The organism is Xanthomonas massiliensis (assembly GCF_900018785.1).
Taxonomy (GTDB): domain Bacteria; phylum Pseudomonadota; class Gammaproteobacteria; order Xanthomonadales; family Xanthomonadaceae; genus Xanthomonas_B; species Xanthomonas_B massiliensis.
In genome coordinates this window covers 57,407-171,897 of record NZ_FCOY01000002.1, presented here as the reverse complement: position 1 = coordinate 171,897, position 114,491 = coordinate 57,407, and the positions used below count along the sequence as shown (strand labels likewise).

Here is a 114,491-nt window from a genome sequence, read left to right as displayed (position 1 = left end):
CGGGCGCGCGCGAGGGCGCCCTGTTCGACGACGGCCACCGGCTGTCCGCGCTGATCGGCCGGCCGACCACGCCGCTGGCCGCCAGCGTGGCGCAGGCGCTGGCCGGTTGACGCCGGTGCGGGCTCAGGGCGCTGGCGCGGCGCCCTCGGGCACGTAGACCATGCGCCCGTCCGGCAGGCGGTAGGTGACCCCGGCCTTGACCCCGCCGCCCTCGCCGATCTGCCCGGTGGACTCGTAGCGGGTCAGTTCCTCGCCATGCTTGACGGTGATGCGCATGCCGGCCTCGCCCGGGTTCCCGATCACGGGGATGTTCCGTCGGCGAGAGGTCGAGCAGGCGCGACAGAATCCCGATCGGCGATGCCGGGTGCCGGTGGCGGTTCGCCTGCCCGCCACTTTGACAGAGGGAGCGGCAACGACGCTCATTTCGGCTGCCCACGTCCCGCGGGGAAAGGCATGAGGGGGATCGTCGGTCTAGGGAGCGGCCGGCCCGGGTGCCGCGATCGCGTCCGCGGTCGGGCATCGGGATCCGTGTGCGCAGACGTTGTCCAGCCATTGCCGCATGACCGGCTGCAGGCCGACGTGGCGGCGCCCCTGCCAGCCGTTGCCCAGTATCCGTCCCTGGCGGTCGAGCAGCACCAGGTTGGGCGGCCCCAGGCCGGAGAGGCCACGCAAGCCGGGGATGCGGTCGATGCGACGGTAGTCCACCGCCGGCCAGGGCATGGCCTGGGCCTGCATGTAGCGCCGCATCTGGGCCTCGGTGCCGTCCAGGCTGACGTAGACCACCTCGGTGTCCGCGCCGGCCGCGCGCAATGCGTCGCGCACCTGCACCAGGGTCGGTACGAAGGCATGGCATGGGCCACACCAGTCGGCACCGAAGTACAGTGCGATCACCTCCGGCTCGTGGTTCCAGCGGTAATGGCGCATGCGCCCGCCGTCGGGGACCACCAACGCGGCGGCGATGTTGCCACGCAAGCGCTGCGGTACCTGCGCCTGCGCGTTCGCCTGTGCAGGCAGGCCGCCCAGCAGCAGTGCCGTGGCCAGTACCAGCAGCGCGGGGAGTAGAGAACGTCGGTACCGCAACGCCGGCCGGTATGGCCCGGGCTCTTGCCGCGTCTTGGTCCGCCGTGTCGCTGCAGGCCGGCGGGCCGGCGCGGCATCGGTCCGGCGCAGCAGGCCCCGACTTGCCTCGCCGGGGTGAAATGTTTCGCCTTGGGCGTGCCCGCGGCCCATGTTCCCCGGATGCGGCGGCGTTTCAGAAGGCATGGCGCAGGTTGAGGTACCACGAGCGCGCGAAGCGCGGCCCGTAGACGTAGTCGCTGTCGCGGTCGGGGCCCGTTTCCAGGTCCTTCTGGCGGCGGTCGGCCAGGTTCTTCACGCCGAAGGATACGGCGGTCTCGCGAGTGCCTTCCGCGCCCCAGTGCAGGTGCCACATCGCGCCCAGGTCGGTGACCCAGAAGTCGGGGGTGTGGTGCAGTTCGCCCTCGCGATTGTTGAGTGCGTACATGCGCCCGGTGTAGCGGGTGGCGAGGTAGGCCTGGAATTCCTCCCGCGGCTGCCAGGTGAGCTGCGCCAGTCCGCTCCACTGCGGCGTCTTCAGGTAGCGGCGGCTGGCGATCACGGTGTCGCCGCCGTCGGGGGTGTCATCGTAGAGGGTCTGCGCCTGGTCGTAGCGCGAGCGGTACCACGACACCCCGGCGCTCAGCCGCCACTGCGCGGCCGGCTGCCAGGCCAGGTTGCTCTCGAAGCCGGCGACCTTGGAGCCGGAGGCGTTGTAGCGCAGCTGGTACAGGCTGCCGTCGGCGTCGCTGCGGATCTCGCCCAGGGCGAAGGTATCGCGCAGGCGGGCGTAGGAGGCGGTGGCATCCCAGCTCCAGCGCGGATCGGCCGGGTTTGAGCGCCAGTCGAAGCCGAGCATGGCGGTGGCGGCCTTCTCCTCCTTCAGCCCGGCGGTGTTGCGCACCCGTACCTGGTCGGCGCCCAGCGTGTCCACGTGCACGTCCTCGACGAAGATCTCCGGGGCGCGGAAGCCGGTGGAGATGCCGGCGCGCCACTTCAGCCGCGGGCTGGCCTGCCAGGCCAGCGCGATGCGCGGGGAGAACACCGGATTGTCCAGTTCCGAGCTCTTGTCCACGCGCGCGCCGAGCACCAGGTCCACGTCCTCGTTCAACGCCCACTCGTCCTGGACGAAGGCGCCCAGGTTGCGGAAGGTGGCATCGGTGAGCGTGCGCAGGCGGCTGCCGGTGGCGTCGAGGTTGTAGTCGCGCAGTTGCTCGTACTTGTATTGCAGGCCGAAGGCCAGTGCGTGCGCGCCGAGCCGCCAGTTGAACTGGCTGTCCAGGTATTGCAGCGGGTTCTCGGTGTAGCCGTACTGGCGATAGGATGCCGCGGCCGCACTGCCGGGGATGAAGGGGTCCAGTTGCGCGGCGTCGTAGCCCGGCGCGGATGGATCGGTCACTACGTTGCCCAGGCCGCCGTAGAAGCTGTCGCGGTCGATGTCGGCGAAGGCGTAGGCGATGCGGAAGTCGGCGTCGTCGCTGACGATCTGCTCCCAGCTCAGGCTGCCGCGCTGGTAATGGGTGTGCAGCGATTCGGCGATGTTGGCCAGGTATTCGGGCTGACCCAGGCGATTGCCGCCGCGGCGGTCCTCGTGGGTGTACTGGTAGTCGGCGCGGACCGTGGCGTTGTCGGTAGGCGAGAACCATGCCTGCAAGCCACCCACGCGCAAGTCCTTGCGGGTCACTTCGGTATAGCCGTCATGGTTGTAGTCGACGCCGTCGTCCCACGCGCGCTGCGCCGAGACCGACAGGCCGATGCGGTCATCGCTGCCGACCAGGTCGAGTCGACCGTCGAGCAGGCGTTGTGGCTTGCCCTTGAGCACATCGACGCCGGCCTGCACGTAGCCGCCGTTGCGGGTCGGCCTCTCGGGCACCAGGTTGATCACCCCGGCCACCGCGCCGGGCCCGTACAGCGACGAGCCGCCGCCCTTGACCACCTCGATGCGGTCCACGAACGCGGAGGGAATCTGTTCCAGGCCGTACACGCTGCCCAGGGTAGACAGCAGCGGGATGCCGTCGAACAGGATCTGGTTGTAGGCGCCGGGCAGGCCCAGCAGCTGCACCTCGGAGGTGTTGCAGTTCTGGCAGTTGCTCTCCACCCGCAGGCCATTGATCAGTTCGGCCGCGCGCGAGAAGTCGGTGGCCGCGCGCAGCGCCATGTCCTGCTGGCGCAGCACCTCGGTGCGCACCGGCACGTCGGCGAGCAGGCGCTCGGTGCGGGTGGCGGTGCTGACCGTCACCTGCACCTTGTCCAGGTCCTTGGTGCGGCGGTTGTCGGCATCGTCGGCGTAGGCGGCAGCACTGGCGGCCAACAACGAGGCAAGCGCGGCCGCCAGCGGCAGGCGGCGCAGCAACGTGGAAGTTTCGAGGTGTAGGGAGGAGAGGCACATCGGCGGTCATCCGTGGAGCGGCCGGTGTGGGCCGGGAACTAAATAGCAATTGCTATAATGATAAGCAAAGTAAAAACCATGGCGCAATTGCTTTGATTGAAGTGAAAAGTTGCGTTGCGTGACCAAGCGTGCATCGCTAGGTCTGTCCCTGAACGCGCCGTACTCATTCCGGCACGTAGACCATGCGCCCGTCCGGCAGGCGGTAGGTGACCCCGGCCTTGACCCCGCCGCCCTCGCCGATCTGCCCGGTGGACTCGTAGCGGGTCAGTTCCTCACCATGCTTGACGGTGATGCGCATGCCGGCCTTGCCCGGGTTCTCAATCACGGTGACGTCCTGGGCGGCGAACGGATTGAGCGGGTTGCGCACGATCACGATCATCAGGATGCCGATCACCACCAGGAACAGGTCGATCAGGTTCACCACCGACAGGATCGGGTCGTCGGCCTCGTCGTGGTCGAGGAAGCGCATCAGCCGGCCTCCTGCGCGCGTTCGATGTCGCGCAGCTCCACCAGCAGCCAGCGCCGGCACACGGTCAGCATCAGGAAGGCGAGGCTGGCCGCCACCAGCGCCAGGATCACCGCCGAGAACGCCACCACCATGTTCTCGCCCACGCCCTGGGCATCGCTGCGGGTCAGCGCCAGCAGCGCCGGGCCCATCGGGATCATGGTCGCCACCAGGCCCAGCATCGGCGCGGTGCGCGCGACGATGCGCAGCCATTCCAGCCGCCGCATGATCCACAGCTCCATGTCCTCGCCGTTGCCGCCGTGGGCGGCGTGCCAGGCCGCCAGCGCCGAGCGGTAGCGGCCGCGGCGGCGCTGCAGCGCCTCCAGCAGGAAGCCGCCGAGCGCGACGAAGGCGTACAGCAGGGCGAGCAGGATCAGCGCCATCACCGGCACCAGGAACAGGTGGGACAGGCCGTAAAGCCAGGTTTCCAGGGACTTCATCGTCGATTCTTCAGCGAACGGGAGGGGGAGAGGGGAGGCGCGCGCGGCGCTGGCGCCAGGCGCCGAAGGCCAGGCAGGCCAGCAGTACCGACAGGCCCAGCCAAGCCGGCCGCGACGACGGCGGCGGGGCCGGTTCGCGCCGGCGCATGACCTGGCCGCGCACCGGGACCGTGGCCGGCGCCGCCGGCACGGCGGATGACGGGGCGGGCGGTGCCGGTGCGGCCGAGCGGCCAAAGCCGGATACGCGCGTGCCGGGCGCGACGCTGGACGCCGCCGCCGCCGCCGCTGCCTGGGCCTGCAGCTGGCGCAGGCGTGCGTCCAGCTCCTGCCGGGTGCGTGCATCCGGCTGCCAGTAGCCGCGGGCGATGGCCTCGCGCATGCGCTCGATCAGCTGTGCCTGCGCGGCCGGGTTGCCCTGCCCGAACCACTGCGCCATGCCCAGGTGGCGGGCATCGCGCACGTAGGTGTCGTGCAGCGCCTGCCACTGGTCGGCGCGCACGCTGGCCGGGTCGGCGACCTGCCAGCCGAACAGGTTGTCCACGGTGCGCAGTACCTCCAGCGTGCCGGCGTAGCCCTCGCCCTGCATCGCCGAGATCCATTGCGGGTTGAGCGCGCGGGTGCGCAGCTCGTCGGCCAGGAAGCGGGCCGCGGTGGTGGTCTTCGGCGTGGCCTGGCGCAGGTCGGCCACGTACAGCGGCGGGCTGGCGCCGTCGAGGTGGCGCACCGCCAGTCCGAGGCCGCCGAGGTACTCGAACGGGTGGTCGGTGGACAGCAGGCCGTGCACGTTGGACGAACGCGCCAGCACCGCGGCCTGCACCCCGTGCAGCTGCTCGGCCAGCAGGTTGACGCCGTTGCCGCCCTGGATGCCGCCCTCGCGCGCGCCGTAGGCGTACTGCATGCGCGCCAGGAAGCCTGCGGCGAGGCTGGCATCGTCCTTGGCCGCGCCGTCGCGGCGCTCGAGGACGGCGTGGTTGAAGCCGCTGCCGTACTCGCCCGGCGCGTTGCCGAAGATGCGCAGCGCGGCGAGCGTGCGGGCGCGTTCGGGCGCGATGCCGCGCGCGATGAGGGCCTGCTCGGTCTGGCGGGCGTGGCCGGCGACGGGGTTGGCCGGGCCGGGCGGCAGCGCCGCGAGCCGGTCGATCGCCCCGGCCAGCAGGCGCATGAACGGCTCGAACTGGTCGCGGTAGACGCTGGTGACCTGCACCACCGCGTCGATGCGCGGATGCGCCAGCTCGGCGTCCGGCACGATCTCCAGGGCGGTGACCCGGCCGCCGGCATCCCACACCGGGCGCAGGCCGAGCGCGTGCAGCACCTCGCTCTCGAGCACGCCGAGGTGGCGGATCGCCTCGCTCGACCACAGGCTGAAGGCGAGCTTGTCCGGCAGCGCGCCGCCGTGGTCGGCGCGGTAGGCGTCCAGCAGCTGGTCCAGCGCCACCCGGCCGGTGGCGAAGGCGGCGCGGGTGGGCAGCTTGTCCGGCTCGAACAGGTACAGGTTGCGGCCGGAGCGTACGTCCGGGTTGCGGATCGGGTCGCCGCCGGCGCCGGGCAGGGTGAAGCCGCCGGCCAGGCCGTGCAGCAGCGCCTCGATCTCCTGGGTGTCCGACAGCGCCGCGTCCTGGGCTCTGGCGTGCTCGATCATCGCCCGCAGCGCCGGGTCGGCCACCTCGTCCAGCGGCGCGCCGTCGCGCAGGTAGCGCGCCAGGGTGCGGTAGGCCACGCCGGCCTGCAGCTGCCGGTAGTCGCCGGCGAACACCTCCTGCGGATCCTGGCCGAGCGCGCGGTAGTACGGTTCGCCGAGCTGCTGCATCACCGTGGACAGCTGGTGCTCGGGCGCGGCCGGCTCGCCGAAGGTGTGCAGGCCCAGCGGCGTGGCGGTGCGCGCCAGTTCGTGCAGGTGGTCGTGCAGCACCGCCATGAAGCCGTCGAAGTCGGCATCGATGCGTGCCCGGGTCCAGCCCAGGTCGGCGGCCATGCCGCTGGCCACCGCCATCGTCGCGATGCGCGCGACGGTGGCCTGGCGCACCTGGCCGGCATCGAGCTGCAGGTATTCGTGGATGGCCGCGTGCAGGTCGCGCAGTTCGTCGTACAGGCCGGACGGGGCCAGCGCCGGGGTCTGGTGGCTGATGGTCACCGCGCGGCCGCGGCGCCGGGCCTGCACCGCCTCGCCGACGTTGTCCTGGATGTAGGGATAGAACACCGGCAGGTCGCCGACGGCCAGGTACGGGTAGTCGTTGACCCACAGCCCGCGGTCCTTGCCCGGCGTCCACTCCTGGGTGCCATGGGTGCCGAAGTGGACCAGGGCGTCGGCGTGCCAGCCCTCGCGCAGGTAGAGGTAGGCGGCGAGGTAGCCGTGGGAGGGCAGCGACGCCATGTCGTGGGTGGCCTCGCCCAGGCGGGCGGCGCGCGGCGGCTGCGGCATCACCAGCAGCTTGCCCAGGCGCAGGGCCGGCAGCACGAAGGCGGGCACGCCATCGACGCTGCGCACGCCGGGCGCCTGCGCGGGATCGCCCCAGCGCGCGAGCAGCGCCTGGCGCTGCGCCGGTGGCAGGGTGTCCAGCCATTGCCGGTAGCGCGCCAGCGGCAGGGTCACCGCCAGTCCGCGCGCGAGCAGGGCATCCAGGGTCTGCGGACGGTAGTAGCCGCCGAGCATGGCCTGGGCATCGGCGGTGAAGGCCTTGGCCTGGACGGGGGTGGCGTCGTAGCCGGCCGCGGCCAGGCGCCGGGTCAGGGTCTCCAGGCTGGCCGGCACGTTCAGGCCGGAGGCGGACAGGTTCTTCTCCCCGTCCGGCGCGTTCCAGAACAGCAATGCCAGGCGCTTGTCGGCCGCCGGCGTGTGGCGCAGCGCGGCCAGGCGCGCGAGCTTGGCCGCCAGCGCGTCGATCTGCTCGGGAATCGGCTGCTCGGCATCGGCGGCGGTGGCCGAGACCACCATCGGGTCGATCAGGCCCCAGCCTTCGGGCACGGCCACGAAGGTGGCCAGCAGCGGCGCTGGCACGCCGCTGGATGCGGCACGCCAGGCGTCGGCATCGCCCTGGCGCCAGCCAAGCGTCTGCAGCGCCGGCACGTCCAGCGTCGGCAGCTCGGCGCTGCGCGCGCGGCCGTTCTGCAGGTGGGTCAGGTTCACCACCGCGTCCACCTCCAGCCCCTGCAGCGCGTGTAGCAGGCCGGTGTCCTCGCCCTGGTCGAACCACACGCCGAAGGCGGCGACATGGCGGCGCCGGGCGGCGGCGATCACGGCATCGAGCACCTCGGTCTGCAGCGCGCCGACACTGCCGGCGGCGACGATCACCGCGGCCCGCGGCCAGCCGTCCTCGCCGGCGCCGTGCCACGCCGCGCGCAGGGCGTCGGCGTCGCCGAGCCAGCCGGCGTGGCCGGGCAGGTAGTAGCCGGTGGCCGGCTGCGGTTGCGGCGGCGCCAGCGCGGCGGTGTCGCCGCCGTGCGCGCGCAGCGCCAGCCAGCGCGCCAGCTGGCGGTAGTTGGCCACGCCGCCGTTGCCGTAGTAGCCGACCAGCCGGCGCGCATCGGCCTCGGCCAGCCGACCCCACGCCGGCGCGCCGCCGCCGACGCGGATCCACGGCGTGCGTGCGGCGGCCAGGCGCTCGCCGACGCTCTTCTCCACCGCCTCGCGGTCGGCCGGGCGTGGCGTGTCGAGCACGACCAGCGCGGCATCGCCGGGCCAGCCCTCGGGCAAGGCGTGGCCGGGCCCGACCGCGACATGGCGGAACCGCACCTGCTCGGGCCGGGCGATGGCGTCCAGGCGCGCGGTGCGCGAGGGCAGCACGAAATCGTCGGCGACCACGTCCACCACGACCTCGGCCTGCGCCCAGGGCGCGGCGGTTGCCAGCACGGCCAGCAGCCACGCCGCCACGCCCCGCCGGCGGCGGCGGTATCCACCCGCCAGGTACGGCGCCTCCATCAGAAGCCCAGCTCGATGCCGGCGTGCACGTAGCGCCCGGTTTCCCCATAGGGGTACAGGGCCGAGGTCTCGTCCAGGCGCTTGTCGGCCAGGTTGTCGATGCCGCCCACCAGGCTCACCCGCGCGGTGACCGCATAGCGCGCGTCCAGGGCCCACAGCCAGTAGCCGGGCAGCGGCACCAGGGTGCTGCTGTACTGCGGGCCGACGTACTCGCTGCGCAGCGAGGCCTGCAGCCGCTGGCCGTGCCAGTGCAGCTGCGCGGCGCCGTTGCGGCGCGGGCGTTCGGTCAGCGGCGCGTCGGCGCTGAGGTCGCGGGCGCGGGTCCAGCTGAAATTGGCGTCCAGCGAGAAATCGGCGGGCAACTGCCAGCGGCCGACCAGCTCGGCACCCTGCACGCGGGCCCTGGCCACGTTGGTGTAGTTGCGCACCTCGCGGCCGCGGATGCCGCAGCTGGCCACGCACACGGTCTGGATCAGGTCCTCCAGGTCGTTGCGGAACAGCGTGCCCTGCAGGCTCCAGCGGTCGGCGTCCCAGCTGGCGGCCAGCTCGTAGCTGGTGTCGCGCTCGGGCTTGAGGTCCGGGTTGCCGTAGATGGTGAAGCGCCCGCCGCCGCCGACCGCCGAGTATTCCGGCGAGAGCTGCTTCAGGCTGGGCGCCTTGAAGCCGCTGCCGACGCCGCCCTTGAGCGTGAACATGTCGGTGGCGTGCCACACGGCGTAGGCGCGCGGGCTGTCGTGCCAGCCGAAGCGCGGGTGGTGGTCGGCGCGGTCGCCCAGCACCAGCGACAGGGCGTCGTCGAAGCGGATCTCGTCCTGCACGAACACGCCGGTCTGGATCGCCTGCACGTGGCCGGAGAGCGCCGCGGCGGTGTCGTCCAGGTGCTCGCGGTGCCACTCGCCACCGGCGGTCAGGCGATGGTGCGTGCCCAGGTCGACGGTGGCGCGCGCATCGCCGATGTCGTCGGTCAGCGACTGCGGCCGCGTCGGCTCGCCCTGCGAGCGCTGGTTGTCGCGGTCAAGGGTCGAGCGGTACAGGTTCACCTGGGTCTGGCCCCAGCGCCACTCGCCGCGATGGCTCAGCGTGGTCTGGGTGCGGTCGATCCGGTCGACGTTGGCGTAGACGTAGGCCGGCGAGCCGGATTCGAGCGAATTTCGCCAGCGCTTCTCGCGGCCCTGCAGCCGCGACAGGTCGATGCGCTGGGCCTCGTCGGGGGTCCAGGTCAGGGTGACGTTGCCGGTATCGGCGTCGCGCCCTTCCTGGTCGGACAGGCGCGCGTCGGTGGGATCGACCGTGGCCTCCTTGCGCCGGTGCTCGGCGAACACGCTCAGCCCGAGCGTGCCCGGCACCAGCGCACCGCCGGCATAGACGCCGGCCTGGGTGACGCCGCCGCCGCGCCCGCCGGCGACGGTGCCGCCGTTGTAGGACAGCGCGCCGTGCCAGTCGTCGGTGGCCTTGCGGGTGATCACGTTGACCACCCCGCCCAGCGCCTCGGAGCCGTACAGCGAGGACATCGGCCCGCGCACCACCTCGATGCGCTCGATCGCCGCGGCCGGCAGCCAGTCCAGGTCGAAGTCGGCATGCGCGATCGCGTCGCTGGCGGCGTTGACGCGGCGCCCGTCCAGCAGCACCAGGGTGTATTCGGCGTCCATGCCGCGGATGCGGATGCCGCGCCGGGTCAGGCCGACGCCGCTGACGGTGACGCCGGGGCTGCCGCGCAGGGCATCGGTCAGGTCCAGCACCGGGCGCAGGTCCAGCTGTTCGCGGGTGATGACGCTGACCGAGGCGGGCGCATCGCTGGCCAGGCGCGCGGTGGTCGTCGCGGTGACCACCACCGGATCCAGGTCGTGGGCATCCGGGGTGGAGTCGGCCAGCGCGGCGGACGGGAACAGGGCAACGGCCAAGGCCGCCGCCAGGGGCAGCGAAGTCGGGTGGGAGCGAGGCATGGGGGGAGGTGGAATAGGAAATGTTATAACATTCTTGTCATCGCGCTCCCGGTTTTGCAACAGGGACTTCCGGGGCATGCACCCGGTGCGGTGCGGGTGGGATGATCGCGGGCACCGCCCTGCCGCCAGGTTTGCCTTCGTGAGATCGTCCCTTGCCGTTGCCCTCTCGCTCGTCCTGCTGCCCGTGTCGATGACCGCCGTTCCCGCCGCCGATGCCCGGCCGCAAGCCCCGGCGCCCGCCGCCGCGGACCGGGAGCGCCCGGCCGATGCCGATTTCCGCGCGATCTACGAGAAGGAATGGGCCTGGCGCCAGGCCACCACCGGCGAGGCCGACGAGGACAGCGACAGCACCGGCGACAACCCGCAGCTGCCCGACGTGTCCCCGGCAGCGCAGCAGGCACGGCTGAAGGTCTGGCAGGACGTGCTGGCGCGGCTGGACGCGATCGACCCGGCGCGGCTCTCGCCGGCCAACCGCGTCAACTACGCGGTCTACCGCGACCAGGTGCAGAACCTGGCCGACGAGGTGCGCTTCGGCCTGTACGAGATGCCGTTCAACTCGGACACCTCGTTCTGGTCGAACCTGGGCTTCATGGCGCAGCGGCAGATGCGCACGCCGCAGGAGTTGCGCGCCTACATCGCCCGCCTGGACGACGTGCCGCGCTACTTCGACCAGCACATCGCCAACATGCGCGCCGGGCTGAAGCGCGGCTTCACCGTGCCGCGCGCGGTGCTCGACGGGCGCGACGTATCCATCGCGATGGTCGCCGAGGTGAAGGACCCGACCGCCAGCATCTTCTACGCACCGTTCAGGCAACTGCCGGCGACCATTCCCGCCGCCGAGCAGGACGCGCTGCGCGAGCAGGCCCGGGCCGCCATCGCCGGCGCCGTCGTGCCCGCCTTCGGCAAGCTGCTGGCCTTCTTCCGCGACGAATACGTGCCGGGCGCACGCACCACCCTGGCCGCCGAGGCGTTGCCGGACGGCAAGGCGTTCTATCGCCAGCAGATCCGCGAATACACCACGCTGGCGCTGAGCCCGGAGCAGATCCACCGCATCGGCCTGGAGCAGGTGGCGCAGATCCAGAAGCAGATGGACGCGGTGATCGACCGCACCGGATTCGCCGGGCGCTCGCCACGGACGCGCTTCGCCGACTTCCTGCAGTTCCTGCGCACCGACCCGCAGTTCTACGCCAAGACCCCGCAGGAGTTGCTCGACCGCGCCGCGTGGATCGCCAAGCGCGTGGACGGGGAGGTCGGCAAGTTCATCGGCACGCTGCCGCGCGGGCGCTTCACCATCAAGCCGGTGCCGGCCGACATCGCCCCGTTCTGGACCGCCGGCCGCGGCGGTGCCGACGTGTACTGGGTCAACACCTACGACCTGCCCTCGCGCCCGCTGTACAACCTGCCGGCGCTGACCCTGCACGAGTCCTCGCCCGGCCATTCGCTGCAGCTGAACCTGGCTGCCGAGCAGGGCGAGCAGCCGGCGTTCCGCCGCGACGGCTACATCTCCGCCTACGGCGAGGGCTGGGCGCTGTACACCGAGAAGCTGGGCGAGGAGATGGGCCTGTACGAGACGCCCTACGAGCGCTTCGGCTATCTGACCTACCAGATGTGGCGCGCCTGCCGGCTGGTGATCGACACCGGCATCCACCACGACGGCTGGACGCGGCAGCAGGCCATCGACTATCTGGCCGAACACACCGCGCTGAGCCGGCACGAAGTGGAAACCGAGGTGGACCGCTACATCTCCTGGCCCGGCCAGGCGCTGAGCTACATGCTCGGCCAGCTGACCATCCAGCGCCTGCGCGCCGAGGCCGAGCAGGCGCTCGGGCCGACATTCGACATCCGCGCCTTCCACGATGTCATCCTCGGCACCGGCTCGGTGCCGATGCCGGTGCTGGAGCAGCAGGTGCGCGCCTGGATCGCCGCCGAGCGCGCCGGCTGAGATTGTGTAACCGCGCCGGAGCCGGCTAGCCTGCCGGCATGTTGTCGTGCCTGCGCCAGCGCTCTGCCCGCCTGCCGCGCCTGTTGGCGTGGGCCTTGCTGCTGCTGTGCGTGCTGGCCGCGCCGATGGCTTCGGCACTGGGCGACGTGCATGCGCTGGCGCATGCCGGCACCGAGACCGGCGCGGATGCACACGCGACGGCGGCCGACGACCAGGCTGGCGATGCCGGCAGCCTGATGCATGCGCTGATGCACGGCAGCCATTGCCACGGCCATGCCGTGCTGCTGCTGCCGGCGCTGCCGGCATGGTCGACCGCCGTGCCGGCCGCCGAACCGCCGTGCCCGTTCCAGGCGCGCCCGGCGTGCAGCCGCGTCGCGTCCCTGCTGCGCCCCCCGATCGCCGCGTGAAAGCCTGCCGGACCGGTTGACGGCCCGGCCTGTCCCCTTTCCGCGGAGAATTTCCCATGTGGTTGCGATTGGCGGCAGTGGCCGCCCTCGCGGTCGTGCCTGCGCTGCATGCGCAGGAACGGCCGTCCTTGCCCGTCCTTACCCTCGATCAGGCGATCGCGCGCGTCGCCGCCGTCCATCCCGATCTGCGCCTGGTCGAAGGCCGCCGCGACGTGCTGCAAGCCAATCTGGATGCCGCCGGCCTGCGCCCACCGCTGACCCTGGGCGCGACGCTGGAAAACGCGGCCGGCAGCGGCGCCTACCGCGGCTTCGACCAGGCCGAACTGACCGTCAGCCTGGCCGGCGTGCTCGAGCGTGGCGGCAAGCTCGATGCGCGCCGCACCTTCGCCCAGGCCAACATCGACAACCTCGCGCCGCAGCGCGAGATCGCACGCCTGGACCTGCTGGCCGAAACTGCCCGGCGCTACCTGGCGGTCACCGCTGCGATCCGGCAACGCGAGATTGCCGAGACCGACATTGAGCAGCGCAAGCGAAGCGTCGAGGCGGCACAGCGGCGGCACGCCGCTGGTGCCTCGCCCGAATCGGTCGTGCTCACTGCGCAGGCGGCACTGGCGGAGGCCGAGCTGGACCGCGCCCGCACCCTGCAAAGCGAGCGGGCGGCACGGCAGACTCTGGCAGCGCTGTGGAACCAGCGCGATCCGGATTTCGGCACGGTCGCCGGCGATCCGCTGGCCCTGCCGGCGCTGGAGGACTTCGCGCAGCTGAGCGCTTGGCTGGAGAAGACCCCCGAACTGGCGCAGTTGGCGGGCGAGGCCCGCATCCGTGAGGCGCAAGTGCGCCTGGCCCGCAGCGAGGCCAAGGCCGACCTGCAATGGCAGGTCGGTGCACGCACGCTGCGAGGCGACGACAACGACGTGGCGCTGGTGGCCGGCCTGAGCATGCCGCTGGGCATGTCGCGTCGCGCCCAGCCGGGTATCCACGCCGCCGAGGCCGAACTGGCCCTGAGTGCGGTCGAACGCGAAGCGCTGTCGATCCGGCTGTATTCCACCCTGTCCGGTGCCTACGGCGACTACGTCACCGCGCGACTGGAAAGCGAAACGCTGGCCGGCGACGTGCTGCCACGGCTGGCGAAGGCCGAGCAGGCCGCCGACCTTGCCTGGCGTGCAGGCGCGATCAGCTACATGGAGTGGGCGATGCTGCAGGACCAGCGAGTGCAGGCGCGCAGACGCCAGTTGCAGGCCGCCCTGAACGCACAAACCGCCCTCATCGAAATCCAGCGCCTGACCGGCCAGCCCATCGTCGCGGCCGCCGGCAACGCCCCCCGTTCGGAAAGCACCCCATGAAGATTCTTGCGAAAAGCCTCTCGGCCACCACCCTGGTCTTGACGATCTCCCTGTTGCTGGCCGGTTGCGGCAAACAGGAAACCGCACCCGCTGCGGAAGAAAAAGCCGCCAGCGCAGAAGACGGTGGGCACGAAGAAGCCACCGAATCCACCGTAATCGACAAGGCCGAAGCCGACGCGAACGGCATCAAGACGGCCACGGCCGCGGCGGGCACCATTGCGCAGGAACTTGAAGTCCAAGGACTGCTGAGTGCGATCGACGGCAGCGTCGCCCAGGTCACCGCGCGCTACCCGGGCCGCATCCAGTCGCTGCGTGCCAACGTCGGCGACCAGGTCAGGGCAGGACAGCCGTTGGCCGCCATCGACAGCAACCTGAGCCTGAGCACGTATGCGGTGTCCGCGCCGATTTCCGGCGTGGTGCTGAGCCGCCAGGCCCAGCTGGGCGGCGGCGCGGCCGAGGGCCAGTCGCTGTTCGAGATCGCCAATCTTTCCAAGGTCTGGGCCGACCTGAGCCTGTTCGGCGAGCAGATCCGCCAGGTGCCGGCCGGCGCTCCTCTCACCCTTACCCGCCTGTACGACGGCAGCGCCATTGAGACCACCATCGAGCGTGTGCTGCCCGGCACGTTTGCCGCAAGCCAGAGCGCGATCGCCCGCGCCACGCTGGACAACGCCGACGGCCAGTGGCGTCCCGGTATGGCCGTCACCGCCCGCATCACCACCGATCGCCGCGACGCGGCGCTGGTGCTGCCGCTGGCGGCGTTGCAGACCATGGACGGCCACGAGGCTGTGTTCGTGCGCACGGGCGATACCTACACCGCCCGCGCGGTGAAGACCGGCGCACGCGATGCCACCCATGTGGAAATCCTCGAAGGCGTGAAGGCAGGCGAGGACGTGGTGGTGGCGCAGAGCTACCTGGTCAAGGCGGACATCGAGAAGTCCGGCGCATCCCACGAGCACTGACGGAGATATCCACATGCTCGACAAAATCATCCGCGCCTCGATCAACCATCGCTGGCTGGTCATGGCCCTGACCCTGGCGCTGGTCGCCCTCGGCATCTGGAGCTTCCGCCAGTTGCCGATCGACGTCACCCCGGACATCACCAACGTCCAGGTCCAGATCAACACCGCCGCGCCCGGCTATTCGCCGCTGGAAGTGGAGCAGCGCATCACCTATCCGGTGGAGACGGCGATGGCCGGCCTGCCGAAGATGGATTACTTCCGTTCGCTCTCGCGCTACGGCCTGTCGCAGATCACCGTGGTGTTCAAGGACGGTACCGACCTCTACTTCGCCCGCCAGCAGGTGGCCGAACGCCTGTCGCAGGTGAAATCGCAGATTCCCGGTGGCATCGAACCCACGCTGGGGCCGATCGCCACCGGCATGGGCGAGATCTTCAGCTACACCGTCGATGCCGACCCCGAGGCGCGCAAGCCCGACGGCACGCCGTATACCGCCACCGACCTGCGCACGCTGCAGGACTGGGTGATCCGCCCGCAGCTGCGCAACGTGCCCGGCGTCACCGAGGTCAACACCCTGGGCGGCTACAAGCGCGAGATCCATGTCACCCCCGATCCGGCGCGACTGCGCGCACTCGGCTTCACCTTCGATGACGTGGTGCAGGCATTGCAGGCCAACAACCGGAATGCCGGTGCCGGCTACATCGAGCGCAACGGCCAGCAGTTCCTGGTACGCGTGCCCGGCCAAGTGGGGGACATTCCACAGATCCAGTCCATCGTGCTGGGCACGCGCGGCCCCACCGTCATCCGCATCCGCGATGTGGCCCGGGTGATCGAAGGCAAGGAGCTGCGCAACGGCGCGGCCACCCAGAACGGCCATGAGGTGGTGCTGGGCACCGCGATCATGCTGGTCGGTGCCAACAGCCGTGATGTCGCCCGGGCCGTGGCCGCGCGCCTGAAGGAGGCCAGCAAGAGCCTGCCGGCGGGCGTCACCGTCACACCGGTCTACGATCGCACCGTGCTGGTGGACCGCACCATCGCCACGGTCGAGAAAAACCTGGTGGAAGGGGCGTTGCTGGTCATCGTCATCCTGTTCGCACTGCTGGGCAATTTCCGTGCGGCATTGATCACCGCGGCGGTGATCCCGCTGGCGATGCTGTTCACCCTGACCGGCATGGCCCGCACCGGGGTGTCGGCCAACCTGATGAGCCTGGGCGCGCTGGACTTCGGCCTGATCGTCGATGGCGCGGTGATCATCATCGAGAACTGCCTGCGCCGCTTCGGCGAGCGCCAGCACGAACTCGGCCGGACGCTGGCCCTGGACGAACGTTTCGACCTGACCGCCAGCGCCACCGCGGAGGTGATCCGGCCCAGCCTGTTCGGCCTGGGCATCATCACCACCGTGTACCTGCCGATCTTCGCCCTGACCGGCGTGGAGGGGAAAATGTTCCACCCGATGGCGATCACCGTGGTGATGGCGCTGGCAGGTGCGATGCTACTGGCGCTGACCTTCGTGCCGGCGGCGATCGCCTTGATGCTGGGTGGCAAGGTCGAGGAAAAGGAGAACCGGGTGATGGCCTGGCTGCGACGGCGTTACCAGCCGTTGCTGGACTTCGCCCTGCACCGCGGCGCCCTGGTCGCCATCGGTGCGGTGCTGTTGCTGGCCGGCAGCGCGGTGCTGGCCACGCGGCTGGGCAGCGAGTTCGTGCCCAACCTGGACGAAGGCGACATCGCCCTGCAGGCCATGCGCATCCCCGGCACCAGCCTGAGCCAGTCGGTGGCGATGCAGCGCCGGCTGGAAACGCGCCTGCTGGAAGTGCCCGAGGTCGAACGCGTGTTCACCCGGCTGGGCACGGCCGAAGTCGCCTCCGACCCGATGCCGCCGTCGGTCGGCGATGCCTACGTGATGCTCAAGCCGCGCGCGCAATGGCCGGATCCGCGCAAGCGCAAGGACGTCTTGGTCGAGGAAATCCAGGCCGTGGTCGCCACGGTGCCGGGCAACAACTACGAGTTCAGCCAGCCAATCCAGATGCGCACCAACGAGCTGATCTCCGGTGTGCGTTCGGACGTGGCGGTCAACCTGTACGGCGATGACCTGGACACGCTGCTGCGCGTGGGCCAGCGCATCGCCGCCGTGGCCGGCACCGTGGACGGGGCCGCCGACGTGCGGGTGGAGCAGGCCGGCGGCCTGCCGTTGCTGTCGATCGTGCCCGACCGGCTTGCGCTGTCGGCCTACGGTTTGAGCCTGCAAGACGTGCAGACGACGGTGGCCACCGCCATCGGCGGCGAGGTCGCCGGCCAGCTGTTCGAAGGCGACCGCCGCTTCGACATCGTGGTGCGCTTGCCCGAGCATCTGCGCCAGGACCCGGCGGCGATCGCTGCGCTGCCGATTCCGTTGCCTGCGACGGATGAATCGGCCAATGGTCAGGCTCCACGCACTGTGCCGCTGGGCAGCGTGGCCAAGGTCGAAATGATCGAAGGCGCCAACCAGATCAACCGCTACGACGGCAAGCGCAGGATTGCGGTCACCGCCAACGTGCGCGAGCGCGATCTGGGCGGCTTCGTCGCCGAGCTGCGGCGCACGGTCGATGCGCAGGTGAAACTGCCGACCGGCTACTGGATCGAATACGGCGGCAGCTTCGAGCAGCTGATCTCGGCCAGCCAGCGCCTGGCGATCGTGGTGCCGGTGACGCTGGTGCTGATCTTCGCACTGCTTTTCTGGGCGTTCGGTTCGGCCAAGGATGCCGCGATCGTGTTTTCCGGCGTGCCGCTGGCGCTGACCGGCGGGGTGATGGCCCTGATCCTGCGCGGGATTCCGTTCTCGATCTCGGCCGGCATCGGTTTCATCGCCCTGTCCGGGGTCGCGGTGCTCAACGGCCTGGTGATGATCAGCTTCGTCCGGCATATGCGCGAACAGGGCGAGTCGTTGGAACAGGCGGTGCGCCACGGCGCGCTGACCCGTCTGCGGCCGGTGCTGATGACCGCGCTGGTGGCCTCGCTGGGCTTCGTGCCGATGGCGCTCAACACCGGCGCCGGCTCGGAGGTGCAGCGCCCTCTGGCCACGGTGGTGATCGGCGGCATCGTGTCCTCGACCCTGCTGACCCTGCTGGTGTTGCCGGTGCTGTACCGCTGGGTGCACCGGCACGAGCGCCGGTGACAGGGCTAAGTGCTTGCATGCAAAGGAATCATGCAGGACAATGCACGGCTCGCTCGTCCCGGTTGCGGCCGGGATGGCGCCGGCAAGCGCGTTGCCGGCGCCGGCAAGGGGCGGATTTCCCTCCCGATCGCGCGCGGCCGCCGGCCGCCGGGGCCGCCGTCTTCCTGGCCAAGGAAGGCAACCGTTCACTATCGAGGTGCGCAATGTCCCGCGTATGCCAAGTAACCGGCAAGCGTGTGCAGACGGGCAACAACGTCTCCCACGCCAACAACAAGACCCGCCGCCGCTTCCTGCCCAACCTGCACGAGCGTCGTTTCTGGGTGGCCAGCGAGAACCGCTGGATCAAGCTCCGTGTTTCCAACCACGCCCTGCGCACCATCGACAAGAACGGCATCGACGCCGTCCTGGCCGAGCTGCGTGCCCGCGGCGAGAAGGTCTGAGGAGGTAAGCGAACATGGCTTCCAAGCGCGACAAGATCCGTCTGATTTCGTCGGCCAACACCGGCCACTTCTACACGACGGACAAGAACAAGAAGAACACCCCCGGGAAGATGGAGATCAAGAAGTACGATCCCGTCGTCCGCAAGCACGTGATCTACAAGGAAGGCAAGATCAAGTGACGCAATGGCGCGGGCACGAGCGCCCGCCTTTGCCATTGCGTCATTCCCGCGCAGGCGGGAAGTGCTGTTCAACAGCCGAATGGCTGGTCGTCCAGCGCCTTCGAGCAAAGCCCGCCGCAAGGCGGGCTTTGTGCGTTTTGTGTGTGCAATTTCCAGGCGGGGCGTTGGAAGAAAATGGCCGGAGTGGCGGCTCATGCGGACGAGAGCGGCTGAGCGGGTTCGGCCTGCCGCCATGTGATCGGTCCCGGTGCGCCTGGCGATGCGTCGTCGCAGGCATCCCGGCGGGAGACCGATTGATCGCGACACCTGGCGGGGCACCTTGAGCCCGCAGAACGTTAACCCGCCGGCCAGTACAGCCGCATCGGGTTGTCGACCAGCAGCTTGTGCTGGAGCTCGGCGGTGGGGGCGATGCGCGGGATGAAATCGACCAGCGCGCCGTCGTCGGGCATGTGGCTCTTCATGTTCGGATGGGGCCAGTCGGTGCCCCACAGCACGCGGTCGGGGAAACGCTCGACCAGGTATCGCGCGAACGGCACCACGTCGTCGTAGCCGGGCGGGCCCAGCCGCGACAGCCGTTCCGGGCAGCTGACCTTGCTCCAGACGTTGCCGCATTCGGCCATCAGCCGCACGAAGCGCTGGAATTCCGGCCCGTCCACCGGCTGGGATACGTCCGGCCGGCCCATGTGGTCCACCACCACCGTGGTCGGCAGCGAGGTGAAGAAATCCCAGCGCTCGGCCAGGTCGGCGGCCTCGAAATACACCACCACCTGCCAGCCGAGCGCGGCGATGCGCTCGATGATGCGGTGGTAGTAGGCATCCGGCTTGGGGTCCACCAGCCGCCGCACGAAGTTGAAGCGCACCCCGCGTACGCCGGCCGCATGCAGGTCCTGCAGCTCGGCGTCGCCGACGCTGTCGCGCACGGTGGCGATGCCGCGTGCGCGCCCGCCGGCACTGCGCAGCGCATCGACCAGGGCGCGGTTGTCGGCGCCGTGGCAGGTGGCCTGCACGATCACGTTGCGTTCGAAGCCGAGGAAGTCGCGCAGCGCGAACAGTTGTTCCTTGCCGGCGTCGCAGGGCGTGTACTTGCGCTCGGGCGCGTAGGGAAACACCGCGCCCGGGCCGAACACGTGGCAGTGCGCGTCCACCGCGCCCCGTGGCAGCACGAAGCGCGGCTTGCTCGGCGCCGGATCGAAGTCCAGCCAGTCGGCATCCTTCTGGAACGGTCCCGTCGTGGGTTGGCTCATCACAGTCCCCTCGCTTTCAGTTGCGCATCCAGGCGCGGGTACACGCGGCGTGCATTGCCCTCGAACACCTTGCGCTTGTCGGCCTCTGGGATCGCCAGCGCGTCGATGTAGCGCTTGGTGTCGTCGAAGTAATGTCCGGTCTGCGGGTCGATGCCGCGCACCGCGCCGACCATCTCCGAGCCGAACAGGATGTTGTCGATGTCGATCACCTCGAACAGCAGGTCGATGCCGGGCTGATGGTAGACGCAGGTATCGAAGAACACGTTCTTCATCACGTGCTCGGACAGCGGCGGCTTGCCGAGCATGTCGGCCAGGCCACGGAAGCGGCCCCAGTGGTAGGGCACCGCGCCGCCGCCGTGCGGGATGACGAAGCGCAGCTCGGGGAAGTCGCGGAACAGCTCGCCCTGCAGGAACTGCATGAAGGCGGTGGTGTCGGCATTGAGGTAGTGCGCGCCGGTGGCGTGGAAGTTGGCGTTGCAGCTGCCGGACACGTGCACCATCGCCGGCACGTCCAGCTCGACCATCTTCTCGAAGAACGGATACCAGGCGCGGTCGGTGAGCGGCAGGCCGGTCCAGTGGCCGCCGGACGGATCGGGGTTGAGGTTGCAGCCGACGAAGCCGAGCTGGTTGACGCAGCGTTCCAGCTCGGCGATGGAATGGGCGATCGGCACCCCCGGCGACTGCGGCAGCTGGCACACGCCGATGAAGGTCTCGGGGTAGAGCTGCACCACGCGCGCGATCAGATCGTTGCAGCGCCGGGTCCAGGCCTGGCTGACGGCCTCGTCGCCGACGTGGTGGGCCATGGTGCTGGCGCGCGGCGAGAAGATGGTCATGTCGGCGCCGCGCTCGCGCAGCAGGCGCAGCTGGTTGGCCTCGATGCTCTCGCGGATCTGGTCGTCGGAGATGTGCGGGTAGTCCGGCGCCGGCAGCGCCGGGTCGTTGAAGTGCGCCACCTGCGCCTTGCGGAAGGCGTCGTGGGCGGCCGGTGCGGTGGTGTAGTGGCCGTGGCAGTCGATGATCATGGGGGGCCTCGGTGGGGGAGGGAGGGTCACCAACCCAGCAGGTCGGCGAAGTGCACGTCCACGCGCAGCCCGACGATCAGCACGTCGGGGATGTCGTGGCGCCGGGTCGGGGCGTTGATGGGATCGGGATTGACGACGTACTGCAGGTTGGGCATCACGCGCAGGCCGCGGTACGCCGCCCAGCCGTAGCTGAGCTCGGCGATGATCTCGTCGTTGTGCGGGGTGCCGGTCCCGCCGGCGCGGGCGCGGCGGTCGCGCAGGTAGGCCATCTCCAGCGGATCGAAATGGGTGTCGGAGACGAACAGCGCCAGGGTGTCCTGGTCGCGCCCGGCGAAGGTGCCGGTCTTGACCGCGCCGAGCGCGGCGAAGTACTTCACCGCCGCCGGGTTGCCGGTGTTGATGAAGTAGCGGCCGAACAGCGCCAGGTTGCGCTTGCCGTCGCCGCGCCAGACGGTCTGGTCGCCCATCGCGTACCAGCCGACGCGGCTGCCGTCCTGGGCGGCGAAGCCCTTGCCGGTGAGCGCGGCGGAGTTGCCGTTCGCGTCGTAGAACGGGCTCTTGCCGCCGTCGCTGTTGCGGTACACGCCGAGCCGGTAGGCGCGCGGCAGGCGATCGTCGGCGAAGCTGGTCTGGTAGCCCAGCTCGCCGGCGCTGAGCGTGCCGGTACCGTCGCGCCAGGAGAAGTCCAGGCCGTTCTTGCCGGCCTTGTTGAGGTCGTTGTTGTAGTCGAACACGCCGGCCTGCACGTACCAGTGCGACTTCGCGTCGAAGCGCACCAGGCCGGCCCACGACGAATTCGGATAGGCGGTGATGCCCAGGTCGGTGATCGGCCCGTACGGGGTCAGGCACATCGCGTTGCTCATGAACACGCAGTCGAGCGGGGAGTTGTTGAAGTAGCTGTTCAGTGCCGTGCGCCCGGCGATGATGCTCAGGCCGTTGTCGAAGCGGTGCTTGACGGTGAACCGGGTCAGGCGGCCGCCGGCCACCGGGCGCCAGGTCTGCTGGGCGCTGATCGAGTTGCCGATCTTCTCGCGCGCCAGGTTGCGCCCGGCGAACCAGGCGCCCTGCACGTCCACTTCGGTGCCGTGCAGCCCGAACAGCTTGTCCAGGTCGAACCTGGATTCGGCCATGAACCAGTACGAGCCCTCGGTGCCCTGCTCGATGCCGCCGACCGGATTGGAGGCGGCATTGCCGACGAAGTCGAAGGTGAGATCGATGCCGTCCGGCGCCTTGGCGGCGGGCGCGGCGGCCTGCTGCTGCGCCACCGCCGGCGCGATCGTGCCGGCGGCGAGCCCTCCCAGCAGCAGGCCCAGGGTGGTGGAACGGGTGATACGCGACATGACGCCTCCTGCCCGGCCCCCTCCGGCCGGCACGATGGTGGATGGATGGCGCGGCGGCCGCGATGCCGCCGCGCGCGAGCGCTCAGGCCTGCTGCACGCGCAGGCGGCGGCGCAGGCCGCGGCGGCCGATGGTCTGGGCCAGTGCGGTCTCGTCGAGCTTGCCTTCCCACTTGGCGATGACGATCGTGGCGATCGCGTTGCCCAGCAGGTTCACGAAGGTCAGGCCCTCGGCCAGGATGCGGTGGATGCCGAGGATCAGCGCGATGCTGGCCACCGGGATGGCGCCGGTGGTGCCGAGCGTGGCCGCCAGCACCACGAACGCCGCGCCGGCCACGCCGGCCGCGCCCTTGGAGGTGAGCAGCAGCACCGTGATCAGCCCGATCTCGTGCCACAACGTCAGGTGGGTGTTGGTGGCCTGGGCCAGGAACACCGCCACCGTGGTCAGGTACAGGCAGGTGCCGTCGAGGTTGAACGAGTAGCCGGCGGGGATCACGAAACCGACCACGCTCTCCTCGCAGCCGGCCTTGCGCATCTTCAGGATCAGCCGCGGCAGCACCGTCTCGGTGGAAGTGGTGGCGGCGACGATCACGATCTCCTCGCGCAGGTAGCCCAGCAGCCTCACCAGGCTGACCCCGCACCACCAGCACACCGTGCCGAGCACCACCGTGGTGAACAGGGCGCAGACCACGAAGAACTCCAGGATCAGCTCGCCGAGCGAGAGCAGCGAGCCGGCGCCGAACTGGCCGATGGTGAAGGCGATCGCGCCGAACGCGCCGACCGGGGCGAACCACATGATGAAGCCGATCATCTTGAACAGCGCCTGCGAGGCGCTCTCGATCACCCGCATCACCGGGGTCGCGCGCTCGCCGATCGAGGCCAGCGCGATGCCGAACAGGACCGAGACGAACAGCACCTGCAGCACGTGCGGCTCGACTAGCGCGCTGAGCAGGGTGGTCGGGATGATGTTCATCAGGTAGGCGACCATGCCCTGGTCGTGGGCGGCGTGCACGTAGCCCTGGATGGCGCTGGCGTCGATCCGGCTGGCGTCCACGTTCATGCCGGTGCCGGGCTGCCACAGGTTCACCGTCACCAGGCCGAATACCAGCGCGATGGTGGTGATGACCTCGAAGTACAGCAGCGCCTTGAACGCGACCCGGCCGACGCTGCGCATGTCGTTCATGCCGGCGATGCCGTGCACCACGGTGACGAAGATGATCGGGCCGATCATCATCCGGATGAGGTTGATGAAGGCATCGCCGAACGGCTTCATCGCCGTGCCGATGTCCGGCGCCAGCCAGCCCAGCAGCACGCCGAGCAGCGTGCCCAGCAGCACCTGGAACCACAGTTGCTTGATGAAGCCGAAGCGGCCGGACCGCTTCTCCACGCTTGCCATGCTCTACCCTCCCAGGAAGAAAAAAACGGAAACGGGGGCGCCGGACTCAGCCGAACAGCACGCCGTCGAAGAGTTTCCGGGCGGTGCGCAGCACCGCGGCGCGGACCACCGCTCCGTGTTCGTCGAGCTCGATGACGCAGCCGGTCGCCCCGCTGGGGTGCTCGACGTCGATCTGTTGCCTGCGGCCTCCCGGCAGCCGCGCCAGCGCCTGCGCCGGCGAGCCCGGCAGCAGGCAGGCGGTGGCGACGCTGACCGCGCCGAGCACGCCGATCGAGGCGTGGCAGCGGTGCGGGATGAACGAGCGCACGCAGATCGAGCCGCCGGCGCGCGGCGCGGCCACCAGCATCATCTTCGGCACGGTCTTGTCGGCGACGTCGCCCAGGTGCATCGGCGGGCCGGCCTGCAGCCGGATCGACTCCAGCCGTGCCTTCAGCGCCGTGTCGGCATCGAGCGTGGCACGGTCCTCGTAGCCGTCGATGCCCAGATCCTGCGCGCGCATCACCACGCACGGCATGCCGTTGTCGATCAGGGTGGCCTGCACGCCGTCGATCGTGTCCACGACGTTGCCGGTCGGCAGCAGCGCGCCGCAGGAGGAGCCGGCGATGTCGGCGAAGGCGAGCGGGATCGGCGCGGCCGTGCCGGGCACGCCATCGATGTGCGCGGTACCGGCGTAGTCGACCCGGCCGCCCGGGGTACGCACCGTGGCGACGGCGAGCTTGCCGGTGTTGACCATGAAGATCCGCACCTCGGTCTCGCCGTCGCCGGCGGCCACCAGGCCGCGCTCGATCGCGAACGGGCCGACCCCGGCCAGCATGTTGCCGCAGTTCTGCGCATCGCTGACCAGCGCCTGGTCGACGTAGACCTGCAGGAACAGGTAGTCCACGTCGGCATCCTCGCGCGTCGAGGCCGAGACCACCGCGACCTTGGAGGCCAGCGGGTCGGCGCCGCCCATGCCGTCGATCTGGCGCGGGTCCGGCGAACCGTAGGCGCGCAGCAGGAAGGCATCGCGCGCGGCGATGTCGGCCGGCAGCTCGTCGGCCAGGAAGAACCCGCCCTTGGAGGTGCCGCCGCGCATCCACATCGCGCGCACGCCGCCGGCCGGCACCGTCTCAGACATACTTCAGGCCCTTCTCGGCCAGGCGCTCGCGCATCCTGTAGATGTCCAGGCCGAGTTCGCCGCGCGCCAGGCGCTCGCGCTTGTCGGTCTCGCGCGCCTCGCGCGCCTGTGCCTCGGCCAGCACGCGCTCGGCCTCGGCGCGCGCCACCACGCACACGCCGTCGTCGTCGGCGACCACCACGTCGCCGGGGTTCACCCATGCGCCGGCGCAAACCAGCGGCACGTTGACCGAGCCCAGGGTCTCCTTGACCGTGCCCTGGGCATGTATGGCGCGGCTCCACACCGGGAAGCCCATCGCGGTGAGCTCGCGCACGTCGCGCACGCCGGCATCGATGACCAGCCCGACGCAGCCGCGCGCCTGCGCCGAGGTCGCCAGCAGGTCGCCGAAGTAGCCGTCGGTGCACTCGCTGGTAGGGGCGACGACCAGCAGGTCGCCCGGGCGCAGCTGCTCGATCGCCACGTGCATCATCCAGTTGTCGCCGGGCGGTACCGAGACCGTCACCGCGCTGCCGGCGATGCGCGCGCCGGCGTAGACCGGGCGCAGCCGGTGATGCAGCAGGCCGATGCGGCCCTGAGCCTCGTGCACGGTGGCCACGCCGGCGTGGGCGAGGCCGTCGATGACCGCCGCGGGGGCGCGCTCGATCCGGGTGACGACGCTGGGCATCGGTCCATCCTCTCCTTCGGGGAGGGCGAGTCTGTGCAGCGGGGCGCGTCCAGCTCAAGATCGTTTTCCGACAGGGGTATAGGATCTGGTTATAGTTGTGGCAATGGACCGGCTGCCCGAACTGAACCTCAGACACCTGCACGCCCTGGCGGTGGTGTGCCGCAGCGGCAGCATCAGCGCGGCGGCCGCGCAGGTGAACCTTTCACAACCGGCGCTGACCCAGGCGGTGGCACGGGTGGAGAAGCAGCTGGATGCCGCCCTGTTCGAGCGCCAGCCCGGCGGCATGGTGGCGAGCGAGGCCATGCAGCTGTTGCTGCCGCGGATCGAGCGCGCGCTGGGCTACGTCGGCCGCGGCGTGCGCCTGGCCCGGCGCTCGCAGCGCCTGGCGGCGGTGGCCGGCATCGAGCGGCGGGTCACGCTGGGCCAGCTGCGGGCCCTGGCAGCGGTGGACCAGGCCGGCAGCTTCACCCTGGCCGCGGCCAGGGTCGGGATCTCCCAGCCCGCCATCTACCGGGCCGTGCGCGAGCTGGCCGAGCTGGTCGAGGTGCCGCTGACCCTGCGCCGCGGCAAGACGGTGCAGCCGACCTCGGCGGCGATCCGCATGCTGCGGCCGGTGCGCCTGGCGCTGGCCGAGCTCGCCGCCGGCCTGGACGAACTGGCCGCGCTGCGCTCGCACGACGCCGGCCGCATCGTCCTGGGAGCGATGCCGCTGGCCCGCGCGATCCTGCTGCCGCAGGTGCTGGCGCGCTTCGCCCGCGCCCATCCCGGGGCCAGCGTGAGCGTGGTCGAGGGCCCCTACAGCGAGCTGCTCGGCGAACTGCGCCAGGGCAGCCTGGACCTGCTGATCGGCGCCATGCGCGACCGCCTGCCGGTGCGCGACGTGGTGCAGGAGGGCCTGTTCGAGGACGACCCGGTGATCGTGGCCCGCAGCGGCCATCCGCTGGCGGGCGCCGCGTTCGCGTTCGAGCGCCTGCTCGACTATCCGTGGGTGATCGCCGCGACCGGCGCCCCGGTGCGCGCGCGCTGGGAGCGCATGTTCCGGGAACGCGGGCTGGAGCCGCCGATGCTGCGCATCGAGTGCGGGTCGGTGCTGATCATCCGCGGCCTGATGCTGGAGGACGACTGGCTGACGCTGATGTCGCGCGACCAGTTCCTGATCGAGCAGCGCGCCGGGCTGCTGGCCGAGATCGGCCTGGCCGGCCCGGCGGTACGCCGCAGCATCGGCATGACCACCCGCTCGGACTGGCACCCGACGCGGGTCCAGGCCGCCTTCGTCCGGGTGTTCCGCGAGGTGTGCGCCGCGCGCCGCGGCGACGAGGTGCCGGACCGCTGGCCGTTCCGCCACGGGCGCCGCAGCCGCGCCGCTTTGCCTGCGCGGGCCGGCCGACGGCAGAATCGGCCGTCATGAATCCCGCTCCCCTCCTTGCCGTGGCCGCCTCGCCGGAGATCTCCAGCGGGCTGCTGCTGCTGGCGCTGGATTGGCTGATCCGGGTGGCCGCGCTGTGCTGGATCCCCTCGCGCACCACCCCCGGCGCGGCGCGCAGCTGGCTGCTGCTGATCGGCTTCGTGCCGCTGCTGGGGCTGCCGCTGTACCTGCTGTTCGGCCATCCCTGGCTCTCGCGCGAGCGCGTGGAGCGCCAGCAGCAGGCCTCCCAGGTCATCCGCGAGCAGCAGGCGCCGCTGGACCAGCTGCGCTGGTCGCCCCCGCCCGGCAGCGCCGCCGCGGAGATGGTGCCGCTGGTGGAGAACCAGGGCGACTTCATGGCCACGCGCGGCAACGCGGTCGAGCTGATGGACAACTACATCAGCTCGCTGCGCGCGCTGATCGACGACATCGACGGCGCCACCAAGCGCGTGCACCTGCTCTATTACCTGATGTACGACGACCGCGTCGGCGACCGCGTGGTCGCGGCGCTGGAACGCGCCGCCGCGCGCGGGGTGCGCTGCCGCCTGCTGCTCGACGCGGTCGGGGCCAAGCGCGGCCTGCGACGCTACCGCAAGCGCCTGCAGGCGGCGGGGGTGGACGTGCAGGCGCTGCTGCCCGGCGGCCTGCGCTGGCGCCGCAGCGGGCGCATGGACCTGCGCAACCACCGCAAGGTCGCGGTGATCGACAACCGCGTGGCCTACGTCGGCTCGCAGAACCTGGCGCTGCCGGACTTCGTCGACCATTGCCCCAACCGCGAGCTGGTCGCGCGGGTGCGTGGCCCGGCGGTCAACCACCTGGAGGCGGTGTTCGCCAGCGACTGGTTCATCGAGACCGGGCAGCGCCTGGTGGTGCTGCCCGACGCCCACCGCTACCCGCAGGACGTGGCCGCGCAGCTGCTGCCGAGCGGGCCGGCCTATCCGTTCGAGAACGCGCGCGACGCGGTCAACGCGCTGATCCACCTGGCGCGGCGCAAGCTGGTGCTGGTGACGCCCTATTTCGTGCCCGACGAGGCCACCCTGAGCGCGCTGCGCATCGCCGCGATGTCGGGCGTGGACGTGCAGCTGATCCTGTCGGCGACCAACAACAAGGCGATCACCGCCTGGGCGCAGGAGGCGTACTACGAGGACCTGCTGCGCTGCGGGGTGAAGATCGCCCTGTACCGGCCGCACTTCCTGCACGCCAAGCACCTGAGCGTGGACGAGGACATCGCCCTGGTCGGCTCGATCAACCTGGACATCCGGTCCTTCGCCCTCAACGAGGAGATCGGCATGCTCTGCTACGACAAGGGCGTGGTGGAGCGCATGCGCCAGATCGAGGCCGACTACCTGGCCCATTCCGACCACGTGGACCTTGCCGCCTGGCGCCTGCGCCCGGCCTGGCGGCGCAGCCGCGAGGGCATCGCGCGCCTGGCCGACGCGCTGATGTAGCCCTTCATGCCTCGGCGCGGAAACTGCGCGCGACCGGGTCCCCGCCGCCCATGTAGTGGCGGAACACGTAGATCAGCGGCCGCCAGCTGCGCACGTCGATGTGATCGGTATGCTCGATCGTGATCGACGCGTGGGCATGCACGCAGCGTATCTCGCACTCGGCGATGACGAAGCTCTGGGCGGTCCCGCCATGGGGCACGTGCATGGCCAGCAGGCCGGCCTCGACCTGGAGCGGGCATTCGGCGATGGCCGGCGCGGCGACCTCGGCCGATGCCTCCGGCGTGAACCCCGCCATCGCAAACTTGTCGCGCACGTGCAGGTAGCCCAGGTCGCGCTTGGCCGCCGGCACCGGCGAACGCCCGGTGGCGCGCGCGATCGCCTCCACCGCGCCGGCCTGCCCGGCCGAGGGGAAGTTCAGCACGCACTCGCCCCGCGCGGCCAGGTTCGTCGTGCCCTGGCCGTCCTTGCCCAGGCCGAGCACGATGCGCTGTCCCAGCGACCAGAACGAGGACAGCGGGCTGATGTTGGCGCTGCCGTCCGGATTCACCGTGGTCATCAGTACCACCGGGGTGCCCGGATACAGCACCGAGGGCCTGATCCTGCGACGCGGGGGAAGGGGAAGCTGCATGGGGATCGGGTATCCGGCCGGGAAGGAAGGGGGAAGTCTGCGTGGCCGCGACCGGTCGTTGCTTCGGCCCGGATCGAAGCTTGCCGCCGTGGCGCCATGCCACAATCGCCGCATGAACCTTGTCCTGGCCTCGATCACCGACATCGGCGCGGTCGTCGGCGACCATGCCCGTGCGGCGATGCTGCTGGCGCTGATGGACGGGCGTGCGTACACCGCCTCCGAACTGGCCCGGGTCGCCGCGATCACGCCGCAGACGGCCAGCGCGCACTTGCGCAGGCTGTGCGATGCCGGCCTGGTCGCAGTCCAGGCGCAGGGGCGCCACCGCTACCATCGCCTGGCTTCGGGGCAGGTGGCCGACATGCTGGAAGGCATCATGCGCGTGGCCGGCCAGGGGCGGCCGCGACCCCGCCCCGTCCGCCGCGGTCCCCGCGACGCCGCGATGCGCAGGGCGCGGACGTGCTACCGGCACCTGGCCGGCGAACTCGCGGTGGCGATCACCGCGCACCTGCTTGCTGCCGGGTACCTCGATGCCAGGCCCGACGGCTGGCACCTCGCGCCGGCCGGCGCAGCATTCCTGGGGAGTCTCAGCCGGCCGCTGGCGGGGGCGCTGGAACGCCATGGCGAGGTTCCCGCCGCACGCTTCTGCCGCGGCTGCCTGGACTGGAGCGAACGTCGGCCGCACGTGGCCGGGGTGCTCGGCGAGGCGATGCTGCAGGGATTCCTGGAGGATCGCTGGCTGCGGCGGACGGACGGCAGCCGTGCGCTGGCGATCACCACCGAGGGGCGCCTGCGCCTGCGCGAGCACTTTTCCATCGATGCCTAGCGGCGCGTCCACTTGCGGTAGCGCAGGTGGCCTGCCGGACCGGCCTCGTCGGGCCGCGGCGTGGCCGGGGCTTGGCGCGCACCGAGAACCCGGCCGGTCGGACGGCGGCGCCTGTGGCGGCGTAGCCACAAGGGCACCGCGCGACCGGCCGACGCGCCGATGCAGCCCGCCGATGGGGCCATAATCGCGGCCATGGAACCGATCCACGCTGCCGGCCCGTTCGCGCTGGCCATCCTCGGCGGAGGTGCCGCCGGCACCCTGGCCGCGATCCAGGCCCTGCGCGCGGCCGCCGCGGGCGACACCATCGCCCTGGTCGAGCCGGACGAGCCGGGCGCCGGCATCGCCTACGCCACCCGCCGGCCGGAGCACCTGCTCAATGTCCCGGCGGCGAAGATGAGCGGCCTGCCCGATGCTCCGGAGGATTTCCTCGACTTCCTGGTCGAGGCCGGCAGCGTCCCCGGCCTGTCGCGCCAGGCGCTCGGCCGTGCCTACGTGCCGCGCCTGCACTATGCCGCCTACCTGCGCCGGCGCCTGGCGCAGGCGCAGGCGGCCTCGCCCGCCCGGTTGCTGCACCTGCGCGCGCGGGCGGTGGGCCTGCAGGTGATCGACGATCAGGTGCAGGTGCGGCTGGACGACGGGCGCACCGTGCAGGCGCCGCGCGCGGTGCTGGCGCTGGGCAACACGCCGCGGCCGCTGCCGGCGGCGATCGCCGGGGACGTGGCGGCCGCCGCCCTCGTCGCTGCCTGCCAGGACGGATGGCCGCCGCCGCCGGCCGGGGACGAGGTCGCCATCGTCGGCTCCGGCCTGAGCATGGTCGATGCCGTGCTCGCGCTGCTGGCGCAGGGCCACGCCGGCACGATCCACGTCGTCTCGCGCCACGGCCTGATGCCGCTGGCGCATGCCGACACCGCGCCGGCACCGTTCGACCCGTCCCCCTGGCCCGAGCTGCCGCTGCGGGCGCGCATGCGCGCGCTGCGCACCCAGGTGCGGCGCGCCCGCGCCGACGGCCTGCCATGGCAGGCGGTGATGGAACGCATCCGCCCGCTCGGCCAGGCGCTGTGGCAGTCGCTGAGCGAGGCCGACCAGCGCCGCTTCCTGCGCCACGTGGTGCGCTACTGGGACATCCACCGCCATCGCATCGACGCCGGCGTGCATGCCCGGCTGCAGGCCTTGTGCGACCAGGGCTTGCTGGTGCTGCATCGCGCGCGCGTGACCGGGCTGGAGGATGCGCACGGGCGCGTGCGGTTGCACGCGCGGCGCCGCGACGGCCGCACGTTGGCGCTGGAGGTGGCCTGCGTGGTCAACGCCACCGGCCTGGAGACGCGCGCGACAGCGCTGGCCGATCCGTTGCTGCGGCAGCTGCTCGACGACGGCCTGGCCGTGCCCGGCCCGCACGGCCTGGGCCTGCTCAGCGACGCCGGCGGCGCGCTGGTGGATGCCGGCGGCCATCCGCAGCCACGCCTGCGCGTGATCGGCAGCCTGCGCATCGGCACGCTGTGGGAAACCATCGCCATCCCCGAACTGCGGGTGCAGGCGCAGCAGGCCGTCGCGACGGGGTGACGCCGCCGGGCCGGTGCTGGCCGCTGCCGTAAAATGGCGCGATGGATGTCTCCCACCTGCTCGACCACCTCAACCCCGCCCAGCGCGAGGCCGTTTCCGCCCCCCCCGGGCATTACCTGGTGCTGGCCGGCGCCGGTTCCGGCAAGACCCGCGTCCTGACCCACCGCATCGCCTGGCTCAACGAGGTCCACGGCGTGCCCGCGCACGGCATCTTCGCGGTGACCTTCACCAACAAGGCCGCCGGCGAGATGCGCCACCGCGCCGACCTGCAGCTGCGCAACGGCAGCCGCGGCATGTGGATCGGCACCTTCCACGGCCTGGCGCACCGCCTGCTGCGCCTGCACTGGCACGACGCCAAGCTGCCGGAGAGCTTCCAGGTCATGGACAGCGACGACCAGCTGCGCCTGGTCAAGCGCGTGGCCCAGGCGCTGGAGCTGGACGAGGGCAAGTACCCGCCCAAGCAGATCGCCTGGTGGATCAACCAGCAGAAGGACGAGGGCAAGCGCCCGCAGCACATCCAGCCCGAGCCGCACGACCATTGGGAAGAGGCCATGCGCCAGGCCTATGCGGCCTACCAGGAGCGCTGCGACCGCGCCGGGCTGGTGGACTTCGCCGAGCTGCTGCTGCGCGCGCACGAGCTGCTGCGCGACAACCCGGCGCTGCTGGCGCACTACCGTGCCCGCTTCACCGAGATCCTGGTGGACGAGTTCCAGGACACCAACGCCATCCAGTACGCGTTCGTGCGCGTGCTCGCCGGCGACGGTACCGATGGAGGCGGCGGCCACGTGTTCGTGGTCGGCGACGACGACCAGGCGATCTACGGCTGGCGCGGCGCCAGGGTCGAGAACGTGCAGCGCTTCCTCAAGGATTTCCCCGGCGCGCAGGTGATCCGGCTGGAGCAGAACTACCGCTCCAGCGCGAATATCCTCGGCGCGGCCAACGCGGTGATCGCGCACAACCCCGACCGCATCGGCAAGCAGCTGTGGACCGACTCGGGCGACGGCGAGCCGATCGACCTGTACGCCGCCTACAACGAGGTCGACGAGGCGCGCTACGTGGTCGAGCGCGCGCGCCAGTGGGTGCGCGACGGCGGCAGCTACGGCGAGGTCGCCGTGCTGTACCGCTCCAACGCGCAGTCGCGCGCCTTCGAGGAGGCGCTGCTGGCCGAGAACGTGCCCTACCGCGTCTACGGCGGCATGCGCTTCTTCGAGCGCGCCGAGATCAAGGACGCGCTGGCCTACCTGCGGCTGCTGGCCAACCGCAGCGACGATGCCGCGTTCGAGCGCGCGGTCAACACCCCGGCGCGCGGCATCGGCGAGCGCACCCTGGACGAGGTGCGGCGGCTGGCGCGCGGCGCGGCGGTGTCGCTGTGGGAGGCGGCCATGCTCGCCACCGCCGACACCGCGCTGGCCGCGCGCGCGCGCAACGCGCTGGCCGGCTTCCTCAACCTGCTCAACCAGCTTTCCGGCGAGACCGCGCAGATGACCCTGGCCGAGCGCGTGGAGCACGTGCTGCAGCGCTCGGGCCTGCGCGACCACTGGCTCAAGGAAGGCCGCGGCGGGCTGGACTCGGAATCGCGCATCGAGAACCTGGACGAGCTGGTATCGGTGGCCTCGCGCTTCGCCCGCCCCGACGACGAGGAGGCGGCCGGCATGAGCGAGCTGGTCGCGTTCCTGTCCTACGCCTCGCTCGAGGCCGGCGAGGGCCAGGCCCAGGCCGGGCAGGACGGGGTGCAGCTGATGACCCTGCACGCGGCCAAGGGCCTGGAGTTCCCGCTGGTGTTCCTGGCCGGGCTCGAGGAAGGGCTGTTCCCGAGCATGCGTTCCATCGAGGAGAGCGGCAAGCTGGAGGAGGAGCGGCGCCTGGCCTACGTCGGCATCACCCGGGCGCGCCAGAAGCTGGTGCTCAGCTACGCCGAGTCGCGCCGCATCCACGGCAGCGACAGCTACAACATGCCTTCGCGCTTCCTGCGCGAGATCCCCGCCGGGCTGCTCAACGAGGTGCGCCCGCGGGTGCAGGTCTCGCGCCAGGCCTCGCTGGGCGCCGCGCGCGCGGCCGGCGGCCATGCCGTCGTGGAGGCGCCGCCGCTCAAGCTCGGCACCGCCGTGGTCCACCCCAAGTTCGGCAGCGGCATCGTCACCGACTACGAGGGCAGCGGCGCGCACGCGCGGGTGCAGGTCAATTTCGAGGACGCCGGCAGCAAGTGGCTGGTGCTGGCCTATGCGCACCTGGCCGTGCAGTGAGCCGGGAGACTAACGCCCGTTCAGCCGGCTGCGGCACAATCGGCTCCTGTCGTCCTGCCGGAATCCCCCCGATGCGCCTGCGCCTGCCGCTTCTCGCCGTACTCCTCGCCGCGACCGCCAGCGCCTGCACCTGGGTGCCGATCGAGCCGGCGGGCAAGTCGGTGCGCGTGCTGCCGCCCGGCGCGGCGCCCTCCGGCTGCGTGGCGCGCGGCGAGGTGGTGGTCTCGGTCAAGAGCAAGGTCGGCTTCTACAACCGCAACGCCCTGCGCGTGCAGGACGAGCTGGAGACCCTGGCGCGCAACGAGGCCCCCAGCGCCGGGGCCAACGCGGTGCAGGCGCTGGCGCCGCCGGACGACGGCGAGCAGCGCTACTCGGCCTGGCAGTGCCCGCCGCGCTGATAGTGCGGCGCAAGGTCGTTAAAGATGCGCTAAAAGCCGCCAACCACTAGAATGCGGGATTCTTTCCGGCCTTCCGCGGCACAGCGATGCTCTTCGAGAATGTCTCCATTGCGGGACTGGCGCATGTCGATGCGCCCCATGTACTGACGACCCAGGAGATCAACGAGCGTCTGCGGCCCACCCTGCAGCGGCTGCGCATCCGCAAGGACATCGTCGGCGACATCGCCGGAGTGCACGCACGGCGCCTGTGGGGCGAGGGCGTGCAGGCCTCCGACGCGGCCACCCTGGCCGGGCGCAAGGCGCTGGCGGCTGCCGGCATCGATGCCGACCGGCTCGGCCTGCTGGTCAACACCTCGGTCAGCCGCGACTACCTGGAGCCGTCCACCGCCTCCATCGTCTCGGGCAACCTCAAGGTCGCCGAGCAGTGCATGACCTTCGACCTGGCCAATGCCTGCCTGGCCTTCATCAACGGCATGGACGTGGCCGCGCGGATGATCGAGCGCGGCGACATCGACTACGCGCTGGTGGTGGACGGGGAGACCGCCGACGAGGTCTACCGGCGCACCATCGAGCGCATGCTCGACCCGGACATCACCGCCTCGGAGATGCGCGCGGAGGTGGCCTCGCTGACGCTCGGCTGCGGCGCGGTGGCGATGGTGCTGGCGCAGCGCGAGCTGGTGCCGGACGCGCCGCGCTACAAGGGCGGCGTGACCCGGTCGGCCACCCAGTGGAACCACCTGTGCCGCGGCAACATCGACCGCATGGTCACCGACACCAAGAACCTGCTGCGCGAGGGCATCAAGCTCGCCCAGCACACCTTCGTGGCCGCGCGCTCGGCGATGGGCTGGGTAGTGGACGAACTGGACCATTTCGTCATCCACCAGGTCAGCCGCGCGCATACCGAGGCCTTCGTCGAGACCTTCCGCATCGACCCGGCCCGGGTGCCGACCATCTTCGGCGAATACGGCAACATCGGCCCGGCATCGGTACCGATCGTGCTCAGCAAGCTCAGCGATGCCGGTAAGCTGAAGAAGGGCGAGCGCATCGCCCTGATGGGGATCGGCTCGGGCCTGAACTGCTCGATGGCCGAGGTGGTGTGGTGACGTGTCGGCCCGGGCAAAGCCTGCCGGGCAAACGTGTTAAATAAATTGCATTTTTAGTACACGTTTTGGCGTCATGTTCGCTCTTGGAACATGAGACAGCACGATCATGGATGACGCCTCCAGGTTCATCCCGCAACAGCCCTATAACGACCTCCCGTCGCTTCCGCCCGCGGCGGATATCGAAACCAGGGACCTGTTGAAGGCCTGCATCACGGCCCGGACGGCCCTGGCGGAGCTGAAGCAGGCGACGGCGCTGCTGCCCAATCCAACGGTGCTGATCAACACCATTCCGATCCTGGAAGCGCAGGCCAGCTCGGAGATCGAGAACATCGTCACCACCACCGACGATCTGTTCCGTTACGCCGATGATCAGGACAAGGCCCGGCACCCGGCGACCAAAGAGGCGCTGCGTTACCGCAGCGCACTTTACGAAGGCTACCAATCGCTCAGGCAACGCCCCCTGTGCACGGAGACGGCGGTTGTCGTGTGCAGTCGCATCAAGGCGGTGCAGATGCAGATCCGGCGTGTGCCCGGCACGACATTGGCGAACGACCAGACACAGCAGATCATCCATACCCCGCCGGTCGGCGAGTCATTGCTGCGCGACAAGCTCGCCAACTGGGAACGCTTCATCCATGACCACACCGAGATCGATCCGCTGATCCGCATGGCGGTGGCGCATTACCAGTTCGAGGCGATCCACCCGTTCACCGATGGCAATGGCCGCACGGGGCGCGTGCTGAACCTGTTGCTGCTGATCGAGCAAGGGCTGCTGGATCTGCCGGTGCTGTATCTGTCGCGCTACATCATCCGGCACCGCGCCGACTACTACCGCCTGTTGCTTGAGGTCACGCGCCAGGGCAATTGGTCGGACTGGATTCATTACATGCTGGCGGCCATTGCCGAAACTGCAGCCTGGACCACCGCCAAGATCCAGGCGATCCGCGGACTGGAGGTCCAGGCGCGCGATTACATTCGCGAGCAGGCGCCCAAGACCTACAGCCGGGAACTGGTGGAGGTGATCTTCAATCAGCCGTATTGCCGCATCCAGAACGTGGTGGATGGCGTCGGCGTGACCCGGCAGACCGCCGCGCGTCACCTGAAAGAGCTGATGGAGATCGGGGTGCTGGCCGAACAGCGCCTGGGCAAGGAAAAATTGTTCCTGCACCCGGCATTCCTCCGCCTGCTGTCCAGTGACGATCACGGCCTGCCCGCCTATCGGCGACAGACCTGAGCAACGGATCCCAATCATGAGCACCAAGTACGACCATCGGGAGCGCGATGCACTGATCCGCCTGCTGCAGCGGCGCGACGCCGAGCGCCAGCTCGGGCTGGTGTGGGAGCGCGACGAGATCGAGGCAGATGCCGCCGGCGCTCCAGGGGGCGCTGGATATGCAGGGTGGCTCCGCGGTGCGTCCGATTTCATCGTTGCGGCAACGGGCCACGCCCGGGGGCATTGCGCTGCTGGAGATCAAGGGCGACCAGCTCTGGGGCAAGCCCAGCGAAGTCGACAAGGCCACTGCGGTGCATTGCGATTACGGTGCCGTGTTCATGGTCGGACGCCGTCGCGGCGAACGGGATTTCCAGCACCTGCGACCATTGCAGGGACGGCTGGAGACCGATGGCGGCTTCAGTGTGGACCGGTTGCGGCACGCCTGAGACGGTATCGCGCGATGGGATCGGGCGCGTAACTTTACAAACCAGGACGGTAAGCTTCTAATCCGCCGTCGAAATTCCACAGTCTCCAATGGCCCGTCCCCTGCCTGCTGCTCTTGAAGTCGCTTTCCCGGTGTGGCCGCCAGCCGTCGGGGGACATGCCAGATGACCCGCTTTCCCGGCTATCCCTCCGCCCCACGGCGCTTCGACGTGCGCCCGGGCATCGCCATGAGCTACCTGGACGAAGGCCCGCGCGGGGGCGAGGTCGTCGTCATGGTCCACGGCAATCCGTCGTGGAGCTACTACTGGCGCACGCTGGTCGCCGGCTTGAGCGACCGGTACCGCTGCATCGTGCCCGACCACGTCGGCATGGGCCTGTCGGACAAGCCCGACGATCGGCCCACGGCCAGGCCGCGCTACGACTACACCCTGCAATCGCGGGTCGACGACCTGGAGGCGCTGCTGCACCATGCCGGCGTCGACGACGCCACGCCGGTGACGCTGGCGGTGCACGACTGGGGCGGGATGATCGGTTTCGGCTGGGCGCTGAAGCACGCTGCCCAGGTCAAGCGGCTGGTGATCCTCAACACCGCTGCGTCCCCGATGCCGGCGGCCAAGGCGATGCCGTGGCAGATCGCGCTGGGGCGCGACTACTTCGTCGGCGAGCTGGTGATCCGCGGCTTCAACGCGTTCTCCGCCGGCGCCTCGTGGCTGGGCGTGCGCCGGCGCATGCCGGCCGGGGTGCGCCGCGCCTACGTGGCGCCGTACGACTCCTGGCGCAATCGCATCTCAACGGTGCGCTTCATGCAGGACATCCCGCTGGCGCCCGGCGATGCGGCCTGGCCGCTGCTGGAGGCGGCGGGCAAGGCGCTGCCGTCGTTCGCCGACCGCCCGGCCTTCATCGGCTGGGGGCTGAAGGACTTCGTGTTCGACCACCATTTCCTCGAACGCTTCCGCACCGACCTGCCGCAGGCCGAAGTGCACGCCTTCGACGATGCCGGCCACTACGTGCTGGAGGACAAGCACGAGGTGCTGGTACCAGCGATCCGCGCATTCCTGGACGCCCACCCGCTGCCGGGAGCAGGCTGAGCGCCGCACGTCACCTGCGCGGACCGAACTATCGTGACGGTGCCACCAGGGCCGGGACAGATTGGCTACAACAAGTCCAGCAACAGCACGATCAGGGCGCAGGCGATGATCCTCGTCAAGGCAACGGTGCCAGCCCCAGCTCCACCAGAAAAGCGTTGTGCTTCGCCTTGGCTGCCGCAAGCTCGCGCTCGATCTGCACCAGATCGCCGTGCACGGCGACCAGGTCGATCTCCGGCTCGGCCTCGGCGGTACTCACGTAGCGCGAGATGTTGAGGTTGTAGTCGTTGTCGATGATTTCCCGCATCGCTACCCGGCGGGAATAGCGCTCCTGCTCCGTGCGGTTCCGGTACGTCGACACGATCCGCTCGATGTCCGCCTCGCCCAGCTGGTTCTGCCGCTTGCCCTTGGTGAAGTGCTCGGCCGCGTTGATGAACAGCACATCGTCCGGCTTCTTGCACTTCTTCAGCACCAGGATGCACACCGGGATGCCAGTGGAATAGAACAGGTTGGCCGGCAGGCCGATCACCGTGTCGATGTTGCCGTCATCCAGCAGCTTGCGGCGGATGTCGGCCTCCTTGCCGCCACGGAACAGCACGCCGTGCGGCAGGATGATGGCCATCGTGCCGTCGTCCTTCAGGTAATGCAGGCCGTGCAGCAGAAAGGCGAAATCGGCCGCGCTCTTCGGTGCCACTCCATGGTTCCTGAAGCGCGGATCCTGGCTGGTCTCGTCCTTCGGCTCCCAGCGGTAACTGAAGGGCGGGTTGGCGACCACGGCGTCGAACCTGGGCTGTTTTGCCGGATTGGTCTCGCGCAGCCAGTCCCAGTCGTTCCTCAGCGTATCGCCGTGATGGATCTCGAACTCGGTGTCCTTCACCCCGTGCAGCAGCATGTTCATGCGCGCCAGGTTGTAGGTAGTGACGTTGTATTCCTGCCCGTAGATCTTGCCGATGCTGCCGCCGGCGGCCTTCATCCGCTGGCGGATGTTGAGCAGCAGCGAGCCGGAGCCGCAGGCGAAATCGAACACGCTGTCGAGTTTGGCGCGCGGCCCGGTGGCCGGCTCCTGGCTGTCCAGGGTGACGATGGCCGAAAGGATGTTGGAAATGGGCTGCGGCGTGTAGAACTCACCGGCCTTCTTGCCGCTGCCGGCGGCGAACTGGCCGATCAGGTACTCGTAGGCATCGCCCAGCGTGTCGGTGTCGGTGGAAAACAGCGCCATGCCGCGCGCGATCTCGCTGATCACCGCGCACAGCTTGGCGTTGCGGTCTGCGTACTTGCGGCCCAGCTTGTCCGAGGTGAGGTTGATCTCCGAGAACAGGCCCTGGAACTTGCTCTCGAAAGACTCCTCCTCGATGTACCTGAAGCCTTCCTGCAAGGTGTTCAACAGGTCATCGTTCTGCGTTTTCGCCAGATGGACGATGTGGCTCCACAGGAACTGCGGCCGGATGACGTAATGCGCCTTGCGCCGCATCTGCTGCTCGAACTGGGCGATGTCGTCGATGTTGTGCTCGTACCACACCGACAGCGGCGTCCTCCCGCCGTTGCCGATGGCGGCCGGGTCGGGATAATCCGGACCCAGCTCCTTCTTCGCCGCGGCCTCGTAGTTGTCCGACAGGTAGCGCAGGAACAGGAACGACAGCATGTAGTCGCGGAAGTCGTCCGCATTCATGCTGCCGCGCAGCTGATCGGCGATGGCCCACAGGGTTTTGCCGAGTTGCTTCTGGTCGTTTTCGGTCATGGTTTCAAACGTCGTTTGATCTTGTTTTCAATGGCAGCCAGTTCGGCCGCGTCGGCAGCATCGGCGGCGCGCGCCTCCTGCTGCTTGCGTTGTTCGTCGAAGGCGAGGTACCGCTCGCTGGCCGCGGCTTCCATCTGCTCGTGACTGATGGAGCCGGCGCTCTTCAGCAGCGGGAAGCCGTTGGACGCGATGATCTGGCCCACGTTCTCCATCCAGAAGCGCATGGGAATGGCCTGCCGGTTCTTGGCCCGCAGTTCCGCGGTTTCCAGGAAGATCACCACCAGCCGGTTGAGGGTGTCGATCTCATCGATGGTGAGGTAGTTCCTGGCGATCAGGATGTCCTGCTTGCGCACCCGCCCCCCGCTCCAGGCGCGCAGGCCGAAATGCGGATCATCGGGATTGGCGCGGGCCAGGATCAGCTCCGCTGCTGTCTGCCCGGTCACCGCGTACAGCAGCAGGTTCTGCACGGTGGCGAAGAAGGTCTGGGTGGCGCGGTCGGTCTTGTCGTAGTCCACGCTCAGCGCGAACAGGTCGCGCACCTTCTGGTAGAAGCGCTTCTCCGAGGCACGGATATCGCGGATGCGCGCCAGCATCTCGTCGAAGTAATCCGGCCGTCCATCCGGGTTCTTCAGGCGCTCGTCGTCCATGACGAAGCCCTTGAGCAGGTATTCCTTCAGCGCCGTACTGGCCCAGCGGCGGAACTGCACGCCGCGCGGGGAGCGCACCCGGTAGCCCACGGCCAGGGTGGCGTCGAGGTTGTACAGCGTGACCGGCCGGCGCACGGCGCGACCGCCCTCCTGCTGAACTACCGAGGATTCCTCGGTAGTTCGTTCAGGTTCCAACTCCTTGTCTGAAAAGATGTTTTTCAGATGCAGGCTGATGTTGTCGGCGGTGACGTCGAACAGTTCCGCCATCTCCGCCTGGGTCAGCCAGACGGTCTGGCCGTCGGCGCGCAGTTGGATGCGGCTCTTGCCGTCCTCGCTGGTGTAGAGGATCAGGCCGCTCATCCGGTGGCCGCCTCCGGCGCCGGGAACAGCTGCTGCATCAGGCCCTGCTTGTGGGTCTTGAGAGCGGCGAGCTGGTTGGTTTCGGCGGTGATTTGGGTATCGAGAGAGGCGAGGCAGTCGGCGATGCGTTGTTGCTCGCGTTTGTCGGTAGGAAAGACCACAATCGTTCGCCTTGCATTATCGATGGTGTAGGTGCCGACTGTCCCGATACCTGCCATCGTTGCGATCTGGCCCTGAACATACTCCGACTCAAATAAGCGCAATAGGAAATTACCCGTGAGCTCGGCTTGATCATTCTTCAGCCAGATAATGTTTCCGTCTTTGAAGTAGAACCGGTCGCCGGACTTGACCAGATACGGAATACCGATCGATCCAACCCCGGTAACTAGCAGCTGTCCACCTTCGATTTCACCCGTGTACCCTGAAAACTCTCTGTAAAGAGTCTCGCTGATAAAAAGCGGCGTGATGGGCTCGCCTTTTGCCAGCGCAACTATCTCTCGGGCGCGATAGAAGGGAACTCCCGTCGTCGTCCAGTCTGATTCGTGCACGCGCCTCGACGAACCAATTACCATTAACTCGCCGAGCGGTCGAGCAATCCACTCCGGCGCATCCCTGAACTCGGGAAAGCGGAGGCGGGGGCGGGTTTCGCCTTCGCGGGGGAACAGCTGCTGCATCAGGCCGCGCTTGTGCGCCTTCAACGCCTCCACCTTGCGCCCCTGCGCGGCAATCACCTCGTCCAGCGAGGTCAGGCAGTCGGAAATTTTTTGTTGTTCGTCTTTATCAAGTGGATACGCGATCTCGATGTGCTGAAAGCTCTCGTACTTAAGATTCAGCGTGTCTTTGACGAGACCTTGAGAATATTTCCGGAACTGGCCGACCAGCAATCCCGTTTTGAAGTAGTAAGAGAAGAATCGACCATTGGCTTTGCCGGTTGGCGCGCAAACGGTATATGCGGGGCTGATTAGACCTTCGATCCCCACGTACGCACTTCGGCCTTCCCACATTCGCATAGTGTTGTACGCGATATCGCCAGGAACAACTCGGAGATATTTAGACTTATCTGCGTTGGAGTTGTCCTTCCGGTTTGATTCTTCCTGCGGGATGATCCCCTCTTTATCCATCAGTGAAAGAAGCGGTAGATCAATAAAGCCAGACTCCGTTCGCTCTGAAAACAATTTCCCTAGAGGCGCGCGATTCCAGTCGCCTGCCTCCCGGAACTCCGGAAACCGCAACCTAGGCACCACCACCTTCGCATCCTGCTTGCCCATCGTCATTCCTCGTACGCCTTGAGCCCGGCGATCTCGCGCCCGCCGGCGCGCCTGTGCAGCAGCGGCAGCAGGTCGCGCATCAGCGCCAGTTCCTTCTGCGCGCGGGCCTTCCAGCCCAGTTCCAGCGGGGCCGGCAATACCCGGGACGACAGAGCATCACGCATCGTCGTCCTCCCCCAACCGGGAGGGCTTGCGCAGGCTTTTCCTTTCCTCTGCCGCCAATCGACGCTCGACCTTCTTCACGTCCTCTTCCGGCAGCAGGCTTTCGGGGCGGATTCCGCGATCCAGCAAGGTCTGGCGCACGGCCTGGTTATTGCTGACGTGCTCGCGGGAAATCTGGGGCTCGGTCTGCATGCCGTGGGTACGGGCGTTGTGGATGGTGATCTCGGTGGCGAAGTCTTTGGCCTTGAGGATGATGGTCGGCGCAAAGTCCGCCAGCGGGCGGCTGTCCGGCACCCTCCATTGGGCCTTCATGGCCTGTGTGCTTTTGCCGAACAGGGCGTTGTCGCCCTTGCTGCGGATCAGGGCAAAATCCCGGTTGCCACCAGTCTGCTCGTAGATGACGGAAGACAGCTCCTTCTCCGTATCGGTGAGCTTGCGCCGGGCCTGTACCCGCTCAGTTTCCAGCAGGCGCTGCTCGATCAGTTCGGCCCGCCGCGTCTGCATGGCGAAGTAGGTCTGGGCAAAGGCGATTTCCGGCTTGCGCGGATCGCCGTTCTGGGCAACGAGGTAGCAGGCGAAGCGGGTGAGCATCAGGTCGTCGATCTCGCGCGGGGCACCGGAGCCGATCTCGACCATTTTGTTGACGTCAACAAAATGGTCGGCGATGGAATGGCCGGACACCTCGCAGGCGGTCTTGGCCTTACCCACGATCTTCAGAAAATTGCGCCACTCCGTGTAGCCCAGCAAGTGTTGCAGGTCGCGGGCCAGCCAGTACTCCACGCCGTTTTCGGTACGCTGGGCGTGACCCTCGAAGGTGGTGGTCAGGGTCTGGATCTGTTGTGGTTCCATCGTCTTTCTCCCTTTACGGCTGATCCCACGCGGACAATCCCGAAATCTCGCGCCCGCCGGCGCGCCGGTCCAGCAGCGGCAGCAGGTCGCGCATCAGCGCCAGCTCCTTCTGCGCGCGGGCCTTCCAGCCCAGTTCCAGCGGGGCAAGCAGTTCGGTCAGTGCTTCGCCGTCGAAGATGCGGCGGGCGAGGATGGCCTCGACGAAGCCCTGCAGCGTGGCCACAGGCAGACCGTGTTTTTCCGACAGGGCGGCCATTTCCTTCGCGGCCTTGTCGGCCTTGAACTTTTCGTAGCCGGTGCGGATGGCGGCCTCGTCCAGGCCTTCGCCGGCCTTCAGCCCGCGCACGTAGTCGCTGATGTCCTCGCGCTCGTCCATGAACTTGGCATCGCTGGCGATCAGGCCGATCAGCTGCTCGCGGCTCATGCTGGCCTTGCTGCCGGGTGCCTTGGCCGAGTAGTCGGCGATCAGCTTCATGATGTAGTCGTAGTCGATGGTGCTGGAGGCGAACAGCACGAACTCGAAATCGAGCTGCTCCATTTCGTTCTTGGTCGCGGCATCCAGGTCGCCCGACTGCTTGCGGTCGGCACGCAGTTCCTCGGCCTTGCGCAGGTACTGCCCGCGGAAGCTGCGCAGTTCGTCCCCGGGCAGGATGGTCTCGATCTGCGCCTGTTGCTCGGCGGTGAGGTCGGTGTACTGGTCCAGCTGGGTCTGCAGTTTCTGCACGTCCTTGAAGTGCTTGACGAAGGCGACCTTCGCGGCGGTGCCCTTGAGATTGGCGATGTCGTCCGGCTTGCCGGTGAGCCCCTGCGAGGCCATGAAGGCATCCAGGCTGGCGCGCGCATCCTTCAGCTTGTCGATGACCACCGGTGCGGTATCCACCAGCCAGATCTCGCGTGCCTGGTCGGCCCTGGCGCCGGAGAACAGCGCGATGGCGGCATCCACTTCCTTCTGCTGGCCACGGAAGTCGAGGATGTTGCCGTAGGGCTTGGTGTCGTTGAGCACGCGGTTGGTGCGGGAGAACGCCTGGATCAGCCCGTGGTGGCGCAGGTTCTTGTCCACGTACAGGGTGTTGAGGTACTTGCTGTCGAAGCCGGTGAGCAGCATGTCCACCACGATCACGATATCCAGCTTCTCGCGGCCCTTGTGCGGCAGGTCGGCATTGGGGAACTGCTGGTTCTTGATGCGCTGCTGCACGTCCTGGTAATACGCATCGAACTCCTCGATGCGGTGATTGGTGCCGAAGCGCGCGTTGTAGTCAGTAATGATGTCCTTGAGCGCGGCCTTCTTGCCTTCCGGGTCGTGCCTGTTGTCTTCCTGCTCCTGCGGCAGGTCTTCCTGCAGCTGCCTGACGTCCGCACTGACGTCGGCCGGCGGCGAGAACACGGCGGCGATGTTCAGCGGTTGCCAGCCGGGATCGGCCTGTTGCTTCTCGGCCTGCGCCTGGGCGAACAGCCGCCAGTACTCGATGGCGTCGTTGATGGAGGCGGTGGCCAGCAGCGCATTGAAGCGGCGCCCGCCGGTGGCCGCATCGTGCTTGGCTAGGATGGCATCGACCACGGCGCGCTTGGCCAGCGTCTCGCCGGGCCTGGGCACCTGCTTGCCGTCGGGCCCGCCTTTTTCAGGTTTGTAGTACTCGACATGGAAGCGCAGGACGTTGCGGTCCTCGATGGCGTGGGTGATGGTGTATTCGTGCAGGGACTGCTGGAACAGGTCCTCGGTGGTCTTGAGGGTCTGCTCGTCGCCCTCGATGCGCTTGTAGCTGGCGTTGGCCTCGAAGATTGGCGTGCCGGTGAAACCGAACAGCTGTGCCCTGGGGAAAAAGGCCTTGATGGCCTGGTGGTTTTCGCCGAACTGGCTGCGGTGGCATTCGTCGAAGATGAAGGCGATGCGCGCCTCGCGCAGCGGTTCCAGCCGCTGGCGGTAGTCGGCACGGGCCGGATCCAGCGCGCGCCCGAGCTTCTGGATGGTGGTGACGATCACCTTGTCGGCGGCATCGTCGGAGACCAGCCGGCGCACCAGCGATTCGGTGTTGGTGTTCTCCTCGACGCAGCCCTGCTGGAAGCGGTTGAACTCCTCGCGCGTCTGGCGATCCAGATCCTTGCGATCCACCACGAACAGGCATTTGCTGATGGCCGGATTGGCCTTGAGCAGGGTGGAGGCCTTGAAGCTGGTCAGCGTCTTGCCGCTGCCGGTGGTGTGCCAGACGTAGCCGTTGCCGAGGTTCCTGTCGATGCACTCGACGATGTTCCTGACCGCGTAGATCTGGTACGGCCGCATCATCAGCAGCTTCTGCTCGCTGGCCACCAGCACCATGTAGCGGCTGATCATCTCGCCCAGCGTGCACTTGGCCAGGAAAGCATCGGCAAAGGCGTCGATGCCGCCGATCTTGGTGTTATCCGGCGCGGCGTACTGGTAGATGGGCAGGAAGCGCTCGTCGGCGTTGAAGGCGAAATGGCGCGCGTTGTTGTTGGCGAAGTAGTAGGTGGAATCGCGATTGCTGACGATGAACAGCTGGATGAAGCACAGCAGCGTCCGGGCATAGCCGTTGCCCGGGTCGTTCTTGTACTCGACGATCTGCTCGATGGCGCGACGCGGGTTGATGCCCAGCGTCTTCAGCTCGATCTGCACGGCGGGCACGCCGTTGATGAGCAGCAGCACGTCGTAGCGGTGATAGCTGTAGTCCGTGTTGATGCGGAACTGGCTGGCGACCTCGAAGTCGTTCTTGCACCAGTCGTTGATATTGACCAGCGTGTAGTTGAGCGGCGTGCCGTCGTCGCGGGTGAACGCGTTGCGGTGGCGCAGCGTGTGCGCGGCGGTGAATACGTCCGGCGTGACGATGTCGTCCAGCAGGCGCTTGAACTCGGCATCGGTCAGCTTGACGCGATTGAGCGCCTCGAATTTTTCGCGGAAGTTGCGTTCCAGCGCGGCGCGGTCGCGGATGTCCGGCCGCAGCGTGTACTTGAGCTGGCCGAGCTTCTCGATCAGCTCCTGCTCGATGGTGCTTTCCCTGACGCGCATGGATCTCGTTCCGAACAATGGCCGCCCTCTCCGGAAGGGCGAATATGGCGGAGAAGTCTACCTGTCGTTCATGTGGATCGGATCCTCTTTCGACTTCCGTAGGTCATGGCGCGGTTGTTTTTCGGCCACGTCCGTTTCCCATTCGTGCCGATTAGTGCAATACCTTGGTGCTGACGCCCTCACCCCATTTGGGGCGGCATTGACAAGGGTGGAGCTGTTGTGCCGTCGCCGTCGGGATGATGGGCATTGTCGGCGTTGTGGCCGCGCCAGCCCCAGTCGGCGGCGGTGAGCACGGGCAGGCCGTGGGCGAGGCGGGCCTTGTCGCATTGCGGGCTGGGCCGGCCGGATTCCCACGCCGCCTCCACCTCGCGGCACACCGAGGGGCGGTGCGGATGGATGGTGCAGCGGCTGTGGTGGCCGATGTCGGCCTCCAGCGCCACGCAGCGGACCGGCGCGGCATAGGTGCCGTGCATGCACAGGCGGTGGTCGTCGAGCTTGCCGGCCAGGGCCGCGGGCACCCCGCCGGGCGTGGCGGCGTCCGATTCCAGCCAGTGGAAGGCCACGCGGTAGGTCGCGCAGCAGGCGCCGCAGCTCAGGCAGGGATGCATGGGAAGACCGGGCGTTGTGCGGGGCGTCACGGGGCGGGAGTGCGGATTCTGTCGCAACCGTGGCCGCGCGCAAGGGGGCTTGACCCGGCGCCCACCGTCGTCGCGCTAGGCTGCGCGCAGGCGGCCGCCGTGGCCGCTCCACAACGAGGATCGCGCATGTCCAAGAGCACCGTCCGCGCCCGCATCGGCGCCACCGATTACCTGGTCGACCTGGAGGACGATGCCGGCCATGCCTGGTCGGCCGACGAGCCCATCGAGGCGGGCGGCGGCGGCACCGCGCCGACGCCGTACCACATGGTCCTGGCCGGGCTCGGTGCCTGCACCGCGATCACCCTGCGCATGTACGCCCGGCGCAAGCAATGGCCGCTGGAGACGGTGGACGTGGAGCTGGTGCTGCAGCCGGCGGGCGAGGCCGGCGGCATGACCGCGATCACGCGGCGCATCCAGCTCGGCGGCGCGCTCGACGAAGCCCAGCGCGAGCGCCTGCTCAAGGTCGCCAACGGCTGCCCGGTGCACAACCTGCTGGTCGGGCCGGTGGAGATCGATACCGCGCTGGGGTGAGCGGCGCGCGCCGGCGGCGATAATGGGCGGATGAGCGAACCCTGCAACATCGCCGCGGTGCTGCCGCGGCTGGCGCGCGAGCGCCCCGACCAGATCGCCATCCGCTGTCCCGGCAAGCCTGGGCCCGGCGGCATGGCGCGCTACGACGTCACCCTGAGCTACCGCGAACTGGATGCGCGCAGCGACGCCATCGCCGCCGGGCTGGCCGCCCACGGCATCGGCCGCGGCACCCGCACGGTGGTGATGGTGCGGCCCTCGCCGGAGTTCTTCCTGCTGATGTTCGCGCTGTTCAAGGCCGGCGCGGTGCCGGTGCTGGTCGATCCGGGCATCGACCGCCGCGCGCTGCGGCAATGCCTGGACGAGGCGCAGCCGCAGGCGTTCGTCGGCATTCCGCTGGCGCAGCTGGCGCGCCTGCTGCTGGGCTGGGCGAAGTCGGCGCGGCGCATCGTCACCGTCGGCCGCCGCTGGGGCTGGGGCGGGACCACGCTGGCGCGCATCGAGCATGACGGCCAGGGCGCCGGCGCGCAGCTGGCGGACACGCAGCCGGACGAGACGGCCGCGATCCTGTTCACCAGCGGCTCCACCGGCGTGCCCAAGGGCGTGGTCTACCGCCATCGCCATTTCGTCGGCCAGATCGGGTTGATGCATGCCGCCTTCGGTATCCAGCCCGGCGGGGTGGACCTGCCGACCTTCCCGCCGTTCGCGCTGTTCGACCCGGCACTCGGACTGACCAGCGTGATCCCGGACATGGACCCCACGCGCCCGGCGCAGGCCGACCCGCGCAAGCTGCACGACGCCATCGCCCGCTTCGGCGTGACCCAGCTGTTCGGTTCGCCGGCACTGATGCGGGTGCTGGTCGCGCACGGCCAGCCGTTGCCGACGGTCAGGCGCGTCACCTCGGCCGGCGCGCCGGTGCCGCCGGACACGGTGGCGAAGATCCGCGCGCTGCTGCCCGACGATGCGCAGTTCTGGACGCCCTACGGCGCCACCGAATGCCTGCCGGTGGCGGTGATCGAGGGCCGCGAGCTGCAGGCCACGCGCGCGGCCACCGAGGCCGGCGCCGGCACCTGCGTGGGCCGGCCGGTGCCGCCCAATCAGGTGCGCATCATCGCCGTGGACGACGCGCCGATCGCCGACTGGTCCGGCGTGCGCGTGCTGGCGGCCGGGCAGGTGGGCGAAATCACCGTGGCCGGGCCGACCGCCACCGACAGCTACTACAACCGCCCCCAGGCCACCGCCGCGGCCAAGATCCGCGAGGTGCTGGACGAGGGCGGCGAGCGCATCGTCCACCGCATGGGCGATGTCGGCTACTTCGACGACGACGGCCGGCTGTGGTTCTGCGGGCGCAAGACCCAGCGCGTGGAGACCGCCGCCGGGCCGCTGTACACCGAGCAGGTCGAGCCGGTGTTCAACACCGTGGCCGGGGTGCGCCGCACCGCGCTGGTGGGCGTGGGCGAGCGTGGCCGCCAGAGCGCGGTGCTGTGCTACGAGCTGCTGCCCGGCGCGCCGGCCCGCGCCGCCGCGCAGGTGGAGGCGCGGCTGCGCGCGCTGGCCGCGAGCACCCCCGCGCTGGCGGGTATCGCGCGGTTCCTGTGCCACCCCGGCTTCCCGGTGGACATCCGCCACAACGCCAAGATCGGGCGCGAGAAGCTGGCGGCGTGGGCGGCGCGGCGTATGTAAAGGACGCTTGACACGCGCGGATGGCCCCGGCATGCTGCCTGTCAAGCGAACTTGACAGGTGGGCGGCAATGGCAGCAGGCGATCGCACTCCGGGATGTCCGGTTCCCCTGCATAACGGCGGATCCGTTCCGTCGATCGGACGGAACGTCTTCCGCGCGCTTGCCGGGCGGGACCAGCGGACGCGGCGCGGCCCCTGCGGGCAGGCGCGGATCGTGCCGGCGCCGGGCCAGGCCGCCACGGCGCGGTGGCCGGTCCGCGGCCAGCCCTGCCGGTGCGGCGCGCGGGGGCGGCCATGATGCCGCTCAGCAAGCGCCGGCGGGTGGTGCTCGCCGCGGCGACGGGCGCGGTGCTGCTGGCCGGTTGGGCGCTGGCCCGGCTGCTGGGCCGACCCCTGGGCGACACCGCCGGCGGCCTGGTAGGCGGTCTCGGCGTGGGCGCGCTGGTCGCCGCCGTGATGCTGGCGCTGGCCCCGGGCGAACCGGGCGCCTGCGGCACGCCGGAGGTGGCGCGCCGCTACCGCCGCGAGATGGGGGCGGTGATGGGGGTCTACGTGGGGGTGATGCTGTTCTGGCGGCGCCTGCTGGGCCTGGTCGAGCTGCCGTGGCTGCGCGTGCTGGTCGCGCTGCTGCCGGCGCTGCTGGTGCTGCTGACCATCCGCGCCATGGTCCGCTACGTGCGCGATTCGGACGAGCTGCAGCGGCGTATCGAACTGGAATCGGTGGCCATCGCCGCCTGCATCGTCGGCGGGGCCTACATGACCGCCGGGTTCCTGCAGAGCGCGCGGGTGATCGATGTGCCCTCGCCGGTGGCGATGCTGTGGGTGTTCCCGTCGCTGTGCTTCGCCTACGGCATGGTCAAGCTGGTCATCGCGCGGCGCTACGCATGAAGAACCGGTTGCGCGAGCTGCGCGAGGCACGCGCCTGGTCGCAGGGCGAACTGGCCGCGCAACTGGGCGTGTCGCGGCAGACCGTCAATGCCATCGAGACCGGCAAGTACGATCCGAGCCTGCCGCTGGCGTTCCGCCTGGCGCGCCTGTTCGGCTTGGCGATCGAGCAGTTGTTCCTGGATGAAGACCACGATTGACAGGCGGCCGTGCCGCCGGGAGGGGAAATGGACAAGCGCATGATCCGCAGGGTGGTGCTGGTGCTGGTGGCGGGAGCGTTCATCGGCTATCGCCACTGGCAGGACACGCACCCGGCCGGTAGCGGCGGCGACGGCACGCCCGCCGCGGCGGCGGCCCACGCCACCGCCCCGGCATCGGTGACGGCCGACAACCCCCGCCGCTACGGCAAGCTCGCCTTCGCCACGTGCACGCTGGCCAGCCCGGTGGTGGGCATGAGCGTGCCCGCGCGCTGTGCGCGGCTGGACGTGCCGGAGGATCCGCAGCGCCCGGGCGGGCGCCGGATCGGGCTGAAGATCGCCTGGCTGGAGGCCGAGGGCGACGGCCCGGTGGCGCCGGATCCGGTGTTCTTCATCGCCGGCGGCCCCGGCCAGTCGGCTACCGAATCGGCACCGATCGTGGCCCAGGCGCTGCGCGAGGTGCGCAAGCAGCGCGACGTGTTCCTCGTGGACCAGCGTGGCACCGGCGGCTCCAACGCGCTGGCGTGCGACGGTGCCGACGGCAAGCCGCTGGCGTTCGACGAGAACGCCACCGACCCGGCCGCCATCGCCGACTACGCCCGCCGCTGCGCCGCCGCGCTGGCCGGCCGCGCCGACCCGCGCTACTACACCACCACCGAGGCGGTGGGCGACCTGGACGCGGTGCGCGCCGCGCTGGGCGTGGAGGCCATCGACCTGGCCGGCGTGTCCTACGGCACGCGCGTGGCGCAGCAGTACGCGCGGCTCCACGGCCAGCACGTGCGCGCGATGGTGCTCGACGGCGTGGCACCCAACGACCTGGTGGTCGGCGGCGAGTTCGCCGATACCTTCGAGGACGCCATCGCGCTGCAGGCCGCGCAGTGCCAGGGCGAGCCGGCCTGCGCCAGGCGCTTCCCGGTCGATACCCGCGAACAGCTGCGCAGCGTCGTCGAGCACCTGCGCCGCGCGCCGGTCCCGGTGGAGTATCGCGATGCGGCCACCAACGCGCTGCTGCACGACACGGTCACCGCCGACACCGTCACCGGCCTGGCCTTCGCCTTCTCCTATGCGCCGCAGAGCGCGGCGCTGCTGCCGCTGATGCTCGACGAGGCCGCGCAGGGCCGCTATGGGCCGCTGATGTCGGTGGCGCAGATGGCCACGCGCGAGTTCTCCGGGTCGATGAACCGCGCGATGCAGTGGTCGGTGGTCTGTGCCGAGGATGCCGACCGCTACCGTCCGCGCCCGGGCGACGCGCACACCCTGCTCGGCCCGGAGGTGGCCTCGATGTTCTACGCCGCCTGCCCGGGCTGGCCGACCGGCACGCGCCCGGCCGGCTTCACCGAGCCGCTGCATTCGGACGTGCCGGCGCTGCTGCTGTCCGGGCAGATGGATCCGGTCACCCCGCCGCGCTATGCCGCGCGGGTGCTGGCCGGCCTGCCGCGCGGCCGCGGCATCGTCGCGCCGGGGCAGGGCCACGGCGTGATGGGCCTGGGCTGCCTGCCGCGGCTGATGGCCCAGTTCTACGAGAGCGCCGACGCGCGCGCACTGGACACGCGCTGCGTGCAGGCGCTGACGCCGGTGCCGGCATTCACTTCCTTCAACGGGTGGCAGCCGTGATCCGCCCGCCCGCAACGCTTACGGAGATGCGCCCATGATCGTGGCCGAAGACCTGCACAAGGCGTTCCGCACCGGCAAGACCGTCGTCCAGGCCGTGGATGGCGTGGGCTTCACCGCCGCCGACGGCGCCATCACCGGCCTGCTCGGCCCCAACGGCGCCGGCAAGACCACCACGCTGCGCATGCTGTACACGCTGATGACCCCCGACCGCGGCCGGGTGCTGGTGGACGGCATCGACACCGCGCGCGACCCGGTGGCGGTGCGCCGCGTGCTGGGGGTGCTGCCGGACGCGCGCGGCCTGTACAAGCGCCTGACCGCGCGCGAGAACATCGCCTACTTCGGCCGCCTGCACGGCATGGCGCCGGCGCGCATCGCCGAGCGCATCGACGCACTGGCCACGGCGCTGGACATGCGCGACATCCTCGACCGCCAGGTCGAGGGCTTCAGCCAGGGCCAGCGCACCAAGACCGCGATCGCCCGCGCGCTGGTGCACGACCCGCGCAACGTGATCCTCGACGAGCCGACCAACGGCCTGGACGTGATGACCACGCGCGCGCTGCGCGGGTTCCTGCGCACCCTGCGCGCGGAGGGCCGCTGCGTGATCTTCTCCAGCCACATCATGCAGGAGGTCGCCGCGCTGTGCGACCGCATCGTGGTCATCGCGCGCGGCACCGTGGTCGCCGCCGGCACGCCCGACGAGCTGCGCGCGCAGACCGGGCGGGAAAACCTCGAAGACGCCTTCGTGGCGGCCATCGGCTCGGAGGAGGGCCTGCACGCATGAGCATTTTCCCGACGTTGCTCACGGTGATGGGCAAGGAACTGCTGGACCTCTCGCGCGACCGCCGCACCCTGCTGCTGTCGCTGCTGCTCGGCCCGCTGCTGTACCCGGTGCTGATCCTGGGCATGGGCGTGCTCTCGCAGAGCAAGGCGCGCGCGCAGATCGACCGGCCGCTGGACGTGGCGGTGATCGGCCGCGAGCACGCGCCCAACCTGGTGGCGTTCCTGGCCGCGAAGGGGCTGGTGGCCAAGGCGCCGCCGGCGGACGTGACCGCCGCCATCCGCAACCAGGACATCGACGTGGCGCTCCGCATCGACCCGGGCTTCGGGGCCGACTGGCAGGCCGGGCGCCCGGCACTGGTGGAGATCCTGCGCGACACCACCCGGCGCGACTCGGAGATCCCGGCGCGCCGGATCGAGACGGCGCTGGCCGGCTATGCCCAGCAGGTCGGTGCGCTGCGGCTGGTGGCGCGCGGCATCGACGCCCAGGTCGCGCGGCCGCTGGCGGTGGTGACCCAGGACCAGGCCACCGCCGAGGCGCGGCGCGGCCTGCTGCTGTCGCTGTTCCTGCCGGTGATGCTGATCATCACCTCCTTCATCGGCGGCTCGGCGCTGATCCTGGACGCGACCGCCGGCGAGCGCGAGCGCCAGTCGCTGGAGCCGCTGCTGGCCACGCCGGCGCCGCGCGCGGCCATCGTCAGCGGCAAGATCGCGGCGGCCTGCCTGATCGGCTTCGTGACGCTGCTGCTGACCCTGCTGGCCTTCAAGCTCAGCGCGCAGCTGCCGCTGTCGGGCGTCGGCGGGCAGCTGGACGTGAGCTTCGCGGCGATGGCGCAGATGCTGTTCGTGCTGCTGCCGATGCTGTTCATCGGCACCGCGCTGTTGACCTTCCTGGCCGCCGGCGCCAAGAGCATGAAGGAGGCGCAGAGCCACATCACCTGGCTGATCCTGCTGCCGATGCTGCCCAGCTACGCGCTGATGGCGTACCCGCTGCGCACCCAGCTGTGGCAGTTCGCGGTGCCGTTCCTGGGGCAGAACCAGATGCTGCTCAAGCTGGTGCGCCACGAGCCGATCCCCGGGGCGGTGTGGGCGGTGTACCTGGTGGCCGGCTTCGGCCTGGCGGTGTTGCTGTGGTGGGCGGCGGTGCGCCGCTACGGACAGGAGCGGCTGGCGATCAGCGGCTGAGCCAGACCCGCCGGTCCGCGCTGCACGCGGGCGCGCGGGACGGTCGGGGGCATGCCGGTTGGTGGGCCGGCATGCCCCGCGTTGCCGGGGGGCGTGCCGCGCCAAGGGGCCGGTCCGGGGCCCAGGCCACCGTGCCGATGGGCGGTGCGACCGCGCGGTCGCCCGCGGATCGGCGGCTGCGACGCGCGGTTGCGGGGAGGGAAGTGCGCAGGAGCCAGGCGGAAGGCGCGGTCCACCGGCGCTTCGGCCGGTCCGGTCCCGGCTGTTCCGGCCCGAGTCGTGGCGATGCCGCAGGGCGGGGATTGCGCGCCGCCGGCCGGGTGCCTTTCCGCGCGGCGGCCACGGCCGGAAACGAACACGCCCGGCCAGGCCGGGCGTGTTCGTGCGGACCGCGCGGCGGATGCGAGCCGGCTCAGCCGCCCGGCTGGAACGCCAGGGTGCGGCGGGTGGTGACCGGCGCGGCGACCGGTTCGAAGCGCCAGCGCTTGACCGCGTTGATGGCCTCGCGGTCGAACACGCGGCCGGGGTTGGAGCGCAGCACGCGCGCGCTGGTGACCGAGCCGTCGGTGCCCACGGTCAGTTCCACCATCACCTCGCCGGAGGTGCCGGCGCGCAGCGCCTCGGCCGGGTAGCGCGGTGCCGGCGTGCTGATCGGGCGCAGGCTGGGCGCGGCGGCCGGGGCGGCGGGCGCCGGTGCCGGCGCGCGGGCGGCGGCCTGGGCCTGTTCGCGGCGGGCGGCGGCCTGGCGCTCGGCTTCGGCGCGGGCCGCTTCCTGCTGCGCGGCGGCCTGGCGGGCAGCCTCCTGCTGCGCGGCGATCTGGCGGGCGGCGGCGGCCTCGGTGGCCTGCTGCTGCGCCAGGCGCTGCTGCTCGGCCGCCTGCCTGGCCTTGTCCTCGCTGGCCTTGCGCGCCTTGTCGGCCTCTTCCTTGCCGCGGTTCTGCACCGCCAGCTGGCGCGCGGCCACGGTCTGCTTTAGCCGCGGCAGCGCCGGCGCGGCCGGATCGACGCGGCCGATCAGCCCGACCAGGCGCTCGGCCTCGGGGAAGTCCTCGCGGTTGATGCTCTGCTCGGCGGCGATCAGGGTGTAGGGCATCAGGTCGGTCAGCGCGCTGCGCGCGCCCGCATCGTCGGGCAGCTTCTCGCGCAGGGCCAGGTAGTACTCCACCGCGTTGTCGCCGGCCGGGGCGTACATGCGGTTCTCGCGCAGCGCGGCGGTGGCGGCATCGCGCAGCTGTTCCGGGCTCAGGCCCTGGGCCTGGGCGGCGGCGGTGGCCGCGGGCTCGGCCGCCGCCGGCGCCGGCGTATCGCCCGATGCCGGCGTGGCCGCGGGCGCGTTGTCCTGCTTGCCCGAGCAGGCGGCCAGCGCGAGCGCCAGCAGGGCCGGCGCCAGCAGGGGCCGGCGCATGTCGTGGGTGTACAGCATGGTGGTCTTTCCCCCTTTCAGAACCCGAAATGGATGACGTCGCCGTAGTCCGGCATCTCCCCGCGCCGGAATCTAGCACCCCGCCGGAACCGCCCCGCTCCCCAGCGGTCGCGTGTCACCGGAATAGTGTGATGAAAATCACAGATGTCGTGCCGCTGCGTCAATGTGCCGGATGGCTCGGCCCGGACATCACCCGGTCGGTCCAGGCGATGCCCAGCGCCGAGAGGATGAACACGCAGTGGATCACGGTCTGCCACAGCACGCCATCGCTGGTCAGCGCCGAGCAGCTCATCTCGCCGACCTGCGCGGCGGCCTTGCTCATGTTCTCCGGCGCGCACAGCGGCAGGCCGTTGAGCGAGCCGGCGGCGATGAAGGTCTTGAGCAGGTGGATCGAGGAGATGCCGATGATCGACAGCGCCAGCTTGACCTTGAGCACGCTGGCGTTGACGTGGCTGAGCCACTCGGGCTGGTCCGGGTGGCCCTCCAGGCGCAGCCGCGAGACGAAGGTCTCGTAGCCGCCGACGATCACCATCACCAGCAGGTTGGAGATCATCACCACGTCGATCAGGCCGAGCACGATCAGCATGATCTGCTGCTCGCCCAGGCTCGGCGCCTCGTGGATCAGGTGCCACAGCTCCTTGCCGAACAGGAACACGTACACGCACTGGGCCACGATCAGGCCCAGGTACAGCGGCAGCTGCAGCCAGCGCGAGGCGAAGATCAGGGCGGCGACGGGGGTGAGGCGGACGGGAACGGAGGCGGGCGCGACGGGGTGCTCGGACATGCGGACGGGGACAACCGTGGGGGAAAAAGCGAAGCGGCAGGGTAACGGCCGCCGTGCGTGGCTGCCAAGCGCGGGCCCGCTACACTGTCGGCCCTGTTTCCGCGGAGCCGGCGATGATCGACCTGCACTACTGGCCCACCCCCAACGGGCACAAGATCACGATGATGCTGGAGGAGACCGGCCTGCCGTACCGCATCGTGGCGGTGGACATCGGCGCCGGCGACCAGTTCAAGCCGGACTTCCTGGCGATCGCGCCCAACAACAAGATGCCGGCGATCGTCGACCACGCCCCGGCCGACGGCGGCGCGCCGCTGAGCGTGTTCGAGTCCGGCGCGATCCTGCTGTACCTGGCCGAGAAGACCGGCCGCTTCCTGCCGGCCGACCTGCGCGGGCGCACCGCCACGCTGGAATGGCTGTTCTGGCAGATGGCCGGGCTGGGCCCGATGAGCGGGCAGATGGGCCACTTCAACGTCTATGCGCGCGAGAAGATCCCCTACGCGATCGAGCGCTACGGCAACGAGGTGCGGCGCCTGCACAAGGTGCTCGACGCGCAGCTGGCCCGCCATGCCTACGTCGCCGGCCAGGACTACGGCATCGCCGACATGGCCTGCTACCCGTGGATCGAGGCGTACCGCGACCTGGCGCCGGACTATGCCGCCTTCCCGCACCTCAAGCGCTGGCACGACGCCGTCGCCGCGCGCCCGGCCACCGCGCGCGCCTATGCCCTGAAGGAACAGGTCAACCCGCATGCCGGCAAGCCGCTGTCCGAGGCGGAACGCCGGCTGCTGTTCGGCCAGAAGTGACTTCCCCGTTCCCGTCGCGAGATCCCGCATGCGTTCCCTGCTCGTCGCCATTGCCCTGACCGTGTCCGCCGTGTCCACCGCCCACGCCGAGAAACTCACCCTCGAGGCCATCACCGGCCCGCTGCCGCTGTCCGGCCCCACCCTGATGAAGCCCAAGGTCGCGCCCGACGGCTCGCGCGTGACCTTCCTGCGCGGCAAGGACGGCGACCGCAACCAGCTGGACCTGTGGGAGTACGACATCGCCAGCGGCAAGACCCGCCTGCTGGTGGATTCCAAGGTGGTCCTGCCCGGCACCGAGACCCTGAGCCTGGCCGAGCGCGAGCGCCGCGAGCGCCAGCGCATCGCCGCCTACACCGGCATCGTCGACTACCAGTGGGCCCCGGACGGGCGCCGCCTGCTGTTCCCGCTGGGCGGCGAGCTGTACCTGTACGACCTGGACAAACACGGCGCCGCCGCGGTGCGCCAGCTCACCCACGGCGAGGGCTTCGCCACCGATCCCAAGCTCTCGCCCAAGGGCGGCTACGTCAGCTTCGTGCGCAACCGCGACCTGTGGGTGATCGACCTGGCCGACGGCGCCCAGGTCCGCCTCACCCGGGACGGCAGCGACACCATCGGCAACGGCGTGGCCGAGTTCGTCGCCGACGAGGAGATGGACCGCCACACCGGCTACTGGTGGGCGCCGGACGACTCGGCCATCGCCTTCGCCCGCATCGACGAGGCGCAGGTGCCGGTGCAGAAGCGCTACGAGGTCTATGCCAACCGTACCGACGTGGTCGAGCAGCGCTACCCGCAGGCCGGCCAGCCCAACGTGCGCGTGCAGCTGGGCGTGATCGCCCCGCGCCAGGGCGTGGCGCCGCAGTGGATCGACCTGGGCGCCGATCCGGACATCTACCTGGCGCGCGTGGCCTGGCGCGACCCGCAGCGGCTGACCTTCCAGCGCCAGTCGCGCGACCAGAAGAAGCTCGAGCTGGTCGAGGCCACCCTGGGCAGCGGCGCCGAGCGCACCCTCGTCACCGAGACCAGCCCGACCTGGGTGCCGCTCAACAACGACCTGCACTTCCTCAAGGACGGGCGCTTCGTCTGGGGCTCGGAGCGTTCCGGCTACGAGCACCTGTACCTGGCCTCCGAGGACGGCCGCCAGCTCGTGCCGCTGACCTCGGGCGAGTGGATCGTCGATGGCCTGGAAGCGGTGGACGAGCAGGCCGGCAAGGTCTACTTCACCGCCACCAAGGATTCGCCCACGCAGAAGCACCTGTACGTGGTGCCGCTGGCCGGCGGCGCGATCGAGCGGCTCACGCCCGAGCCGGGCATGCACGCGGTCAGCTTCGCGCGCAACGCCAGCGTGTACGTGGACAGCTGGTCCAGCACCACCACGCCGCCGCAGATCGAGCTGCACCGTGCCGACGGCCACAAGCTGGCCACCCTGGTGCGCAACGACCTGGGCGATGCCGACCATCCCTTCGCGCGCTACCGCGACGCGCTGCGCCCGGTCGAGTTCGGCACGCTCGCCGCGGCCGACGGCCACACCGTGCTGCACTACCGCCTGATCAAGCCGGACGGCTTCGACCCGGCCAAGCGCTACCCGGTGATGGTCTACGTCTACGGCGGCCCGGCCAGCCAGACCGTGACCGACAGCTGGCCCGGCCGCGCCGACGGCATGTTCGACCAGTACCTGGCCCAGCGCGGCTACGTGGTGTTCTCGCTGGACAACCGCGGCACCCCGCGTCGCGGCCGCGACTTCGGCGGCGCGCTGTACGAGAAGCAGGGCACGGTCGAGGTGGACGACCAGCTGCGCGGCATCGCCTGGCTGAAGGCGCAGCCGTGGGTGGACGCGGCGCGCATCGGCGTGCAGGGCTGGTCCAACGGCGGCTACATGACCCTGATGCTGCTGGCCAAGCACAGCGAGGCCTACGCCTGCGGCGTGGCCGGCGCGCCGGTGACCGACTGGGGCCTGTACGACACCCACTACACCGAGCGCTACATGAACCTGCCGGCGGCCAACCCGGACGGCTACCGCGAGGCGCGCATCGCCACCCACCTGGACGGGCTGAGCGCGCAGCTGCTGCTGCTGCACGGCATGGCCGACGACAACGTGCTGTTCACCAACTCGACCTCGCTGATGGCCGAGCTGCAGCAGCGCGGCAAGGTGTTCGAGCTGATGACCTACCCGGGCGCCAAGCACGGCCTGTCCGGCGCGGCCGCGCTGCACCGCTACAAGACCGCCGCGGCGTTCCTCGACCGCTGCCTCCGGCCCTGATCCACCGCCGCGGCCGGCGCATCCGCCGGCCGCGCGATGTTTGGCAAAGTGTTGCGACGGCGGGTTTTTCCCGCCCGTCGCCGGGCAAGGCCGGTAACCTCGGACACGGTTGCGAAGGACCTGTCCCGCGTCATGCCTGCCCTTGCCTCGTCCCTGCCGCGTTCGCGCGCCTTGCCCCTGCCGCCGTCGGACGCCATCGCCCGGCGGTTCTGCACCGCCTGCGACATCGGCGCGGTCTGCCTGGCGGCCGACCACGCCGCGGCGCTGCGTGCGCTGCACGCCCGCATCGAGCACACCGGCAGCTACCGCCCGGGCCACTTCCTGTTCCGCGAGGGCGACCAGCTGGCCGCCCTGGCGGTGGTGCGCACCGGCGCGGTGAAACTGTGCGTGATCGAGCCGGGCGGCGGCGAGCAGGTGGTGGGCCTGGCCCTGCCGGGCGATGCCATCGGCCTGGACGCGTTCGACGACGAGCGCCACCACTGCAGCGCCGTGGTGCTCGAAAGCACCACCCTGTGCCGGCTGCCGGTGCCGCTGCTGGAGCGGCTGTCCACGGTGCCGGCCATGCAGCGCGTGTTGCTGGCGCTGTTCTCGCGCCACCTGGCGCGCGCCGACCTGCTGGGCGGGCGGTTCGGCGCCGAACGCCGGATGGCCGCGTTCCTGGTGGCGATCTGCCGCCATGCCGCGCGCCGCGGCCTGTCCGGCATGCGGGTGCACCTGCCGATGGCGCGCATCGACATCGCCAACTACCTGGGGCTGACGCCGGAGACGGTCAGCCGGGTGCTGCGGCGCTGGCGCGAGGGCGGCGTGGTCGATATCCGTCAGCGCGAGGTCGCGATCCGCGACCCGGGCACGCTGGCCGACCTGGCGCGGCCGATCCTGCGCCGCTGATCCGTCCCGGCGGGGGGGCGGCGTACGCGGCGGCGCCTCGCTTCCGGCCCCCCCCGGCGAGTGCCGCGATCCACGCCGGCACCTGGGCGCCAGGCGCCATGGCCGGCCGTGTCCGGGGCAGGGCGCGGCTAGGGCTGGGGCTGCGCCTGGGCCTGCGGCGGCACCCAGATCGCCACCCCGTTGGCCTGCTTCTGGGTGGTCGGGATGCCGACGCCGAGCCCGCCGCCGACGTGGCCGCCGAAGCTGCCGGCACCGACCGACACGCCGCCGCCGGAGCGTTCCGAGCCCACCCCGATCAGGACCACGCCGTTGGCGCCCAGTTGCGCCGCCAGGCGCTTGAGCCGGGCCACGGCGGCGTCGGTCTGGCCCTGGGTGCCGAAGCCGGCGGCACTGGTGGCCTGGATCTGGGCGATCTGCACCGAGCCGGGGGGCACGTCCGGGTACACGCGCACCAGCGCCGGATCGATCGGCGCCCGCGCCGGGGCGAGCATGACCTTCGAGGTGCTGGCGCAACCGGCCAGGACCAGCAGCCCGGCGAATGCGGCTGTCAGACGGATGTTCATGGCGATGGCCTCCAGTCGATGGCGTTGGCCCGCGGCGCGCCGCGTCGTGGCACGTGCGGAACGCGGACAGCATCGCACGGGGCGGCGGTAGCGGCCGTGATCGGCTATGGTGCCGCTCAGGTCCGCAACGGAGTCGGCAGCGATGGGTCTGATCAGCGTGGTGTGGGGCATCCTCGCCCTGGTGTGGCTGGTGTTCGCGTTCATTCCCCTGCTGGGCTGGGGCAACTGGTTCCTGATCCCGTTCGCGGCGGTCGGCGCGATCATCGCCGCCATCGCCATCCTGTTCACCGCGCCGGCCAACCGCGGCCGCGCCAAGACCGGGCTGCTGCTCAACGCCGTCGTCATCGTGGTCGGGGTGATCCGCCTGAGCCTGGGCGGCGGCGTGGTCTGACGAGCGCGGCACAGCGCCCGGCGCCGGTCCTTCAGGCCGGGGCGCTGCCGGCGCCGTCGCGATGGCGCGGCGCGCGGCCGCCGATCTCGTCCCAGGGCGCCTTCGAGGCCACGTGGAGGTGGCGGGCGACGCGGCCGGCGACGGGCGTGTCCAGCAACCCGGCCGGGATCCAGACCCCGGTGCCGTCGCGGGTCGGATTGGGGCAGGGGCTGCCGCAGCGCGGGCAGAAGTCGACCCGGTAGCCGCTGGCGCGGACGAAGCTGCGCAGCGTGTGCGCGCCGGCCCGCCAGCGGAAGCGTCCGGCGGGCACCACCAGGGCGGTGACGGCGCCGCTGCCGCTGGCCTTGCGGCACAGCGAGCAATGGCACTGGTACAGGTCGGGCAGCGGGCCGGAGATCGCGAAGGCGACGGCCCCGCAAAGGCAGGCGCCGTGGACGTCGGGCGGGACCGTGCGCGGGCAGCGAGAGGCGGGAAGGAACGCGAAGGATAGGACGGTGCGGGGGCGTCGCGCGAGCGGTGCCGGGCCGGTGCGCCTGCCGCGGCCCGCGGCGGCGGCTTAGAATGCCCGTCCCCCACCGTCCATGGCCCGCCGCCCGCGCGGCGCGGCCCCGTTCCCGATGATCATCCGCCCGCGTCCGCAGGGATGGCAGTTGCTGTACATCCTGCGCGGCTCCATCGTGCCGGCCGTCGCCCCGCGCGTGCTGGCGATCACCGGGCTGGCGGTGCTGGTGTCGGCGTTCGCCGAGCTGGGCCACCCGCCGGGCATCGAGCGCGTGTCGGTGGCGCCGTTCACCCTGATCGGCCTGGTGCTGTCGATCTTCCTGAGCTTCCGCAATTCCGCCTGCCACGAACGCTGGTGGGAAGGACGGCGGCAGTGGGGCCAGCTGGTGCACGAGTCGCGCAGCCTGGCGCGGCTGTGCAACGCGGTGCTGGCCGACGACCCGCAGCGCCGGCTGCGGGTGTGCCGGCTCGCCGCCGGCTTCGCCCATGGCCTGTGCGCGCGCCTGCGCGGCGGCGACGTGGCCGCCGCGGTGCGGCCGTGGCTGCCGGCCGCGGCCGGCGATCCGCTGGACGGGCACCGCAACCTGCCCGAGCGGATGCTCGGGCTGATCGCCGCCGACCTGGCCGCTGCGCTGCGCGAGGGACGCCTGGACCCGTACCTGTACGGCCGCTTCGAGGCGCACCTGCATGCCATGGGCGGGGTCCAGGCCGGCTGCGAGCGCATCCTGTCCACGCCGCTGCCGTTCGCCTACACCCTGCTGCTGCACCGCTGCGCCTGGCTGTTCTGCGTGCTGCTGCCGTTCGGCCTGGTGACCGTGCTCGGCTGGGCCACGCCGGTGGTGTCCACGGTGCTGGCCTACGCCTTCTTCGGCCTGGACCAGCTGGGCGAGGAGATGGAGGAGCCGTTCGGCACCGAGCCCAACGACCTGCCGCTGGACGCGCTGGTGCGCGGCATCGAGGCCGATCTGCTCGACAGCCAGGACGTGCGCCCGCTGCCGGCGCCGCTGCAGCCGCGCGACTACGTGCTCACCTGAGGCCCGCGGGCGCCGGGCGTATCATGCCCGCCACGTTCCCAGGACCGCCGCCATGAGCTATCCCATCGACCGCCCGCGGCGCATGCGCCGCGACGCCTTCTCGCGCCGGCTGATGCGCGAGCACACGCTGACCGCCGACGACCTGATCCTGCCGGTGTTCGTGCACGAGCAGGCCGGCCGCGCGCCGGTGCCGTCGATGCCCGGCGTGGAGCGGCTGTCGATCGACGAGCTGCTCAGGGTGGGCGAGCAGGCGCTGGAGCTGGGCGTGCCGCTGATCGACCTGTTCGGCGTGCCCGACCCGGGCGCCAAGACCGCCGATGGCCGCATCGCCTGGGACGAGGACGGCATCGTCCAGCGCGCCATCCGCGCGCTGAAGTCGCGGTTCCCCGAGCTGGGGGTGATGGCCGACCAGGCGCTGGACCCGTACACCACCCACGGCCAGGACGGGCTGATCGACGAGAGCGGCTACATCCTCAACGACGCCACCGTGGCGGCGATGGTGCGCCAGTCGCTCTCGCACGCCGCCGCCGGCGTGGACGTGCTCTCGCCCAGCGACATGATGGACGGGCGCATCGGCGCGATCCGCGCCGCGCTGGAGGAGGCCGGCTTCATCCACACCAAGATCATGGCCTACAGCGCCAAGTACGCCAGCGCCTTCTACGGCCCGTTCCGGGCCGCGGTGGGCAGCGCCGCCAACCTCGGCCGCGGCAGCAAGCACACCTACCAGATGGACCCGGCCAATTCCGACGAGGCGCTGCACGAAGTGGCGCTGGACCTGGCCGAGGGCGCGGACATGGTGATGGTCAAGCCGGGCCTGCCGTACCTGGACGTGCTGTATCGGGTGAAGCAGCAGTTCCGCCGCCCGACCTACGCCTACCAGGTCAGCGGCGAGTACGCGATGATCAAGGCCGCCGCCGGCAACGGCTGGATCGACGAGCGCGCGGTGGCGATGGAATCGCTGCTGGCGTTCAAGCGCGCCGGCGCCGACGGCATCCTCACCTACTACGCGCTGGACGCGGCGCGCTGGCTGCGCGAAGGCTGAGCAGGGCCGCGCCGGCGATCCGCCACGCCGAGGCCGGCACTGCCGCCGGGGTGGCGCGGTTGCCGGCGCCGCGGGGCTAGCCGGCCGCCGCGGCGGTGTCCGCGCGATGCCTGCAGGCGATCGCCGCCTCGCCGCGGCATGCGGTGTCGATCGCCGGTCGCCCGCCTGGCGTGCGCCGGCGGGCAGGGGCGGCGCCTGTTGATCGGGACCGGCGAGCCGGCCGGGATCCTCGCCAGTGGGAGCGATGCCGATGCGCGCCGCGGCGGCGTCGGCCGCGCCCTGATCGCCGCCGCCTCGGCTGGGCGCGGACACGCGGCTGCACCATGCTCTTCCTGCGGTCCGACGGGATGCGCGGCGGGGCGCACGCCTTCCATCCCGCGCTCCGGCTTCGCGAGAAGCAAGGCCGCGCACGTCTATCGCCTGGCGCGGTGCGGCCGCTCATGGCGCGCCGCATCATCGGCTTGCGCGCCCGCGCGCCTACACTGCGCGCATCACGTGCCGTGCGCCCGCGCGCCGAAAGGAAAGAGCCATGACCCCCGCCCGCTACGCCGTATTCGGCCACCCCGTCGACCACTCGTTGTCGCCGGACATCCACGCTGCCTTCGCCCGCCAGCACGCCATCGCCCTGGACTACACCGCCATCGACGCGACGCCGGAGGCGTTCGCCGACGTGCTCGCGCGCTTTGCCGCCGGTGGCGGGCGCGGGGCCAACGTGACCCTGCCGCACAAGGAAGCGGCCTTCGCTCTGTGCAGCACGCTGACCCCGCGCGCGCGCCGCGCCGGGGCGGTCAACACCCTGGTGCTGACCGATGACGGCGGCTGGTACGGCGACAACACCGACGGTGCCGGCCTGGTGCGCGACCTCACCGCGCGCCACCACCTGGACCTGCGCGGCCGCCGCGTGCTCATGCTCGGCGCCGGCGGCGCCGCGCGCGGCGTGGCGCCGGCACTGCTCGATGCCGGCATCGCCCAGATGGTGGTGGTCAACCGCACGCCCGAACGCGCCGAGGCGCTGGCCGACGCGATGGGCGAGCCGGCCCGCGCGGTGGTGCGGCGCTGGCAGGACCTGGGCGACCTGGGCGAGTTCGGCCTGATCGTCAACGCCACCTCGGCCGCGCGCGGCACCGCCACCGGCTTCACCCTGCCGATGTCGCTGGCCGGCGAGCGCACCGGCGCGGTGGACCTGAACTACGGCGAGGCGGCGATCCCGTTCCTGGCCTGGGCGCGCGCGGCCGGCTGCCGGCATGCGGTCGATGGCCTGGGCATGCTGGTCGAGCAGGCCGCCGAGAGCTTCGCCCTGTGGCACGGCGTGCGCCCGCAGACCGACGAGGTCTACCGCCGCCTGCGCGAGCGCGACCTGCTGCTGGTCACCGCCGACTGAACGGCGCGCGCTGCGGGCGCGCGCGCCGGCATGCGAAAATGCGGGCATGAACGAAGCAGTCGCTCCGGCACCGGATGAGCGCGGCGCCGGGACCCGGCGGCTGGACGAGCCGCTCAAGGCCGCCATCCGCCAGGCCTATACGGCGCTGCAGGCCAACACCCCCGGTTTCGCCACCCGCCGCGCGCAGAGCCAGATGATCGCCATCGCCGCGCGCGCGCTGGCGCGGCCGGGCGGCGTGGCGGTGATCGAGGCGCCCACCGGCGTGGGCAAGAGCCTGGGCTACCTGACCGCCGGCGTGCCGGTGGCGCTGGCGCACGGGAAGAAGCTGGTGGTCAGCACCGGCACCGTGGCGCTGCAGTCGCAGCTGGTCGAGCGCGACATCCCGGCCTTCCTCAAGGCCACCGGCATCGAGGCCACGGTGGCCCTGGCCAAGGGCCGCACCCGCTACCTGTGCACGCGCAACGCCGAGGAACTGGAGCAGGACACCGCCCAATCCTCGATGTTCGGCGAGGTCCAGGCCGCCGTGTACGACCGCCCGCTGGCGCCGGCCGACGCCGCGACCGCGCGCACGCTGGTGCGGGCGCTGGCCGAGGGCGGCTGGAACGGCGACCTGGACGCCGCGCCCGCCCCGGTTCCTCCGGCGCTGCGCATGCGCATCACCACGCCGGCGTCCGGATGCGCCGGGCGGCGCTGCGCCTGGGCCATGCGCTGCCCGGTGCTCAAGGCGCGCGCGCAGGTGCGCGATGCGCAGATCGTGGTCACCAACCACGCCCTGCTGCTGTCGGCGCTGGGCGTGGGCGAGGCCGACAGCGGCCAGCCGCTGATCGCCGCGCCCGCGGACATGCTGGTGGTGCTCGACGAGGGCCACCACGTGCCGGCGGTGGCGGTGGACCAGGGCGCGGCCAACCTGCCGCTGGAGGCGATGGCCAAGCGCACCGCGCGCCTGCAGATCCTCATCGCCCAGGCGTTCCGCGCCATCGACCGCGAGCGCATCGGCCAGCGCCTGCCGAACGAGGTGATCGAGCTGGCCAGCACCGTGGCCAAGGGGCTCAAGGCCTTCCACGGCGAGATCGCCCGGGTGTGGACGCCCGATCCCGGCGAGCGCGAACCGATGTGGCGCGCGCCGCAGGGGCGCCTGCCGCCGGCCTGGCAGCCGGCGATCGAGGCGCTGGCCGAGGACACCCGCGCGCTGTACGACTGGATGCACGCCGCTCAGGGCCTGCTGGCCAAGGGCAAGCCCGAGGACGGCGCGCGCGAGCAGCTGCTGCGCGCGTTCGGCCCGGCGGTGGAGATGATGGAGCAGCAGTACGCGCTGTGGAGCGGCTGGCGCCACGAGGACCCGGAGGGACAGCCGCCGACCGCGCGCTGGATCACCGCCGATCGCGACGGCGAGCGCGTCTGCCACTGCTCGCCGGTGTCGGCCGCCCAGGTGCTGCGCCGGCTGCTGTGGCGCCAGGTCGATTCGGTGGTGATGACCTCGGCCACGCTGACCGGCGGCGGCGACTTCCAGGCGCTGGCCATCGATGCCGGCCTGCCCGAGGACGCCGAGACCGCCGCGCTGGCCTCGCCGTTCGACCTGGCGCGCCAGGCCGAGCTGGTGGTGCCGGCGTTCCCGGTCGGGCCGGAAGACCGCGAGGGCCACCCGCGCGAGGTCGCGCGCTGGCTGGAGCGCGAGCTGGACTGGGACAAGGGCTCGATGGTGCTGTTCACCTCGCGCTGGAAGATGGAGAAGGTCGCCGACCTGCTGCCGCTGGCGCGGCGCAACCGGGTGCTGGTGCAGGGCGAGGGCAACAAGAGCCAGCTGGTCGCCGAGCACCTGCGCCGCACCGGCGCCGGCGAAGGCTCGGTGCTGTTCGGCCTGAATTCCTTCGGCGAGGGCCTGGACCTGCCCGGCGAGGCCTGCACCACCGTGGTCATCACCCAGGTGCCGTTCGCGGTGCCCACCGACCCCCAGACCGCCACCCTGGGCGAGTGGCTGGAAGGGCGCGGCCACAATCCGTTCAACCTGATCGCCGTCCCGCACGCGCTGCGCACCCTGACCCAGTTCGCCGGGCGGCTGATCCGCAGCGCCGACGACCATGGCCGCGTGGTGATCCTCGATTCGCGCCTGCTCACCCGCCGCTACGGCCGCCGCATCATCGACGCGCTGCCGCCGTTCCGGCGGGTCATCGGCTGAGGGCGGAAGCACGACGCCGCGGCGAGGGATGCGCGGGCGGCGCGGCTACCGGCGCGGCCGGTAGCCGGTGCCCAGCAGGTGGTCCCACAGGGCGCTGGTGACGCCGAAGTTGCGGTCCGGATGGTGGTGGTGGATGTGGTGGCGCGCGGCCCAGCGCATCAGCCACGGCTGGCGGAAGCGGGTGGCGTGCATCGCGAAATGGCTCAGGCCGTAGGCCACGTAGCCCAGGCCGATGGTGCCGCCGAGCAGGCAGGCCGGGGCCGTCGGCAGCACCGCCCGGAACAGCGCCATCAGCCCGAGCAGGATCGCCGCGGGCAGGAAGAACGGCAGCGCGTCGTAGCCGTGCGGATCGAGGTGATGGGCCTGGTGGCCGCGCTGGAACGGCGAGTCCGGGCCGTGGAAGACCCAGCGGTGGAACAGGTATTCGATGAAGCTGAAGACCAGCAGGCCGGCCAGCACCACCAGCAGCGCGCCCGCCCATGGACCGCGGTAGCGCCAGAGGCCGGTCGCCAGCAGGGCCAGCGACAGGCTGGCGCTGACGGCGACTTCCAGCCAGTAGTTCAGGCGCGTGGTCGACAGCCGGACGATGGCCCGCAGCGGCGCCGAGGCATGCCGGCGCAGGGCGGATGCCCGGCCCTGCGCGTGCGACGGCGGTGGCGTGCTGCGTGGCGTGTTCAATGGACGGGGGACGAACGGGCGGGCCGGGGACCGGCCGGTGGAGCGCGTGCAGCGGCGTTCCGGAGGCATTGTGGCAAAAAACGGCGCGGCGGGACGCGGCCGCCCCGCCGCGGCCCTGCTCAGGTACAGCCTGGGCGATGCAGCGGCGGCACGCATCGCGTCCCGTGGGCGTGCCGCGGGACGCCGGCCACGCCACGCCATGCTCGCGGCGTCGCCTGTGTCACCTGCGTCCCGGCGCTCGGCCCCCGGCGGTCGCGGGACGCACTCTGCCTGCCACCGGCCGCGCGGCGGTCGGTGCGCACCGGTGCGCACCCGCAGGCGATGGTCCTCAGCCGGCGGCCAGCACCTCGCGCAGGGCGCGCTGCGCCGTCGCGTTCTCCTCGGGGCGGCCGATGGTGATGCGGGCCCAGGTGGCATAGGGCGGGAACGGCCGGCCGATCTGCACGCCGCGGGCCAGCAGGCCGGCGGCGACCTGCGGCTGCGGCCGGCCGGCGTCGAAGAACACGAAGCTGGCGGCCGGTTGCGCGTAGCGCAGCCCCAGGCCGTCCAGCACCTGCAGCCAGCGCACCCGTTCGGCCGCGACCTGGCGGCGGACGCCGGCCAGGTATCCCGGGTCTGCCAGGCTGGCCGAGGCCGCGGCGATGGACAGCTGGTTGAGCGCGTGCGCATCGCCGACCCCGCGCCGGCGCAGCGCGTCGGCCAGCGGCCGCGGCGCCAGGACGTAGCCGATCTGCAGGCCGGCCAGCGCGTGCAGCTTGCCGAAGGTGCGGAACACCGCCACGTTGGCGCCGGCGCGCAGGTGGCGCGCGGCGGTCAGCCGGGCGAAGTCGTCGCGGTAGTCGAGATAGGCCTCGTCGACGATCACCAGCGTGCGCCGCGCCGCGGCGAGCACGAAGGTGTCGAAGGCCGCGCCGTCGCTGAGCGTGCCGGACGGGTTGTGCGGATTGACCAGGTACAGGGCGCGGGTGTCGGGGCCGACCGCCGCGGCCAGCGCCGGCAGGTCGTTCCCCAGCCTGGCATCCAGCGGCACTTCCACCGCGCGCCCGCCGAACGGCGCGGCGGCATCGACCAGCGCGCCGTAGCCGGGCACCGAGTAGACGAATTCGCCGCCGCCCTGGTCGATCGCCAGGTGCTGGCCGAGCGCTTCCAGCACCTCGCCGATGATCACCTGTTCCGGCGCCACGCCTTCCAGCGCGGCGATCTGCCGCTGCAGCGCGTCGGCCTGCGCCGCGGTCACGTAGCGCGGCAGGTCGGCCAGCGCGCGCTGCACCGCCGTGGCCACCCGCGGCGAGGGACCGTAGCTGCTCTCGTTGAGGTCCAGGCGGATGGGGCCGGCGGGCGCGGCACCGCCCGGCGCCGGACTGCCGGCCCGTGCCGCGGCGGCCGCCGGCGCGAGGACCGCGGCCGCGATACCGAGGCCGCCGGCCTGCAGCCAGCGGCGGCGCGAAGGATCGAAGGCGGCGGTGTCGGTCATGCGGGGTTTCCAGGTGGCGGGCGATGGCGATGGGGATGGTGGCCGGGACTGGCGGCGTGGACGATTCGTCACGGGCCGTGGCGCTGCGTCCTCAGAACTTCGTCTCGATCCGGGCGTAATAGTAGGTGCCGCTCCAGCCGAACGGCGACAGTTCGCTGTAGGGGAACACGCCGTAGGTGTCGGCGCCGGAGACCGTGGCGGTGGTGGCGATGTTGCGGGTTGGGTAGACGTTGCCGATGTTGTCCGCGCCCAGCACCACGCGCAGGGTGTCGCTGAACCGGTAGCCCACGTCCACGTCCACCACCCATTTCGGTTCCAGGATCTGGATGACGTCGTAGTTGCCGGCGGTGCCGGCCTCGGTCGGGCGGGTGACGAAGCGGGTGCTGCCCTTGGCGAACTCGGCCACGGTGGCCGCGGTCTGGTTGGTGGCGGCCACGCCGCGGATCTGCCCGTAGCGGTGCGCGGCCAGGTGGGTGCTCCAGCGGCCCGTGTCCCAGGCCAGCGCCAGGATCGTGTTGTCCTTGGGCTGGCCCTGCTCGATGCGGGTGCGCTCGGTGATGTCCAGCAGCGGCGTGCGCACGCCCAGCGCCAGCAGCTCGGCCGGCGTGCCGCCCACGGACGTGAGCCGGGTCTGGTTGCGGTTGTAGCCGAGGGTGGCGGTCAGCCGGCCGTGTTCGCCCAGCTCCCAGCGGTAGCGCGCGGATACGTCCACGCCGGTGGTGCGCGTGTCGGCGGCGTTGGTGAAGTAGCGCACGCTGCTGACCCCGGGCGAGCCGAGCGCGGCCAGGTAGTCGCGGATCGCGGTGGAGGTGCCCGAATCGACGAAGTTGCCGGACAGGAAGATGCGGTCGTCGATGTCGATGCGGTACACATCGACCGAAGCCACCAGCCCGCGCCAGCCCCAGGTCAGCCCGGCGGTGTAGTTGCGCGCCTTCTCCGGCTTGAGCTCGCGCGCGCCGAGCGCGCGCGCCTCGTTGGAATCCACCGGCGCGGTGCGCACCAGCACGTATTCGGGCAGGCCGGTGACCGGGTCGTTGAGGGTGCGGCTGCTGGTGGAACTGAAGTACTGCTGGGCCAGCGCCGGGGCGTGGAAGCCGCTGCTGGCCGAGGCGCGCAGGGCCACCCCGCCGCCGAGCTCGTAGCGCAGCGCCAGCTTGCCGTTGGTGGTGGCGCCGAAGTCGCTGTAGTCCTCCCAGCGCAGCGCGGCCTGGGCCTGCAGGCGCTCGCTCAGGTCGGCCTCGGCCTCGGCGTAGGCGGCCACGTCGTGGCGGGCATAGTCGCCGGCATCGCCGGGCTGGATGCCGGCGAAGCCCTGCGAGCCGATGGTCGGCACCGCGCCGGCATCCGGGCCGTCGAGCACGCGGTACGGGCCCCAGGCGTAGGAGGCTTCCTCGCCGGCCCCGATGGCATAGGTGTCGCGGCGGTATTCGGTGCCCAGCGACACCCGCACCGGGGCGTGCCAGCCCCAGTCGAAGGCACGGCTGGCGTCGAGGTTGGTGGTCCACTGCGAGGCGCTGAAGCGCCCGTCGTAGAAGGAGGTCGGGCTGTCCGCGCCGAGCGTGGCGTTGAGCGTGTTGCGGGTGCGGTACTCCAGCGAGTTGCGCCCGTATACCGTGCTCAGGTCCCAGTGCCATTCGCCGGCCTGGCCCTTCACGCCCACCGCCAGCGAGGCGTTGGTGCTGGTGGTGTCCACCCACGGCAGGAAACCGTCGGGGTAGATCGCGCGCACGTTCTCGCTCTGCCCGGCACGGCGCAGCGAGGCGTTGGAGCTGCCGTCGCTGACGTTGTAGCCGCCGAAGGCGTACAGCTCCGGTCCGTCCTCGCCCAGCGGGCGGTCCAGGTTGAAGAACGCGTTCCGCTCGACGGTGTCGGCGGTATCGGCGAAGCGCCACAGGCGGGCGCGGTCGATGCCGGCCTCGCGCGGGTCGGCCACCGCGCCGGCAGCGGCGCCGCCGATCGGCACCAGGCCGGTGCCCGAGCCGTAGGCGCCGGACAGCGCCACCGGCTGGCCGTCCGTGCCGATGCCGAAGTACTGCTGGCGCGTGTCGGGCAGGGCGCGGTTGGCGCCGTCGCGGTTGCGGTAGTCCAGGGTGAAGTGGACCGCGCCGCCGGACGGGAACGCGTAGCCGCTGTCCAGCGACACGGTGCTGGTGTCGCCGCCGCCGTCGCGGGTGGTGCCGTGGCTGGCGCTGCCCTCGAAGCCGGCATCGTCGCGCAGGACGATGTTGATGACGCCGGCGATGGCATCCGAGCCGTACTGCGCCGATGCGCCGTCGCGCAGCACTTCGATGCGCTCGATGGCGCTGACCGGGATCGCGTTGAGGTCGGTGGACACCGCGCCCTTGCCGACCGTGCCGCCGGTGTTGATCCAGGCGCTGGCGTGGCGGCGCTTGCCGTTGACCAGCACCAGGGTCTGGTCCGGCGACAGGCCGCGCAGGGTGGCCGAGCGGATGTGGGTGTTGCCGTCGGGCGTGGTCGGGTGCGGGAAATTGAACGAGGGCACCAGCGCCTGCAGGATCGTGCTGACGTCGGTGTAGCCGGAGGAACGGATGTCCTGCGCGGTCAGCACGTCGATGGGCACCGGCGAGGTGAGCACGGTGCGCGGCTGCGCCCGCGCCCCGACCACGGTGACCTGGTCGAGGGTGGTCACGTCCGGGCCGCCGGACTGGGCCAGGGCCGGCGCATCGGCGGCCGACGCGGCCAGCAGCAGGGCGGCCGGCAACGCGGCTCGGCGCGGAGCGGGAACGGGCATGGGTTCCTCCGTGGGGGGATGGCGCAGGGGGGAACACGGTTTTCGGCCACATCCGCCGCCGCGTCAACGCCGGCCGGCGCCGGGGCCGGCACGACGCTGCCGGCAGCGGCCGCGATCGCGCCGCAAGTGACTGAACGCAAAGCGCGTGGCCGGCGCCGACATGAGCATGGGCGATGTCCAGATGCGATTCGCGCATGGCCCCGGCGGCGCGCGCTTTCACTTGGCGATGACGCCGGGCGGCGGGACGGCGCCTATAGTGCGCGGGCTGCGACAAAGTGTCGCAGTTCACGTTTTTCCCCCACGAACGCATGCGAAGGAGTCGAGCAATGAGCGACAGCCCCCTTCGTGGCCGGCCATGGATCACGGGGATCGTCTTCCTCCTCATCGGCCTGTCACTCGCCGCCGCCGGCGGCTATCTCGCCCGCCTGGGCGGTTCCTGGTACTACCTGATCACCGGCCTGGCCATCGCGGCCACGGCGGTCCTGCTGTTCGCCCGCCGGCGCGCGGCGCTGTGGCTGTACGCGCTGGTGCTGCTGGGCACGCTGGCCTGGGCGCTGGCCGAGGTCGGCCTGGACCTGTGGAACCTGGAGCCGCGCCTGCTGGTGCCGCTGCTGCTGGGCCTGTGGCTGCTGCTGCCGTGGGTGCGGCGCAGGCTGCTGCCGGCCACGCGCGCGCCCGGCTGGACCCTGGGCGCGGTCGCCGTGCTGGTGGTGCTGGTCACCGGCGCCGCGGCGCTGCGGCCCTACGGCGTGCGCGGCACGCTCGACACCGCCGGGCGCAGCGCCGGCACCTGGGACGACTCGGTCGCGCCCGGCGATTGGCACTTCTACGGCCGCACGCCCCACGGCGAGCGCTTCAGCCCGCTGGCGCAGATCACCCCCGACAACGTCTCGCGGCTGAAGCTGGCCTGGTCCACCCGCACCGGCGACACCCAGCAGGCCGGCGAGGACGTCGCGCTGGGCCCGGACCAGGGCCACGAGTTCAATCTCGAGGTCACCCCGATCAAGGTCGACGACACCCTGTACATGTGCACCCCGCACAGCTGGGTGATCGCGCTCGATGCCAGGACCGGCAAGGTCAAGTGGAAGTACGACCCCAAGCCGCACCAGGCCAACGTGGATGCCAACGTCTACCTGGCCTGCCGCGGCGTGTCCTACTACAAGGCGCCGGAAGGGGTGGCCACCTCGTGCCCGGAGCGGATCATCTCGCCGGTGGCCGACGTGCGCATCATCGCGGTCAACGCCAGGACCGGGCAGCCGTGCGAGGACTTCGGCGACCACGGCTCGGTGTGGCTGACCGACCACATGGGCAACGTGCCGCTGGGCTTCCACTTCATCACCTCGCCGCCGCTGGTGGTCAACGACCGCGTCGTGCTCGGCGGCTGGGTGTTCGACAACCAGGCCAACTTCGAGCCCTCCGGCGCGGTGCGCGCCTACGACCCGGTCACCGGCAAGATGGCCTGGGCCTGGGACGCCGGCCACACGCCGGAGAACTGGCTGCCGCAGGGTGACGAGACCCTGACCCGCGACACCCCCAACGCCTGGGGCGTGTACACCGCCGATCCGGCGCTGGGCCTGCTGTACATCCCCACCGGCAACGCGCCGCCGGACAACTGGGGCGGCAGCCGCCGTCCGTTCGACGACGCCACCTCCAGCGCCACCATCGCCCTGGACATCGCCACCGGCGCGCGCAAGTGGACCTTCCAGACCGTGCACCACGACCTGTGGGACATGGACATCCCGGTCGGCCCGTCGCTGGTGGACCTGCCCGACGCCAGCGGCAACCCCGTGCCGGCGCTGGTGCAATCGACCAAGCGCGGCGAGTTCTTCGTGCTCGACCGCCGCACCGGCCAGCCGCTGCCCGGCTATCCGGTCGAGGAGAGGAAGGTGCCCACCGCCGGCGTGGCCCCGGGCGACCGGGTCAGCCCGACCCAGCCGTTCGCGGTGGGACTGCCGTCGCTGACGCCGCCGGACCTGAAGGAATCGGACATGTGGGGCGCCACCCTGTTCGACCAGCTGCAGTGCCGCATCCAGTTCCGCCAGGCGGCCTACGAGGGCCAATTCACCCCGCCGCACGTGGGCAAGGAGACCATCGTCTACCCGGCCTTCTACGGCATCGTCGACTGGCAGGGCGCCACCATCGACCCGGTCAACAAGGTGCTGGTGGCCAACGCCAGCTACCTGCCGTTCCGCATCCGCCTGGAGCCGCGCGCGCCGGTGGAGTCGGCCGGGATCCTGCCGACCTGGAACGGCCAGGGCAACAAGCCGGCGGCCAAGGGCGATGCGCTGTCGATCTCGCCCAACTACGGCACGCCGTTCGTGGCCTACACCAATCCGTGGCTGAACTCGCTGGAGGTGCCGTGCAAGGGCCCGGTCTGGGGCACGCTGACCGCGATCGACCTGGTGAGCAAGAAGATCGTGTGGCAGAAGCCGCTGGGCACCACCCGCGACACCGGCCCGTTCCGCAGCCACTTCAACTTGCCGTTGCCGACCGGCATCTACAACATCGGCGGCAACATCATCACCCGCAGCGGCCTGGTGTTCATCGGCGCGACCGCCGACGACTACCTGCGCGCCTACCGCCTGGCCGACGGCAAGGAAGTCTGGCGTGCGCGGCTGCCGGCCGGCGGCCAGGCCACGCCGATGAGCTACGAGATCGACGGCAAGCAGTACGTGGTGATCGCCGCCGGTGGCCACGGCGGCCTGGGCACGCGCTCGGGCGACTACATCCAGGCCTACGCGTTGCCCGACGACGCGCGGAAGTAGGACCTGGCGCGGATCCCGTGTCCGCATCCGGCGAGGGCCGGGCCGCAGTGGCGGCCCGGCCCTCGTTTTCTTCCGGCCCGGTGCACAGGATGGGCGCCACCTGGCGGCGGGGCCGCATGCGTGCCGCTCGACCACGTAGCGCTTCATGCCCGGTCGCGGGGACGGGCGGAGCTGGTGCGGCATCCAGGCATCCCTCGATCGGGCTGGCGCCAGTGGCCGGCCCGGTGCACCGGGTGGGCGCCATCCCGTCGGCGGGGCCGCATGCGTGTCGCTCGACCACGCCGCGCTTCATGGCCGGTCGCGGGAACGCGCGGAGCCGGCGCGGTACCCCAGGCCTCCCTTGATCGGGCTGGCGAAGGTGGCCGGCCCGATGCGCCGGGTGGGCGCCACCCGGTGGCGCGGCCGCGTGCGTGTCGCTCGACCACGCCGAGCTTCATGGCCGGTCGCGGGGGACGCGGAGCCGGCGCGGTACCCCAGGCCTCCCTTGATCGGGCTGGTGACGGTAGCCGGCCCGGTGCGCCGGATGGGCGCCATCCGTCGGCGCGGCCGCGTGCGTGTCGCTCGACCACGCCGTCCGTCACGGCCGGCCGCGGGGATGGGCGAAGCCGGCGTGGCGCCCAGGTATCCCTCGACCGGGCTGGCGCCGGTGGCCGAAAGGCGGCTTGGCGGCTACCGCTGCGAGACTGCATTCCGCTGCCGCTGCCGCTGCCGATACCGATACCGATACCGGGGCCGCTTCGCCCGCGACGACGGCAAGGCGACGCATGCATCGGCGCTGCGCCGCTTGGGCACCGCACTCGCATCGATCCGGGATCGGATGCGCGGATCGTCGGCGTACCGCTGCTGGACGTCGCCGTGCAGGCGATGCGCCTCGCCAACCCGTACCCGCTTCGCGCGCGCGATCCAGTCGTGCGCGACCGCATCGCCGCGGCCTGCATGATCGGCGACGCCATCGACGCCATCGATGCCATCGACGGCGCGGCGGGCTCGTGGCGGGGCTGCGGGCCATGCCCTCGTCGGTGGGAAGGGCGTGCCAGGCGCCGGTGCGCCGCCTACGATGCCAATAGCCGGTCTGCGTTGCGCTCGAGCGATCGACGCACCGGCGCGGCATGGACGTGGCGGATCGCGGCGTCATGCCCGCGGCCACCAGGCCTGCCCGGCCGGTGCGGGCGCGCGCTTGCGGCCCGCGTGCCGCAGCGGCGGCGCCCGCCGTCGCCGCTGCGCAGGGAGCGGCGCTCAGGCGGTCGCGGGATGGGCATCCGGGGCCGGCGGCGCCGGCGTGGCCGGCTCCGGGCCGACCAGCGCGTCGGTGGCCGCACGCAGCTGCGGCAGCAGGCGCAGCACCAGCAGCAGCTGGGTGCGGATCAGGCGGTGCTTGTCGTCGGTGGCCGCGTCCATCGCCTCCAGCGCCTGGCCGAGGCCGTCCTCGGTCTCGGTGGCGCGCACCAGCACCGGATGGCGGCCGGCCAGGGCATCGGCGATCTCCTCCAGCGCCAGGCGCAGGTGCTCGCCGGCCCGGGCGATCAGTGCATCGTCGGCATGGTCGCCCAGCGGCGCGCGGTGCGCGCCGAGCGCGGACAGGTAGCCGAGCAGGGTGTTGGACAGCGCCAGGAAGCGGAAGCCGGCGTCGAGCTTGCGGCGGAAGTAGCCGGGCTCGCGCAGCATGTTCGACAGCGCCACCGACAGCGCCGCGTCGGCGTTGTGCATGTCGCGGCGGGCGATGCGGTAGCCCAGGTCGTCGCGCGGGCCCTGGCGGTCGCCGCGGTAGTGCGAGAGCACCTCGGCGAGGTAGCGCGCGCAGGCGGCGACCACGTTGGCCGCCACCTGGTTGAGCCGGCGTCCCTGCCAGTCCGGCAGGATCAGGAACGAGGCCGCCGCGGCGATGGCGCAGCCGATCAGCGTGTCCACCAGCCGCGGCACCAGCAGCACGAAGCCGTCGCCGAGCAGGTTGAAGCACAGCAGCGCCATCACCGTGATCGAGGCGGTGGCGAACACGTAGCGGTCGGCGCGGGTGATGAAGAACAGCAGCGCGGCGGCCAGCGCCAGCAGCAGCTGCATCGGCTGGCTCGGGAACAGCTGCATGAACGCCCAGGTCAATCCCAGGCCGACCAGCGTGCCGGCGATGCGCTGCACCAGCCGCAGCCGCGTGGCGCCGTAGTTGGGCCGGCACACGAAGGCGGTGGTCAGCAGGATCCAGAAGCCGCTGTGGGCATGGATCGCCAGCATCACCGCGTAGCCCACGGTCAGGGCGATGGCCATGCGCAGGCCGTGGCGGAACAGCAGGGAGGTCGGGGTCAGCTGCTGGCCGATGCGCGTGGCCATCTCGCGCAGGGTGTGCGGGTTGGAGTCGCGCAGGCGCACGTCGAAGCCGTCCAGCGTGCTGTCCTCGCCGCCGGCCACCGACAGCTGCTGCTCGATGCTCTGCAGGTTGTTGCCGAGCAGGTCCAGCGAGCCGAGCAGGCGCAGCTGCTCGGCGTCGGCGCGCTGGCGCAGGAAGCGCAGCGATTCGTGCAGGTCGGCCATCGCCTGGCGGGTACGCTCGCCGTAGGCGAACGGCCGGCGCAGGCGGATGGCCTCGCCCAGCGCGGCGCAGGCGCTGCCCTGCAGGGCCAGCAGGCGCTGGCAGCGGTACAGCACGTCGCTGTGGAAGAACGCCTCGGCCAGCGCCTCGTAGGGGTAGTGCGAGGAGCTGGCGCGCTCGTGGAAGTCCTGCGCCATGTAGTACAGGCGCAGGTACAGGCCGGACTGCACGCCGGGCCGGCCGGAGCGGCCGAAGCGGCTCAGGATCGCCGTCTTGGCGGCGTTGAGCGCGGCCACCACGCGCGCATTCTGCTCGGCCAGGGCCACGCGCTGGGCCTGCTGGTCGGCCTGGCGCACCGGCTCGAACAGCGCGGCCTTCAGCCGCAGGAACAGCCCCAGCTCCCGGAACAGCACCGCCAGGCGCTCGCGCACCGGCCGGTTGGCGAACAGCGCCGACCACAGGATCGACAGCAGCCCGTACCAGGTGGCGCCGGCCAGCAGCTGCACCGCGCCGTGCCAGGCCGGGACGTGGCTGCCGCTGGCGGCGTGCTGGTCCATGCCGATCATCATGTAGATGGCCAGCGTCACCGTGGCCTGGGCGATGGAGGCGTAGCGCTCGCCGAGCGCGCCGAGCAGGGTCAGGCCGAAGGTGGTCAGCGCCAGGCCGGCCACGAACGGCAGCGGGTAGGGGAACAGGTACAGCACCGCGAAGGCGGCGACGGCGAAGCACAGCAGCATCAGCGCCACCGACTTGCAGCGGCCCAGCCAGTTGTCGTCGGTCTCGCCGATGGCGCTGGCGATGATGCCCAGGAACACCGACGGCACCGCGGTGACCTGGCCGAGCTGCCAGCACGCGGCCATCGCCGCGGCCAGGGCGATGAACACGCGCAGGCCGTAGCTGGCCTTCTCGTGGGCCCACAGCCGGCCGAGGCGGGATTCGAGTCGGTTCATGCGTGTCGGGTGGCGGAATGGCGGCCATTATCGCCGCGGCCGCTGCATCGGGGCGATGAAGCCCGGGCATGCCGGCGGCGGGCGCCGGCGCGGCGGTGCGCCGCAAGCGGTGCGCGAGCGTGCCTGGGCGACTGCGGGCGTGCCGGCGTACCGCGGCGCGGCTGGCCGGGCATGGTCACGGTCCGATGCGCCGGGACACCGGGCGCGGCACCCCGGCGCGGCCGATGCCGCAGGACCCGGGTACGGCGGTCGTCGCGGACCCCGGCCCGGCGCCGGCATCCTTCACCCGCGGGCCGCATGGCCGTGCACGCTCGCGCTAGCGATCCGCGGCCTGCGTTTCGCGCGCGATCGCGCGCCAGCCGATGTCGTGGCGATGGAACTCGTGCGGCCAGTGGATCGCCTCGACGCCGGCGTAGGCCTGGCGCTGCGCCTCGGCCACGGTCCGGCCCAGCGCGCACACGCACAGCACGCGGCCGCCGGCGGTGACCACGTTGCCGGCCGCGTCCAGCGCGGTGCCGGCGTGGAACACCTTGGCGCTGGCCGGTACCGCGTCGAGCCCGGCGATCGGCTCGCCGACCACCGGCGCTTCCGGGTAGGGCGCCGAGGCCATCACCACGCCCAGCGACGGGCGCGGATCCCACTGTGCCTGCACCGCATCGAGGCGGCCGTCGATCGCGGCCTCGACCAGGTCCACCAGGTCGCTTTGCAGCCGCAGCATCACCGGCTGCGTCTCCGGGTCGCCGAAGCGCACGTTGAACTCGATCACCTTCGGCGCGCCGGTCTTGTCGATCATCAGCCCGGCGTAGAGGAAGCCGGTGAACGGGACGCCGTCGGCGATCATCCCGGCCACGGTCGGCTCCACAACCTCGCGCATCACCCGCGCGTGCACCTCGGGGGTGACCACCGGCGCCGGCGAGTACGCGCCCATGCCGCCGGTGTTGGGGCCGGTGTCGCCGTCGCCGACGCGCTTGTGGTCCTGGCTGGTGGCCATCGGCAGCGCGGTGGCGCCATCGACCATCGAGATGAAGCTGGCCTCCTCGCCGTCGAGGAATTCCTCGATCACCACCCGCGCGCCGGCATCGCCGAAGGCGTTGCCCGAGAGCATGTCGCGCACCGCGGCCTCGGCCTCGGCCAGCGTCATCGCCACGATCACGCCCTTGCCGGCGGCCAGGCCGTCGGCCTTGATGACGATCGGCGCGCCATGCGCGCGCAGGTAGGCCAGCGCCGGCTCGACCTCGGTGAACACGCCGTAGAACGCGGTGGGGATGCCGTGGCGGGCGAGGAAGTCCTTGGCGAAGGCCTTGCTGCCCTCCAGCTGCGCGGCGGCGGCGGTGGGCCCGAAGATGCGCAGCCCGGCGGCGCGGAAGCGGTCCACCACGCCGGCCACCAGCGGCACTTCCGGGCCGACCACGGTCAGGTCCACGCCCTCGTCCTGCGCCAGCTTCAACAGGCCATCGATGTCGGTGGCCTTCACCCCCACGTTGCGGCATTTGTCTTCCGTGGCAGTGCCGGCGTTGCCAGGCGCGACGATTACTTCGGATACGCGCGGCGACTGGGCAAGCTTCCAGGCCAGGGCGTGCTCGCGGCCGCCGGAACCGATGACGAGGATCTTCATGGCGTGCTCTTCCAGCGGGGCGCGCTCATGGCGCATGGCGGCGCAGCGACCGGTACGACCACCAGCGCGTGCCGGCGCCGATCGCGGCCAGCAACAGGGCGATCCACTTCAGCTGGGACATGTAGGCGAACGCGGCGCCGAGCAGGATGCTCAGGCTCAGCAGCTTGAGCAGCCAGGCCCGGGCGAAGCCGCGCCCGACCTGCGGCGCCAGCCCGCCGACCAGCGTGGCGTGGGCCCACAGCAGCGCCAGGAGGAAATAGGCGGCCAGGGTCGTGCCGATGTAGATCGGGGCGTCGCGGTCGGGGGACTCCAGCAGGGCGCGCACCGCGATCGGCAGCAGGGCGATGAAGGCCAGGAACGCCAGGTTCAGCGCGGTGCCGGTGCGGTCGATGCGGGCCAGCCGCGCCATCACGTGGCGATGCTCGATCCATGCCCAGCCGACCAGGACGAACGCGATCGCGTACACCAGCAGCGGCAGCGACCACGCCTGCCAGAGCGTCTGCCCGGGGATGTGATCGGGCCGGATCTCCAGCGCCGACAGGGTGATGGCGATGGCGAATACGCCGTCCGACAGCAGCACCATCCGTTCCAGGTAGCGATGGCCGAGGTCGTCGGCGTGCGGGATGATCTCGTCGTCGGGCTGCCGTGCGTCGGTCATGTGCGGGCCTTCAGTGGCGGAAATGGCGTATGCCGGTGAACACCATGGCGATGCCGTGCTCGTCGGCCGCGGCGATCACCTCGGCGTCGCGCATCGAGCCGCCGGGCTGGATCACCGCCTTGATCCCGGCCTCGGCCGCCGCGTCGATGCCGTCGCGGAACGGGAAGAACGCGTCGGAGGCCATCACCGAGCCCTCCACCTGCAGCCCGGCGTCGTGCGCCTTGATGCCGGCGATGCGCGCCGAGTAGACCCGGCTCATCTGCCCGGCGCCGACGCCGATCGTGTGGTTGTCGCGCGCATAGACGATCGCGTTGGACTTGACGAACTTGGCCACCCGCCAGGCGAACAGCAGGTCGCGCAGCTGCGCCTCGGTCGGCGCCAGCCTGGTCACCACCTTCAGTTCGTCGCGCGACACCGCGCGGTCGTCGGCGGTCTGCATCAGCAGGCCCGAGCCGACGCGCTTGGTGTCGATGAATCCCTTGGACGCCGGGGCGAACGGGATGCGCAGCACGCGCACGTTGGCCTTCTTCCTGGCGTACTCGAGCGCGCCGTCCTCGTAGTCCGGCGCGATCAGCACCTCGACGAATTGGCGCTCCAGGATGGTCCTGGCGGTGGCCGCGTCCAGCACGCGGTTGAAGGCGATGATGCCGCCGAAGGCACTGGTCGGGTCGGTGGCATAGGCCGCCTCGTAGGTGTCGCCGCAGCCGGCGCCCACCGCCACCCCGCACGGGTTGGCGTGCTTGACGATCACGCAGGCCGGGGCGTCGAACTGGCGCACGCATTCCCAGGCCGCGTCGGCGTCGGCGATGTTGTTGTAGCTGAGCTCCTTGCCCTGCAGCTGCTCGAAGGTCGCCAGCGAGCCGGGCGCCGGATGCAGGTCGCGGTAGAACGCGGCCTGCTGGTGCGGGTTCTCGCCGTAGCGCAGGTCCATCACCTTCACGAAACTGCCGTTGGCCTGCGCCGGGAACGCGCTGCGCACCGGCACGGCCTGGCTCGCGTCGGTCACCGCGGACAGGTAGTTGCTGATGGCCGCGTCGTACTGGGCCACGCGGTTGAACGCGGCCACCGACAGGCCCAGGCGCGTGGCCGCCGACAGCCGGCCGTCGTGGGCCTCGAGCTCGGCGAGCAGGCCGGCGTACTGGTCCGGCGAGGTCACCACCGCGACGCGGGCGAAGTTCTTGGCCGCGCTGCGCAGCATCGCCGGGCCGCCGATGTCGATGTTCTCCACCGCCTCGGCCAGGGTGCAGTCGGCGCGCGCGGTGACCTGCTCGAACGGGTACAGGTTGAGCACCAGCAGGTCGATCGGGGCGATGCCGTGCGCGGCCATCACCGCATCGTCGGTGCCGGCGCGGCCGAGCAGACCGCCGTGCACCACCGGGTGCAGCGTCTTGACCCGACCGTCCATCATCTCCGGGAAGCCGGTGACGTCGGAGACATCCCTGACCGCCAGCCCGGCTTCGCGGATCGCCCGGGCGGTACCGCCGGTGGAGAGCAGCTCGACGCCGCGCGCGGCCAGCGCACGGGCCAGTTCGACCAGGCCGGTCTTGTCGGAAACGGAAAGCAGGGCCCGGCGCACGGGCAGCAGGTCGGTGGACATGGGCAAGGGCGCGAGCGCGAGGGGCCTGCCATTATAGCGGTCCGCCCCGGCCGGCTCAGATCAGCCCGTACTCGCGCAGCTTCTTGCGCAGCGTGGCGCGGTGGATGCCGAGCAGCGCCGCCGCCCGGCTCTGGTTGCCCTCGCAGTGGTTGAGCACTTCCACGAACAGCGGGATCTCCATCTCGCGCAGCACGATCTCGTACACGTCGTTGGCCTCGCAGCCATCCAGGTCGTGCAGGTAATGGCGCACGGACAGCGCGACGTGTTCGCGCAGGGTCGGCTTCGGCGCGGCCCGGCCGGTTTCAGGGCGAGTGGTGGCGGCGTTCAAGGAGCATCCCCGGAAGATCGCGCCGGCGTGAGGAAGGCGGCGCGCACGACGAGTCTAGCGCGCGTGCGCCGCGGCGGCACCCCTCGGGCGTGGGTGCCGCTCACTGGAACTGGAAGTCGAAGGCCACCGTGCCGGCGGCCGGTTCGCGGATGCGGAACGCGACCTGGGCGCTCTGGCCGGGCGCCAGCGTGGCCTCGCCCGGGGTCCGGCCCAGGTATTCGGCGGGGGCGAACACGCGGCTGCCGAGCACGCGCCCGTTGGCATCGGCCAGCGACAGGTGCAGGCGCGGCCAGGCCTGCGCCCAGCGTGCGTCGTTGCGGAAGCTGGCGCGGACCTGCAGCACCCCGGGCTGGCCGGGGACCGGCCGGATCTCGCGCGCCTGCATGGCAAAGGCCTCCGGCTCGTGCCAGGGCGGCAGGCGGCAGCGCAGCACGCCGCAGGCGGCGACGGCCAGCGGTCGCCAGCGCTCGCTGGCGGCCAGGCGAGCGCGGTCGGCCAGCAGCATCTGCAGCACCAGCAGCAGCGCCAGCGCGACCGCCACGGCCGCGGCGGCCAGGCGATGCCGGCGGGCGGCGGCAGGCGGGGCGGCGAGGGCAGGCGGAGCGTTCATCGGGCGCGATCGCGGGCAGGGACGGGAGCGGACTATTCTGGCAGCGACGGCTGCGGCCGTCAGGCGCGATGTGAAGGCGTGCACACATTTCGTATCGCTATACTGCCCGGCTGCATCGGCGGCCATCGAAGTGTGCAACTGTGGTCCCGTCCGGGAATCGGTTGCGCCACGGGGCAGGGCGCCTGGTGCGACCGGCAGGGCGGGCGCCACATGCCGCCAACAATGCTGAATATCCTTCCTTATATTCTTGGGATGCCGGCCGGAAGCGCGATTCCGGCGGGTGCCCGGCTGAGCGGGCGTCGTGCCTACCCCCACCAGGAGCGACATGTTCGAAATCGTGGATCTGTCGGTGTCCGCTGACGCGGCGCCGATCATCGCCAACCTGTCGCTGCAGGCGGCCGCCCCCGGCGTGCTGGCCGTCGTCGGCCCGGGCGGGGCGGGCAAGTCCACGCTGCTGCATGCCGTGGCCGGTACCGGCCAGGGGTTGCAGGTGTCCGGGGGCATCATGCTCGATGGCGTGGCGGTGGCGACCCTGCCGGCCGGTGCGCTGGGCTGGTATCCGCAATACATCCAGGCGGTGCGTACCGGCCGCGCCGCCGGCGGCACCGAGTCCGAGCGCCAGGCCTGGAGCCGGCAGCGGCTGGATTGCCTGCGCCATTTCCTGGACCAGCCGCACCGGCTGTACCTGCTCGACGAGCCGACCGTCGGCCTGGTCGGCGACGACCTGGCCCTGGCGCGGCAATGGCTGCGCCAGGCGGCGACTGACGCGTTCGTCCTGATTGTGACGCACAACCGCGAAGACTGCCTGGCGCTGGAGGCGACGGTGGTGATCTTCGCCGCCGGCCAGGCGATCGAGCAGGGCGCCGCCGCGCAGGTGTTCGACGCGCCGGCGACCGAGGGCGGCAAGCGCTACGTGCAGACCGGCTACCTCGCCTTGCCGCGGCCGACGCGCCCGGTGACGGTCGACGGCATCTGGTGGGTGGTGCGCGGCTTCCTGTGCGGCATGAGCCGGCCCGGCCTGGTGGCCGAGACGCAGCGCCAGTACGCGCGGCTGCGCGAGGGCGGGGTGCGCCACCTGGTGTGCCTGGAGGAGCAGGTCCAGGCCGACGCCGAGGACCTGGCCGCGCACGGCATCGCCCTGCACCACTTCCCGGTGCGCGACATGACCGCCCCGGGCATGGCCCAGGCCGACGCGTTCTGCCGCGTGGTCGAGCAGGCGGTGGCCCGCGGCGAAGGCGTGGCCTTCCACTGCAAGGGCGGCCTGGGGCGCACTGGCACGGCGATTGCTTGTGCCCTGGTCTGGCTCGGCGACGACGAAGCGACCGCCATAGCCAAGGTGCGCTCGGGAAGCCCGCTGGCGATCCAGAGCGAAGAACAGATGCAGTTCATCAAGGATTTCTCCGGCCGCGTCAGCGGCCGGTTCACCCCGGCAGCTGTTGCAGCTACCCACTAAGGAGTAACACCAGTGTCTCTCGACAAGGCCATTGTTCAGGCGCAGAACGACGTCCCAGAATGTGTCGCCACCGGCTACGTGGACATGTCCACGGGCATGCTGCTGGCAGTGAAGACCGTGGATTCCCACCCGCAGGAAGTGCTGGACCTGGTCGCGGCCGCCACCGGCGACCTGTTCCAGGGCCGCAACGTGGTGGAGATCGAGAACATGTTCGACAAGGCCCGCGGCATCTCCAACCAGCACACGCACTACTTCCAGGAAATCGTGGTCTTCAGCACCAACCTGATCCACGTGTTCATCCGGTCCAAGAAGAACCCGACCAACGTCGCGGTGTTCGTGTGCCGGGGCTCGGCCAACGTGGGCATGGTGATCGTGCGTTCGCGCATGGCCATGAGTTCGATCGAAGCCGCGCTCTGAGCGCGCCGCCTGCCGCTCCGCGACGGAGCGGCAGGCCTCCGAGCCGCGGCCCCGCGTGCCGCGGCGGTCTGCCGGGCGCGGCCCGGTTCTCTCCGGCGTCCCGTCCATGCATCGTGCCATCTCGTGTCTGCTGTTCGACGATGAACAGGTCCGTTCGCTGACCTCGATCCTGTCGCTGCTCAAGGGCTACCTGGCGGACGACTGGTCGGCGGACACCGCCATCGGCAAGGATTCCGCCCTGGTGCTGGTCAACCTCGACCACGCCGAGGCCCCGGCGCTGATGGCCGCGCTGGACCACGGCCTGAACGTGGCCGGCTGCGCCAACCGTCCGCGCCAGTTCGAGACCGGCACGCTGCATCGCCCGTTCCGCGGCCACGAGATCCTGGCCCGGCTGAAGGAAGTGGAGCGCCACGCCGGCGCGGAGGCGGGCGGCGGCAGCGACGAGCAGGCCGTGCAGGCGCTGCAGGCGGACGATTCGCGCATCTTCAAGCTCTACCTGTGGCCCGAGCAGTTCACCGGCTGGTCGCGCCAGTGGTGGCGGATCCTGGCCGCATTGCGCCGGCAGTCGCTGACGATCGAGCAGATCGTCGCCCAGACCGGCGTGGAGCGGGCCGAGGTCGCGCGCTGCCTGGACACCCTGCTCGGGCTCAACGCCGTGTCGGTCAAGTTCGACCTGGCGCACATGCAGGTCGCCCCGCCGCGCGCCGAACGGCGCGGGCTGTGGTCGCGCCTGGGGGCCCGCGTGGGCGAGCTGTTGAGGCGCCGATGAACACCGCCTCGGCCACCTACAAGATCGCCCTGATCGGCGAACCGGGCGCGGGCAAGACCACCTGCATCGCCGCGGTCAGCGACATCGCCCCGGTGGTCACCGACGTGGCCTGCACCGACGAGCTGGCCCAGATCAAGGAGACCACCACCGTCGCCATGGACTACGGCGAGATGGCGCTGGGCAACGGCGAGCGGCTGCTGCTGTACGGGCTGCCCGGGCAGACCCGGTTCCGCTTCATGCTCGATGCGGTTCGCAACGGCCTGGTGGGGCTGGTCGTGCTGGTCGATGCGCGCGCGCCCGATCCGATGAAGGGCCTGGCCGAGACCGTGGACGCCTATGCCGACGCGCTGCAGGCGCTGCCGTGCGTGGTCGTGGTCAACAAGCCCGAGGGGGACGAACAGGCGCTGCTCGCCCGTGTTCAGACGGCGTTGCGGCAACGCCAGCTGGTTGCCCCCATCATTGCCGCCGACGTGAGGAACAAGGACGAAATGGCGTTGATCTTCGAACTGATCTTTTTGTGCGCGGAATACGGCGATGTCTGAGGCCGCGCAACAGCCCGACCGCGGGCGCTGCGAGGACGCGCTGCACAAGCTGCTCTACAGCGGCGAGCCGGTGGTCACCGCGATGCTGGCCTACCGCGACGGCCGGTCGTTCCTGGTCAAGTCGCACGGCCATCCCGAGCCGGGCAAGCTGGCCGCGATGACCAGCGCGCTGGCGGCGCTGTCCTCGACCGTGCTGCGCGAACTGGCCGGTGACGAATCCGACCTGACCCTGATCGAGAGCCGCACCGGCAAGCTGGTGCTGATCCCGGTGCCCGCGGCCGACCGCCTGCTGATGCTGGCCGTGCATGCCGAGGGCAGTGCCAACCTCGGGCGCCTGCTCAGCTACGCCCGCGCCTGCGCGGCGCAGGCCAACGCCGCCTTCGCCGCCTGACTTCAGGCCCGGCGCACGCCGGCGATGCGCATCCAGTCCTCGTCCTGCTCGCAGCCCAGCTGCTCGAACCAGGGCGCGTAGCGCGCCAGCAGTTCCTGTTCCTGGCCCTGCAGGATGCCCGACAGGGCGATGCGCCCGCCCGGCGCCACGCGCGCGGCCAGGACCTCGGCCAGCGCGTCCAGCGCCGAGGCCAGGATGTTGGCCACCACCACCGGATAGGTGCGTACCGGCTCGTCGGCCGGCAGGTACACCTGCAGGCGATCGGCCACGCCGTTGCGCTCGGCGTTGTCGGCGGTGGCGATCAGTGCCTGCGGGTCGTTGTCCACGCCCACCGCCTGGGCGGCGCCGAGCTTGAGCGCGGCCAGGGCGAGGATGCCCGAGCCGCAGCCGAAGTCGAGCACGGCCTGGTCGCGCAGGCCGCCGTCGGCGGCCAGCCCGTCCAGCCAGCGCAGGCACAGCGCGGTGGTGGGATGGGTGCCCGAACCGAACGCCAGGCCCGGATCGAGGCGTACCACGGCCGCATCGGCACGCTGCGCCTCGGCCGGCAGCGCGTGGTTCCACGGCACGATGAAGGTGCGCGCACCGAAGCGCATCGGCTTGAACTGGTCCAGCCACGCGCGTTCCCAGTCCTGGTCCTCCACCGCGCGGAAGCCGGCCTGGCTCCAGTCCAGCGCCGGATCGAAGGCTTCCAGCGCCGCCAGCACGGCCAGGGCGTTGGCGTCGGCCGGGAACAGCGCGGCCAGCACCAGGTTGTTCCACAGCGGCGTCTCGCCCACCCCCGGCTCGAGGATGGCGCTCTCCTGCGCGGTGCCGGCGGCGGCATCGAGCAGCGTCACCGACAGGGCGCCCACGTCTTCCAGCGCGTGCTCGTAGCGCGGCTGGGTGGTCTCGCTGCAGCGGACGGTGAGTTCTAGGAAAGGCATGAAGGAAAACTCCGCTGGGAACGGCACGGGACGGGAGGCGGCGCCGGCGCGATCGGCGCCGGCGCGGCAGGGGCGGGACCGGGCCCGCCCTGCCGTGCGCCCTCAGCCCAGGGCGATGGACTGGTTCTTGCGCTCGGCCAGGCGCTTTTCCAGGTAGTGGATGTTCTGGCCGCCGGCCTGGAAGCCCTTGTCGCGCATGATCCGCTGCTGCAGCGGGATGTTGGTCTTGATGCCCTCGACCACCATCTCGCTCAGCGCCACGCGCATGCGCGCGATCGCGGTGTCGCGGTCCGGCCCGTACACGATCAGCTTGCCGATCATCGAATCGTAGTTCGGCGGCACCCGGTAGCCGGCGTAGATGTGGGTATCCACGCGCACCCCCGGGCCGCCCGGCGGATGGAACGCGGTGATCAGGCCGGGGCTGGGGGCGAAGGTCTCCGCGTCCTCGGCGTTGATGCGGCACTCGATGGCATGGCCGCGCAGCACGATGTCGCTCTGCTTGATGCGCAGCTTGTGGCCGGCGGCGATGCGCAGCTGCTCGGCCACCAGATCGATGCCGGTGACGAACTCGGTCACCGGGTGCTCGACCTGGATGCGGGTGTTCATCTCGATGAAGTAGAAGCGCCCGTCCTCGTACAGGAACTCGAAGGTGCCGGCGCCGCGGTAGCCGATGCGCAGGCAGGCCTCCACGCACACCTTGCCGATCTCCTCGCGCTGCTCGACGGTGATGCCCGGGGCCGGCGATTCCTCCACCACCTTCTGGTGGCGGCGCTGCATGGAGCAGTCGCGCTCGCCCAGGTGGATCGCATGGCCCTGGCCGTCGGCCAGCACCTGGATCTCCACGTGGCGCGGGTTCTGCAGGAACTTCTCCATGTACACCTGGTCGTTGCCGAACGCCGCCTTGGCCTCGGCCTTGGTGGTGGCGATGGCGTTGCTCAGCGCGCTCTCGGTGTGGACCTCGCGCATGCCGCGGCCGCCGCCGCCGCCGGCGGCCTTGATGATCACCGGGTAGCCGATCTCGCGCGCCAGCTTGATGTTGGTGGCGAGGTCGTCGCCCAGCGGGCCGCCCGAGCCGGGCACGCACGGCACGCCGGCGGACTTCATCGCGCGGATCGCCTCGACCTTGTCGCCCATCAGGCGGATGGTCTCCGGGCGCGGGCCGATGAAGGTGAAGCCGGAACGCTCCACCTGCTCGGCGAAGTCGGCGTTCTCGGACAGGAAGCCGTAGCCGGGATGGATGGCCTGGGCGTCGGTGACCTCGGCCGCGGCGATGATCGCCGGGATGTTGAGGTAGCTCTCCGCCGAGGGCGCCGGGCCGATGCATACCGACTCGTCGGCCATGGCCACGTGCTTGAGGTTGCGGTCCACCGTGGAATGCACGGCGACGGTGCGGATGCCCAGGGTGTGGCACGCGCGCAGGATGCGCAGCGCGATCTCCCCGCGGTTGGCGATGACGACCTTGTCGAGCATGGCGTGGCCCATCAGGCGATGACGAACAGCGGCTGGTCGAACTCGACCGGCTGGCCGCTCTCGCCGAGCACGGCGACGACCGTGCCGGACACGTCCGCCTCGATCGGGTTGAACATCTTCATCGCCTCGATGATCGCCAGCGTGTCGCCGGCCTTGACCGCCTGGCCGACGCTGACGAACGGCGGCTTGTCCGGCGACGGCGAGGTGTAGAACGTGCCGACCATCGGCGAGCGCAGCACGTGGCCCTCGGGCAGGGCGCTGGCCGGCTTGGCGGTGCCGCCGGTGGAAGCCTCGGTGGGCGAGCTCATCGGCATCGGGGCCGGCGCCGGGGCGACGGCCACCGCGGCCGGGGCGGCGGCGGGCGCGGCGAACACGCTGCCGGCCGGCACGCGCGCCAGGCGCACGCTCTCCTCGCCCTCCTTGATCTCGATCTCGGCCAGGTTGGATTCCTCCAGCAGGTCGATCAGTTTCTTGATTTTGCGCAGATCCATGAGGGGCCTCTCGGTAAGCAACGTGCGGGGCGCGCAGGCGCCGGCCGCGTTCGGGGAAAAGGGGATTCAGGGGGCGGCGTCGAGCCGGGCCAGCGCCGCTTCCAGCGCCAGCCGGTAGCTGTCCGCGCCGAAACCGCAGATCACCCCCAGCGCCTTGTCGCTGAGGTAGCTGTGGTGGCGGAACGGCTCGCGCGCGTGCGGGTTGGACAGGTGGATCTCGATGAACGGCAGGGCGACTGCCAGCAGGGCGTCGCGCAGCGCCACCGAGGTGTGGGTGAAGGCCGCCGGGTTGATCAGGACGAAGGCGGTGCCATCCGCGCGCGCGGCCTGGATGCGCTCGACCAGCACGTGCTCGGCGTTGGACTGCAGGCTCTCCAGCGCATGCCCGGCCGCGGCGGCGCGCGCGGCCAGCGCGGCGTCGATCTGGGCCAGGGTGGCGCGGCCGTAGACCTCCGGCTCGCGGGTGCCGAGCAGGTTCAGGTTGGGGCCGTGCAGGAGCAGCAGTTTGGCCATGCCGGGGGCGGTGACGGAAAGGGCGGGAGTCTGCGCGAACCGCGCGATGCTGTCCAGATGGGCGAAGATCGCCGTGTTTCAAGCGATCGTTTGAATCCCGGCGGCCCACCGCCGCGTCGGCGGCGGGCCGCCGTGCCGGTCGGGGCGGCCGCCAGGCGGCATCGCGGCGATGTCCCGCCACGGCGATGGCACCGCTCGGGCATCGGCCACGCGCCGGGGCGGCGTCAGCCGCCGGCGCGCTGCAGCGCGTCCTCGACCACGGCCTGGGTCAGCACGGTCGGCAGCACCCGCGGCGGGGCGCCCGGGCCGTAGACCACGTACAGCGGCACGCCCACGGCGCGGTGCTCCTCGAGGAAGGCACTGATCTGCGGATCGGTATTGGTCCAGTCGCCGACCATGTACACCGCGTCCACGCGTCGCATCGCCTCGCGGAAGGGCGCGCGCGCGATGACGTTGCGCTCGTTGGCCTTGCAGGTCACGCACCAGTCGGCGGTGATGTCCACGAACACCACCCGGTTGCTGGCGCGCAGGCGGTCTAGCATCTGCGGCGAATAGGCCACGGTGTTGTCCCCGGCCGTGGCCGCGCGCGCATCGGCATGCAGGTGCGCCACGATCCCCAGCGGCGCCAGCGAGGCCAGCACCAGGACCACACCCACGGCCATGCCGGGCCGCCGCTCGCGCCAGCGGTAGCGCTCGTAGCACCACAGCCCCAGCGCCATCACCGCCAGGCCGGCCAGCACCACCGCCAGCGCGTCCACGCCGCGCTGCTTGCCCAGCACCCACAGCAGCCAGATCGCGGTCAGGTACATCGGGAACGCCAGTACCTGCTTGAGCGTGTCCATCCAGGCGCCGGGCCGCGGCAGGCGCTGCGCCAGCGCCGGTACGAAACCGATCAGCAGGAACGGCAGCGCCAGGCCCAGGCCCAGGCAGGCGAACACCAGCAGCGCCACCGGGACCGGAGCGAGGAAGGCATAGGCCAGCGCCGGCCCCATGAACGGGGCGATGCAGGGACTGGCGACCAGGCACGCCAGCGCGCCGGTGAGGAAGTCGCCGGCGGCGCCGCGGCGGGACGCGGCCAGCTGCCCCAGCCCGCCGGCGCGGCTGCCCAGGGTGAAGGTGTACACGCCCGACAGGCTCAGCCCGACCGCGAACATCAGGTAGACCAGCGCGCCCACGAACCACGGCTGCTGCAGCTGGAAGCCCCAGCCGGCGGCCTGCCCGGCCGCGCGCAGGGCCAGCACCAGCGCACCGATCGCGGTGAAGGACACCAGCACGCCCAGCGTGTACCAGAGCGCATGCGCACGGGCATGGGCGCGGCTCTCGCCGCTCTGCGCCAGGCCCAGCACCTTCAGCGACAGGATCGGCAGCACGCACGGCATCAGGTTGAGGATCAGCCCGCCGAGCAGCGCCAGGCCGAGGGCGACCAGCAGGCCGAGCGGCCTGTCCGCCGGCGGCAGGCTGCGCCCGGCGTTGTCGGCCGAGGCGTCGGCGGGATCGGCCGGGGCCGCGGTGGCGGCCGGCGCGGCGGCCTGGCCGGGGGTGGGCATCACGCCTTCGCCGGACGCCGCGGGCACGGGGGCGTCGGCCGCCGCGGCCCCGGCGACGGGCATGCGCAGCAGCGGGGCGGCGCTGACCGGCGTGCCGGTGCTGAGCGTGCCGGCCGGGATGGCCAGGCGTACCCGCCGGGTCATCGGCGGATAGCAGATGCCGTCGGTCTGGCAGCCCTGGAAGGTCGCCACCAGCGTGGCCTGCACCGCGTCGGCGCGCTTGCGCTGCAGCGGCAGGGTGACCTCGGCCTGGCCGAAGTAGACGGTGGTCTGGCCGAAGTGTTCGTCGCGGTGCGGCTGGCCGGCCGGCCATTGCGCCCGGCCGGGCCGCACCCCGCTGGCGCCTTCCAGCGCGAAGGAGGTGCGGTCGCGGTACAGGTAGTAGCCCGGTGCCGGGGTGAAGCGCAGCAGCAGGGTGTTGCCGTCGCCGACGATGGCCTCGAAGCGGAATGCCTGCTCGGGCGGCAGCGGCAGCGCTTCGCCGGCCACCGGCGCCGCGCCGGGCAGGGAGAGGCCGCCGCTGCCGCCGCTGCCGGGCAGGCCGGCCGGGGCGGCGGGCGCGGTGGCCGCCGCCGGCGCCGGCGCCGCATCGGACGCGGCCGCCCCGGCCGTGGCCGGCAGGGCGACCTGCAGCACGCGCTTCTGCGGCGGATAGCACACACCGGCGTCGGCGCAGCCCTGGTAGTGCACTTCCACGCTCACCTGGCGCAGGCCGGCCTCGGGCTGGCCGGGCAGGCGTGCGTCCAGCTGGCCGTGGTAGGTCTGCACGTCGCCGAAGAACGGATCGTGCTTCTTCGCGCCGTCGGGCATGGCCAGCTCGCCGGCGTGGAAGGCCGGGTCGGCCTTGGCCGAGGTGCGGTGCCGGTACAGGTAGTAGCCGGGGGCGATCGCCCAGTGCAGTTCGATGCGGCCGCGCTCGGGCGCGCTGGCACGCAGCTGGAAGGCCTGCTCCACCGGCAGCAGGTCGGATTCGTCGACGGCGCCGGCGAGCGGCGCGGCGGCGGCCAGCACCAGCAGCGCGACCAGGCGGGGGAGCCGGGAAAGCAGGGAACGGACCATCATCTGTATCGGGATTCCTTCAGGGGACCTCGCGGGTTTCGGCGGCCACCCATGCGAAATAGGCGGGCGAACCGACCGTGGCTTCGACCGCGACGATCTCCGGCAGTTCATAGGGATGGAGGGCCTGCAGCCGGGCAACCAGCGCCTCGACCCGTTCGCCGGAGGTCTTGATGGTCATCAACGCCTCGCGGGCGGATTCGAGTCTACCTCCCCAGCGGTAGAACGAGCGGATGCCGGGCGCCAGCTGCACGCACGCGGCGAGCCGGGCCTCGACCAGGCAGGTGGCGACGGCGGCGGCGGCCTGCTCGTCCGGGAACGTGGTGGTGACGATGTACAGGGACATGGCAGGGGCACCGGCGGCGGAAGGGGCGCAACGAAGCGGCGCCGCGACGCTCCCTGTCGCGCCCGGCCCGGCCGTCGCGTGGCCGCCAGGCGGCGCAGGCGGAGCCGGCACGGGGCGGTCACGATACCAGCCGCGAAGGCGAGCGCCAGCGGCGGACGGCGAAAAGCGGTGCGGCGGTTCGATGGGCGGCGTGCCGCGGCAAGCGCGGGACCGGCCCGCCTGCCCGGCCCTTGCCGGCGGGCGGGGCCAGCCCCACCTGGACGCTGCCGCCGGCCGTGCGCCGCAGCCGCCGTCCGGGCCTGCGGGCGCCCCCCCCCCCCTTGAAAGCCGGCGGCGCGTCCCCAGATAGGGGTGCATCCCGGATGACGGGATTTGTTGCGCGCGAGATTGGCACTCTCCCCTGTCGAGTGCTAACATCGCCGGACTTTCCAAGACCATTCAATCACTTACAGAGGTCTCACATGAGCATCAAGCCGCTTCATGACCGCGTTGTTGTCAAGCCGATCGAAGCCGACGAAATCTCCGCCGGCGGCATCGTGATTCCGGACTCGGCCAAGGAGAAGTCCACCAAGGGTGAAGTCGTGGCCGTGGGCCCCGGCAAGGCGCTGGACAACGGCAGCGTGCGCGCCCCGGCGGTCAAGGTCGGCGACAAGGTCATCTACGGCCAGTACGCCGGCAGCAGCTACAAGGCCGACGGCATCGAATACAAGGTCCTGCGCGAGGACGACATCCTAGCCGTCATCGGCTGATCGTCGCCCGCCCGAACCCATCCACGAATTCCATCCATCTTCCGAGGTAACAGCACATGGCTGCCAAAGAAATCCGTTTCGGTGAAGACGCCCGCTCGCGTGTCCTGCGCGGCGTGAACGTGCTCGCCAATGCCGTCAAGGCCACCCTGGGCCCGAAGGGCCGCAACGTCGTGCTCGAGAAGAGCTTCGGCGCCCCGACGATCACCAAGGACGGCGTGTCCGTCGCCAAGGAGATCGAGCTGGCCGACAAGTTCGAGAACATCGGCGCCCAGATCGTCAAGGAAGCCGCTTCCAAGACCAACGACATCGCCGGCGATGGCACCACCACCGCCACCGTGCTGGCCCAGGCGTTCATCCAGGAAGGCCTGAAGGCCGTGGCCGCCGGCATCAGCCCGGTGGAGATCAAGCGCGGCATCGACAAGGCCGTGGCCGCCGCCGTCACCGAGCTCAAGAGCCTGTCCAAGCCCACCGCCGACGACAAGGCCATCGCCCAGGTCGGCACGATCTCGGCCAACTCCGACGAGACCATCGGCAACATCATCGCCGAGGCCGTCAAGAAGGTCGGCAAGGAAGGCGTGATCACCGTCGAGGAAGGTTCGGGCCTGGAGAACGAGCTGGACGTGGTCGAGGGCATGCAGTTCGACCGCGGCTACCTGAGCCCGTACTTCATCAACAACCAGCAGAGCCAGCAGGTCGAGTTCGACGACCCCTACATCCTGATCCACGACAAGAAGATCGCCAACGTGCGTGACCTGCTGCCCGTCCTCGAGGGCGTGGCCAAGGCCGGCAAGCCGCTGCTGATCGTCGCCGAGGACGTCGAGGGCGAGGCGCTGGCGACCCTGGTGGTCAACACCATCCGCGGCATCGTCAAGGTCGCCGCGGTCAAGGCGCCGGGCTTCGGCGACCGCCGCAAGGCCATCCTGGAAGACATCGCCGTGCTGACCGGCGGCACCGTGATCTCCGAGGAAGTGGGCCTGTCGCTGGAGAAGGCCACCATCAAGGACCTGGGCCGCGCCAAGAAGGTGCAGGTCTCCAAGGAGAACACCACCATCATCGACGGCGCCGGCGACAGCGCGGCCATCGAGTCGCGGGTCAAGCAGATCAAGGCGCAGATCGAGGAGACCTCCTCGGATTACGACCGCGAGAAGCTGCAGGAGCGCGTGGCCAAGCTGGCCGGCGGCGTGGCCGTCATCAAGGTCGGTGCCGCCACCGAGGTCGAGATGAAGGAGAAGAAGGCGCGCGTCGAGGACGCCCTGCACGCGACCCGTGCGGCGATCGAGGAAGGCGTGGTGCCGGGCGGCGGCGTCGCCCTGATCCGTGCGCTGAAGGCGGTCGAGGGCCTGAAGGGTGCCAATGCCGACCAGAACCTGGGCATCGCCATCACCCGCCGCGCGCTGGAAGCGCCGCTGCGCGCGATCGTGGCCAATGCCGGCGACGAGCCGAGCGTGGTCGTGGCCAAGGTCAAGGAAGGCAGCGGCAGCTTCGGCTACAACGCCGCCACCGGCGAGTACGGCGACCTGGTCGAGCTGGGCATCCTGGACCCGACCAAGGTCACCCGCTCGGCGCTGCAGAACGCCGCGTCGGTCGCCGGCCTGGCGATCACCACCGAGGCGGTGATCGCCGAGGCGCCGAAGAAGGACGAGCCGGCGCCGATGCCGCCGGGCGGTGGCATGGACTTCTGAGTCCGGCCGCGGCCTGCGCCGCATCTGGCAGCAACGGAAACCCCGCCGCGAGGCGGGGTTTCTTTTTGTGTTGCGCCCACCGCTGCGGTCGAACACGGCGCAGGCCTGCTTCCCGCCGCGAGGCGGGGCTTCTTCTTGGCTTGCGCCTGCCTTCCTGCCCGTTCCGCTGTCCTTCTGGCCACGTCGGGTCCTGTCCTGCCCGGCCCTCTCCTGCCCGGGTCCCGGCGGCGCGGCCTCCGGCGACGTTTCCGCGGCCGGGCCGCCAGCGCGGCCTTATCGGCGCGCCCCCGGCCGGCTATGCTGATGTTCCATTCGCCGGCGTAGGGTGGCCCGATGGCCCTGCTTCATGTCGAGCGCACCGACGACGGCATCGCCGTGGTGCGCCTGGACCGTCCCGACAAGCGCAACGCACTGAGCTTCCCGATGATGCGCGAGCTGGTGGCCACCGCCCGCGCGCTCGGTCGCGACCGGCGCCTGCGCGCGGTCGTGCTGCACGGCGCGGGCGCCTCGTTCTGCGCCGGACTGGACCTGGCCGAGCTGGGCAGCGCGCGCAACCGCCTGACCGCGTTCTGGGAGCTGCTGCGCCCGGGACGCAGCCTGTTCCAGCGGGCGGCGCTGGCCTGGCAGGACCTGCCGGTGCCGGTGATCGCCGCCGTGCACGGCCATTGCCTGGGCGGCGGCCTGCAGTTGGCCCTGGCCGCCGACGTGCGCATCGCCACCCCCGATTGCAGGCTGTCGATCATGGAGGCGCGCTGGGGCCTGGTCGCGGACATGGGCCTGAGCCGCACCCTGCGCGGGCTGGTGGCGGCGGACGTGGCCCGCGAGCTGGTGTACAGCGCCCGCATCGTCGAGGCCGAGCAGGCCCGGGCCATCGGCCTGGTCACCCGGCTGGCCGACGACCCGCTGGCGGCGGCGCTGGAACTGGCGCGCGAGTTCGCCGCGCGCTCGCCCGATGCGGTGCTGGCGGGCAAGCGCGTGGTCGATGCGATGCTGGACGGTCCGCGCGGTTCGCTGCGCCTGGAGAAGGCCTGGCAGCGCAAGCTGCTGCTCGGGCGCAACAGTGCCATCGCGCGCCGCCGCGACAAGGCACCGGACACGCCCTGGGCGCCGCGCCAGTACCGCTGAAGGAATCGCCGGCGACCGGCAACCGGTGCCGGAGGAGGGGATCGCGGGGCCAGCGTGACCCTGCCGCACAAGGAAGCGGCCTTTGCCCTGTGCAGTGCGCTGACGCCGCGCGCGCCGCGCCGGGGCGGTCAACACCCCGGTGCTGGCCGATGACGGCGGCTGATGCGGCGACAACATCGACGGTGCCGGCCTGATGCGCGACCTCGCCGCGCGCCACCACCTGGACCTGCGCGGCCGCCGCGTGTTCATGCTCGGCGCCGGCAGTGCCGCGCGCGGCGTGGCGCCGGCGCTGCTCGATGCCGGCATCGCCCGGATGGTGGTAGTCAACCGCACGCCCGAACGCGCCGAGGCGCTGGCCGACGCGATGGGCGAGCCGGCCCGCGCGGTGGTGCGTGACGGCGACACAAGCGCACGGCACTGCAAGGGGACATGGCCGTGGGAATGCGTTGCTCGAACGGGCCGGGGCGACGGCGCCGGATATCCGCGGGCGGTTGCACGAAGCGTCCACGCAAGCGCCGGTCCTCGCGGACGGACGGATGCGGTCGCCTGCACGCCATCACGATGCTGCGGCTCGCGCGGCATCGTGACGCAGCATCGCGATGACGGTCAGCGTGCCGATCTTCGATTTCCGATTTCCGATTTCCGCTGCCCGCTGCCCGCTGCCCGCTGCCCGCTGCCAGATGCCAGATGCCAGATGCCAGATGCCCGACCCGACCCGACCCGACCCGACACTGCACTGCACTGCACTGCACTGCGCCGCGCCGCGCCGCGCCGCGCCAGCCTCGCGTTGCAATTGAAACGGTTGGCACGCGCGTTTTGCCGTGCTATCAATGCCGGCCATGAACGCGAACCGCGCCAGCTCGTACTTCTTCTGGTACTACTTTCCGAAGCCGCTGGCGGAGGAAGGATCGCGCTCACCCTGAAGGAAACTTCAAGCCGAATCCCGAAAGCCGCCAGCGCAACTGGCGGCTTTTTTCATGGCCGCCATCGCCTGGGGCACCCACTTCCCAACGGAGTTGCCACATGCCCCCGCACACCGATGACCTGCGTATCCGCAAGATCGAGCCGCTGACCCCGCCGGCCGCGCTGATCGAGCTGTTCCCCTGCGACGACGTCGCCTCGCACACCGTCCACGACGCGCGCCAGGCGCTGCACCGCATCCTGCACGGCCGCGACGACCGCCTGGCGGTGGTGATCGGCCCGTGCTCGATCCACGACCCGGTCGCGGCGATGGAGTACGCCCAGCGCCTGCGCCCGCTGCGCGAGGAGCTCGGCGACGCGCTGGAGATCGTCATGCGCGTGTATTTCGAGAAGCCGCGCACCACCATCGGCTGGAAGGGCCTGATCAACGACCCGGACCTGGACGGCAGCTTCGACATCAACAAGGGCCTGCGCATCGCCCGCGGGCTGCTGCGCGACATCAACCTGCTCGGCCTGCCGGCGGGCGTGGAGTTCCTGGACATCATCTCGCCGCAGTACATCGCCGACCTGGTGGCCTGGGGCGCGATCGGCGCGCGCACCACCGAGAGCCAGGTGCACCGCGAGATGGCCTCCGGGCTGTCGTGCCCGGTGGGCTTCAAGAACGGCACCGGCGGCGACGTCAAGATCGCGGTGGACGCGGTCGGCGCGGCGATGCACGAGCACCATTTCCTGGCGGTGACCAAGGATGGCCACACCGCCGTGGCCGCCACCGACGGCAACCCGGACTGCCACGTGATCCTGCGCGGCGGCCACGTGCCCAACTTCGATGCCGCCAGCGTGGAGGCGGCCAGCCAGGTGCTGCGCAAGGCCGGGCTGGAGCCGCGGCTGATGATCGACGCCAGCCACGCCAACAGCCACAAGAAGCCGGAGAACCAGCCGGCGGTGGTGGACGACATTGCCACGCAGATCGGCGGCGGCGAGCGCCGCATCGTCGGGGTGATGGTGGAGAGCCACCTGGTCGGCGGCCGCCAGGACCTGGTGCCCGGCCAGGCGCTGGCCTACGGGCAGAGCATCACCGACGGGTGCATCGACTGGGACAGCAGCGTGCAGGTGCTCGAGCGCCTGGCCGCCGCGGTGCGGCAGCGGCGCGCCCTGGCCGCTTCTGCGCAGGCCGCGGCCTGAGCCGCGCCCGCGCGGGACAGGAACGCGCGGACAAGGAAAAGCCGGGCGGTCCGAAGACCGCCCGGCAGGCGGGACAGCGCCTTGGGATGCCTACCGCTACAACGCCGAGACTGGGGAGAACGCGGGTGACGGCGTGTACCGACCGGCGCGCCATTGATCGCCCGTGGATGTTGCACGGGTTTGCCGTCGCTTGGCGTGGCGGCCACACGCGGCCGGCGGCTCAGGCCGGCAGCTGCGGCTCCAGCCCCTGCCGGCGCAGCAGGAAGCGCTGGATCTTGCCGCTGGGCGTCTTCGGCAAGGCATCGCAGAACTGGATCTCGCGCGGGTAGGCGTGCGCGGCCAGGCGCTGCTTGACCCAGGCGGCCAGCTCGTCGGCCAGCGCGTCGCTGGGACGGTGGCCGGCGCGCAGCACGACGAAGGCCTTGACGATCTCCGTGCGCTCCGCGTCCGGCTTGCCGACCACCGCCGCCTCGGCCACCGCGGCATGCTCGATCAGCGCGCTCTCCACGTCGAACGGGCCGATGCGGTAGCCGGAGGAAGTGATCACGTCGTCGCTGCGGCCGACGAAGGCGATCGAGCCGTCCTCGTTGAGTTCCACGGTGTCGCCGGTGACGTAGTACGGCCCGCGGAAGCAGGACTGTCGCTCGACCTGCCAGTAGCCGGGGAAGAAATACAGCGGCGAGCGCGGGCGGTCGATGGCCAGCTCGCCGGGCACGCGCGGCGGCAGCTCGTTGCCGGCCTCGTCGATCACTGCCACCCGGTAGCCGGGCAGGGCATAGCCGGCCGAACCGGCCTGCAGCGGATGGCGCAGCGCGTGGTGGTTGCACACGGTCATGCCGGTCTCGGTCTGGCCGTAGTGGTCGTGGATCGGCGCATGCAGCACCTGCGCGAACCAGCGGATCACCTCCGGGTTAAGCGGCTCGCCGGCGCTGCTGATCACGCGCAGACGGCCGCGCAGGCGTGCGGCGGCCTCGTCGCCGCCGGCCATCAGCATGCGGTAGGCGGTGGGCGAGCCCATCAGGTTGGTCACGCCCAGCGCCTCGATCAGCGCCCAGGTGCCTTCCACGCTGAAGCCCGATTCCTGGAAGGTGATGGCATGGCCGAGCATCAGCGGGCCGGCCACGCCGTAGTACACGCCGTAGGCCCAGCCGGGATCGGCGATGTTCCACAGCACGTCGTCCTCGCGCAGGTCCACCGCGTAGCGCATGTAGGCGCTGAAGGCGAGCAGCGCCTTCAGCGGCACCGGCACGCCCTTGGCCAGGCCGGTGGTGCCGGAGGTGAACAGCATCAGCAACAGGTCCTCGCCGGTGCGCGCCACCGGCGCGAACGTGGCCGGCTGCGCGGCCAGCGCGGCGGCGAAGTCCTCGTCCGGCACCGCCGCGTCCACCGCCAGCACCGGCGGCAGGCCGGCGATGCCGTCGAGCTTGCCGCGGTTGGCGCGGTCGGTGACCACCAGCCGTGCCTCGCTGCCGGCCAGGCGGTGCTCGATGGACTTGGGCCCGAACGCGGTGAACAGCGGCTGGTAGACCGCGCCGGCGCGCCAGGTGCCGAGGATGGTGACCAGCAGCTCGGCGGTACGCGGCAGCAGCCCGGCCACGCGCTCGCCGGGACCGATGCCGTGTGCGCGCAGCACGTTGGCGAAGCGCGCGGAGGCCGCGTCCAGTTCCTCGAAGGTGACGTCGCGGCGGCGCCCGTCGGCGCCGATCGCGCGCAGCGCCACCCGGCCCTGGCCGACGTGGCGGCCGCAGCACTCGACGTAGGCGTTGAGCGCATCCAGGGTGCCGGCCAGGCGCGCGGCCTCGCGTTCGGGCGAGAAGCCGCGCATGAAGGCGGCGTAGTCGGGGGCGTCGGCGGGCGCCGACCAGGCGGTGTTGTCGGACATGGTGGACCCTCCCAGGATCGTCCCCGATCTTGGCGGCGCGCCGCTGTCCGCACCATTGGCGGAAAGTCGCACGGTGGCGCGACAATCGCGCCATGGCCGACGACGCGTGCTGGTTCCTGTACCTCATCGAATGCCGCGACGGCAGCTACTACGCCGGCATCACCAACGACCTGGAGGCGCGCTGGCGCGCCCATGCCAGCGGCCGCGGCGCACGCTACACCCGCGCGCACCCGCCGTTGCGCCTGCTGGGCGCGCGCGCCTACCCGGACCGTGCCGCGGCCTCGCGCGCGGAGTGGCGCATCAAGCAGCTGCCGCGCGCGCGCAAGCCGGCGTTCCTCGACGGCGGCGACGGCTGAGGCCGCCACGCATGCATGCGGCGGCGCCCCGGGAAGAGGCGCCGACGCGATGCCGGTACCGGGGCGGCAGGCTCAGTTCGCCGCGCGCCGCGGGGCCGGATCCGCCGCGGCGTCGGCCGGCGGCAGCAGCGAGACCAGTTCGTCGGCGGCGAAGCGCGCCAGGCCGTCGAGGTCCTCCCGCGTGGTGCCGTCGCCGACCTCGTAGGTGGCCACCGGCGCACCGAAGCTGCGGAACGCCCAGTTCTTGAACACCGGGCTGTCCGCCGCGCTGGCCGCCGATTCGCGGATCCGGCCCGGGTAGCGCTGCTGCAGGCCGGCGATCCAGCGCTGCATCAGCCCGCCGGGCCGACGCGAGGGATCCTCCTTCACCGTGTACAGCACGTCGTGCCAGGTGGAATGGAAGTCCAGCACGAACACCATGTGCCCGCCACGCTGGCTCACCGCGCGGCCGAGCGCGTCGCGGATGGCGCGCGTCTCGGGCTGGCGGAAGGTGCCCCAGTCGCGGTTGAGGTCGGTGCCGGCGGCGTTGCCGCGCCAGTGGCCCTCGGCCACGCCGTCGGGATTGACCACCGGCACCACCACCACGCGGTAGTCCTGGCGGAAGCGGCGCGCGGCCGGGGTATCGGCGGCCAGCGCATCGACGAAGGCCATCATCGCGTGCGCGCCGGTGGTCTCGGGCGGATGCTGGCGGCCGAGCACCAGCACCACCCCGCGCGCCTGCGGATTGCCGAACTGCAGCATCGTCAGCGGCCGGCCCTGGCGCGACTGCCCGATCGTCTCGGCCTGCAGCGGCACGCGCGCGGCCAGCCGCCCGGCCCAGGCCTGCATCGCCGCCAGGGTGACCGGCGGCTGGGCGAATACCCACTGCGGCTGGCCGGTGCCCTGCAGCACCAGCTCGGGCAGGCCGTGGCCGGGCACGGTGTAGGCGGCGCCGGCATCGCGCCAGTGCTCGCCGTCGTCGCTGAGCCAGGGCGAGTAGCGCGGCTGCCCGTCGACATAGCGCAGGCGCAGGTGCAGGGCGGTCCCGGCCGGGGCCTGCACGCGGAAGCCGTACCACGGGCTCGGGTTGATCGGCACGTTCTCCGGCAGCACCCACAGCTCGTAGCGGTCGCGGCCGGTGCGCACCACGGCGTTCAGGCGCGAGCCCTCGGCGCGGTTGTCGAAGCGCACGCCGTCGCCCGGGAACTCCCAGTCGCGGTGGTCCTGGAAGGCGACCTCGGGGCCCGGCGGCGGCAGCGGCGGGGCCTGGCGCGCCGGCAGGGCGGCCGGGGCGAGCAGGCCCAGGGCCAGAACGGGTCATGGGCGGCGGCGGACGCGGGCCGGAATGCCCGGTTTCAAACCACAAGGATGCACCGCGCCCGGATTTCCGCCACTGCGGTCGCCGCGCGCCGCTCAGGCCGGCTTGCGCATCGTGCCGGTGTCGAGCCAGCGCTGGTGCCAGGACAGCGCCTCGGTCAGCAGGTGCGGGGTGTGCTTGCCCCAGCTCTCGCGGCAGGCGCGGTCGAAGTAGTCCTCGATCTGGTCGCGGTAGTCCGGGTGCACGCAGTGGTCGATCAGCTGGCGCGCGCGCCGCCGCGGCGGCAGGCCGCGCAGGTCGGCCAGACCGCGCTCGGTGACGATGATCGACACGTCGTGCTCGGTGTGGTCGACGTGGCTGACCATCGGCACCAGCGCGGAGATCGCGCCCTGCTTGGCGGTGGACGGGCTCAGGAAGATCGACAGGAAGCCGTTGCGCGCGAAGTCGCCCGAGCCGCCGATGCCGTTCTGGATGCGCGTGCCCATCACGTGGGTGGAGTTGACGTTGCCGTACAGGTCGGCCTCGATCATCCCGTTCATGCCGATGCAGCCCAGCCGGCGCACCAGCTCGGGATGGTTGGACATCTCCTGGGTGCGCATGACGATGCGCTCGCGGTAGAAGGCGATGTTGCGCTTGAACTCCTCGTTGGCCTCCGGGCTCAGCGCGAAGCCGGTGCACGAGGCCACCTTGAGCACGCCCGAGCGCAGCAGCTCGAGCATGCCGTCCTGGATCACCTCGGTGAACGCGGTCAGCTCGCGGAAGCCGCTGTCGGCCAGGCCGGCCAGCACCGCGTTGGGGATGTTGCCCACGCCGGACTGCAGCGGCAGCAGGCTCGGCGGCAGGCGCCCGGCGGCGACCTCGTGCTTGAGGAAGTCGATCAGGTGGCCGGCGATGTCGCGGCTGTTGGCGTCGGCCGGGGTGAACGGGCTGTTGCGGTCCGGGCCGTTGGTGCGCACCACCGCCACGATCTTGTCCGGGTCGCAGCGCAGCGCGGTCTCGCCGATGCGGTCGGCCACGTCCACCAGCGGGATCGGCTTGCGGTGCGGCGGCAGGGCGGTGCCGTAGTACACGTCGTGCATGCCGTCCATCTCGGCCGGCTGCCACTCGTTGACCTCGACGATGACCTTCTCGGCCAGGTCCAGCCAGGTCTTGTTGTTGCCCACCGAGGTGGACGGTACCAGCGCGCCGTCGGCGCGGATCGAGGACACCTCCACCACCGCGGTGTCGATCTTGCCGTAGAAGCCGAACCAGGCGTGCTGGGCGACGTGGCTCAGGTGCACGTCGATGTAGTCGAGCTTGCCGTCGTTGATGCGCGCGCGCGCGTCCGGGTCGGTCTGGAACGGCAGGCGCAGGGCGATGCCGTCGGCCTTGGCCAGGGCGCCGTCCAGCTCGGGCGCGGTGGAGGCGCCGGTCATCAGCCGGATCTGGAACGCCTCGCCGCGCAGGTGGGCCTGTTCGATGCGCTGCGCCAGGGCGCCCGGCACCGCCTTGGGATAGCCCGAACCGGTGAAGCCGCTCATCGCCACGGTCTCGCCGGGCTGGATCAGGGCGGCGGCGGTTTCGGCCGGGACCACGCGCTGGCGCAGGCGGGCCTCGTGGATGCGTTCGACGGACATGGTTGGCAAGGGTGACGTGGGGAACACGATTATCGGCGATGCCACCGCGGCGGGCGTTCGACCTTGGTGTAAGCCGGACGCGGCTTTCACGCCGCGAGGGAGCGCCGGCGCGCGATAGTGAGACGTTTTCCCTCACTCTCCTGCCATGATCCGTCCTGCCTTCACCTCCTGGCGTCGCTGGCCCCGGCCATGGCGGATCGCCGCATGGGCCGTGCTCGGCGTGTACGCGCTGTACCTGCTGGCCGGCAACGTGTTCCTCAACACGCCGCTGTTCGAGCAGGCGGTCAACCGCCAGCCGCGCAAGTTCACCCTCGCCACCGGGCCGGCGCTGACGCTGTGGCCCGGCCAGGTGCTGGCCTGGGACGTGCGCGTGCACGGCCACACGCGCCATACCGCGTGGACGGTGGATGCCCACCGCGCCAGCACGCGGGTGGCGCTGTGGCCGCTGCTGCGGCGCGAGGTGCGGCTGCCGTGGCTGGAGGCGCGCGCGGTCCGCGCCGACGTGCAGCAGGTGGCGGATTTCGTCGCCCCGCCGCCGGAGGGAGACAGCGGCTGGACGCTGCGCTTCGACGCGCTCGCCAGCGACAGCCTGCAGCGCGTGCGGCTCGGGCGGCTGGTGCTGGAAGGCCATGGCCGCGGCCGGGTGGGCTTCGTCAAGCAGCTCAAGGGCGGGCCGTCGGAGCTGCTGCCTTCGCAGCTGGCCTTCTCCGAGGCGCGCCTGTCCTGGGGCCATACCGTGCTGCTCGAGCAGGGCGAGCTGGACAGCACCTTCTCGTGGCCGCGCCACTACCGCAGCCAGGCACCGGGCCTGCGCAAGCTGGAGATCCTGCAGGCCAGCCTGCGCATGCACGGCCTGGGCTCGGCGCTGCGCGTGGACAGCGGCAACGGCACGGTGGACATCCGCACCGTGCCCACCGCCGCGCGCGTGTACGCCGACCTGCGCCTGGACAAGGGCGAGCTGGCGCCGGGCAGCCGCCTGGTGTGGCGCACGCCGATGCTGGCCGGGGTCGGCGCACCCGACCGCGGGGTGCTGACCCTGCAGCTCGACGCCGCCGAGGACCTGCGCGTGCAGGCGCACCTGCCGCACGACGCGCGCACCGATACCCTGGTCGACGTCGACCTGGACGTGGCCGGCCGGCGCATCCCGTTCACCGACCCGGCCGCCTTGCTGCCGCGCACCTCGGGCCAGGCGCGGGTGCGCTGGCAGTTCGAATCGCTGGCATGGATCGGCAGCCTGTTCGTGGCCAAGCCCTGGTTCGCGCTGGAGGGCACCGGCCTGGTCGATGCCGACCTGCGCCTGCAGCAGGGCCGGCTGATGCCCGGCAGCCGCCTGGACGTGCCGCAGGCCCGCGCCCGCGCCGAGGTGGCCGGCATGCGCGTGGAAGGCACCGCGCAGGCGCACGGGCGCCTGCGCGGCGACGCCACGCGCCAGCGCATGCACCTGGACGTGGACATGTCCGACTTCTCCGCGCGCACCGGCGACGGCCAGGTCCTGGTGCGCGGCAACGGCCTGGGCCTGCAGCTCGAAGGCGCCGGCGAACTGCCGCGCCTGCGCCAGGACCTGCAGGCACGGCTCGTGGTGAAGCAGGCCACGGTGCCCGACCTGCGCGTGTACAACCGCTACCTGCCGCGCGACAGCGTGCGCCTGCTGGCCGGGACCGGGCGCTTCTCCGCCGACCTGCAGCTGGACGGCAGCGGCCAGGTCGGCCGCGGCCAGGCACGGCTGCAGGCCGGCACCGCGCGGGTGCAGCTCGCCGGCCTGGCGATGGGCGGCGACCTGGACCTGCAGGCGCACCTGGCCGCGGCCGACATCGGCACCGGCCACTACGACCTGGGCGGCAGCACCCTGGCGCTGCGCAACGTGGCGCTGCAGGGGACGGATGCGCCGCCGCCGGGCTGGTGGGCCACCGTGCGCATCCCGGCCGGGCGCGTGCGCACCGGCGACGACTTCCAGGTCGATGCCCGGGCCGACATCGGCATGCGCGATGCCGGCGTGCTGCTGGCGCTGTACTCGCGGCGTAGTGAATACCCGCGCTGGATCGGGCGCGTGCTCGATGCCGGCCAGGTCCAGGCCACCGGCCAGTTGCGCTGGCGCCGCGACCACCTGTGGGTGGATCGGCTGCAGGCCGAGAACGACCGCCTGTCGCTGCGCGCGCGCCTGGACCTGTCCGGCGCCCGCAACCGCGGCGACCTGTACGCGCGCTGGGGCGTGTTCGGCGTCGGCGTGGCGATGGACGGCGAGCAGCGCCAGTGGCACCTGCTCGGCGCACGCAACTGGTACGACAGCCAGCCGGCGCTGCTGCCGGCGATGAAGGAGTGAGGCCGGCCGCGGCGCCAGGCCGAACGCAAAATGAACCGTTCGGTATCGTTTTTGCGCTGCAGCGTGCATGCCGGCGAAAACCCCTGCAACATCGGTCCCGCATCCCGACGTGGGGGAGGGAGCAGAAGCCCGCTGGCGCTAGCCGCCAGCGGGTTTTTTAATGCCTGGATACCGCCGCGCCCGCAACCCTGCCCGTGCACATGGCCGGGATTTCGCCGCTTTCACGCGCGAGCCGCGATGCCCGCGGCTCGCGGCCCGGGAAAGCGATGGCTTCGATGGCGAAGGCTGCGGCCTTCGTGCCTGCTGCGCGTTACGGGCGCAGGATCGCCGCGCCTGTGCGGCGGTATCGCTGTTGCGTCGGTGCATCGGTACGATGGCTATTCCGGTGCGGGATCCACGTCGCGCTCCGCCCGGTGCCGACCCGCGCAGCGGATCGCCCGGTGGCCGAGGAGCGATCCGGTGCGGGCGATGCGGATGCCCATCCCCGACCGCACACCACGCCTCGCGCGTCATCGTCCGAGGCACCGACAGGAAAGGGTATGTGCGTCACCGATAGCGCCGGGTGCCTGCCCAGCCGGGGTATGGCGCCCCAAGCGATATGTCGCGCCGAGGCGCCGGCATGCCTCCGGCCTTGTGCGTTCGGGGGCGACGATCGCGTCCGCCTGCGCGGCGGCGTCCCGTCGCGGTGGCAGGGGACTGGCGCGCGTCCGGGGGGCCCCGCGCGAAGGATGGCCGCGCCGGCCGGGCCGAACGCGGGGGCGCATCGATATCGCCGGCCATTTGCCCAGCCGGTGTAGGGCGGTCCAAGCGATATATCGCGCCGAGGCGCCGGCATGTCCCCCGGCCTTATGCGTTCGGGGGCGACGATCGCGTCCGCCCGCGCGACGACGTCCCGTCGCGGCGGCAGTGGGACTGGCGCGCGTCCGAGGGCCTCGCGCGAAGGCTAGCCGCGCCGGCCGGGCCGAACGCGAGGGCGCATCGATATCGCCCGGCATTTGCCCAGCCGGCGTAGGGCGGCCCAAGCGGCATATCGCGCCGAGGCGCCGGCATGCCTTCGGCCTTGTGCGTTCGGGGACGATGGTCGCGCCCGTCAGGCGGCGTGCTGGTTGACCCACTGGACGATGGCCTGCAGCGGGATCGCGCCGGAATGGCGGGCGATCTCGCGGCCGTGCAGGAACACCGCCATCGTCGGGATGCTGCGGATGTCGAAGCGCGTGGCCAGCACCGGGTTGGCCTCGGTGTCGAGCTTGCCCAGGCGCACCTTCGGTTCCAGCAGCGCAGCGGCCTGCGCGTAGGCCGGGGCCATCATCCGGCACGGCCCGCACCACGGCGCCCAGAAGTCCACCACCAGCGGCAGGTCCGCGCGGCTGGCATGCAGGTCGAAGTTGGTGGCGTCCAGGGTGATCGGCAGGCCCTCGAACAGCGGCCGGTGGCAGCGCCCGCAGTTGGGATGCTGGGCCAGGCGCGCGGCCGGGACCCGGTTGATGGCCTGGCAATGAGGGCAGGGAACCTGCAGCGTGGCGGCCGCATTGGCGTTCATGGGGGAGCCTCGGAAGCGGTGAACGGCGGGACGCTAGCACCGTGCCGGTCGTGGCGGCGTGGACATGCGGCAGAATCCCCGCCATGCCGAACGACACCCTGCCGCCCGCCCTGCAACCGATCGTCGCGCGGGCGCTGGCACGCCTGCGCCAGGCCGCCGCCGAGACCTGGCAGCCGGACTGGGAACCGGCGCTGGCGCGCCTGGCCGTGGCCAGCGACTTCGCCGTGGACACGCTGGTGCGCCAGCCGGCGCTGATCGCCGGGTTCGCCGCGCACGGGGCGGCGCCGTTGCCGCCGCCGTCGCTGCTGCCCGGGCGCGCCGAGGACTGGCCGGCGCAGCTGCGGCGCTGGCGCGCGGCCGGTTCGGCGCGCCTGGTGTGGCGCGACGTGATGGGCCTGGACGACATCGACGCCACCCTGGCCGGCGCCACCGTCCTGGCCGAGGACTGCCTGCGCCTGGCGCTGGATGCGCTGGAAGGCCAGTTCGCCGAACGCCACGGCGTGGTGCGCGATGCCGGCGGCCACGTGCAGCGGCTGGTGGTGTTCGGCCTGGGCAAGCTCGGCGGCGGCGAGCTGAACTTCTCCTCGGACGTCGACCTGGTCTATGCCTACCCGCAGGGCGGGGAATCCGACGGCGCCCGCCCGCTCGCCGCCGAGGAATACTTCGCCCGCCTCGGCCAGCGCCTGGCGCGGCTGCTGGACGAGACCACCGCCGACGGCTTCTGCCACCGCGTGGACCTGCGCCTGCGCCCGTTCGGCAGCGCCGGCCGCCTGGCCCTGTCGTTCGCGGCCATGGACGTGTACTTCCAGCAGGAAGGCCGCGACTGGGAGCGCTACGCCTGGATCAAGGCGCGGCCGGTGGCCGGCGACATCGCCGCCGGCCTGGCCTGGCTGCAGGAACTGCGCCCGTTCGTCTACCGCCGCTACCTGGACTTCACCGCGCTGGACAGCCTGCGCGACATGAAGGCGGCGATCGTGGCCGACGTGGCGCGGCGCGAGCAGGACGAGGACATCAAGCGCGGCCGCGGCGGCATCCGCGAGATCGAGTTCCTGGTGCAGTCGCTGCAGCTGATCCGCGGCGGGCGCGATGCCGCCCTGCGCCAGCCGCGCCTGCTGCCGGCCCTGGACGCGCTGGCGCGGGCCGGCCAGGTCGCCCCCGGCGATGCCGCCGCGCTGGCCTCGGCCTACCGCTTCCTGCGCCACCTGGAGAACCGGCTGCAGATGTTGCGCGACGCGCAGACCCACGTGCTGCCGCGCGACGAGGACGACCGCGCACGCCTCGCGGCGGGGCTGGGCTTCCCGACGTGGGCGGCGCTGCACGCGCACCTGGAGGCGGTGCGCGAGCGCGTGAGCGGCGAGTTCGGCGCGCTGCTGGCGCCGCACGGGCGCCAGCCGGTGCCCGGTGCGCTGGACACCTACTGGCGCGCGCTGCCCGACGGCGGCCACGCCCGGACCCTGGCCGAGGCCGGCTTCGCCCAGGCCGAGGACGCCGACCGCGCCCTGCGCGACTTCGCCCGGTCGGCCGGCGTGCACGGGCTGTCCGACGCCGCGCGCGTGCGCCTGGACCGCGTGCTGCCGGCGCTGCTGCAGGCCGCCGCGCATTCCCCGCAGCCCGACGCCGCGCTGCGCCGCGTGCTGGCGCTGCTGCAGGCGATCCTGCGCCGCGCCTCCTACCTGGCGTTGCTGGACGAACAGCCCGGCGCGCTGCAGCGGCTGGTGGACGTGTTCGCGCGCAGCGCCTTCCTGGCCGAGCGCCTGGTCGCCCACCCGCTGCTGCTGGACGAACTGCTCGACGCGCGCGTGGCCGGGCCGCTGCCCGATGCCGACGCGATGGCGAGCGCCTGCAACGCGGCGCTGGCCGGCGACGATCCGGAACTGGCGCTGCGCGGCCTCAACGAGACGCGCCAGGCGCTGAGCTTCCGCATCGGCCTGGCCACGCTGGACCGGCGCCAGCCGGCCGAGGCCAGCGCCGCGCAGCTGGCCGGCCTGGCCGAGGCCGTGCTGCGCACCGTGCTGGCGATGGCGCGCGCGGACATGGTGCAGGCGCATGGCGAACTGCCCGGCGGCAGCTTCGCCATCGTCGGCTACGGCAGCCTGGGCGGCAGCGAACTCGGCTTCGGCTCGGACCTGGACCTGGTGTTCCTGCACGACCACCCGCCCGGGGGGGCCGCCTCCGACGGGCGCCGGCCGCTGGAGCCGGGGCGCTGGTTCGCGCGCCTGGCGCAGAAGGTGATGGCACTGCTGGCCACCCAGACCGGCGCCGGGCGCCTGTACGACATCGACGTGCGCCTGCGCCCGGACGGCGGCCAGGGCACGCTGGTGTCCTCGCTGGCCAGCTATGCCGACTACCAGCGCGCCCGGGCCTGGACCTGGGAGCACCAGGCCCTGGTGCGCGCCCGCGGCGTGGCCGGCGACGCCGGGTTGCTGCGGCGCTTCGACGCGGTGCGCACGGAAGTGCTGGCGCGGCCGCGCGCGCGCGACGTGCTGGCCGCGGACGTGGCACGGATGCGCGGGCGCATGCGTGCCACGCTGGACCGCAGCGAGGGCGCGCGCTTCGACCTCAAGCAGGGCGAGGGCGGGCTGGTGGACCTGGAGTTCGTGCTGCAGTTCCTGGTGCTGGCCGGGGCCGCGCGCGCGCCGGCGCTGTGCCGGCCACGCAACAGCGCCGCACTGCTGGACGCGCTGGCCGGTGCCGGCCTGCTGGCGGCCGACCGGGCCGGCGCGCTGCACCGCGCGCATGCGGTGCTGCTCGATGCCGGCCTGCACTGCACGCTGGACCGGCGCCCGCGCATCGTCGCGGTCGACGCCGCGATCACGGCCGCGCGCGAGGCGGTGCGCGCGGCCTGGCAGGCGGCCGGCCTGCCGGCGGCCGTGGCCGGTGCGGACTGACCGCTAGCCGCGCCGCGCCGGCATCGCGTGCCACAGCCAGGCGCGGAACGGCGCCAGCAGCAGCGTGCCCATGGCCAGTTTCACCGCCAGGTCGCCGGCGGCCCAGCTGGTCCACGGCAGGCCGGAGCCGGCGAAGGCGATGGACCAGAAGATCGTGGTGTCCAGCGTGGCGCTGCACAGCGTGGACACCGCCGGTGCGCGCCACCAGTTGCCGGCGCGCAGGCGATGGAACACGGCGATGTCCAGCAGCTGCGCGGCGATGAAGGCGCTGCACGAGGCGGCGGCGATGCGCGCGCTGGCGATCCAGATCGACAGCAGCACCGCCAGCACGAAGCCGCACCACGCCACCCGCCGCGCCGCGCGCGGGCCGAAGCGCAGGTTCACCGCGTCGCTGACCAGGAACGCGGCCGGGTAGGTGAACGCGCCCCAGGTCAGCCAGTCGTTGATCGGGTACTGCACCAGCACGTTGGAGGCCAGCACCACCGCGCCCATCGCCAGCACCGCGAGCAGCAGCGCGCGGTGCTGGCGATGGGCGCGGTGGTGCTGGCCTCCAGGATTATCCCCGCTGTCCCCCGGCCGGGCCAGTTCGGGGGCGCCGGGCCACGACCAGCAGCCCGAGTGCGGCGGCGACGTCCAGCCAGCCGAACAGGCCGCCGATCCGGGTGTACAGCGTCGCCTGCCGGGCGGGCACCGGCAGGTCCGCGATCACCGCGCTGCCGGGCAGCGGCGCGCTGCGCGCCTGCACCAGCATCCGCCCGTGCGCATCGCTCACGGTGAGCATCCCCTCGCGCGCGGCACGCACCACCGCGTAGCCATTCTCGATGCCGCGGGTCGCGGTCATGCGCGAGGCCAGCCAGCCATCGCGATAGGCGAAGTCCCAGGCCGGCACCAGCATCACCGCCGCCTCGCGCTGGCCGTAGGCGCGGCCGAAGCGGGCGAAGTGCATGTCCTTGCAGATCGCCAGGCCGTAGCGCTGGCCATCGATGGCATGCAGGTTGAAGGCGTCGCTGCGCGCGTACTGCTGGGCGCGCTCGGGCGGCGCCAGGAAGTGCTTCTCGTACTGCTCCACCAGGTTGCCCTGCGGATCGAACAGCCAGGAAATGTTGTGCGGATGCGGGCCGTCCTCGGTCATGCCCATGGCCAGCCAGAGGCGATGCTGCCGCGCGATTCCGCCGAAATGCGCGCGCCACTGCTGCAGGTCCGCCGGCGCGAGCACCGCGATCTTCTCCGGCAGCAGGACCAGGTGCGCGCCGTCCGCCGCGAGCTTGGCGACCAGGGCATCGTAGCGGTCGCGGATCGGCCGCCAGTGGCCGGGCGATGCGGCAGGGCCGATGGGATCGTCGATCGAGGCCAGCCCGACGCGCAGCGGCGTGGCCGCGACCGGCGCCTGCAGGCGCCAGAACCCGAACCCCAGCACGGCGGCGAGCAGCAGCGCCACCGCCGCGGCCAGCCGCACCGGATGCGCCAGCCGATGGCCGCGCCAGAGCAGCAGCGCCAGCGTGGAGGACACCAGGCACAGGACGAACAGCACGCCGGCGGTGCCGAACAGCGAGGCGAACTGCTGCAGCGGCAGCAGGTCGGCCTGGGAATACGCCAGGCTTCCCCAGTTGCCGTCGGGCAGCAGCGCGGCCATCAGGGTATCGACCGCCACCCACAGGACCGGATAGGCGAGCACGCTCCAGCCGTTGCGCAGGCGGCGCACGACGCGGCGCGTGGCCATCACGATCGCGAACCACACCAGCGCTTGCGCGCAGGTGGCCAGCACCGCCGCCGGCCACGGCATCACCAGCAGGAAGTAGCCGCTGTAGTGGCTGGCCGCGATCAGGCTCGCGATGGCGACGGCCGCGCAGGCGCGTGCCCGCCCTGCGATCGAGTACGCCAGCACCAGCAGCGGGACCGGGGCCACCCACGCCAGCCACCCGGGCGGCGCCAGGCCGATGCCGGCGCGCAGGACCAGCCCGGCGATCAGCGTGCACAACACACCATAGGCGAGATGCTTGCGAGAGATGTCCATGCGCGATTCCGGTGGGACCGGCAGCCGATGGTGGTGGCGGCCGCGGCGCAGGGGCAGTGCCGGATGTCACCAGATGCGCGCCGGCGTGGCCGCGGCCCGGTTCAGCCGGGCAGGTGCAGCCGTGTGCGCACCTGCGCGGCAACGCGCGCGGTCTCGCGCAGCGGCACGGCCTCGAACGGCGGCAGGGCCGGATCGAACGCGCGCACCCGGCCCTGGCGCAGCAGCGCCTGCACCAAGCGGCCGATCCGCCCCCGTGCGCATTCCGGCGCGATCACATACACCGGGGCGCGCGTGGCGCAGGCCTCCGACAGCAGGTTGGCCGAATCGGGCGTGCAGACGATCGCCTCGGCCCAGCCGAGCAGGCCGGCATAGGGATTGGCGCCATCGCGCGCGTCGCGCCAGGTGCAGGCCGGCATGCCGGCGAAGGCCCGCGGCAATGCCTGCGCGAGCATCGTCGGGGTGCGCCGCGAGGCGGTGGCCAGCACGCTGCCGCCGGCCCGGCGCAGGTACGCGGCCAGGCGGGACATCGCCGCCAGCACCTGTTCCTCGCGCCACGGCACCTGCGCGGTCGGCCCGCCCAGCAGCAGGGCCACGCGCGGCGAGGGCAGGCGGCCGAGCGCGGCGAACGCGGCGCGGCCGCGTTCCAGCCAGGCATCGTCCACCGGGTTCAGGCTGCCGGCCACGGTCAACGCGTTCGCCGCCCGCAGTGCATCGTGCTCGGGTACCAGCAGCAGGTCCCAGTGGCGCGCGGCGATGCGCGGGTCGAGGACCTGCACCACGCGCGTGCCGCGGTCGCGCAGCAGGCGCGTGGCCAGGGCCGCCTGGCGCCCGCAGCCCACCGCCAGCGCAGGCGGATCGGCCAGCAGCCGGGCGAAATCGGTGCCGTAGGCATGGCCGGCCAGCGGCAACCGGCGCGGGGCCAGCCAGCGCCACGGCGCATGCGGCAGCAGGACCACGTGCGGCACGTCGTGGCCGGCCAGCGCGGCGGCCAGCGCGCTGGCCTGGCGCTGGTTGCCGGCACGGCCGTCGCTGAGCGCGACCAGGGCATTGGATCGTTGCCGTTCGTGCATCAATACGTTTCAGGCCGGCCCGGTGCCGCCGCGCGGTGCCCACTCTACACTGCGCCCCTTGTGCCGGGCGCCGCCCGCGCCGCGACCGAGGAGACCGCCGATGGCCCGTCCGCTTGCCGATGCCGACCTGGACCAGCTGTTCCGCACCGCCCGCACCCACAACGCGTTCCTGGACAGGCCGGTGGACGATGCCACCCTGCGCGAGGTGTACGCGCTGGCCAAGTGGGGGCCGACCGCGGCCAACGCCACGCCGGCGCGCTTCGTGTTCGTCAAGTCGCCCGAGGCCAAGGAGAAACTGCGCCCGGCGCTGTCGGAGGGCAACCTGGCCAAGACCCTGGCCGCGCCGGTGACGGTGATCGTCGCCTACGACCTGGACTTCCACGACAAGCTGCCCTACCTGTTCCCGCACGTCGACGCCAAGGCCTGGTTCGAGGGCCCGCGCGAGTCGCGCCGCGAGGCCGCGTTGCGCAACGGCACCCTGCAGGGCGCCTACCTGATCATGGCCGCGCGCGCGCTGGGGCTGGACGCCGGCCCGATGTCCGGTTTCGACAACGCCAAGGTGGACGAGGCGTTCTTCGCCGGCACCGCGGTGCGTTCGAATTTCCTGGTCAACCTGGGGTACGGTGACCCGGCGGGATTGTTCCCGCGGTTGCCGCGCCTGGGGTTCGACGAGGCCGCGCGCATCGTGTGATGCCGCCGCCTGCGCCACGTGCCGTGTCGTAGTCGCTGTTCCCGTCCCACCACCCGAAAACGGAGTCCCACACCATGAGCACCACCCGCAAGCTCCTGCTCCCCCTCGCCCTGGCGGCCGCCCTGTCCGCCTGCTCCAAGCCGGCCGACCAGGCCGCGCCCGCCGCCGACCAGCCGGCCCCGGCCGCCGAAGCGCCGGCGCCGGTCGCCGCCGAAGCCCCCGCCGCCGACGCGATCAAGCCGGTCTCGGGCACCTACACCCTGGATCCGTCGCACACCGATGTCCTCGCCCAGTGGACCCACTTCGGCTTCTCCAAGCCCAGCGCCCACTTCGGCATCAGCGAGGGCACCCTGACCTACGACGCCGACGACGTGACCAAGTCCAGCGTTGCGGTCACCATCCCGCTGAGCACCCTCGACACCTTCGTGCCCAAGCTGGACGAGCACCTGAAGGGCAGCGATTTCTTCGATGCGGCCAAGTTCCCCGACGCCACCTTCAAGAGCACCCAGGTGCAGGCGGCGGGCACCAACAAGCTGGCCGTCACCGGCGACCTCACCATCAAGGACGTGACCAAGCCGGTCACCCTGGAGGTCACCCTCAACGGCGCCGGCGAGCACCCGATGGCCAAGAAGCAGGCGATCGGCTTCAGCGCCACCGGCACCGTCAAGCGCACCGACTTCGGCGTGGGCGCCTACGCGCCG

93 protein-coding genes and 3 pseudogenes (2 of these 96 running past the window's edge) are annotated in these 114,491 nt (G+C 71.5%); 49 read left to right on the top strand and 47 right to left on the bottom strand.

The window, feature by feature from the left end; genetic code table 11:
• Positions 1-110 carry the 3' end of an SDR family oxidoreductase gene (locus BN3794_RS00705; RefSeq protein WP_066091832.1) on the top strand. The gene continues 739 nt to the left of window position 1, outside the view, so 110 of the gene's 849 nt are visible here — the last part of the coding sequence; its start codon lies beyond the left edge, outside the window; the stop codon is at positions 108-110.
• Between the two features lie 13 nt (positions 111-123).
• Here the strand turns inward: BN3794_RS00705 and BN3794_RS16915 are convergent, their stop codons facing one another.
• From BN3794_RS16915 to BN3794_RS00670, 7 genes are all read right to left on the bottom strand, one after another.
• Positions 124-423, bottom strand: a complete 300-nt coding sequence (locus tag BN3794_RS16915) for a DUF2149 domain-containing protein (RefSeq protein ID WP_078059493.1) — start codon at positions 421-423, stop codon at positions 124-126.
• A 48-nt stretch (positions 424-471) separates the two neighbouring features.
• Positions 472-1,080 (bottom strand): thioredoxin-like domain-containing protein, encoded by a 609-nt coding sequence (locus BN3794_RS00695; protein ID WP_425476679.1) that lies wholly within the window; start codon positions 1,078-1,080, stop codon positions 472-474.
• Between the two features lie 172 nt (positions 1,081-1,252).
• The gene (locus BN3794_RS00690) at positions 1,253-3,445 is read right to left on the bottom strand and encodes a TonB-dependent receptor plug domain-containing protein (protein WP_066091829.1); all 2,193 of its coding nucleotides are present in this window, start codon (positions 3,443-3,445) and stop codon (positions 1,253-1,255) included.
• 163 nt (positions 3,446-3,608) lie between these two features.
• Positions 3,609-3,914, bottom strand: coding sequence for a DUF2149 domain-containing protein (locus BN3794_RS00685; protein WP_066091826.1), 306 nt, complete (start codon positions 3,912-3,914; stop codon positions 3,609-3,611).
• Positions 3,914-4,390, bottom strand: coding sequence for a MotA/TolQ/ExbB proton channel family protein (locus BN3794_RS00680; protein ID WP_066091823.1), 477 nt, complete (start codon positions 4,388-4,390; stop codon positions 3,914-3,916). The genes BN3794_RS00685 and BN3794_RS00680 overlap by 1 nt, the downstream gene beginning before the upstream one ends.
• Positions 4,391-4,400: 10 nt before the next feature.
• On the bottom strand, positions 4,401-8,306 hold the full coding sequence (gene cobN / locus BN3794_RS00675; protein WP_066091820.1) for a cobaltochelatase subunit CobN: 3,906 nt from the start codon (positions 8,304-8,306) through the stop codon (positions 4,401-4,403).
• The gene (locus BN3794_RS00670) at positions 8,306-10,207 is read right to left on the bottom strand and encodes a TonB-dependent receptor domain-containing protein (protein ID WP_236493099.1); all 1,902 of its coding nucleotides are present in this window, start codon (positions 10,205-10,207) and stop codon (positions 8,306-8,308) included. The genes cobN and BN3794_RS00670 overlap by 1 nt, the downstream gene beginning before the upstream one ends.
• Before the next feature lie 181 nt (positions 10,208-10,388).
• On the opposite strand from BN3794_RS00670, the gene BN3794_RS00665 reads away from it, so the two are divergent.
• The 7 genes from BN3794_RS00665 to rpmG all read left to right on the top strand — a co-directional run bounded on the left by BN3794_RS00665 (position 10,389) and on the right by rpmG (position 18,670).
• Complete coding sequence (locus BN3794_RS00665; protein ID WP_066091814.1) at positions 10,389-12,191, top strand: DUF885 domain-containing protein; 1,803 nt, start codon at positions 10,389-10,391, stop codon at positions 12,189-12,191.
• A 38-nt stretch (positions 12,192-12,229) separates the two neighbouring features.
• The gene (locus BN3794_RS00660) at positions 12,230-12,598 is read left to right on the top strand and encodes a hypothetical protein (RefSeq protein WP_066091811.1); all 369 of its coding nucleotides are present in this window, start codon (positions 12,230-12,232) and stop codon (positions 12,596-12,598) included.
• Between the two features lie 56 nt (positions 12,599-12,654).
• Positions 12,655-13,941: a TolC family protein gene (locus BN3794_RS00655; RefSeq protein ID WP_066091807.1), complete on the top strand. Its 1,287-nt coding sequence runs from the start codon at positions 12,655-12,657 to the stop codon at positions 13,939-13,941.
• A complete protein-coding gene (locus tag BN3794_RS00650; protein WP_078059491.1) occupies positions 13,938-14,900 on the top strand; it encodes an efflux RND transporter periplasmic adaptor subunit in 963 nt (320 codons plus the stop codon). Before BN3794_RS00655 ends, BN3794_RS00650 begins: the two co-directional genes overlap by 4 nt.
• 13 nt (positions 14,901-14,913) lie before the next feature.
• The gene (locus BN3794_RS00645; protein ID WP_066091803.1) at positions 14,914-18,051 is read left to right on the top strand and encodes an efflux RND transporter permease subunit; all 3,138 of its coding nucleotides are present in this window, start codon (positions 14,914-14,916) and stop codon (positions 18,049-18,051) included.
• A 203-nt stretch (positions 18,052-18,254) separates the two neighbouring features.
• On the top strand, positions 18,255-18,491 hold the full coding sequence (gene rpmB, locus BN3794_RS00640; protein WP_066091801.1) for a 50S ribosomal protein L28: 237 nt from the start codon (positions 18,255-18,257) through the stop codon (positions 18,489-18,491).
• Positions 18,492-18,505: 14 nt separating this feature from the next.
• Positions 18,506-18,670: a 50S ribosomal protein L33 gene (gene rpmG, locus BN3794_RS00635; RefSeq protein ID WP_027070918.1), complete on the top strand. Its 165-nt coding sequence runs from the start codon at positions 18,506-18,508 to the stop codon at positions 18,668-18,670.
• Positions 18,671-19,005: 335 nt separating this feature from the next.
• Here the strand turns inward: rpmG and BN3794_RS00630 are convergent, their stop codons facing one another.
• From BN3794_RS00630 to BN3794_RS00605, 6 genes are all read right to left on the bottom strand, one after another.
• Positions 19,006-19,914 carry an amidohydrolase family protein gene (locus BN3794_RS00630; protein ID WP_066091799.1) on the bottom strand — a complete coding sequence of 303 codons (909 nt, stop codon included), beginning with the start codon at positions 19,912-19,914 and terminating at the stop codon, positions 19,006-19,008.
• Entirely contained in the window at positions 19,914-20,936 is a 1,023-nt protein-coding gene (locus BN3794_RS00625) for an amidohydrolase family protein (protein ID WP_066091796.1), read from the bottom strand. Before BN3794_RS00625 ends, BN3794_RS00630 begins: the two co-directional genes overlap by 1 nt.
• 26 nt (positions 20,937-20,962) lie before the next feature.
• On the bottom strand, positions 20,963-22,276 hold the full coding sequence (locus BN3794_RS00620; protein WP_066091793.1) for a carbohydrate porin: 1,314 nt from the start codon (positions 22,274-22,276) through the stop codon (positions 20,963-20,965).
• An 82-nt stretch (positions 22,277-22,358) separates the two neighbouring features.
• On the bottom strand, positions 22,359-23,669 hold the full coding sequence (dctA, locus tag BN3794_RS00615; protein WP_066091790.1) for a C4-dicarboxylate transporter DctA: 1,311 nt from the start codon (positions 23,667-23,669) through the stop codon (positions 22,359-22,361).
• 46 nt (positions 23,670-23,715) lie between these two features.
• Positions 23,716-24,786 (bottom strand): 4-oxalomesaconate tautomerase, encoded by a 1,071-nt coding sequence (locus BN3794_RS00610; protein ID WP_066091787.1) that lies wholly within the window; start codon positions 24,784-24,786, stop codon positions 23,716-23,718.
• A complete protein-coding gene (locus BN3794_RS00605; RefSeq protein ID WP_066091784.1) occupies positions 24,779-25,450 on the bottom strand; it encodes a 4-carboxy-4-hydroxy-2-oxoadipate aldolase/oxaloacetate decarboxylase in 672 nt (223 codons plus the stop codon). The genes BN3794_RS00610 and BN3794_RS00605 overlap by 8 nt, the downstream gene beginning before the upstream one ends.
• A 103-nt stretch (positions 25,451-25,553) precedes the next feature.
• On the opposite strand from BN3794_RS00605, the gene BN3794_RS00600 reads away from it, so the two are divergent.
• Together BN3794_RS00600 and cls are read left to right on the top strand one after the other, a co-directional pair.
• Entirely contained in the window at positions 25,554-26,858 is a 1,305-nt protein-coding gene (locus BN3794_RS00600; RefSeq protein ID WP_066091781.1) for a LysR family transcriptional regulator, read from the top strand.
• Positions 26,855-28,303: a cardiolipin synthase gene (gene cls, locus BN3794_RS00595; RefSeq protein ID WP_066091778.1), complete on the top strand. Its 1,449-nt coding sequence runs from the start codon at positions 26,855-26,857 to the stop codon at positions 28,301-28,303. The genes BN3794_RS00600 and cls overlap by 4 nt, the downstream gene beginning before the upstream one ends.
• A 4-nt stretch (positions 28,304-28,307) precedes the next feature.
• On the opposite strand, the gene BN3794_RS00590 is transcribed toward cls, so the two are convergent.
• Complete coding sequence (locus BN3794_RS00590) at positions 28,308-28,931, bottom strand: flavin reductase family protein (RefSeq protein ID WP_066091775.1); 624 nt, start codon at positions 28,929-28,931, stop codon at positions 28,308-28,310.
• Positions 28,932-29,043: 112 nt separating this feature from the next.
• Here BN3794_RS00590 and BN3794_RS00585 point away from each other — a divergent pair, with 112 nt between their 5' ends.
• From BN3794_RS00585 to BN3794_RS00550, 8 genes and pseudogenes are all read left to right on the top strand, one after another.
• Entirely contained in the window at positions 29,044-29,754 is a 711-nt protein-coding gene (locus tag BN3794_RS00585; RefSeq protein WP_066091772.1) for an ArsR/SmtB family transcription factor, read from the top strand.
• A gap of 192 nt (positions 29,755-29,946) precedes the next feature.
• Positions 29,947-31,314 (top strand): FAD/NAD(P)-binding protein, encoded by a 1,368-nt coding sequence (locus BN3794_RS00580; RefSeq protein ID WP_066091769.1) that lies wholly within the window; start codon positions 29,947-29,949, stop codon positions 31,312-31,314.
• 41 nt (positions 31,315-31,355) lie between these two features.
• On the top strand, positions 31,356-33,557 hold the full coding sequence (gene uvrD, locus BN3794_RS00575; protein WP_066091767.1) for a DNA helicase II: 2,202 nt from the start codon (positions 31,356-31,358) through the stop codon (positions 33,555-33,557).
• A 71-nt stretch (positions 33,558-33,628) separates the two neighbouring features.
• Positions 33,629-33,955: a DUF4156 domain-containing protein gene (locus BN3794_RS00570; protein ID WP_425476678.1), complete on the top strand. Its 327-nt coding sequence runs from the start codon at positions 33,629-33,631 to the stop codon at positions 33,953-33,955.
• An 86-nt stretch (positions 33,956-34,041) separates the two neighbouring features.
• Entirely contained in the window at positions 34,042-35,058 is a 1,017-nt protein-coding gene (locus BN3794_RS00565; protein WP_066091764.1) for a 3-oxoacyl-ACP synthase III, read from the top strand.
• A gap of 106 nt (positions 35,059-35,164) precedes the next feature.
• Entirely contained in the window at positions 35,165-36,292 is a 1,128-nt protein-coding gene (gene fic / locus BN3794_RS00560) for a protein adenylyltransferase Fic (RefSeq protein ID WP_066091761.1), read from the top strand.
• A gap of 218 nt (positions 36,293-36,510) precedes the next feature.
• Positions 36,511-36,717, top strand: a pseudogene (locus BN3794_RS00555) (hypothetical protein); the annotation flags it as partial.
• Positions 36,718-36,879: 162 nt separating this feature from the next.
• Positions 36,880-37,803 (top strand): alpha/beta fold hydrolase, encoded by a 924-nt coding sequence (locus BN3794_RS00550; RefSeq protein WP_066091755.1) that lies wholly within the window; start codon positions 36,880-36,882, stop codon positions 37,801-37,803.
• A gap of 115 nt (positions 37,804-37,918) precedes the next feature.
• Here BN3794_RS00550 and BN3794_RS00545 read toward each other — a convergent pair whose 3' ends face one another.
• The 7 genes from BN3794_RS00545 to BN3794_RS00520 all read right to left on the bottom strand — a co-directional run bounded on the left by BN3794_RS00545 (position 37,919) and on the right by BN3794_RS00520 (position 46,451).
• Positions 37,919-39,538: a type I restriction-modification system subunit M gene (locus BN3794_RS00545; protein WP_066091751.1), complete on the bottom strand. Its 1,620-nt coding sequence runs from the start codon at positions 39,536-39,538 to the stop codon at positions 37,919-37,921.
• Positions 39,535-40,545, bottom strand: coding sequence for a virulence RhuM family protein (locus BN3794_RS00540; RefSeq protein ID WP_066091748.1), 1,011 nt, complete (start codon positions 40,543-40,545; stop codon positions 39,535-39,537). Before BN3794_RS00540 ends, BN3794_RS00545 begins: the two co-directional genes overlap by 4 nt.
• The gene (locus BN3794_RS00535) at positions 40,542-41,813 is read right to left on the bottom strand and encodes a restriction endonuclease subunit S domain-containing protein (RefSeq protein WP_201455240.1); all 1,272 of its coding nucleotides are present in this window, start codon (positions 41,811-41,813) and stop codon (positions 40,542-40,544) included. The genes BN3794_RS00540 and BN3794_RS00535 overlap by 4 nt, the downstream gene beginning before the upstream one ends.
• Positions 41,814-41,815: 2 nt before the next feature.
• Entirely contained in the window at positions 41,816-41,977 is a 162-nt protein-coding gene (locus BN3794_RS16555; protein ID WP_160330873.1) for a hypothetical protein, read from the bottom strand.
• On the bottom strand, positions 41,970-42,824 hold the full coding sequence (dinD, locus tag BN3794_RS00530; protein WP_066091742.1) for a DNA damage-inducible protein D: 855 nt from the start codon (positions 42,822-42,824) through the stop codon (positions 41,970-41,972). Before dinD ends, BN3794_RS16555 begins: the two co-directional genes overlap by 8 nt.
• Positions 42,825-42,837: 13 nt before the next feature.
• Entirely contained in the window at positions 42,838-45,843 is a 3,006-nt protein-coding gene (locus tag BN3794_RS00525; protein WP_066091739.1) for a type I restriction endonuclease subunit R, read from the bottom strand.
• A 179-nt stretch (positions 45,844-46,022) separates the two neighbouring features.
• On the bottom strand, positions 46,023-46,451 hold the full coding sequence (locus BN3794_RS00520; RefSeq protein WP_066091737.1) for a YkgJ family cysteine cluster protein: 429 nt from the start codon (positions 46,449-46,451) through the stop codon (positions 46,023-46,025).
• A gap of 156 nt (positions 46,452-46,607) precedes the next feature.
• Between BN3794_RS00520 and BN3794_RS00515 the strand changes: the two genes are divergently transcribed.
• From BN3794_RS00515 to BN3794_RS00485, 7 genes are all read left to right on the top strand, one after another.
• Entirely contained in the window at positions 46,608-47,012 is a 405-nt protein-coding gene (locus tag BN3794_RS00515; protein ID WP_066091734.1) for an OsmC family protein, read from the top strand.
• A gap of 30 nt (positions 47,013-47,042) precedes the next feature.
• Positions 47,043-48,692 (top strand): olefin beta-lactone synthetase, encoded by a 1,650-nt coding sequence (oleC, locus tag BN3794_RS00510; RefSeq protein WP_066091731.1) that lies wholly within the window; start codon positions 47,043-47,045, stop codon positions 48,690-48,692.
• Between the two features lie 292 nt (positions 48,693-48,984).
• Positions 48,985-49,578: a hypothetical protein gene (locus BN3794_RS00505; protein WP_066091728.1), complete on the top strand. Its 594-nt coding sequence runs from the start codon at positions 48,985-48,987 to the stop codon at positions 49,576-49,578.
• The gene (locus BN3794_RS00500; RefSeq protein WP_066091725.1) at positions 49,575-49,775 is read left to right on the top strand and encodes a helix-turn-helix transcriptional regulator; all 201 of its coding nucleotides are present in this window, start codon (positions 49,575-49,577) and stop codon (positions 49,773-49,775) included. The genes BN3794_RS00505 and BN3794_RS00500 overlap by 4 nt, the downstream gene beginning before the upstream one ends.
• 27 nt (positions 49,776-49,802) lie before the next feature.
• Complete coding sequence (locus BN3794_RS00495; protein ID WP_078059489.1) at positions 49,803-51,386, top strand: alpha/beta hydrolase; 1,584 nt, start codon at positions 49,803-49,805, stop codon at positions 51,384-51,386.
• Positions 51,387-51,420: 34 nt separating this feature from the next.
• The gene (locus BN3794_RS00490; RefSeq protein ID WP_066091722.1) at positions 51,421-52,167 is read left to right on the top strand and encodes an ABC transporter ATP-binding protein; all 747 of its coding nucleotides are present in this window, start codon (positions 51,421-51,423) and stop codon (positions 52,165-52,167) included.
• Complete coding sequence (locus BN3794_RS00485; protein WP_066091719.1) at positions 52,164-53,348, top strand: ABC transporter permease; 1,185 nt, start codon at positions 52,164-52,166, stop codon at positions 53,346-53,348. Before BN3794_RS00490 ends, BN3794_RS00485 begins: the two co-directional genes overlap by 4 nt.
• Positions 53,349-53,760: 412 nt before the next feature.
• Here BN3794_RS00485 and BN3794_RS00480 read toward each other — a convergent pair whose 3' ends face one another.
• Together BN3794_RS00480 and BN3794_RS00475 are read right to left on the bottom strand one after the other, a co-directional pair.
• Positions 53,761-54,771: an energy transducer TonB gene (locus BN3794_RS00480; protein WP_066091716.1), complete on the bottom strand. Its 1,011-nt coding sequence runs from the start codon at positions 54,769-54,771 to the stop codon at positions 53,761-53,763.
• Positions 54,772-54,931: 160 nt separating this feature from the next.
• Positions 54,932-55,555 carry a TIGR00645 family protein gene (locus BN3794_RS00475; protein WP_066091713.1) on the bottom strand — a complete coding sequence of 208 codons (624 nt, stop codon included), beginning with the start codon at positions 55,553-55,555 and terminating at the stop codon, positions 54,932-54,934.
• Between the two features lie 113 nt (positions 55,556-55,668).
• Here BN3794_RS00475 and BN3794_RS00470 point away from each other — a divergent pair, with 113 nt between their 5' ends.
• The 3 genes from BN3794_RS00470 (at position 55,669) to BN3794_RS00460 (ending at position 59,503) form a co-directional block, all read left to right on the top strand.
• Positions 55,669-56,358 carry a glutathione binding-like protein gene (locus tag BN3794_RS00470; RefSeq protein ID WP_066091710.1) on the top strand — a complete coding sequence of 230 codons (690 nt, stop codon included), beginning with the start codon at positions 55,669-55,671 and terminating at the stop codon, positions 56,356-56,358.
• Positions 56,359-56,386: 28 nt separating this feature from the next.
• Positions 56,387-58,615 (top strand): S9 family peptidase, encoded by a 2,229-nt coding sequence (locus BN3794_RS00465; protein WP_066091706.1) that lies wholly within the window; start codon positions 56,387-56,389, stop codon positions 58,613-58,615.
• A 132-nt stretch (positions 58,616-58,747) separates the two neighbouring features.
• Positions 58,748-59,503: a Crp/Fnr family transcriptional regulator gene (locus tag BN3794_RS00460; RefSeq protein WP_160330872.1), complete on the top strand. Its 756-nt coding sequence runs from the start codon at positions 58,748-58,750 to the stop codon at positions 59,501-59,503.
• 128 nt (positions 59,504-59,631) lie between these two features.
• On the opposite strand, the gene BN3794_RS00455 is transcribed toward BN3794_RS00460, so the two are convergent.
• On the bottom strand, positions 59,632-60,066 hold the full coding sequence (locus BN3794_RS00455) for a hypothetical protein (protein ID WP_066091700.1): 435 nt from the start codon (positions 60,064-60,066) through the stop codon (positions 59,632-59,634).
• Between the two features lie 142 nt (positions 60,067-60,208).
• Between BN3794_RS00455 and BN3794_RS00450 the strand changes: the two genes are divergently transcribed.
• Positions 60,209-60,457 carry a hypothetical protein gene (locus tag BN3794_RS00450; RefSeq protein WP_066091698.1) on the top strand — a complete coding sequence of 83 codons (249 nt, stop codon included), beginning with the start codon at positions 60,209-60,211 and terminating at the stop codon, positions 60,455-60,457.
• A 31-nt stretch (positions 60,458-60,488) separates the two neighbouring features.
• Here the strand turns inward: BN3794_RS00450 and BN3794_RS00445 are convergent.
• Positions 60,489-60,881: pseudogene (locus BN3794_RS00445) on the bottom strand (GFA family protein); the annotation flags it as partial.
• A gap of 157 nt (positions 60,882-61,038) precedes the next feature.
• Here BN3794_RS00445 and BN3794_RS00440 point away from each other — a divergent pair.
• The 4 genes from BN3794_RS00440 (at position 61,039) to dinG (ending at position 66,591) form a co-directional block, all read left to right on the top strand.
• Complete coding sequence (locus BN3794_RS00440) at positions 61,039-61,992, top strand: bestrophin family protein (protein WP_236493091.1); 954 nt, start codon at positions 61,039-61,041, stop codon at positions 61,990-61,992.
• 52 nt (positions 61,993-62,044) lie between these two features.
• A complete protein-coding gene (gene hemB / locus BN3794_RS00435; protein ID WP_066091693.1) occupies positions 62,045-63,034 on the top strand; it encodes a porphobilinogen synthase in 990 nt (329 codons plus the stop codon).
• A 529-nt stretch (positions 63,035-63,563) separates the two neighbouring features.
• A complete protein-coding gene (aroE, locus tag BN3794_RS00430; RefSeq protein WP_066091690.1) occupies positions 63,564-64,415 on the top strand; it encodes a shikimate dehydrogenase in 852 nt (283 codons plus the stop codon).
• A 46-nt stretch (positions 64,416-64,461) separates the two neighbouring features.
• A complete protein-coding gene (dinG, locus tag BN3794_RS00425; RefSeq protein WP_066091687.1) occupies positions 64,462-66,591 on the top strand; it encodes an ATP-dependent DNA helicase DinG in 2,130 nt (709 codons plus the stop codon).
• A gap of 45 nt (positions 66,592-66,636) precedes the next feature.
• Here the strand turns inward: dinG and BN3794_RS00420 are convergent, their stop codons facing one another.
• From BN3794_RS00420 to BN3794_RS00410, 3 genes are all read right to left on the bottom strand, one after another.
• Positions 66,637-67,269: a sterol desaturase family protein gene (locus tag BN3794_RS00420; protein ID WP_236493089.1), complete on the bottom strand. Its 633-nt coding sequence runs from the start codon at positions 67,267-67,269 to the stop codon at positions 66,637-66,639.
• 328 nt (positions 67,270-67,597) lie between these two features.
• The gene (locus BN3794_RS00415) at positions 67,598-68,743 is read right to left on the bottom strand and encodes a pyridoxal phosphate-dependent aminotransferase (protein ID WP_078059486.1); all 1,146 of its coding nucleotides are present in this window, start codon (positions 68,741-68,743) and stop codon (positions 67,598-67,600) included.
• Positions 68,744-68,834: 91 nt separating this feature from the next.
• Positions 68,835-71,495 carry a TonB-dependent receptor plug domain-containing protein gene (locus tag BN3794_RS00410; RefSeq protein ID WP_078059485.1) on the bottom strand — a complete coding sequence of 887 codons (2,661 nt, stop codon included), beginning with the start codon at positions 71,493-71,495 and terminating at the stop codon, positions 68,835-68,837.
• Positions 71,496-71,821: 326 nt separating this feature from the next.
• Here BN3794_RS00410 and BN3794_RS00405 point away from each other — a divergent pair, with 326 nt between their 5' ends.
• Positions 71,822-74,260, top strand: coding sequence for a membrane-bound PQQ-dependent dehydrogenase, glucose/quinate/shikimate family (locus tag BN3794_RS00405; RefSeq protein ID WP_066091681.1), 2,439 nt, complete (start codon positions 71,822-71,824; stop codon positions 74,258-74,260).
• 1,236 nt (positions 74,261-75,496) lie between these two features.
• Here BN3794_RS00405 and yccS read toward each other — a convergent pair.
• The 6 genes from yccS to BN3794_RS16740 all read right to left on the bottom strand — a co-directional run bounded on the left by yccS (position 75,497) and on the right by BN3794_RS16740 (position 82,539).
• Positions 75,497-77,731: a YccS family putative transporter gene (gene yccS, locus BN3794_RS00400; protein WP_066091678.1), complete on the bottom strand. Its 2,235-nt coding sequence runs from the start codon at positions 77,729-77,731 to the stop codon at positions 75,497-75,499.
• Between the two features lie 316 nt (positions 77,732-78,047).
• Positions 78,048-79,346, bottom strand: a complete 1,299-nt coding sequence (gene purD, locus BN3794_RS00395) for a phosphoribosylamine--glycine ligase (RefSeq protein ID WP_066091675.1) — start codon at positions 79,344-79,346, stop codon at positions 78,048-78,050.
• A gap of 25 nt (positions 79,347-79,371) precedes the next feature.
• On the bottom strand, positions 79,372-80,004 hold the full coding sequence (locus tag BN3794_RS00390; RefSeq protein ID WP_066091673.1) for a TMEM175 family protein: 633 nt from the start codon (positions 80,002-80,004) through the stop codon (positions 79,372-79,374).
• Between the two features lie 10 nt (positions 80,005-80,014).
• The gene (gene purH, locus BN3794_RS00385; RefSeq protein WP_066091670.1) at positions 80,015-81,601 is read right to left on the bottom strand and encodes a bifunctional phosphoribosylaminoimidazolecarboxamide formyltransferase/IMP cyclohydrolase; all 1,587 of its coding nucleotides are present in this window, start codon (positions 81,599-81,601) and stop codon (positions 80,015-80,017) included.
• A gap of 55 nt (positions 81,602-81,656) precedes the next feature.
• Complete coding sequence (gene fis / locus BN3794_RS00380; protein WP_066091666.1) at positions 81,657-81,929, bottom strand: DNA-binding transcriptional regulator Fis; 273 nt, start codon at positions 81,927-81,929, stop codon at positions 81,657-81,659.
• A 100-nt stretch (positions 81,930-82,029) separates the two neighbouring features.
• Positions 82,030-82,539, bottom strand: coding sequence for a DUF3426 domain-containing protein (locus BN3794_RS16740; protein WP_328585336.1), 510 nt, complete (start codon positions 82,537-82,539; stop codon positions 82,030-82,032).
• Positions 82,540-82,864: 325 nt separating this feature from the next.
• On the opposite strand from BN3794_RS16740, the gene BN3794_RS00370 reads away from it, so the two are divergent.
• The 5 genes from BN3794_RS00370 (at position 82,865) to BN3794_RS00350 (ending at position 86,111) form a co-directional block, all read left to right on the top strand.
• Positions 82,865-83,992, top strand: a complete 1,128-nt coding sequence (locus BN3794_RS00370; protein ID WP_066091663.1) for a phosphatase domain-containing putative toxin — start codon at positions 82,865-82,867, stop codon at positions 83,990-83,992.
• Between the two features lie 12 nt (positions 83,993-84,004).
• Complete coding sequence (locus BN3794_RS00365; protein ID WP_066091661.1) at positions 84,005-84,409, top strand: hypothetical protein; 405 nt, start codon at positions 84,005-84,007, stop codon at positions 84,407-84,409.
• 106 nt (positions 84,410-84,515) lie between these two features.
• Entirely contained in the window at positions 84,516-85,178 is a 663-nt protein-coding gene (locus tag BN3794_RS00360) for a hypothetical protein (RefSeq protein ID WP_066091658.1), read from the top strand.
• Positions 85,175-85,720, top strand: a complete 546-nt coding sequence (locus BN3794_RS00355) for a GTP-binding protein (protein ID WP_066091656.1) — start codon at positions 85,175-85,177, stop codon at positions 85,718-85,720. The genes BN3794_RS00360 and BN3794_RS00355 overlap by 4 nt, the downstream gene beginning before the upstream one ends.
• The gene (locus tag BN3794_RS00350) at positions 85,713-86,111 is read left to right on the top strand and encodes a roadblock/LC7 domain-containing protein (protein ID WP_066091653.1); all 399 of its coding nucleotides are present in this window, start codon (positions 85,713-85,715) and stop codon (positions 86,109-86,111) included. Before BN3794_RS00355 ends, BN3794_RS00350 begins: the two co-directional genes overlap by 8 nt.
• A gap of 2 nt (positions 86,112-86,113) precedes the next feature.
• Here the strand turns inward: BN3794_RS00350 and prmA are convergent, their stop codons facing one another.
• From prmA to cutA, 6 genes are all read right to left on the bottom strand, one after another.
• Positions 86,114-87,034, bottom strand: a complete 921-nt coding sequence (prmA, locus tag BN3794_RS00345) for a 50S ribosomal protein L11 methyltransferase (RefSeq protein ID WP_066091650.1) — start codon at positions 87,032-87,034, stop codon at positions 86,114-86,116.
• 102 nt (positions 87,035-87,136) lie between these two features.
• Positions 87,137-88,504, bottom strand: a complete 1,368-nt coding sequence (accC, locus tag BN3794_RS00340; RefSeq protein WP_066092110.1) for an acetyl-CoA carboxylase biotin carboxylase subunit — start codon at positions 88,502-88,504, stop codon at positions 87,137-87,139.
• A gap of 11 nt (positions 88,505-88,515) precedes the next feature.
• Positions 88,516-88,995 (bottom strand): acetyl-CoA carboxylase biotin carboxyl carrier protein, encoded by a 480-nt coding sequence (gene accB, locus BN3794_RS00335; protein WP_066091647.1) that lies wholly within the window; start codon positions 88,993-88,995, stop codon positions 88,516-88,518.
• A 66-nt stretch (positions 88,996-89,061) separates the two neighbouring features.
• Positions 89,062-89,508, bottom strand: a complete 447-nt coding sequence (gene aroQ / locus BN3794_RS00330) for a type II 3-dehydroquinate dehydratase (protein ID WP_066091644.1) — start codon at positions 89,506-89,508, stop codon at positions 89,062-89,064.
• Between the two features lie 224 nt (positions 89,509-89,732).
• Entirely contained in the window at positions 89,733-92,117 is a 2,385-nt protein-coding gene (locus tag BN3794_RS00325; RefSeq protein WP_066091642.1) for a protein-disulfide reductase DsbD family protein, read from the bottom strand.
• A 16-nt stretch (positions 92,118-92,133) separates the two neighbouring features.
• Complete coding sequence (gene cutA, locus BN3794_RS00320; protein ID WP_066091639.1) at positions 92,134-92,457, bottom strand: divalent-cation tolerance protein CutA; 324 nt, start codon at positions 92,455-92,457, stop codon at positions 92,134-92,136.
• 461 nt (positions 92,458-92,918) lie between these two features.
• On the opposite strand from cutA, the gene BN3794_RS00315 reads away from it, so the two are divergent.
• The 5 genes and pseudogenes from BN3794_RS00315 (at position 92,919) to BN3794_RS00300 (ending at position 98,116) form a co-directional block, all read left to right on the top strand.
• Positions 92,919-93,206 (top strand): co-chaperone GroES, encoded by a 288-nt coding sequence (locus BN3794_RS00315; RefSeq protein WP_066091636.1) that lies wholly within the window; start codon positions 92,919-92,921, stop codon positions 93,204-93,206.
• A 56-nt stretch (positions 93,207-93,262) separates the two neighbouring features.
• Positions 93,263-94,888 carry a chaperonin GroEL gene (gene groL / locus BN3794_RS00310; protein ID WP_066091632.1) on the top strand — a complete coding sequence of 542 codons (1,626 nt, stop codon included), beginning with the start codon at positions 93,263-93,265 and terminating at the stop codon, positions 94,886-94,888.
• A gap of 333 nt (positions 94,889-95,221) precedes the next feature.
• Positions 95,222-96,013, top strand: a complete 792-nt coding sequence (locus tag BN3794_RS00305) for a crotonase/enoyl-CoA hydratase family protein (RefSeq protein WP_066091630.1) — start codon at positions 95,222-95,224, stop codon at positions 96,011-96,013.
• Between the two features lie 27 nt (positions 96,014-96,040).
• Positions 96,041-96,407: pseudogene (locus BN3794_RS16735) on the top strand (NAD(P)-binding domain-containing protein); the annotation flags it as partial.
• A gap of 629 nt (positions 96,408-97,036) precedes the next feature.
• Positions 97,037-98,116 (top strand): 3-deoxy-7-phosphoheptulonate synthase, encoded by a 1,080-nt coding sequence (locus tag BN3794_RS00300; protein WP_066091627.1) that lies wholly within the window; start codon positions 97,037-97,039, stop codon positions 98,114-98,116.
• A gap of 220 nt (positions 98,117-98,336) precedes the next feature.
• Here the strand turns inward: BN3794_RS00300 and BN3794_RS00295 are convergent, their stop codons facing one another.
• The gene (locus tag BN3794_RS00295) at positions 98,337-99,998 is read right to left on the bottom strand and encodes an AMP-binding protein (protein WP_078059483.1); all 1,662 of its coding nucleotides are present in this window, start codon (positions 99,996-99,998) and stop codon (positions 98,337-98,339) included.
• Between the two features lie 92 nt (positions 99,999-100,090).
• Between BN3794_RS00295 and BN3794_RS00290 the strand changes: the two genes are divergently transcribed.
• Positions 100,091-100,354 carry a GIY-YIG nuclease family protein gene (locus BN3794_RS00290; RefSeq protein WP_066091624.1) on the top strand — a complete coding sequence of 88 codons (264 nt, stop codon included), beginning with the start codon at positions 100,091-100,093 and terminating at the stop codon, positions 100,352-100,354.
• 72 nt (positions 100,355-100,426) lie between these two features.
• On the opposite strand, the gene BN3794_RS00285 is transcribed toward BN3794_RS00290, so the two are convergent.
• Together BN3794_RS00285 and scpC are read right to left on the bottom strand one after the other, a co-directional pair.
• On the bottom strand, positions 100,427-101,524 hold the full coding sequence (locus BN3794_RS00285) for a M14 family metallopeptidase (RefSeq protein WP_066091621.1): 1,098 nt from the start codon (positions 101,522-101,524) through the stop codon (positions 100,427-100,429).
• Between the two features lie 222 nt (positions 101,525-101,746).
• A complete protein-coding gene (gene scpC, locus BN3794_RS00280; protein ID WP_066091618.1) occupies positions 101,747-103,267 on the bottom strand; it encodes a succinyl-CoA:acetate CoA-transferase ScpC in 1,521 nt (506 codons plus the stop codon).
• Between the two features lie 145 nt (positions 103,268-103,412).
• Between scpC and BN3794_RS00275 the strand changes: the two genes are divergently transcribed.
• Positions 103,413-105,587: an AsmA family protein gene (locus tag BN3794_RS00275; protein ID WP_066091615.1), complete on the top strand. Its 2,175-nt coding sequence runs from the start codon at positions 103,413-103,415 to the stop codon at positions 105,585-105,587.
• Between the two features lie 1,090 nt (positions 105,588-106,677).
• Here the strand turns inward: BN3794_RS00275 and trxC are convergent.
• Positions 106,678-107,127 (bottom strand): thioredoxin TrxC, encoded by a 450-nt coding sequence (gene trxC / locus BN3794_RS00270; RefSeq protein WP_066091613.1) that lies wholly within the window; start codon positions 107,125-107,127, stop codon positions 106,678-106,680.
• 83 nt (positions 107,128-107,210) lie between these two features.
• On the opposite strand from trxC, the gene glnE reads away from it, so the two are divergent.
• Positions 107,211-110,015 carry a bifunctional [glutamate--ammonia ligase]-adenylyl-L-tyrosine phosphorylase/[glutamate--ammonia-ligase] adenylyltransferase gene (gene glnE / locus BN3794_RS00265; RefSeq protein ID WP_066091610.1) on the top strand — a complete coding sequence of 935 codons (2,805 nt, stop codon included), beginning with the start codon at positions 107,211-107,213 and terminating at the stop codon, positions 110,013-110,015.
• A 3-nt stretch (positions 110,016-110,018) separates the two neighbouring features.
• On the opposite strand, the gene BN3794_RS00260 is transcribed toward glnE, so the two are convergent.
• From BN3794_RS00260 to BN3794_RS00250, 3 genes are all read right to left on the bottom strand, one after another.
• Positions 110,019-110,507 (bottom strand): queuosine precursor transporter, encoded by a 489-nt coding sequence (locus BN3794_RS00260; protein ID WP_078059502.1) that lies wholly within the window; start codon positions 110,505-110,507, stop codon positions 110,019-110,021.
• Positions 110,508-110,571: 64 nt separating this feature from the next.
• Positions 110,572-112,029 (bottom strand): carbon-nitrogen hydrolase family protein, encoded by a 1,458-nt coding sequence (locus BN3794_RS00255; protein WP_066091604.1) that lies wholly within the window; start codon positions 112,027-112,029, stop codon positions 110,572-110,574.
• A 101-nt stretch (positions 112,030-112,130) separates the two neighbouring features.
• Positions 112,131-113,099, bottom strand: coding sequence for a mitochondrial fission ELM1 family protein (locus tag BN3794_RS00250; RefSeq protein ID WP_066091601.1), 969 nt, complete (start codon positions 113,097-113,099; stop codon positions 112,131-112,133).
• 100 nt (positions 113,100-113,199) lie between these two features.
• On the opposite strand from BN3794_RS00250, the gene BN3794_RS00245 reads away from it, so the two are divergent.
• Positions 113,200-113,790, top strand: coding sequence for a malonic semialdehyde reductase (locus BN3794_RS00245; protein ID WP_066091597.1), 591 nt, complete (start codon positions 113,200-113,202; stop codon positions 113,788-113,790).
• Positions 113,791-113,864: 74 nt separating this feature from the next.
• Positions 113,865-114,491: the 5' portion of a YceI family protein gene (locus tag BN3794_RS00240; protein WP_078059482.1), read on the top strand. The gene runs 72 nt beyond the window's last position; only the first 627 of its 699 coding nucleotides appear in the window; it begins with the start codon at positions 113,865-113,867; its stop codon lies beyond the right edge, outside the window.

Coding starts and splice junctions, on each gene's coding strand:
- BN3794_RS16915 (WP_078059493.1), bottom strand. CDS start 423: ATGAGCGTCGTTGCCGCTCCCTCTGTCAAAGTGGCGGGCAGGCGAACC.
- BN3794_RS00690 (WP_066091829.1), bottom strand. CDS start 3,445: ATGTGCCTCTCCTCCCTACACCTCGAAACTTCCACGTTGCTGCGCCGC.
- BN3794_RS00685 (WP_066091826.1), bottom strand. CDS start 3,914: ATGCGCTTCCTCGACCACGACGAGGCCGACGACCCGATCCTGTCGGTG.
- BN3794_RS00680 (WP_066091823.1), bottom strand. CDS start 4,390: ATGAAGTCCCTGGAAACCTGGCTTTACGGCCTGTCCCACCTGTTCCTG.
- cobN (WP_066091820.1), bottom strand. CDS start 8,306: ATGGAGGCGCCGTACCTGGCGGGTGGATACCGCCGCCGCCGGCGGGGC.
- BN3794_RS00660 (WP_066091811.1), top strand. CDS start 12,230: ATGTTGTCGTGCCTGCGCCAGCGCTCTGCCCGCCTGCCGCGCCTGTTG.
- BN3794_RS00655 (WP_066091807.1), top strand. CDS start 12,655: ATGTGGTTGCGATTGGCGGCAGTGGCCGCCCTCGCGGTCGTGCCTGCG.
- BN3794_RS00650 (WP_078059491.1), top strand. CDS start 13,938: ATGAAGATTCTTGCGAAAAGCCTCTCGGCCACCACCCTGGTCTTGACG.
- BN3794_RS00645 (WP_066091803.1), top strand. CDS start 14,914: ATGCTCGACAAAATCATCCGCGCCTCGATCAACCATCGCTGGCTGGTC.
- rpmB (WP_066091801.1), top strand. CDS start 18,255: ATGTCCCGCGTATGCCAAGTAACCGGCAAGCGTGTGCAGACGGGCAAC.
- rpmG (WP_027070918.1), top strand. CDS start 18,506: ATGGCTTCCAAGCGCGACAAGATCCGTCTGATTTCGTCGGCCAACACC.
- BN3794_RS00630 (WP_066091799.1), bottom strand. CDS start 19,914: ATGAGCCAACCCACGACGGGACCGTTCCAGAAGGATGCCGACTGGCTG.
- BN3794_RS00625 (WP_066091796.1), bottom strand. CDS start 20,936: ATGATCATCGACTGCCACGGCCACTACACCACCGCACCGGCCGCCCAC.
- BN3794_RS00620 (WP_066091793.1), bottom strand. CDS start 22,276: ATGTCGCGTATCACCCGTTCCACCACCCTGGGCCTGCTGCTGGGAGGG.
- dctA (WP_066091790.1), bottom strand. CDS start 23,669: ATGGCAAGCGTGGAGAAGCGGTCCGGCCGCTTCGGCTTCATCAAGCAA.
- BN3794_RS00610 (WP_066091787.1), bottom strand. CDS start 24,786: ATGTCTGAGACGGTGCCGGCCGGCGGCGTGCGCGCGATGTGGATGCGC.
- BN3794_RS00605 (WP_066091784.1), bottom strand. CDS start 25,450: ATGCCCAGCGTCGTCACCCGGATCGAGCGCGCCCCCGCGGCGGTCATC.
- BN3794_RS00600 (WP_066091781.1), top strand. CDS start 25,554: ATGGACCGGCTGCCCGAACTGAACCTCAGACACCTGCACGCCCTGGCG.
- cls (WP_066091778.1), top strand. CDS start 26,855: ATGAATCCCGCTCCCCTCCTTGCCGTGGCCGCCTCGCCGGAGATCTCC.
- BN3794_RS00590 (WP_066091775.1), bottom strand. CDS start 28,931: ATGCAGCTTCCCCTTCCCCCGCGTCGCAGGATCAGGCCCTCGGTGCTG.
- BN3794_RS00585 (WP_066091772.1), top strand. CDS start 29,044: ATGAACCTTGTCCTGGCCTCGATCACCGACATCGGCGCGGTCGTCGGC.
- BN3794_RS00580 (WP_066091769.1), top strand. CDS start 29,947: ATGGAACCGATCCACGCTGCCGGCCCGTTCGCGCTGGCCATCCTCGGC.
- uvrD (WP_066091767.1), top strand. CDS start 31,356: ATGGATGTCTCCCACCTGCTCGACCACCTCAACCCCGCCCAGCGCGAG.
- BN3794_RS00570 (WP_425476678.1), top strand. CDS start 33,629: ATGCGCCTGCGCCTGCCGCTTCTCGCCGTACTCCTCGCCGCGACCGCC.
- BN3794_RS00565 (WP_066091764.1), top strand. CDS start 34,042: ATGCTCTTCGAGAATGTCTCCATTGCGGGACTGGCGCATGTCGATGCG.
- fic (WP_066091761.1), top strand. CDS start 35,165: ATGGATGACGCCTCCAGGTTCATCCCGCAACAGCCCTATAACGACCTC.
- BN3794_RS00550 (WP_066091755.1), top strand. CDS start 36,880: ATGACCCGCTTTCCCGGCTATCCCTCCGCCCCACGGCGCTTCGACGTG.
- BN3794_RS00545 (WP_066091751.1), bottom strand. CDS start 39,538: ATGACCGAAAACGACCAGAAGCAACTCGGCAAAACCCTGTGGGCCATC.
- BN3794_RS00540 (WP_066091748.1), bottom strand. CDS start 40,545: ATGAGCGGCCTGATCCTCTACACCAGCGAGGACGGCAAGAGCCGCATC.
- BN3794_RS00535 (WP_201455240.1), bottom strand. CDS start 41,813: ATGGGCAAGCAGGATGCGAAGGTGGTGGTGCCTAGGTTGCGGTTTCCG.
- BN3794_RS16555 (WP_160330873.1), bottom strand. CDS start 41,977: ATGCGTGATGCTCTGTCGTCCCGGGTATTGCCGGCCCCGCTGGAACTG.
- dinD (WP_066091742.1), bottom strand. CDS start 42,824: ATGGAACCACAACAGATCCAGACCCTGACCACCACCTTCGAGGGTCAC.
- BN3794_RS00525 (WP_066091739.1), bottom strand. CDS start 45,843: ATGCGCGTCAGGGAAAGCACCATCGAGCAGGAGCTGATCGAGAAGCTC.
- BN3794_RS00520 (WP_066091737.1), bottom strand. CDS start 46,451: ATGCATCCCTGCCTGAGCTGCGGCGCCTGCTGCGCGACCTACCGCGTG.
- BN3794_RS00515 (WP_066091734.1), top strand. CDS start 46,608: ATGTCCAAGAGCACCGTCCGCGCCCGCATCGGCGCCACCGATTACCTG.
- oleC (WP_066091731.1), top strand. CDS start 47,043: ATGAGCGAACCCTGCAACATCGCCGCGGTGCTGCCGCGGCTGGCGCGC.
- BN3794_RS00505 (WP_066091728.1), top strand. CDS start 48,985: ATGATGCCGCTCAGCAAGCGCCGGCGGGTGGTGCTCGCCGCGGCGACG.
- BN3794_RS00500 (WP_066091725.1), top strand. CDS start 49,575: ATGAAGAACCGGTTGCGCGAGCTGCGCGAGGCACGCGCCTGGTCGCAG.
- BN3794_RS00495 (WP_078059489.1), top strand. CDS start 49,803: ATGGACAAGCGCATGATCCGCAGGGTGGTGCTGGTGCTGGTGGCGGGA.
- BN3794_RS00490 (WP_066091722.1), top strand. CDS start 51,421: ATGATCGTGGCCGAAGACCTGCACAAGGCGTTCCGCACCGGCAAGACC.
- BN3794_RS00485 (WP_066091719.1), top strand. CDS start 52,164: ATGAGCATTTTCCCGACGTTGCTCACGGTGATGGGCAAGGAACTGCTG.
- BN3794_RS00480 (WP_066091716.1), bottom strand. CDS start 54,771: ATGCTGTACACCCACGACATGCGCCGGCCCCTGCTGGCGCCGGCCCTG.
- BN3794_RS00475 (WP_066091713.1), bottom strand. CDS start 55,555: ATGTCCGAGCACCCCGTCGCGCCCGCCTCCGTTCCCGTCCGCCTCACC.
- BN3794_RS00470 (WP_066091710.1), top strand. CDS start 55,669: ATGATCGACCTGCACTACTGGCCCACCCCCAACGGGCACAAGATCACG.
- BN3794_RS00465 (WP_066091706.1), top strand. CDS start 56,387: ATGCGTTCCCTGCTCGTCGCCATTGCCCTGACCGTGTCCGCCGTGTCC.
- BN3794_RS00460 (WP_160330872.1), top strand. CDS start 58,748: ATGCCTGCCCTTGCCTCGTCCCTGCCGCGTTCGCGCGCCTTGCCCCTG.
- BN3794_RS00455 (WP_066091700.1), bottom strand. CDS start 60,066: ATGAACATCCGTCTGACAGCCGCATTCGCCGGGCTGCTGGTCCTGGCC.
- BN3794_RS00450 (WP_066091698.1), top strand. CDS start 60,209: ATGGGTCTGATCAGCGTGGTGTGGGGCATCCTCGCCCTGGTGTGGCTG.
- BN3794_RS00440 (WP_236493091.1), top strand. CDS start 61,039: ATGGCCCGCCGCCCGCGCGGCGCGGCCCCGTTCCCGATGATCATCCGC.
- hemB (WP_066091693.1), top strand. CDS start 62,045: ATGAGCTATCCCATCGACCGCCCGCGGCGCATGCGCCGCGACGCCTTC.
- aroE (WP_066091690.1), top strand. CDS start 63,564: ATGACCCCCGCCCGCTACGCCGTATTCGGCCACCCCGTCGACCACTCG.
- dinG (WP_066091687.1), top strand. CDS start 64,462: ATGAACGAAGCAGTCGCTCCGGCACCGGATGAGCGCGGCGCCGGGACC.
- BN3794_RS00415 (WP_078059486.1), bottom strand. CDS start 68,743: ATGACCGACACCGCCGCCTTCGATCCTTCGCGCCGCCGCTGGCTGCAG.
- BN3794_RS00410 (WP_078059485.1), bottom strand. CDS start 71,495: ATGCCCGTTCCCGCTCCGCGCCGAGCCGCGTTGCCGGCCGCCCTGCTG.
- BN3794_RS00405 (WP_066091681.1), top strand. CDS start 71,822: ATGAGCGACAGCCCCCTTCGTGGCCGGCCATGGATCACGGGGATCGTC.
- yccS (WP_066091678.1), bottom strand. CDS start 77,731: ATGAACCGACTCGAATCCCGCCTCGGCCGGCTGTGGGCCCACGAGAAG.
- purD (WP_066091675.1), bottom strand. CDS start 79,346: ATGAAGATCCTCGTCATCGGTTCCGGCGGCCGCGAGCACGCCCTGGCC.
- BN3794_RS00390 (WP_066091673.1), bottom strand. CDS start 80,004: ATGACCGACGCACGGCAGCCCGACGACGAGATCATCCCGCACGCCGAC.
- purH (WP_066091670.1), bottom strand. CDS start 81,601: ATGTCCACCGACCTGCTGCCCGTGCGCCGGGCCCTGCTTTCCGTTTCC.
- BN3794_RS16740 (WP_328585336.1), bottom strand. CDS start 82,539: ATGAACGCTCCGCCTGCCCTCGCCGCCCCGCCTGCCGCCGCCCGCCGG.
- BN3794_RS00370 (WP_066091663.1), top strand. CDS start 82,865: ATGTTCGAAATCGTGGATCTGTCGGTGTCCGCTGACGCGGCGCCGATC.
- BN3794_RS00360 (WP_066091658.1), top strand. CDS start 84,516: ATGCATCGTGCCATCTCGTGTCTGCTGTTCGACGATGAACAGGTCCGT.
- BN3794_RS00355 (WP_066091656.1), top strand. CDS start 85,175: ATGAACACCGCCTCGGCCACCTACAAGATCGCCCTGATCGGCGAACCG.
- BN3794_RS00350 (WP_066091653.1), top strand. CDS start 85,713: ATGTCTGAGGCCGCGCAACAGCCCGACCGCGGGCGCTGCGAGGACGCG.
- prmA (WP_066091650.1), bottom strand. CDS start 87,034: ATGCCTTTCCTAGAACTCACCGTCCGCTGCAGCGAGACCACCCAGCCG.
- accC (WP_066092110.1), bottom strand. CDS start 88,504: ATGCTCGACAAGGTCGTCATCGCCAACCGCGGGGAGATCGCGCTGCGC.
- accB (WP_066091647.1), bottom strand. CDS start 88,995: ATGGATCTGCGCAAAATCAAGAAACTGATCGACCTGCTGGAGGAATCC.
- aroQ (WP_066091644.1), bottom strand. CDS start 89,508: ATGGCCAAACTGCTGCTCCTGCACGGCCCCAACCTGAACCTGCTCGGC.
- BN3794_RS00325 (WP_066091642.1), bottom strand. CDS start 92,117: ATGATGGTCCGTTCCCTGCTTTCCCGGCTCCCCCGCCTGGTCGCGCTG.
- cutA (WP_066091639.1), bottom strand. CDS start 92,457: ATGTCCCTGTACATCGTCACCACCACGTTCCCGGACGAGCAGGCCGCC.
- BN3794_RS00315 (WP_066091636.1), top strand. CDS start 92,919: ATGAGCATCAAGCCGCTTCATGACCGCGTTGTTGTCAAGCCGATCGAA.
- groL (WP_066091632.1), top strand. CDS start 93,263: ATGGCTGCCAAAGAAATCCGTTTCGGTGAAGACGCCCGCTCGCGTGTC.
- BN3794_RS00305 (WP_066091630.1), top strand. CDS start 95,222: ATGGCCCTGCTTCATGTCGAGCGCACCGACGACGGCATCGCCGTGGTG.
- BN3794_RS00300 (WP_066091627.1), top strand. CDS start 97,037: ATGCCCCCGCACACCGATGACCTGCGTATCCGCAAGATCGAGCCGCTG.
- BN3794_RS00295 (WP_078059483.1), bottom strand. CDS start 99,998: ATGTCCGACAACACCGCCTGGTCGGCGCCCGCCGACGCCCCCGACTAC.
- BN3794_RS00290 (WP_066091624.1), top strand. CDS start 100,091: ATGGCCGACGACGCGTGCTGGTTCCTGTACCTCATCGAATGCCGCGAC.
- scpC (WP_066091618.1), bottom strand. CDS start 103,267: ATGTCCGTCGAACGCATCCACGAGGCCCGCCTGCGCCAGCGCGTGGTC.
- BN3794_RS00275 (WP_066091615.1), top strand. CDS start 103,413: ATGATCCGTCCTGCCTTCACCTCCTGGCGTCGCTGGCCCCGGCCATGG.
- trxC (WP_066091613.1), bottom strand. CDS start 107,127: ATGAACGCCAATGCGGCCGCCACGCTGCAGGTTCCCTGCCCTCATTGC.
- glnE (WP_066091610.1), top strand. CDS start 107,211: ATGCCGAACGACACCCTGCCGCCCGCCCTGCAACCGATCGTCGCGCGG.
- BN3794_RS00260 (WP_078059502.1), bottom strand. CDS start 110,507: ATGGGCGCGGTGGTGCTGGCCTCCAACGTGCTGGTGCAGTACCCGATC.
- BN3794_RS00255 (WP_066091604.1), bottom strand. CDS start 112,029: ATGGACATCTCTCGCAAGCATCTCGCCTATGGTGTGTTGTGCACGCTG.
- BN3794_RS00250 (WP_066091601.1), bottom strand. CDS start 113,099: ATGCACGAACGGCAACGATCCAATGCCCTGGTCGCGCTCAGCGACGGC.
- BN3794_RS00245 (WP_066091597.1), top strand. CDS start 113,200: ATGGCCCGTCCGCTTGCCGATGCCGACCTGGACCAGCTGTTCCGCACC.